Below are 115,343 nucleotides of genomic sequence, written 5' to 3' on the forward strand. Positions count from 1 at the left end.
TGCCCCGCCTAGATCGTGAGTTTCAATGCCTGACGGAAGTTCAGCGACAGGACAGATCTTTTCAATTAAGCCATTGGCGATCATTACTGCATGGTCGTCGAGAATATCGTGGCCGGTATAAATCCGACAATGGGTCAAAGCGTACATCACATACCCCTGGTTACAGGTTGAAAATTACAGATTCTTCATGTTTTCCGCTTCTAACTCGCGGAAGTACTTAACTGTTTTGACTTTCAGCTCCATCGTTGAAGGCTCATCGCATACGATGACGGACTTCGGATGAAGTTGCAGAGCGCTGATCGTCCACATATGGTTGACGCTGCCTTCAACGGCGGCCTGCAGAGACAATGCTTTCGCGTGGCCAGTGACCAGAATCATCACTTCTTCAGCGTCCAATAATGTGCCAACGCCTACGGTGAGCGCGTATTTTGGCACTTTTGTCATGTCGCCATCAAAGAAACGAGAGTTTGCGATACGGGTTTCTTCGGTCAACGTTTTGATGCGAGTGCGCGACGCTAAAGATGATGCTGGCTCGTTAAAAGCAATATGCCCATCGTTACCTACACCACCCATAAACAGATTGATTCTGCCGTAGGATTTAATTTTTTCTTCGTAGCGGCGGCATTCGGTATCAACGTCGGCCGCATTGCCGTTCAGCAAGTTAATGTTTTCGCGTGGGATATCCACGTGATTGAAGAAATTATTATACATGAAGCTATGGTAGCTTTCTGGATGCTCTTCCGGCAGCCCGATGTATTCGTCCATGTTGAACGTCACCACGTTTTTAAAGCTGATTTCGCCAGCCTTGTGCAGCTCGATCAAACGTTTGTAGGTTTGCAGCGGGGTGCCGCCGGTTGGCAGACCGAGAACAAATGGACGCTCAGCCGTTGGTTTGAAGGCATTGATACGGTTAACAATATGACGGGCAGACCATAAGCCAACGTCTGCAGCATTACTTAGAGGGATAAGTCTCATAGGGCACCTTTAGTGAATATAAATCTATATTATAAACGGGGGTCCACATTGCTCTTTGCTCAGAGTATAAGGCGTAATGCTTGCTAACGACTAATGTGTGACCTAACGCCGCTTTGATTTTTCGAATGATAAAATAAGTTTTGTATGATGGCTAGCAATTAGGCATGTTTAGAGCCTCCTTTGGTGATATTTATCACAAAACTGGAGGTTTTAATTTGCGGAGAAAAATAATTTTTTTACACTCCTGATTGTAGTCCATACTGTCAACTTAATAATTAAGTCAGTTATGACGTGACCATGAGCAGTGCCAATTCGAGCAATGACGGGTCCACAAGGGGGAAATGGTGAGTATTTTAGGTTATCTGCAAAAAGTCGGCCGTGCGCTGATGGTACCGGTGGCGACGCTACCGGCTGCCGCGATATTAATGGGTGTCGGTTACTGGATCGACCCGGTAGGTTGGGGGGGGGATAATGCGTTAGCGGCCTTCTTCATCAAGTCGGGCTCTGCCATTATCGACAACATGTCTGTACTGTTTGCGATCGGTGTCGCTTACGGTATGTCAAAAGATAAAGACGGCGCTGCCGCATTAACTGGCTTTGTTGGCTTCTTGGTATTGACTACGCTGTGCTCTCCGGCCGCCGTAGCCATGATCCAGAAAATCCCTGCGGATCAGGTTCCAGCTGCATTCGGTAAGATTAATAACCAGTTCGTCGGTATCTTGGTGGGTATTATCTCTGCTGAACTGTACAACCGCTTCAGTGGCGTTGAGCTGCCAAAGGCGCTGTCCTTCTTCAGCGGCCGTCGTCTGGTGCCAATCCTGACCTCCTTCGTCATGATTCTGGTCGCGTTCATCCTGATGTACATCTGGCCGTTAATCTTTGACGGACTGGTTAACTTCGGTGAACACATTCAGAAAATGGGCTCCGTCGGCGCAGGTATCTACGCGTTCTTCAACCGCTTGCTGATCCCAGTGGGTCTGCATCATGCCCTGAACTCCGTATTCTGGTTTGACGTTGCAGGTATCAACGACATTCCTAACTTCCTGGGTGGCGCACAGTCTATCGAAGCGGGTAAAGCCGTTGTGGGTATCACGGGCCGTTATCAGGCTGGTTTCTTCCCAATCATGATGTTTGGTTTACCGGGTGCTGCGCTGGCGATTTACCACTGCGCGCGTCCAGAAAACAAAGCCAAAGTGGCTGGTATCATGATGGCCGCTGCGTTTGCAGCCTTCTTCACCGGTATCACCGAACCGTTGGAATTCTCCTTCATGTTCGTTGCACCAGTACTGTATGTTCTGCATGCATTCCTGACCGGTATTTCTGTATTCATCGCTGCTTCTATGCACTGGATTGCGGGCTTCGGCTTCAGCGCCGGTCTGGTGGATATGGTGCTGTCTTCACGTAACCCGCTGGCAACTCACTGGTACATGCTGATCCCTCAGGGTCTGGTGTTCTTCGTGATTTACTACGTGGTGTTCCGTTTCACTATCACCAAATTCAACCTGTTGACCCCAGGCCGTGAACTGGCTACCGACGCTGACGAAAGCGCTGATGGCTACGATCTGGATCTGGACAATGCGAAAGGTGGTAACGAAACGGCAAATCTGGCACGCAATTACATTGCTGCTGTCGGTGGTTCTGCCAATATCACCGGTATCGATGCCTGTATTACACGTCTGCGTCTGAGCGTTAAAGACTCTGCTATCGTCAACGATAGCTTGGCTAAGCGTCTGGGTGCTTCTGGTGTGATTCGCCTGAACAAACAAAGCGTACAGGTCATTGTAGGTACACGTGCCGAAGCAATCGCGACCGCAATGCGTGGCGTGATGGCATCGGGCCCAATTGAAGCTGCCACTGCGCATGCTGCTCCAGCCGCCGCTGAAGCAAAAGCACAGGCAACGCCAAACGCCGCTGCGGTAGTAAAAGCGACGCTGGTTTCTCCAATCACCGGTGAAGTGGTTGCGCTGGATCAGGTTCCTGATGAAGCGTTCGCTAGCAAAGCCGTGGGTGACGGTGTTGCGGTTCGCCCAACGGATAAAACCGTGGTTTCCCCAGCTCGTGGCACTATTGTTAAGATCTTCAACACCAACCATGCGTTCTGTTTAGAAACGGATGAAGGTGCGGAAGTCGTTGTTCATATGGGCATCGATACCGTGGCGTTGAATGGTCAAGGCTTCAAACGCCTCGTTGAAGAGGGTGCAGAAGTGAAAGCGGGTCAGCCAATATTAGAGATGGATTTGGAATATCTGAACGCCAATGCACGCTCAATGATTAGCCCAGTTGTTGTCAGCAACATCGATGATTTCGGTGGTCTGAAAGCGCTGGCAGCGGGTCATGTTGTGGCGGGTGAAACCAAACTGTATGACATCACTGCAAAATAAGAGCTTTGCAAAATAACTTGTCTGCGAACGGTTAGCTGATTTATCAGAAACTGTTTTAAGCAAGCAGAACGGAGAAGGGGGGACCTTTCTCCGTTTTTTTGTTTTTAGCGTCCGCTGATATACAGTGTCACTTAGCAGATCTTTCATCTTTTGACATAACCACAGAAAAAACGCCGTGATAATGGCAACAAACGGTTGTTTCCCGCCACAGGTTGTAAGATCATTACTGGTTATAAGTCGCGTTTTTAGGCATAGAGGAATAGAAAATGAGTGAGGCTGAAGCCCGCCCTAGTAACTTTATCCGTCAGATCATCGATGAAGATCTGGCCTCAGGTAAACATAATTCAGTTCATACCCGTTTTCCGCCGGAGCCAAACGGCTACCTGCACATTGGCCACGCCAAATCCATTTGCCTGAACTTTGGCATTGCCAAAGATTATCAAGGCCAGTGCAATCTGCGCTTTGATGACACCAACCCGGTGAAAGAAGACATTGAATACGTTGAGTCCATTAAACGCGACGTACAGTGGCTAGGTTTTGAGTGGAGCGGCGCGGTGCGTTACTCTTCTGATTACTTCGATCAGCTGCACCAGTACGCCGTAGAGCTGATTAGCAAGGGCCTTGCTTACGTTGATGAGCTCACTCCTGAACAGATCCGTGAATATCGCGGTACCCTGACTTCTCCGGGTAAAAATAGCCCGTATCGCGATCGTAGCGTTGAAGAGAACCTGGCACTGTTCGAAAAAATGCGTAACGGCGAATTTGCCGAAGGCACCGCGTGCCTGCGCGCCAAAATTGATATGGCCTCTCCGTTCATCGTGATGCGCGATCCGGTTCTGTACCGTATTAAGTTTGCTGAACATCACCAGACCGGCAACAAATGGTGCATCTACCCGATGTACGATTTCACCCACTGCATTTCCGATGCGCTGGAAGGGATCACGCATTCACTGTGTACGCTGGAATTCCAAGACAACCGCCGTCTATACGACTGGGTTTTGGATAACATCACGATTCCAACGCATCCACGTCAGTACGAGTTTTCTCGTCTGAATCTCGAATATGCCATCATGTCTAAGCGTAAGCTGAACCAGCTGGTGACCGAGAAAATTGTAGAAGGGTGGGATGACCCACGCATGCCAACAATTTCTGGTCTGCGTCGTCGTGGCTACACGGCCGCTTCTATTCGTGAATTCTGCCTGCGTATTGGCGTGACTAAGCAAGATAACAACGTTGAAATGGCGGCGTTAGAGTCTTGCGTGCGTGATGACCTGAATGAAATCGCACCGCGTGCGATGGCGGTTTTGGATCCGGTTAAAGTGGTTATTGAAAACATGTCTGCGGATAGCGTAGAAATGCTGGCGATGCCAAACCATCCAAACAAGCCTGAAATGGGCAAACGCGAAGTGCCGTTTAGCAACGAGATCTATATCGATCGCGCTGATTTCCGCGAAGAAGCTAACAAACAATACAAGCGTTTGGTATTGGGTAAAGAAGTTCGCCTGCGTAATGCCTATGTGATTAAAGCCGAGCGCGTTGAGAAAGACGCTGACGGTGAAATCACTACTATTTACTGCACCTACGATGCGGATACGTTGAGCAAAGATCCTGCTGATGGTCGTAAAGTGAAAGGCGTTATTCATTGGGTATCTGCAAACCACGCAGTGCCTGCTGAATTCCATCTGTACGATCGCTTGTTCAGCGTTGCCAACCCAGGCGCGGCGGAAGACTTCCTGTCTACCATCAACCCTGAGTCGTTGGTTATCCGTAAAGGTTTTGTTGAACCAAGCCTTGCTGTAGCGACTTCAGAAGTCACCTACCAGTTCGAACGTGAAGGCTATTTCTGCGCTGATTGCCGCTATTCCGCGCCAGACCATTTAGTGTTTAACCGCACTGTGGGTCTGCGTGATACGTGGGCAAAAGTGGGTGCATAACCCAAGATAGTCCTCGCTAGATTGCAATCACAAAAAGCCGCTTACCTATGCTGTAAGTGGCTTTTTTTATGTCTGTCTTCAACATACCCCATCAGTTTTTAAATCCTAATTGTAAATAGTTTAGTAATTCGATGTTATTTCTCGAAGTGCATAAACACACTCTGAATATTCGTTTCACGAATTAATTAATTGCCACAGATTTACCTCGATATAAAAATAGTTATCCCATCAGCGTTTGTTTTCTAAGCATTTTTATCTGAATTTACAATGCAATTATAAATATAATACTGTTTTTAAAGCGTATTTTAAGTTGCTCTCAGTGAAAGTGTGTCACATGTAACAAAACATTAAAATATGTGCACTAGCTCAAGAATTGACACAATTGTTTTACTTTTCATTTGATAATTCGCGTCGCGAAAAATAGTCTAAGACGGTAGATGAGCAATTGAGCTATTCACTCTACTACGAATTAACTTTTCCCCATTTTAGGGGTTTTGCGTCCTAGACAGGTGAACGTCGAGGGTCGCGTTTTTCAAAGTCAAAGAGGATCGATTTTATGGTTACGCATCGTTTGAAGCGCAACGCGCTAACGCTCGCCATAACTGGGGTGTTGTTGGGTAGTGGTTTTTATGCAATGCCAGAAGCTAAGGCTGAAGGTTTTGTTGATGATTCAACGCTGACGGGGGGTATTTACTACTGGCAACGTGAGCGTGACCGTAAAGATGTCACCACTGGAAACTACGAAACCAACCTGAATCATTCCACGTGGAACGCCAACCTAGATTTCTCATCCGGCTATGCAGCCGACATGTTTGGTATTGATGTTGCCGCATTTACCGCAATCGAAATGGCAGAGAACCATGATAGCGGGCATCCAAACGAAATTGCCTTCTCCTCGAAAAACAAAGGCTACGACGAAGACTACTCGGGTGATAAGAGTGGCATAAGCCTTTACAAAGCTGCTGCGAAATTTAAGTACGGCCCCGTCTGGGCGCGTGCGGGCTACATTCAGCCAACGGGCCAAACTTTACTGGCGCCACACTGGAGCTTTATGCCGGGTACCTATCAAGGTGCTGAGGCCGGTGCAAACTTTGACTACGGTGATGCAGGAGCGCTGAGCTTCTCCTACATGTGGACCGACAAATATAAAGCGCCATGGCATACCGAAGTTGATGGCTTCTATCAAAACGACAAAAAAACCGGCGTTTCTTATCTGCACTCATTGGGTGCCAAGTATGACTTCAAAAACGATTTCATACTGGAAGCGGCCTTTGGTCAGGCTGAAGGTTATGTCGATCAATACTTTGCAAAAGGTTCCTACAAGTTTGATGTCGCGGGTAATCCGATGACAACCAGCTACCAATTTTATGGCACCCGCGATCGCGTACATGACGGCGGTGTGAATGATATTTATGACGGAACCGCATGGTTGCAAGCGCTGACGTTAGGCTACAAAGTTGGGCAGTTCGACTTCCGCTTGGAAGGTACTTACGTTAAAGCGGAAGGTAATCAGGGCTATTTCTTACAGCGTATGACTCCAACCTACGCCTCTTCAAACGGTCGCTTGGACATTTGGTGGGACAACCGCTCTGACTTCAACGCCAACGGTGAAAAAGCCATTTTCGGCGGCGTGATGTATGACCTGAGCAAGTGGGATCTGCCGGGCTTCGCCATCGGTGGTTCTTATGTTTACGCATGGGATGCGAAACCAAGCACTGACCCGCAGTACGATCAAAGCCAGCGCGTGAAAGAAAGCGCCTACAGCCTGGATGCGATGTACACCATTCAGGACGGCCGCGCGAAAGGCACGCTGTTCAAACTGCACTTCACTCAGTACGACAACCATTCAGACAACCCAAGCTGGGGCGGCGGTTACGGCAACATGTTCCAAGACGAACGTGATGTTAAGTTCATCGTTATCGCACCGTTCACCATTTTCTAAGCCAAAGATTCTGCATGTTTAACTAAGCATGCAGAGTCATTTTGACGAGATAAAAACATGAAAAAAATTCTATTGGTTGTCGCTGCCGTTGTTGGATTAAGTGCCTGTGTGCAGCAATCTACTGCCCCTCAAGAAGATGCAAAGTTAAAACAAGCCTACAGCAACTGCATTAATACCGCTGAAGGTAACCCAGATAAAATTTCAGCCTGTCAGTCGGTGTTGGAAGTGCTGAAGCAAAGTAAAACGCATCAGGCCTTTGCCGAAAAGGAAAGCGTACGCGTATTTGATTACCAAAATTGTATTCAGGCGGCTAAAACCGGTGCTGGAGATAATTACCAGCAGGCCTGTAACAAAGTTTGGCAGGAAATTCGCAGCAACAATAACTGATTAAGGATGGGGCTTTAGGATGAGCAAATTTAAATTGAACACGTTGGCCGTTGCCGTTTCTGCACTGGGCATGCTCGGTTTTTCCGCAGCAAGCCAGGCAGATCAGCAAATCGTTGACCAACTGAGTCAGTTAAAAGTTAACGTGAAAGTCACCGACAACCGCGCGGCAGAGAACGGCGTCGATTGTGCCGCGCTGGGCGCTGACTGGGCATCGTGTAACCAATCGGTCATCACGCTAACCAGCGATAGTGATATTAAAGGCAATGACTGGGCGATCTATTTCCATAACCCACGTCAGGTTCTGGACGTGAAAAGCGATCAGTTCAAAATTACGTTTGTGACCGGTGACCTGCACAAAATTGAACCCACCGATAAATTTAAAGGGTTTACCGCCGGTCAATCGGTGGAAATTCCGCTGATTGGTGAATACTGGCAGTTGTTTGAAAGTGACATTATGCCGCGTTGGTACGTCACTTCTCAGGATGCTAAACCTAAGGTGATTGCCAGCACCGATACGGAAGATCTACGTCAGTTTGTGACGCCGTTTGCGGGCGATCTGTGGAAGCGCACCAAAGACGATAAAAATGTTCTGATGGTGCCTGAAACTCGCTTCGACAAAAACGCCGATGTGAAAGAGCTGCCAGCGCAGAGCCTGCGTGGCCAAATTATGCCAACGCCGATGGAAGTGAAAATCCATCAGCAGGACGTTGACCTCAGTAAAGGCGTTGCGCTGGATCTTACCGTTCTGAACAGCGCCACGGCAGAAGCCGCACAGCAGCGTTTCGCGCTGTTAGGTGTGAAAAACGATGCCAAAGGCTATCCAATCAAAACGGTGATTGCGGTTAATAACTTCAAAGGCGACTTAGCGGTTCCGGGGGCTTACGAGCTGAAGATCGGGCCAAAGGGGGCTGAAGTCATTGGTTACGATCAGGCTGGCGTTTTCTACGGCTTACAGTCCATCCTTTCTCTGGTGCCAAGCGATGGCAGCATGAAGATTGCAACCTTAGATGCGAAAGACGCGCCGCGTTTCCAATACCGTGGCATCTTCTTGGACATCGGGCGTAACTTCCATTCCAAAGAAGCGGTACACCGCCTGCTAGACCAGATGGCGGCGTACAAGATGAACAAATTCCACTTCCATCTGACCGATGACGAAGGCTGGCGTATTGAGATCCCTGGCCTGCCAGAGCTTATCGATGTGGGCTCAAAACGCTGCCACGATCTGAGCGAGAAAGAGTGCCTGCTACCACAGCTAGGCTCAGGACCTGATGCTAACAATAATGGTTCTGGCCATCTGTCTCGCGCTGAATATATCGATATCGTGAAATATGCTCAGGCACGTCAGATCGAAGTAATCCCTGAAATCGATATGCCTGCGCATGCTCGTGCGGCGGTGATTTCGATGGAAGCGCGTTATGACAAACTGAAAGCCGCTGGTGACGAGAAGGGCGCTAACGAATTCCGTTTGGTTGATCCTACGGATACGTCAAACACCACGTCTGTGCAGTTCTATGATCGTAAGAGCTATTTGAACCCATGCTTAGATTCCTCTAAGCGCTTTGTCGATAAAGTGATCGGCGAAGTGGCGCAGATGCACAAAGAGGCGGGGCAGCCATTAACCACGTGGCACTTCGGCGGTGATGAAGCTAAGAATATCCGCTTAGGGCCGGGTTATCAGGATAAGAATGGCAAGATTGAGCCGGGCAAAGGCATTATCGATCAGAGCAAAGAGGATAAGCCATGGGCGCAGTCTCAGGTTTGCCAGACCCTAATTAAGAGCGGCAAAGTGGAAGATATGGAGCATCTCCCAAGCCACTTTGCGATTGAAGTCAGCCAGATCGTCAATAAGCACGGCATTGAAAAAATGCAGGCGTGGCAGGATGGCCTGAAGGATGCCAAAGACGCGAAGGCATTTGCCACCAAGCGCGTGGGTGTTAACTTCTGGGATACGCTCTATTGGGGCGGTTTTGATACCGTAAACGACTGGGCGAACAAAGGCTATGAAGTGACGGTTTCTAACCCAGACTACGTCTACATGGATTTCCCGTATGAGGTGAATCCACAGGAAAATGGCTACTACTGGGGAACTCGCTTTAACGATGAGCGTAAGATCTTCAGTTTCGCGCCAGACAACATGCCACAGAATGCGGAAACTTCCGTAGACCGTGACGGCAATTTCTTTACCGCGAAAAGCGATAAGCCATGGCCGGGCGTTTATGGACTCTCAGCGCAGCTGTGGAGTGAAACCACGCGCACCGACGAAATGATGGAGTATAAAATTTATCCTCGCGTTATGACGGTGGCGGAGCGCGGATGGCATCGCGCGGGTTGGGAGCAGGACTACAAAGCGGGCCGTGAATATAAAGGCGGAGAAACCGACTTGGTCGACAAAAAATCTCTGCTGAGTGATTGGCAGCGCTTTGCCAACCTGATGGGACAGCGTGAGCTGGCGAAAATGGATAAAGCTGGTGTGGAATATCGCCTGCCGGTTCCTGGAGCAAAAGTTGTGGGCGGGAAACTGGAAGCCAACATTGCGCTGCCAGGGTTGGGGATTGAATACTCCGTAGACGGTGGCAAGCAGTGGCAGCGTTATGATGCTAAAGCTCAACCAACCGTTTCTGGCGACGTTCAAATTCGTTCAGTAAGCCCAGACGGCAAGCGCTATAGCCGCGTAGAACCGGTACAGGCGTGATATCGAGATAGGTACGCAAGGTATTCTCTGCTCCGGTGGGGTAGGGAATGCCGCAATAACGTATTAACGCAGTGATTTTTAATACCGTTTCATCATCATTATTGTTGCTATGGTACCTGCCGAAGCCATATGAGTGATTTAGTTGTGAGTTGCTTAGCCCCCTGCCTGAGGGGCTTTTTTTTGTCTGTTTTTCGACGAGAAAACGAAGATGGTGGATTTCAGGCAATAAAAAAGCGACCCTCAGGTCGCCTCATTACACTCGCGAGCGCTTACTCTCTGCCATCGTGCAGACTTTCGTCTTCGCGGCAATCACCTTCAGCGCAGTGGCCATACAGGTACAGGCTGTGGTTGGTCAGTTGGATACCATATTTTTTAGCGATTTCGTGCTGACGCTTTTCGATGGAGTCGTCGCTAAATTCGATCACTTTACCGCAGTCTAAGCAGATCAGATGATCATGGTGATGCTGTTGAGTCAGTTCAAATACGGATTTTCCGCCTTCAAAATTGTGACGAGTCACAATTCCAGCGTCGTCGAACTGGTTCAGTACACGGTAAACGGTGGCTAAGCCGATTTCTTCACCCATATCGATCAGCTTCTTATACAGATCTTCTGCGCTGACGTGGTGGCAAGTTGGATCTTGCAGAACTTCCAGAATCTTAAGACGCGGAAGCGTGACTTTAAGTCCAGCCTTCTTTAAAGCAGTGTTGTTATCTGTCATTCGGATTCTGTCCCGTTACTTAGCTCGAAGACGTTTAGGATAGCCTGCATTTGCTGCCTACGTTGCCCTAATTGTCACCGAACTGAAAATATAATTGAGATTCATTATAAGGCTGATGGCGGTAAATGGAAACCGCAGTGTGTTAACAACTTGGACGGAATTACAAGGTGGAAATAAAACGTAACACACTGACAAATATGTAACTCTGCTGGTGGCGGGGGCTAGAGCGGGAAAAATGAGTTACATAGATGTTGCAAGTTGCTTTCGCCAATCGCTGAAATACCCGCTGACTTATGCAGTCAGCGGGCACAATTTCAGATTAGCCAGCCAGCTCAGCCAAGCTCATCTCTTCGGAAATTTGTTTCACCCACGCATCAACACGCGTTGCGGTGAGTTCAGGCTGGCGATCTTCGTCAATAGCCAAACCAACGAAGGTTTTGTCATCAACCAGCGCTTTAGACGCTTCAAAATGGTAACCCGCCGTTGGCCAGTGACCAACGATAGTCGCGCCGCGTGGCTCGATCAAATCACGGATGGTGCCCATAGCGTCGCAGAAGTACTCTGCATAGTCTTCTTGGTCGCCGCAGCCAAACAGAGCAACCAGTTTACCGTTGAAGTCGATCTCTTCCAGAGAAGGGAAGAAATCATCCCAGTCACACTGAGCTTCACCGTAATACCACGTTGGGATGCCAAGCAGAAGAATATCGAATGCTTCGATGTCTTCTTTGCTGCTTTTGGCAATGTCATGAACTTCAGCAACGTCTTTTCCGAGTTGCTTTTGGATCATCTTAGCGATGTTTTCCGTGTTGCCCGTGTCGCTGCCAAAGAAAATGCCTACGATTGCCATGTCGCGTTTATACCTTTTATATCAAATAATTAAACTAGAATCTTGAGAAAGACCAGTACGTACTTTACGCACTATAGCACTTTAAACCGTATCGATTTGTCGTCATTGTGTGCTGGTGGCGTTAAGATTTTAAAATCTGATTGAGTAAAATTTGTTCAATCAATTCACTGCGGCTAATGTTTTGTTCCTGAGCCAAACGATTCAGCATTTCAACCGCTTCTTCGTTAATCTTTAGCTCGACGCGACGCAGTCCTTTCACTTTATCGCGGCGCAGTTGGTTGCGTTTGTTAATTCTTAGCTGTTCATCCCGAGATAACGGGTTAGTTTTCGGGCGACCCGGACGACGTTCATCTGCGAACAGATCCAGAGTCGTGCGGTCCGTTTGTTCTTTGGCCATATCAGGTAGCGGTACTACAAGGAGAATTTTGAATCTGCGTAACGAATCAGATCATGATTAACATACTAGGGCCATTCACCCTTTACCGGCACTATCCTTGAACAGCAAAACTGCCTGCCAGAATAATAGCGCGCCATAATACCCCAGCGCCCCCAGCTGCGACAATCCTTAATCTTACTTACCTCACTGATGAATGGTGATTTTTTCTACAGTGAGGCTGTCGTTAAGATTAAGTTAGGTCGTGAAGGCGACAAAATTAAGCTGTTTGACTTATTCATCGCTGTCGAGAAAACGGTGCAGCGTGCGTAGCACCAGCTCTGGCTTTTCTGCATGCAGCCAGTGGCCCGTACCGGCTACCACGTGAGCTTTAGCATGAGGAAACTGGCGCGCAATGGCGGCGCGATGAATATCTTGGATGTAGGGCGATAAGCCACCTTTGATAAACATCGCAGGGCCTTGGTAAGGCGTTACTTCTTGCCAGCCCACGATATTTTCGTATTGCTCCCACAGAACGGGCACGTTAAATAGCCATTCGCCCTCCTGAAAAGATTTCAGTAAAAACTGTATTACACCTTCTTCTTGGATGTAGCTGCGCATGATTTCAGCGGCCTCTTGGCGACGCGTCAGCCGTGCATCCGTCACTGCGTTGATAGCTGCAAAAATCGTATCGTGACGACGAACCTGATAGTCAACGGGCGCAATGTCCAGCAAGGCAAGGCGGCGAATACGCTCGGGGGCAAGTGCAGCTAACGTCATCGCGGCTTTTCCGCCCATTGAGTGCCCAATGACATCCAACTGCGGTAACGAAAGATCGTCGATCAACGCCAGTAAATCTTCGGCCATCGCGGCATAATCCATGCGCTCTGAGCGCGGCGAGTGGCCATGATTGCGCATATCAACCTGAATCACACGGCGATCGCTGCGCAAGTCTCGGCCCAATACGCCAAGATTATCCAGACTGCCGAATAAACCGTGGATCAATAATGCCGGTGGAAACTGGGCTTGCTGGGCTGGAATATGTTCGCGGTAGTTGAGTTTCATATCGTTAGGTCTATTCGTGGTGTCTATTCGCGGGCTTCATGCGCTAAACATGCGGCAACGGAGTGCGACAAATCTTATGTTGTAACAAATAGGTTACCACGACTAAGCATGATTGTTAGCCATCGAGTGTTATCCAGCAAAATTTAAGGGTATTCTTTCCATAAGTTTGGGAAAAAACTCACTGAATTGATCAGAGCATCGGGTTTACGCTATCCGCATGAGGCGTTTGACTTTATAATCCTGCTGATTAAGTCGTAAACCTGTATTGGATAATGATGAAAACTATTGAAGTCGACGAGGAGCTGTACCGCTACATTGCAAGCCACACGCAAAGTATCGGTGAGAGTGCTTCTGACATATTGCGCCGCCTGCTGAAAGTCTCTGAACATAAAGCCACTGCTGCTCCGGCTGTGACGCCTGCCGTCATCGCTGCGCCAGTGGCTGCTGCGGTATCTGCCCGTCCGGTAGATCGCGTTCGTACCATGCGTGAACTGTTGCTTTCTGATGAATATGCAGAGCAGAACAAAGCGGTAAACCGCTTCATGCTGGTACTTTCAACCCTTTACTCCATTGATAACCAAGGGTTCGCTGCGGCAACGGAATCCTTGCATGGCCGCACGCGCGTCTATTTCGCCGGTGACCAGCAAACGCTGCTGCAAAACGGCACGCATACCAAGCCTAAACATGTTGCGGGCACGCCTTACTGGGTGATCACTAACACCAACACCGATCGCAAGCGCAGCATGATTGAACACATTATGCAGGCGATGCAGTTCCCAGCCGAACTGATTGAAAAAGTTTGCGGAACCATCTAATTCAAGAACTGCCTAATCGCAAGCACTGGCAACGCGATTAGGCACTCAACCATATAAGCGTAATAGCGTAGGGAGTAGTGACCATGGCAAATCACCCCCGTGCCGGGCAGCCTGCCCAGCAGAGCGATTTGATTAACGTGGCACAACTGGTTTCTCAATACTATGTATTGACGCCGGAAGTGGGTAACACGTCGCATGCGGTAAAATTCGGGACTTCAGGTCACCGTGGCAGCGCTCAGCGTCATAGCTTTAACGAAGCGCACATTTTAGCTATTGCGCAGGCAATTGTTGAAGTGCGTAAAGCGAATGGCATCGAAGGTCCGTGTATCGTGGGTAAAGATACACACGGTTTATCTGAACCTGCGTTTATCAGCGTGCTGGAAGTTCTGACGGCAAACGGCGTGGATGTCGTGGTACAGCAGGATAATGGTTTCACACCAACGCCTGCGGTTTCTCACGCTATTCTGACCCACAACAGCAATAAGAATGCGGCATTGGCCGACGGTATCGTTATCACGCCTTCGCACAACCCGCCTGAAGACGGTGGTATCAAATATAATCCGCCAAATGGTGGACCGGCAGATACTGACCTCACCAAAGTGATTGAGCAGCGAGCCAATGAACTATTAAGCCTTAACTTACAGGGCGTGAAGCGTCAAACTCTGGATGCGGCTTGGAAAAGCGGTTTGGTGCATGCCAAAGATCTGGTGCAGCCATACATTGAAGGTTTGGTTGATATCGTTGATATGCCAGCCATTCAGCGCTCAGGACTGCATTTAGGCGTCGATCCATTAGGTGGTTCAGGCATCGAATATTGGCAGCGTATTGGTGAGCATTACAAACTTGATCTGACCCTGGTGAACGATCACGTTGATCCGTCATTCCGCTTCATGCATTTAGATCACGACGGCGTGATCCGTATGGATTGCTCATCGGAAAGCGCGATGGCAGGCTTGCTGGCGCTGCGCGATCAGTTTGATTTAGCCTTCGCTAACGACCCAGACTACGATCGTCACGGTATCGTCACACCTTCAGGTCTGATGAATCCGAATCACTACTTAGCGGTAGCGATCAATTATCTGTTCCAGCATCGCCCACAGTGGGGCGCTGATGTTGCCGTAGGTAAAACGCTGGTATCCAGCGCGATGATTGACCGCGTTGTGAATGATTTAGGCCGCAAGCTGGTGGAAGTTCCTGTCGGCTTTAAATGGTTTGTTGATGGTTTGTTTGACGGCAGCTTTGGTTTTGGTGGCGAAGAGAGCGCGGGGGCTTCCTTCCTGCGCTTTAACGGTACACCGTGGTCAACGGACAAAGACGGCATCATTATGTGTCTGCTTGCCGCTGAGATCACCGCAGTAACCGGCGAAAACCCACAGCAGCATTACAATAAGCTGGCGGAACGTTTTGGTGCGCCAAGCTATAACCGTATTCAGGCACCGGCGACGCATGCACAGAAAGATGCGCTGTCGAAGCTCTCTCCTGAGATGGTTAAAGCTGACAAACTGGCAGGCGATCCGATTACCGCGCGTTTGACTAAAGCGCCGGGCAACAACGCTTCTATCGGCGGGCTGAAAGTGATGACCGACAACGGCTGGTTTGCCGCGCGTCCGTCTGGTACAGAAGAAGCCTACAAGATTTACTGCGAAAGTTTCTTGGGCGCTGAACATCGCCAGCGAATCGAGAAAGAAGCGGTGGATATTGTGAGCGCCGTGCTCGCCAGCGCCAAATAAGCGAGTTCTTCAGAAATTCAAAAAGCGCCTTTAACGGCGCTTTTTTTATGTCTTCGATTTGTCGGTAAATAGCGGTGACGTTTTCAATATAAAAAAACGCCCGATGAAATTCATCGGGCGTTTTATCAGGCTGTAAAATATCAGCCTATCGAGGACGACTCAGGGAAATGAACTATTTCACCTGGTGGTCAACAGGGTGGCTATGTTCGATGTCTTCACCGCCTTTGTTAAAGCGACGACGAACGACCACAAAGAACATCGGTACGAAGAAGATGGCCAGAATAGTTGCAGTAACCATACCGCCCATTACGCCTGTACCTACCGCATTCTGTGCGCCAGAGCCAGCACCGGAGCTGATAGCCAATGGCAGAACACCCAGCATAAATGCCAGAGACGTCATCAGAATTGGGCGTAGACGCATGCGTACCGCTTCTAACGTCGCTTCAATCAGCCCTTTACCTTCTTTATCCATCAAGTCTTTAGCAAACTCGACGATAAGTATGGCGTTTTTGGCTGAAAGTCCGATGGTCGTCAACAAGCCTACCTGGAAGTAAACGTCGTTGTTCATACCACGCATTGTTGCTGCCAACAGTGCACCGATAACACCCAATGGAACCACGAGCATAACGGAGAACGGAATTGACCAGCTTTCATACAATGCTGCCAGACACAGGAAGACCACGATGAGCGAGATGGCATACAGCGCCGGAGCCTGGTTACCTGATAGACGTTCCTGATAGGACATTCCTGTCCAGTCATAACCGATACCGGTAGGCAGCTTGGTCACCAACTCTTCCATCAGCGCCATGGCTTCACCGGTACTTTTACCCGGTGCCGCTTCCCCAAGGATTTCCATGGATGGCAGGCCGTTATAACGTTCCAGACGCGGAGAACCATATTCCCATTTTGATGATGAGAACGCTGAGAACGGTACCATTTGTCCTGCATCACCACGGACATAGTAGTTATTGATATCGTTCGGCAGCATACGATATGGCGCATCAGCCTGTACGTAAACTTTCTTCACACGACCGCGGTCGATGAAGTCGTTCACATAAGTACCACCCAGCGCGGTAGACAGCGTTTGGTTGATGTCTGAAATCGAAACGCCTAACGCCTGTGCTTTTTCCTGATCGACAATGATCTTGAACTGCGGCGTATCTTCCAAACCGTTTGGACGTACACGAACCACGGTGTCTGGATGCTGTGCGGCCATGCCTAACAGCTGATTACGCGCTTCGGTCAGTTTTTCATGGCCAAGGCCAGCCTGATCGATAAGTTCAAAGTCAAAGCCGGTTGCCGTACCCAGTTCGATAATCGCTGGCAGGTTGAATGGGAACACCAAGCCATCTTTAATCTTACTGAATGCGCCAGTTGCACGGGCGATAATGGCCGGAACCTTATTATCGGCGCCGGTACGTTCATCCCAAGGTTTTAAGCTGACGAAGGCCAAGCCGTTGTTCTGGCCTTGACCGCTGAAGCCGAAGCCGCTGACGGTAAAGACGGATTGAACGTTAGCTTTTTCTTTATCCAAGAAGTAATCAGTGACTTCTGCTAGAACCTTGTTGGTACGTTCTTGCGTTGCACCAGCCGGTAACTGAACCATGGTCAGAGCAATACCCTGATCTTCATCCGGTAAGAATGACGTTGGCATACGGACAAACAACAGACCCATACCGACAACGATAATCAGGTAAATCAGCAGATAACGACCGGTACCACGCAGAATGCCCGCAACGGAATTCGTATAGTGCTCAGTGCTCTTATCGAACATGTTGTTAAACCAACCAAAGAAGCCGGTGGTTTTACCGTGGCCGCCTTTTTCGATCGGTTTGAGCATGGTGGCACACAGAGCCGGTGTCAGGATCATCGCCACCAGTACTGACAGCACCATCGCGGAAACGATAGTGATGGAGAACTGACGGTAAATCGCACCGGTTGAGCCACCGAAGAATGCCATTGGGATAAATACTGCGGACAGTACCATCGCAATCCCCACCAAGGCGCCCTGAATCTGCTCCATGGATTTACGGGTTGCTTCTTTTGGTGGTAGGCCCTCTTCGGCCATAACACGCTCAACGTTTTCCACCACAACGATGGCGTCATCCACCAAGAGGCCTATCGCAAGCACCATACCAAACATGGTTAGGGTGTTTATCGAATAGCCAAAGGCCGATAGCACAGCAAATGTCCCTAACAGAACCACCGGAACCGCGATGGTTGGGATCAGGGTTGCACGAATGTTCTGCAAGAACAGATACATAACCAAGAACACCAGCACGATAGCTTCCAGCAACGTTTTCACAACTTCGTTGATGGAAATCTTAACGAACGGCGTGGTGTCGTATGGATAAACAACCTTCATGCTGGCAGGGAAGAAGGGCTGCAATTTAGCCAGCTCTTTTTTAACCCCTTCAGCGGCATCCAATGCGTTAGCGCCAGTTGCCAGTTTAATCCCCAGACCTGCGGCAGGTTTGCCGTTAAAGCGTGCAATAACGTTATAGTTTTCGCCGCCTAGCTCAATCTTGGCAACGTCACGCAGCAGTACGCGAGAACCATCGGTTTGAACCTTCATCAGGATCTTGCCGAATTCTTCCGGTGTCTGTAAGCGCGTTTGCGCAATGATTGAGGCGTTCAACTGCTGGCCAGGAACCGGAGGAGCGCCACCCAATTGGCCAGCTGCAATCTGGTTGTTCTGGATTTTGATCTGGTTGATCACGTCCAGTGGAGTCATCTGGTAGTTGTTCAGCTTATTTGGGTCTAACCAGATACGCATCGCGTACTGGGCACCAAACAGCTGCACGTCACCAATCCCTTCGGAACGGCTGATCGGATCTTTAATGTTGGAAGCCACGTAGTCGGCGATATCATCCTGAGACATACTTCCGTCTTCAGAAATAAAGCCAGCAACCATCAGGAAGCTACTACTGGATTTCTCAACGCTGATCCCTTGCTGCTGAACTTCTTGCGGCAGCAACGGCGTTGCTAGCTGCAATTTGTTCTGCACCTGAACCTGTGCGATATCCGGGTCAGTACCAGACTGGAAGGTAAGCGTGATCGACACGCTACCCGATGAGTCGCTGGTTGAGGACATGTACATCAGATTATCGATACCGTTCATGTTCTGTTCGATAATCTGTGTCACCGTGTCCTGCACCGTCTGCGCATCAGCACCAGGGTAGACTGCGGAGATCGACACCGCCGGTGGGGCAATCGTTGGATATTGCGCCACCGGTAGTTTCATAATCGCTAGCGTACCGGCCAGCATGATAATGATGGCGATAACCCAGGCGAATATAGGTCGATCTATAAAAAACTTAGCCATGAATTACTGGCTCCTTTTTATCAATGTATCAGCAACGAGCATCACTTAAGACTTCTTCGGTTCGCTAGCCGCTGCATCTTTTGTTGAAGCGTTCCCTGCAGAAGCTTCTTCTACTTTCACTTGCACACCTGGACGAACTTTCTGCAAGCCAGTCACAATCACTTTGTCACCGGATTTCAGACCATCAGTCACCAACCATTTGTCACCGATGGCTTGCGCTGCGGTTACGGTACGGTTTTCAACTTTGTTGTCGGCACCGACTAACATGACGGTTGCTTCACCACGAGGATTACGGGTGACGCCTTGCTGCGGTACGAGCAACGCATTGTTTTTGATCCCTTCATCCAGACGAGCGCGCACAAACATGCCAGGCAACAAATCGCCTTTAGGATTTGGGAACACGGCGCGAATAGTGATTGAGCCAGTGCTTTCATCAACGGTGACGTCAGAAAACTCCAGAGAGCCTTTCTGTGCGTAGACCTGACCATTTTCCAATACCAGCTCAGCCTTAGCCTTACCGCCTTCCTGTTCTAAAGTGCCGTTAGCCAGCTCTTCTTTTAAACGCAGGAAGTCGTTGCTTGACTGAGTCACGTCGACATAAATCGGGTCCAGTTGCTGAACGGTTGCCAGCGCATTAGCCTGATTTGAAGTCACCAAAGCACCCTCGGTCACGCTAGATTTACCAATACGACCGCTGATTGGTGAAGTGACTTTGGTATACGCCAGATTGATACGTGCAGTTTCTACTGCGGCTTTTGCCGCGGTAACGGCTGCATCGGCCTGACGCGCATCGGCAACGGCGGTATCGTATTCTTGCTGACTGATGTACTTAGTTCCGACTAATGTCTTATAGCGATTGACTGTCAGGTGAGCGATGTTTGCAGCGGCTTCAGCTTTGGCCAAATCGCCACGCGCGCTGTCATAAGCGGCCTGATAAGTTGCTGGATCGATTTGATACAGTGAAGAACCGGCCTGAATGTCGCTGCCTTCCACGAAGTTACGCTTAAGGATGATGCCGCCAACCTGTGGGCGAACTTCTGCGATGCGATATGCAGATGTACGACCAGGAAGCTCAGTGGTGACGTTCAACGGCTCAGCTTTCAGCGTGACAACACCCACCTCAGGTGCGCTTTGCTGACCTTTTTGCTCGTTTCCGTCGTTACATCCTGTAAGAAGTAAACTACCAGAAAACATTAGCACGGCCGCCAGAGGCGTTAACCCTCTGTTTTTATTCATAGATAACCTCAAGAGTTCGATTGTTAAATGGGTATTGATTCATTTGTGAAAACCCATTGCTGCGCTAATTAAAACTGCATGTTATGGTACATACATTCATGAATGTATGTAAATCAAAGCACATTAAAAATATAACGCCATGGCACGAAAAACCAAAGAGCAAGCTCAAGCAACCCGACTGCAAATACTTGAAGCGGCAGTATGTGAGTTTTCCGCACGCGGTGTGTCCGCTACCTCTCTAACGGATATTGCCAACGCAGCTGGTGTAACGCGTGGCGCGATTTATTGGCACTTTAAAAATAAAGTAGACCTTTTTAATGAAGTCTGGAACCTGACCGAATCAAAAGTCAGTGACTTAGAGATAGAGTATCAAGCAAAGTATCCAGATAATCCACTTAGGATTTTACGCGAAATCCTAATTTATATCTTGGTCGCAACCGTGGACGACCCACGCCGTAAAGCGTTGATGGAAATTATATTTCATAAATGCGAATTTGTCGGCGAGATGCGTTCTTTAGTTGATATTCGCAAGATTTTGTACCTCGAAAATTTTGAGCGCATCGAAAATGTGCTACGTAACTGTATTGAGTGTCAACAGTTGCCTGCTGAACTTAATACTCGGCGCACAGCGGTAATGATGCGCTCGTATATAACGGGTATAATGGAAAGCTGGTTATTTTTACCAGAAAGCTTTGATTTGAAAGAAGAAGCTTCATTTATGGTCGACAGCTTTATCGACATGATCAAGTACAGCGAACATCTCCTGCATGGCGCTGTTAGCATGCCGTTTGAAGCGCCGGCATGCGCGGTGGCGATGACGCCGCTTAACAGAGGGAAATCCTAATGCAGAAAATTGTTTTGATCGCCAATGGTGCTGGTTATGGCCAAGAATCATTGTTTAACGCACTGCGCTTGGCTATTGCGATGAAAGAGCAGCAGGGCGAGATTGAACTGAAAATCTTTCTGATGTCTGATGCTGTCACATCGGGTTTGGCTGGGCAGAAGCCTCATGAAGGCTATAACCTTCAGCAAATGATTGAAATTCTGACCGCTCAGCAGGTGCCTTTTAAACTGTGTAAAACCTGCGCCGATGGCCGTGGAATCAGCACATTACCGTTGATTGACGGGGTTGAGATTGGAACGTTAGTTGAGCTAGCTCAGTGGACGCTAGCCGCAGATAAGGTGCTTACGTTCTAATTTAGTATTGAACCGTAATTGGGACGATAGGGATTAATTCCCACACAAATATCGTCCTTATTTATTGGATAAAAAATAGATTTCATTTTCGGCTTTTGCCTATTCATTGTCTTAATATCTTCGTGCTACGCTAATCTACTCTTCCCGTTAAACGATCTCTTCCCATGATGGCTGGCTGCATTACGTTACGCTCTGTTCAATTAACTCGGCGCGCACAGTTTTATTTAATTTCATTAATTATTAGTGTGCTTATTTTATTGGTTCCTGATTATGCTTTAGCGCTGAGCGGCGATATATCGACGCGGGCTGAAGTACAGAATCAGTTAGATTCTTTAGGTAAGCAGAAATCGCTGTCGCCGGGAGAAAAGCTTTCGCAGCAGGATTTGATGAAAACGCTCGAATACCTCGACGGTATCGACCGCATCAAGCAGGAAAGCCAGCAGCTTAAACAGCAGATTCAACAAGCTCCGCTCAAGCTAAATCAGGCACTCAGCGGATTAGAGTCTATTCAACAGGCCGATAGCGAAGCCATCACGCGTTCGTCGCTGTCGACGCTTTCTTTGCGCCAGCTAGAAAATAAAATGGGCAGCACGCTGGATGACCTGCAAAGCGCGCAGGAAGATTTAGCGAATTTTAATAGTCAGCTTATTTCTCTTCAGACCCAGCCAGAGCGTGCGCAAAGCAGCATGATGGCGACGTCACAGCAGATTCAGCAAATTCGAAACGCGTTATCCGATCCCAGCAATATGCGTCCAACACAGCAAAACATGTTGAATACGCAAATGGCGATGCTGAATATGTCCCTCGACTACCAGCGCCAAAGCTTGTCGGCTAACACCGCATTACAAGATTCCCTGCAAAAGCAGCGTGACTACGCTAATGCCAGAATCAATCAGTTAGAGCACATGGTTCAGCTGGTTCGTGAAGTAGAAAACGGCAAGCGGTTAACGCAGTCTGAAAAGACGGCGCAGGAAGCGCAAAACCCCGATGATGCCACGCAAGATATTCAGCAGGATCCTGTTATTGGGCGTGAGCTCGATATTAACCGCCAATTGAGTAAGCGGTTAATTGAAGCGACCGAAGGCGTGAACACGCTGGTTCAGGAAAATATCCGCATCAAAAACTGGCTAGATCGCTCTCTACAGGCAGAGCGCAATTTGAAAGAGCAGATAACGGTGCTGAAGGGCAGTTTGCTGCTGTCGCGCATTCTCTATCAGCAACAACAAAATCTGCCGACGGAAAAATTGACTAACGATGTTGCTACGCAGATTGCTGATTTACGTTTGGAACAGTTCGACATCAATGAAAAGCGTGATGCGCTGTTCCAAGGAACGGATTACGTCACGCAGTTGCTTAGTCAAAATAAGGATAAACCGTCTGACGATGTGGTTAGCGCGCTCGAAGATATTGTTGATGCTCGCCGTGAGCTGTTGGATCAGCTCAATAAGCAGCTCGGCAGCCAGTTAACCTTAGCGATTAGCCTGCAGATTAATCAGCAACAGTTGCTGAGCGTAAATGAATACCTGCAACATACGTTGACCCAACAAATTTTCTGGGTGAGCAGTAATAAGCCAATGAACCTCAATTGGTTTATGGATCTTCCAAATGCGTTAAAAGTTCAGGCCCAATCTCTGCACTTTGACCTTAAGCCGGGAGCGTTGGCTGAAGGTGCGCTGAGCTCCATGTTCGTTTTCATTCCTTTGCTGATCCTCTTCGGCCTGTTCCGTTGGCGCTATCGTAGAATTAATGAGCTTCTGGAAAAGCTTGGTAACGAAGTCGGCCAATTAAAACGTGACACACAGCTGCATACACCAAAAGCCATTGGGCTGCTGATGGTGAAAGGATTGCCCGGCACGCTATTGATATTGGCACTGGGCTTTTGGTGCTATCGCTCGGATATCAGCATTAATAACTTTATGTGGTCGCTGTCGTTGCAGTTTGCCATGTTCTGGATGGTTATCAGCACCACATATCGCCTGTTAGCGTCGGAAGGTGTATCGGAGAAACATTTTAATCTCTCTCCGCTGCTGTGCGCGCACTATCGCCGCGTGACCCGACGAGTTGGGGTCACGTTAATCCCGCTGATTTTCTGGTGTGTATTGGGTGAAAAAGCACCGTTGCGTCTGAGTGAGGATGTGATTGGTCAGGTTGCGGTGCTTATCACCTTAGCGCTGATTACCGCTTTTGTTTTCCCCATTTGCCGTGACGCATGGCGCGAGAAAAACTCTCACACCGTACGACTCATCATGGTGACGCTATTAGCCATGACGCCGTTGGTGCTGATGGTGCTTACCGCGTTTGGCTACCTCTATACCACGCTAAGCCTAGGACTGCGCTGGCTTGATAGCCTCTATTTAATGATCCTGTGGACCATTATTTATGCGACGGCTATCCGTGGACTGAGCGTTGCCGCACGGCGCTTAGCCTATCGACGTGCTTTGGCTCGCCGCCAGCAAAATACCGCACGTGAAGGTGCGGAGGGTTCAGAGCCGATTGAAGAACCTCCATTGGCGATTGATCAGATTAATAGCCAGTCATTACGCCTGACGACGATGGTGCTATTCCTCATCTTTGGCTGTGTTTTGTATTGGATTTGGTCCGATTTGGTTACGGTGATCTCCTACCTCGACAGCATCACCCTGTGGCATTACAGCAGCGGTTCAGGTGCAAATCAGACCTTACAGGCCGTAACGCTAGGCAGCGTGCTCTTTGCTTTAGTGTCAGTGGTTATTGCCTATATTTTAACGCGCAACTTACCGGGTCTGCTCGAAGTGCTGGTGCTCTCGCGTATTCAAATGCGCCAAGGCTCTTCCTATGCCATCACCACGGTTCTTACCTATTTGATTATCGTGGTGGGGACGATAATCTTCTTCGGTTCGCTGGGGGTATCATGGGACAAGCTACAGTTCCTTGCCGCCGGGTTATCGGTTGGTCTAGGTTTTGGTTTGCAGGAGATTTTCGGAAACTTCATCTCTGGTCTCATTATCCTCTTTGAGCGTCCAATTCGCATTGGCGATACTATTACTATCGGGACGTTCTCAGGCACGGTAAGTCGAATTCGTATTCGCGCCACCACGATCACGGATTTTGATCGTAAAGAGGTGATTATCCCGAATAAGGCGTTTGTGACAGAACGGTTGATCAACTGGTCATTATCCGATACTACAACCCGCTTACTCATAAAAGTGGGGGTCGCCTATGGTTCGGATCTGGACAAAGTGAAGCAGATTCTCCTGCAAGCGGCTAAAGAAAACCCACGCGTGATGACCGATCCCGAACCGCAGGTATTCTTCTTAGCGTTTGGAGCGAGCACATTAGATCATGAGCTGCGTTTATACGTACGTGAACTTCGCGACCGCAGCTATACGGTTGATGAGCTGAACCGTCGAATCGATCAGCTGTGTCGTGAAAACGACATTAATATCGCGTTTAACCAGTTAGAAGTGTATTTGCATAACCAAGAAGGCAAGGAAGTTCAGGTGATCAAAAAAGATCTGGACGGTAAAGCCGGTGATGAGTCATTGGCATAATCACGCTGTGGCTTTGATGTGATTTTCGCTTCTGCCAGCTTTAACGGAAGCTTACGGCGTTTGTTTAAGCATTAAATATCCTGCTAAATTAACGTTATAAGCTTCCTATTATTAACTGATGTTGTTAACTGACGTCGTTAACTGAAGCTGTTAACTGAATTCGCAGCTTCAAAATTAAGCCTTAGTGACGATATTGTTCTTCCCGTTATGCTTCGCGGTATATAAATAGTCGTCAGCGATTTTTAATATTTCCTCTGCGGTTTCACCCTGCCATTGGGTGAGTCCACCGCTGAAGGTGACATGCAAGCCTGCCTCGTGCCACTGTTTCTGGTCAACGGCGATACGCCATTTATCGAGCAGATGTACCACGCTGCTGGTGTCGCTGTTCAAAATTAGCATCACTAATTCTTCACCGCCATAGCGGCACAACAATCCTTGAGGCCCTGCAATTTCCTGACCGACTTTGCCGATATATTTTAAAACTTCATCGCCCACGGGATGGCCAAAACGATCGTTGATTTGTTTAAAGTTATCAATATCAATCATGGCCAAAAAGAAAGGGACTCTGTTTTCAATTAGGCTGGGCAAGCGCTCATCAAAATAGCGACGATTAAATAATCCCGTCAGGCTATCTTCAATCGCGGCTTTATTCGCTTCTGCTCTGGCTCGGTGCTGCTTTTTAATTTCAGAATAGACGCTGGCGAGATCGAATGTTTTTTCATCCATGCTGCCACTGCGTATTGTTGCCAGTAACTCGCTTAGCATGCGTTGCAGGCTCGTGTTCCAAAGTACCGCCACTGTGATATAGAGCATTACCGTGACAATGGCCAAGATCAACATCGGTTGCGTTGACTCAGCAATTAAAGCCTCGATTTTATTCTCCTCGACGGTGAGAATAAGGTGCCAATCAGGGTTGGTAAACGAATGGTAATAAACATGAATGCCTGAGTTTTCATCATAAAAATAGCCTTCGGCATCCGTCATTTGTTTCAACCATTCTGGATGAGCAATCGGCAAGGTAATTTCTTGAGGATTGGCGTGCATGACAATCTGACCAGAATGATGGACTACGGCTAATTTCCCATTTAATGGTAAGGCTATCTCTTTTAATGGCAGACTCATTGCAGCCAGATCTAAATCCATAGATAACGCGCCATAGCGAACACCCTGATCGTCATTCAGGTTTTTCGATATAGTTAAAACATTATGATGAGTAAACTCATCACTATAGGGCATCGAGAAACGTACCCAGTTATTCTTTAGGGTATCGCGTGGAAACCAAGGGCGCTCTTTCGGATCGTATGAGGGAGATTCTATCTTTGGAATACTGTTAAAACCCGCGCCATCGATCCACACCAGAATATTGGTGAAATGGCGATTAGCATTAATGGCATAAGCCACAATTTTCTTTAGATTGCTCTCATCTGAATCAATGAACATACGAGATTCACTTGGCGATGCTTGGATCGCAAGTGCGATGGCACTATTTTTGATATCTTTAATTTGTCGGTCAACTGACTGCATAGCCGTATTGTGTGCGATGAATGCTAGTGTCTCATCGATATTATGATACGTCTCTTGCTTCACGTGCTGATAGAACCAGACATAGAGAACGATCAGTGGAAGTGCTAGCGTGAGAATCGCTAGGTGAACCTGCTTTTTAACTGACCATGGTTTTTGCAAAGTAGAAATCATAAATTAAGAGGCTTATGTTGCATTGAGTAACCAGAATAGCTATCTGGAGGTAATTCCTTTACCAAAATAAATAATACGTTATTTATAATAAACTTTATAGGATTAATGAATATATCAAGATGGATAATAATATTTCATCGATCATAAAATGATCTTGAGGGAAATCAATTTAACGTATTAAGGAAATAAATCTTCCGTCGTTAATTAACTATCTGGAATGTTCTTTTCCCGTTAATAACTGTAGTTGGGAAGTTTTATTTCCAATATCAAAAAATATTTTTAATAAGATATTTCTAACTATGGTTAGCATGATAAATATAATATAACCAATAAGTGTTAGTAGTATAAATAAATAGGATTTTTATAAAAACAAACCAAGACATATATTAATTATAACAAGAAAATTCAATGCGAATTATTCTTAAATAAAAAAAGGAGCCGTTTGGCTCCTTAAGATATGACTCGAGAGGCTATACGTTGCTGAGTGGCGAAGTTGTCTGGTGTTTTTTGCGCGATAGTTTAGTTTCATAGTCGTTTTTGACTATTTCTAAGGCGGCTAACACGACTTCAGGACCGAGATCGTTGCTTTCCAGTAGATAGATCAAATCGACGGCAAGTTGCACTTCAGGCGCTGCTTTCTCGAGTGACATAACCTTTCCTTAGTTTTTCAATTTGCGATAGATGAACAGCAACAGCATAGCACCCAGAATTGAAATAATCAGGCTCACGAAATTAAAACCGGTGACGCTTCCCATTCCAAAGAATGAGCTGATGTAGCCACCGACTAATGCACCAGCAATACCCAAAATAACGGTCATAAAGAAACCGCCGCCATCTTTGCCTGGCATGAACCATTTAGCCAAAATGCCGACAATAAGACCAAGAATGACCCAAGAAATAATGCCCACGATACGTCTCCCTTAAACAAATATTTAGCGCTAGTTCTGATGACATCGAATGCGATATCAGAGAAGAAAGCTTTGATAATTATAGATAGAAATAAGCCCTCACCATGAAGACCACATCATTTTATTTGTTTGTAGGATGAATAGAACGACTTTCTGCATAAATGGGTTATTTTCAGAATTTTAGGAAAAGCCAAGCTCCATTTGTTCTATTTGTTTTTCAATTTTTTTCAGCGCTTGGCGACAACGACTTAAACGTCCCTCTAAGGCCACGAGTTCTTGCTGAATCCCTTGTTGCTGCTGCAACGTTTGACACTGTCCAAGCTGGCTTTCACGTTCATAGAGCATGTCATTTAAACGGCGCTCATAGCCCTGATTTTCTGCTAATTTCTGTTGCATAATGGAAAGCGGTGAACGCCGACTTTTAGCATCTTGGCGGCGCAACTGCTGTGTGGCGAACTCTCGCTGTAGCGCTTCGATCTGAGCGACTAAACGTTCAGCCAAAAAACTGACCTGCTGTGTATGGTTACGCTTTACGGCATCAGTGAGTTTTGCAAAATTACCGCGCAGTTCTTGCAAATAATCCTTCAGGCCTGTTTCGACGCTGGCAAAAAGAGCACGATCAAAACGTGGCTGTCGGGTCGGGATATAACCGCTATTTTTTAGCGAGAGCTCCAGTTGGATGATGCGCTGTTCTAACACCTGTAAAAGCTGTTGGCTTGACATCAGAGATACCTTAGCGGTGATTATCGAGCTTAGAGAGGAGGGCGGAATGCTTATCACCCATGACTTTCGGTGCAATGCTCATGTAACATCAGATGGTAATGGAGTCGTGGGGAGTAGGGCAAGAGACATCATGCAACGCATATTACTCATTGTTTTGGGCTGGATCGCATTTGGTCTGGCTTGCCTAGGCGCCATTTTGCCGTTATTACCAACCACGCCCTTCCTGCTGTTGGCGGCTTGGTGTTTTTCTCGTTCGTCACCGCGTTTTCACCACTGGCTATTGTATAATTCTTGGTTTGGCGGCTATTTACGCCACTGGCAAAAACATCGTGGTTTGCCATCAGGAGCTAAGCCAAAGGCCATTATTTTTATTATTCTGACCTTCGCGCTTTCGTTGTGGTTGGTGAACATGTGGTGGGTACGTATATTGCTGCTGGTGATTTTGGCCTGCCTGCTGATCTTTATGTGGCGCCTGCCGGTAATTGATGCAGAGCAAGAAAAAACACCGTGAAATGAACTCTACAGTTGCATTTGTTCGCCAGTTTCAATAGATTTGAGCGTTTTCGTGCGCGGGTTACCTCCTGTCCCTTTGCTCTATACCGAACACCGCAGGTCTGAGACTACAGGCCACGTATCGGGGGAAGTTCAGGTGGCTTGCGTTAGCCCGGACCCGCTGTTTTATCAGGCAACAATTTTATGACCGCTACAGCACAACAAATCGAATTCCTTAGAGAAAGCATTAAGACTATCCCGGACTATCCAAAACCAGGGATTTTGTTCCGCGACGTCACCAGCATGCTGGAAGACCCAAAAGCCTATGCACTGAGCATCGAGCTGCTTGTTGAACGCTACCGTAACACCGGCGTAACCAAAGTCGTGGGCACCGAAGCCCGTGGTTTTCTGTTCGGAGCGCCTGTGGCACTGGCGTTGGGCGTAGGCTTTGTTCCTGTGCGTAAGCCGGGCAAGCTGCCGCGTGCTACGTTAAGCGAAAGCTATGAACTGGAATACGGTACCGACACGCTGGAAATCCATCAGGATGCCATCCAGCCTGGCGATAACGTTTTAGTCATTGACGATCTGCTGGCAACTGGTGGCACCATCGAAGCCACGGTGAAACTGATCCGTCGTTTAGGCGGCGTGGTGACCGATGCGGCGTTTATCATTGATTTGCCAGAACTGGGCGGCGAAGCTCGTCTGACCGCGCAAGGCATCAATTGCTATAGCCTCGTTGACTTTGCCGGTCATTAATTTCCGGTGACAGGCATCCACCATCGCTGAGATAAAGCCCCGTTAATACGGGGCTTTTGTATTTTTCAGACCACGAGATATACCGAGCGCGTACGGTCACAAAACCCTCTCGTTCACCGCGCCGAAAGTAATTAGGAATCAACATAAAGCTGCTGTTACAATACAGAAATAGCTCGTCATAATGCGGCTGAGCGTAATCATAAGTTGAGATCTTTCTGTTTAGCACCATATATAACGAGTTCGTTGAACAGAATGAACCCCCGGTCGGTATATGATAACCCCGATCAGCATCGCGGTTTTTGCAGTCATACTGAAATTACCCCTTACAAATCAATGATGAGTATCAATGAGCTATCAGGTACTTGCCCGTAAGTGGCGTCCACAAACGTTTTCTGACGTCGTGGGTCAGGAACATGTTCTGACCGCGCTAGCAAACGGCCTTTCTTTAGGGCGTATTCATCACGCCTATCTGTTTTCCGGCACTCGCGGCGTGGGTAAAACCAGCATCGCGCGCCTTTTGGCGAAAGGGCTTAACTGCGAAACCGGCATCACCTCAACGCCATGCGGCGTGTGTGATAATTGCCGTGAGATTGAGCAGGGCCGTTTTGTGGATTTGCTGGAGATCGACGCCGCCTCGCGAACCAAAGTTGAAGATACCCGCGATCTGCTGGATAACGTTCAGTACGCGCCTGCGCGTGGTCGTTTCAAAGTCTATTTGATCGACGAAGTGCACATGCTTTCCCGCCACAGCTTTAATGCGCTGTTGAAAACGCTGGAAGAGCCGCCTCCGCATGTCAAATTCCTGCTGGCGACGACAGATCCCCAAAAACTGCCGGTAACGATTTTGTCTCGTTGCCTACAGTTTCATCTCAAAGCCTTAGACGTTGAGCAGATCCGCACCCAGTTGGAAAAAATTTCCACCGCGGAAGGATTAACCGCCGAGCCGCGCGCATTGCAACTGCTGGCGCGTGCCGCCGAAGGCAGTATGCGCGATGCATTAAGCCTCACCGATCAGGCGATTGCGATGGGGCTGGGCCAAATTACGGCAGAAACCGTTGGCCAAATGCTCGGCACCCTAGATGACGAACAGCCACTGGCGATTATTGAAGCGCTGGTGGATGCCGACTGCGAGAAAGTCATGGCGTTGGTTGAGCAGGCGGCTTCACGCGGAGTGGATTGGGAAAATCTGCTGATTGAAACCCTGACTCTGCTGCACCGCATCGCGATGCTGCAACTGCTGCCAAATGCGTTAGACAGCCACTATATTTCCGTTGAGCAGCGCCTGCGTGAATTGGCGCGTACGCTGCCGCCGTCAGATTTACAGCTGTTCTATCAGGTGTTACTGACAGGCCGCAAAGAATTAACTTATGCGCCAGATCGTCGCATGGGCGTGGAAATGACGCTGCTGCGCGCGCTGGCGTTTCATCCCAAAGCCGTGATTGCTGAACCTGTTGCCGCACCGCAAACGGCGTTGCCGACCATGCCTGCGCAAGGCGGGGCTCATTCGACGTCTGGTTACATGCCAGCGCAGAATACAGCGCCACAGCAGAATACCATGCCGCCAGCGGGGCAGTTCCAACCGCAGAACGTGGCTCCGGCACAGCCTGCGGCAAAACCGGCCGGGCTTTCGGATGCCACCGCCCAGCTATTACAGGCTCGAAGTCAGCTACGACAGAAAGCGGGTGGGGGAACTGACCCAAAAAAGAATGAGCCGGCAGCGCCAGTAACCGCGCGGCCGGCAAGCTCAGCACTGGAGCGTTTGGCATCAGTGACGGAGCGCAGCCAGCAGCGTCAAGCTGCCGCGGCAGAAGCGAAACCGTCCAAGAAAGAAGCCTACCGCTGGAAAGCACAAACCAAAGCGGTAGAGGCCAAGCGCGAAGAAATTGCTACGCCGAAAGCGTTGCGCACCGCGCTAGAGTATGAAAAAACGCCTGAGCTGGCCGCCAAGCTGGCGGAGGAATCGTTGACCCGTGATGAATGGGCCGCCGAGCTGAATCAGCTACGCCTGCCTAAACTGGTTCAACAGCTGGCATTGAATGCGTTTCGTGAACCGGCAGAAGAGGGCAAAGTGCTTCTGCATTTACGTTCTTCGCAACGTCATTTAAACTCCGCTTCTGCGCAGCAGACTTTGTCTCAGGCGCTGAGTGAACATTATGGTCGCCCAGTTGAGCTGACGATTATCGAAGACGATAATCCAGAACGACTCACGCCGCTGGAATGGCGGCAGGCGATTTACGAAGAAAAACTGGCGCAGGCTCGCCAGTCCATTGCTGCGGATAGCAACATCCAGACTTTGCGACGTTTCTTTGACGCCGAACTGGATGAAGAGAGCATCCGCCCTGTTTAACCGCTGTGTCAGCACAAGGCCGACACAGCCCCACGCAAAGAGAGAACACTATGTTTGGTAAAGGCGGATTGGGCAACCTGATGAAGCAAGCCCAGCAAATGCAAGACAAAATGGCGAAAGTGCAGGAAGAGATCGCTCAGCTGGAAGTGACCGGTGAATCTGGCGCGGGTCTGGTAAAAGTGACCATCAACGGTGCGCATAACTGCCGTCGTATCGAAATCGATCCAAGCCTGATGGAAGACGATAAAGAGATGCTGGAAGATCTGATCGCTGCCGCGTTCAACGATGCGGCACGCCGTATTGAAGAAACTCAGAAAGAAAAAATGGCTTCAGTTTCCAGCGGTATGCAGTTACCGCCGGGCTTCAAGATGCCATTCTGATGCAAACCAGCCCGCTTCTTGAATCATTAATGGAAGCACTGCGCTGCCTGCCGGGCGTTGGCCCGAAGTCGGCGCAGCGCATGGCATTCCACATGCTGCAGCGCGATCGCAGCGGTGGAATGCGTCTGGCGCAGGCGCTTACCCGAGCGATGTCGGAAATCGGCCATTGTGAAGACTGTCGTACATTTACCGAACAGGATATATGTACGATTTGTTCTAACTCGCGTCGTAAAGAAAATGGACAAATCTGTGTGGTCGAAAGCCCAGCAGATATCCATGCGATAGAGCAAACCGGGCAATTCTCAGGCCGTTACTTTGTTCTGATGGGGCATTTGTCCCCGCTGGACGGTATCGGCCCGCAGGATATCGGTTTAGATCGCTTGGAAGAGCGTTTGGGACAGGAGTCACTCACCGAGGTGATTTTGGCCACTAACCCAACGGTTGAAGGCGAAGCAACCGCGAACTACATTGCTGAAATGTGCAATGCTCACGGCGTATTGGCTTCCCGCATTGCCCACGGTGTTCCCGTTGGCGGTGAGCTTGAGATGGTGGACGGCACTACTTTGTCGCACTCTCTGGCCGGACGTAACCCCGTTCGTTTTTAACCTCTGCCTGACCGGCGTGTAATTTATCCACTCATAAAGTGATCTGAGTTACACGCCGCATTTCTTTTTTCCTCGATTGTATTTTTTACCCTTGAAATTCAACATCCCATCCCCATTTTTTAACCACTCTACCCAAAATAGTTCAAGTTGTAGTAAGGCAGCGAGTTTATGAGTCCCTAGGAGCATAGATAACTATGTGACTTGGGCGAATAAACGCAGCTAACGCACATACAGCTTGAACAATGAAGGGTAAAACATTTTGTCTGAGTGCTATCCATTGAGGTAAAAGCAAAATTATGAAAGGCCAAGAAACCCGTGGCTTCCAGTCAGAAGTCAAACAGCTTCTGCATTTGATGATCCACTCACTCTATTCAAACAAAGAAATTTTCCTGCGTGAGCTGATTTCCAACGCATCCGACGCGGCCGATAAACTGCGTTTCCGCGCGTTATCAAGCCCTGAGCTGTATGAAGGCGACGGTAATCTGCACGTTCGCATTTCAGCAGACAAAGAAAAACGCACCCTGACTCTGAGCGATAACGGCATCGGGATGACCCGTGACGAAGTTATCGACAATCTGGGGACGATTGCGAAATCAGGCACCAAGGCATTCTTGGAATCTATCGGTTCCGATCAAGCCAAAGACAGCCAACTGATTGGCCAGTTTGGTGTTGGTTTCTATTCTGCTTTCATCGTGGCAGACAAAGTCACCGTTCGCACGCGTTCAGCCGGTGCTAACGCCGATCAGGCGGTATTCTGGGAATCAGAAGGCGAGGGTGATTACACCATCGCTGACATCGAAAAAGTCGAGCGCGGTACTGAGATCACGCTGCATCTGCGCGAAGGTGAAGATGAGTTCCTTGATGATTGGCGTCTGCGCAATATCATCAGCAAATACTCTGACCATATCGCCCTGCCGGTCGAGATCCTGACCACTGAAGGTGAAGACGGCGAGCAGAAGTGGGAAAAAATCAACAAGGCGCAGGCTTTGTGGACGCGTACCAAGTCTGAAGTTACCGACGAAGAGTACAAAGAGTTCTACAAGCACATTGCCCATGACTTTACCGATCCGGTCACTTGGAGTCATAACCGCGTTGAAGGTAAGCAGGAATACACCAGCCTGCTGTACATTCCTGCGCAGGCACCGTGGGATCTGTTCAATCGCGACCATAAACACGGGCTGAAACTGTATGTGCAGCGCGTATTCATTATGGATGACGCCGAACAGTTCATGCCGAACTATCTGCGCTTTGTACGTGGTCTGATCGATTCAAACGATCTGCCATTAAACGTTTCGCGTGAAATTCTGCAAGATAGCCGCGTGACGCAAAGTCTGCGTGCTGCGCTGACTAAACGCGTGTTGCAGATGCTGGATAAACTGGCCAAAGACGATGCTGAGAAATACCAGAAATTCTGGCAGCAGTTTGGTCTGGTGCTGAAAGAAGGCCCAGCCGAAGACGGTAGCAACGCTGAAGCCATTGCTAAGCTGCTGCGCTTTGCATCGACTCACAACGACAGCGCGGTGCAGAACGTTTCTCTGACCGATTACATCAATCGTATGGTGGAAGGCCAAGAGAAGATTTATTACATCACGGCCGACAGCTATGCGGCGGCGAAGAGCAGCCCACATCTGGAGCTGCTGCGTAAGAAAGGCATCGAGGTGCTGCTGCTTTCCGATCGCATCGACGAATGGATGATGAGCTACCTGACCGAGTTCGATGGTAAGCCATTCCAATCCGTCAGCAAAAAAGATGAGTCTCTGGATAAGCTGGCTGATGAAGAAACCAGCGAACAGAAAGAAGCTGAAAAGGCGCTGGAACCATTTGTTGAGCGCGTGAAAACCCTGCTGGGCGACCGTGTGAAAGACGTACGTCTGACGCATCGTTTGACCGAAACCCCAGCGGTAGTCACTACCGACGCGGATGAAATGACCACGCAGATGGCAAAACTGTTTGCTGCTGCCGGTCAGGATGCGCCTGAAATTAAATATATCTTTGAGCTCAATCCTGACCATGCGCTGGTGAAACGTGCCGCTGATGAGCAAGACGAAGCTCGCTTTGGTGAATGGATTGAACTGCTGCTGGATCAGTCACTGCTGGCTGAACGCGGTAGCTTGGAAGATCCAAACCAGTTCATTAAACGTGTGAACGATTTACTGCTGGCTTAATCGTTGTTAATCAAGTCATAACCTATGCCGCGCCGTGATACGGGGCGGCATTTTTTTATCCTGTCATTGCCGTTTTTTCTTCAATCCCCCTCTGTTTTTGCGTCGTGCATTGCATTTTTGAATATCCACTTTGATAAAAACAAAACGCTGTTTTATAAAAACGGAGAGGTTGATCGGTAATCTCTTTATATTTTTGCCATTCACCGTCATCAAGTGGCAAAAGCACAAAGGTTTTCAGTCGGTCATAAACCTACTTTAGACCCATAGGAAGAGTTCCCTCTGCTATTTCGTGAGTGACCGAAATCGCGGAGGGGGCTCAGATAAGACACTACGGGGAACGAAAGTGATGACGATGCCATTGCAAAAGACACGCAAAATAGGGCTGATGAACTATTTGGCTTACGGTTCCGGAGATTTTCTCGGTGCAGGCACCACGGCCCTAACAGCGGCCTGGCTTCTCTATTTTTACACCACGTTTTGTGGACTAAGCCCGATTGAAGCCACGTTTATTTTTGCTATGGCGAGAGTGCTTGATGCGGTAGTCAGTCCTTTAATGGGGTTTTTAACCGACAACTTTGGCTCAACGCGTTTGGGTAAGCGCTTTGGCCGCCGTAAATTCTTTATTCTGCTCGGCATTCCTTTGGTGTTCAGCTATAGCCTAATGTGGGTTGGCGAGATGCACTATTGGTACTATCTGCTGACCTACCTTTTCTTTGACGTTGTTTACTCGATGATATTGGTGCCATACGAAACGCTGGTGCCAGAAATGACCGATGACTTTAAACAGAAAACCAAATTTTCCGGCGCTCGAATTGCCTTGGCACAGCTCTCTGCCATATTGGCGGCATTTCTACCGGGCATTCTGTTGGCTTATTTCGGCAAAGATAACGCCATCTCCTTTTTCTACGCCAGCTTAGTGTTCTCCGTTATCTGCGCGGGTGTGTTGACGCTGGTCTATTTCTATACGTGGGAACGGCCACGAGAAGAGATGTCTGAAGCTCAACTCAGAGCCGAGCAGGAGAAGCAAAAACTCACCTTGCTACAAAGCCTGAAGCGTTTAAACGTGGAACTGACCTCAACGCTGCGTATTCGTATCTTCCGCCAGCATCTGGGGATGTACCTCGGTGGGTATATTGCACAGGACGTCTTTAACGCGGTGTTCACCTACTACGTGGTGTTTGTGCTGATGCAAAGCGCTACCGTCGCGTCTAGTTTGATGGGAACCATGGCCATCATGCAGTTTATTGCGGTTATTGGCATGATCCCGCTGTGTATCCGCTTTGGCCCCGCGCCTTCATATCGCTTGGTGGTGGTGTTGTTCGGCCTTAGCGCCTTGTCTTACGGTGTGTTGTATTACGCAGGCATGAATGACGCGATGTCGCTGCTGTTGCTGATTTCCGCGGTGGCAGGGTTGGGGCGCGGTGGGATCAACTATGTGCCGTGGAATACCTACACCTATATTGCTGACGTTGATGAAGTGATCACGGGACAACGCCGTGAAGGCATTTTTGCCGGCATTATGACGCTCACCCGTAAAGCTTCTCAGGCCTGCGCGGTGATGTTAGTCGGGATTGTAATGCAACTTTCCGGTTTTGTTTCGGGCCAAGCACAGCAGGCTTCAACAGTCAGCCATACCATTCTGATGATCCTCAGCGTAGGCACCGTTTGTGTGCTATGCGTCGGTTTTTATATCTCCTTACGCTTCAAGCTCAACCTGCAAACGCACAGCGTGCTGCGCGAAGAAACCATCAAAATGCGCGAGGCAGGGCATATCGTGCCAGAGCAAATCACGCCAGAAGCGAAAGCGACCGTCGAAATGCTGGCCGGTATGCCATACGAATCGTTATGGGGTAACAACAATATTGGCTATCTCAATCGGGATAAACCTGCGCCTAAGGCGTTGCATATATTAAAAAATGCCTAATCCGCACGGCGCAGCGAAATGACACAGTGAAATGAATTTGAATTATTTTCTGAATTAATTAAGGGAGTTCCCATGCTCGTATATCCGGTAAAACACAGCCCATTACTGCGTCAGCCTGAGCGCTTCATCGCTCGCGATGAGCTTAAGGGATTAATCTGTAAGATGACTGACAATCTGATTAATATCAGCGACGAAACCGGAGAGTTCCTGCTGCGCTTGGATGATGGAAGAGTGATTGATACCAAAGGCTGGGCGGGCTGGGAGTGGACGCACGGTATCGGTCTCTACGGCATTTATCAGTATTACCAGCAGACCGGCGATCAAGCGATGCGCGCCATCATTGATGACTGGTTTACCGAGCGCTTTGCTGAGGGGACACCCACCAAAAACGTGAATACGGTGTGTCCGTTTCTGACACTGGCTTATCGCTATGAAGAGACTCAAGATCCGCGCTGGCTGCCTTACTTAGAGCGCTGGGCCGAATGGGTGATGTATGAAATGCCGCGCACCGAACGTGGTGGGATGCAGCACGTCACGCTGGCAGAAGAGAATCATCAACAGCTCTGGGATGACACCCTGATGATGAGCGTGTTGCCGTTGGCAAAAATTGGCAAGCTGCTGAACAAGCCTGAATATATTGAAGAAGCAAAATATCAGTTTTTGGTGCATACCCAGCATCTGATGGAGCGTGAAACCGGTCTGTGGTTCCACGGTTGGACGTTTGAAGGCCACCACAACTTTGCCAAAGCACGTTGGGCGAGAGGAAACAGCTGGTTGACGATGGTGATCCCTGAATTTATCGACCTGCTGGATCTCCCCGAATATGACGCCACGCGACGTTTCTTGATTCAGGTACTGGAAAGCCAGGTTTCAGCATTGGCGAAATGTCAGGATGAAAGCGGTTTATGGCATACCTTACTCGACGATCCTGATTCCTACGTTGAGTCGTCTGCCACCGCCGGATTTGCCTACGGCATTCTCAAAGCGGTGCGCAAACGCTATATCAGCGCAGACTATGCGCATACGGCGGAAAAAGCGGTGAAAGGTGTGATTAAGCATATTAATGCCGAGGGTGAATTGACCAATGTGTCGTTTGGCACGGCGATGGGGCGAGACTACGACTATTATCGCCAGATTCCGCTGACGTCGATGCCGTATGGTCAGGCGATGGCTATTTTGTGTCTGTCAGAATATATGCGCGTTTATCTATAACGTTCATTGCTGAGAATCAGGCCAAAAACGGGCGCAGGTGAGAGAAAAATCATCTGCGCCCGGTTTATTATGTGAGTTTCACGTTTCAGCAGCGGCCCGATTCCTTGAGGTAGCGGTCACAAAAATGGTAAGGTTTAGTGTTTTTGAATTTTATAAAAAATAATTTAAGAGGATTTACGCGATGCGTATCATTCTGCTTGGCGCTCCTGGCGCGGGTAAAGGCACTCAGGCACAGTTCATCATGGAGAAATATGGCATTCCGCAAATCTCTACGGGTGACATGCTGCGTGCAGCAGTGAAAGCCGGTACCGAACTGGGCAAAAAAGCAAAAGAAATCATGGATGCGGGCATGCTGGTAACTGATGAACTGGTTATCGCCTTGGTTAAAGAACGCATCACTCAGGAAGATTGCCGTAACGGTTTCCTGCTAGATGGCTTCCCACGCACCATTCCTCAAGCTGATGCCATGAAAGAAGCAGGCATCAACGTTGATTTCGTACTGGAATTTGATGTTCCTGACGAACTGATCGTTGAACGTATTATTGGCCGTCGTGTTCATCAGGGTTCTGGCCGTGTTTACCACATTAAATTCAACCCACCTAAGGTTGAAGGTAAAGACGACGTGACCGGCGAAGAACTGGTTACCCGTAAGGACGATCAAGAAGAAACTGTACGTAAGCGCTTGGTTGAATATCATCAGCAGACTGCTCCGCTGATCGGTTACTACAGCGCAGAAGCTGCGAACGGCAAGACTAAGTACGTCAAATTAGACGGCACCCAGTCTGTTGCAGCGGTTCGTGCTGAGCTGGAAACTATCCTAGGCTAAGATATTCTGTGCTAAGAACGACTTTAGGCGAATTTGGCCTAGAGTGATAAAAGGCGGCTAATAAATAGCCGCCTTTTCTATATCTCCGAGTGATGGGGTTGACCAATCAGAGTAATGGGTTGGGATTTGCAGCATTTTGGTTACAATATCAAAACTTTCAATCTATCAAGATAATGCAAAACCGAGGGCAGCATGAGGCAAGAAAAGTTCGGCGTACTGTTAGTTAATCTGGGCACGCCAGAGGCTCCAACCTCGTCAGCGGTTAAACGATACCTCGCTGAGTTTCTCAGCGATAAACGCGTGGTTGATGTTTCTCGCCTGATCTGGTGGCCGGTTTTAAACGGCATCATTTTACCGATCCGCTCTCCTCGAGTGGCTAAACTGTATCAATCCGTCTGGATGGATGAAGGCTCGCCGCTGATGGTGTATAGCCGCCGCCAGCAGGCCGCTTTGCAGGCGCGTTTGCCAAATATTCCGGTTGAATTGGGTATGAGCTATGGTCAGCCTGCGCTGAAAAGCGCAATTGATAAACTGCATGACGCCGGTGTCGATCGCATTATTCTGCTGCCGCTTTATCCGCAATATTCCTGTTCGACAAATGCGGCGGTATTTGATGCGGTCGCCCGACATTTTGCTCAGATGCGCCGTATCCCCTCGTTGAACTTTATCCGTGATTACGCGGAACATCCTGCTTATATTTCGGCGCTGGCTCAGACGATTAAAACCAGCTTTGCCCAGCATGGTGAACCTGACATGCTGCTGTTTTCATTCCACGGAATTCCACAGCGTTATGCCGATCAGGGCGATGATTATCCGCAGCGTTGCCGTGCGACCACGCGCGCAGTGGCCGATGCCTTAGGGCTTAGCGCTGAGCGTTACATGATGACCTACCAGTCGCGATTTGGCCGTGAACAATGGTTAACTCCGTTTACGGACAAAACGATTGAGCAGCTTCCAGCTAAAGGCGTGAAGCATCTTCAGGTTATCTGCCCAGGATTTTCCGCCGATTGTCTGGAAACGCTTGAAGAGATCAAAGTGCAAAACAAAGAGTTCTTTATCGAAGCGGGGGGAACGCAGTTTGAATATATTCCTGCGCTCAACGATGACGCTTTGCATATCGAACTGTTTTATCAACTGGTGATGGAACAGATGACGCGCCCTGCGTGATCGCCGTTGGCTAAAGTTAATCGTCAGAGTCTTGGGCTCTGACGATTAAGCAAGTGATGTGTTAGAATTCTCGGCTTCCCGTTAATAACAACGCTCCATAACTGCTGACGACACTGATGAAATTCCCTGGCCAACGCAAATCTAAACACTACTTTCCTGTAAACGCGCGCGATCCGTTGTTGCATGCAACGCAAAAAAGCGAGATTGATACCTCCTACGTGGTCGGCATCGACCAAACGCTGGTGGATATTGAGGCGAAAGTCAGCGACGAATTTATTACCCGTTACCGTCTGAGTCAGGGACATTCTCTGGTGATTGAAGACGATGTTGCGGAAGCGCTGTATCAAGAGTTGAAAGATAACGAACTGATCACCCATGAGTTTGCCGGTGGCACTATCGGCAACACCATGCACAACTACTCTGTTTTGGCTGACGATCGCTCCATTTTACTGGGCGTGATGTGCAGCAACGTGAAAATTGGCAGCTATGCCTATCGTTATCTGTGTAATACCTCCAGCCGTACCGATCTCAACTATCTGCAAGGCGTTGATGGCGCGATTGGTCGTTGTTTCACCTTAATTAGTGAGAACGGCGAACGTACCTTTGCTATCAGCCCAGGAATGATGAATCAGCTGCGTCCGGAAAGCATCCCGGAAGACGTTATCGCTGGCGCTTCTGCACTGGTGTTGACAGCTTATTTGGTGCGCTGCAAACCGGGCGAGCCGATGCGCGATGCCACGATGAAAGCCATTGAATACGCGAAAAAGCACAATGTACCAGTGGTGTTGACGCTGGGGACTAAGTTTGTGATTGCTGACGATCCGCAGTGGTGGCGTGATTTCCTGCGCGATAACGTCACAGTTGTGGCGATGAATGAAGAAGAAGCAGAAGCCTTAACTGGATTAAGCGATCCGCTTGCAGCATCAGATAAAGCGTTGGAGTGGGTCGATCTGGTTCTGTGTACCGCGGGGCCGATTGGCTTATATATGGCGGGTTATACTGAAGAAGAAGGTAAACGTAAGACTCAGCATCCATTGCTGCCGGGCGTTATTCCCGAATTTAACCTGTATGAATTCAGCCGTCCGATGCGCAAAAGCGCCTGTGAAAACCCGTTCAAAATCTACTCGCATATTGCGCCATACATGGGCGGCCCTGAGAAGATCATGAATACCAACGGGGCTGGCGACGGTGCACTTGCCGCCTTGCTGCATGACGTGGCTGCCAACGGCTTCCACCGTACCAACGTGCCAAACTCCAGCAAACATCAGCGAACTTACCTGACGTATTCTTCGCTGGCACAGGTCTGTAAATACGCGAACCGCGTGAGTTATCAGGTGCTTAACCAGCATTCACCACGCCTAACGCGCGGCCTGCCGGAACGAGAAGATAGTTTGGAAGAGTCATACTGGGAGAGGTAAGTGGGGCCAAAGACCCCACCCTAACCCTCCCCTTCGCAGGGGAGGGAACTGTTCGGTGATGCTGAGAAGATCCTCGATCTGCCCCACCCCCTTCACAGGGTAGTAAACTGTTCGGAGATGTTTGTAAAACTCTCGATCGGCTCCTCCCCCTGCGAAGGGGGAGGTTGGGAGGGGGTCATATCACAAATGCTCACCGTGACACCATTCGTGATGGAGATGAGAAGGGATTAAATCGGACACTCCTGCATCTTATCCGCATCCGTCATCTTATCGACCTGTAGCAACTCCAGCATACTGTTCGCAATTTCGCGTTCACCCATCACCACCTGATTGGCGCCACGGTCTGAAATGTAGGCCACTTCATCGTCGTAGTGCGCACGGGCAATAATATCCAGCGTATCGCGTTTAGTTCGGGCGAAGGCCACAATCTCACCGGCTTCATAACCGTTTGGAATGGTGAGCAGCAGCCAGCGCGCGCAGTCAATTCTTGCCAGTTCCATAATTTCAGGATTAGCCGCATTCCCTAGCACGGCATGAATGCCTTGCTCACGCAGCGCTTCAACGCGTGGGCGTGAGTTCTCGATAACCACCAAAGGAACGCCGGCATCGTGTAACTTAGCCCCAATCAGGCTGCCTACGCGCCCGTACCCAACCAACAGCACGTGGTTGCATAGGTCAACGGGGATCTGCTTCTCTTCTTCCTCTGTGACCTCTTGCAGGCTCTGGTCTTCGATAGTCTCGGTTTTAGCGAGATAGCGCTCTAACAGCGTAAAGAGCAGCGGGTTGATCATGATGGAGAGGATCGCACCCGCCAGCACCAAATTCCGTCCTTCTGGCGACAGCATATTTAACGAGATGCCTAATCCCGCCAAAATAAAGGCGAACTCACCGATCTGCGCCAAGCTTACTGAAACGGTCAGGGCGGTACGCTTGGAGTGACCAAACATTTTTACTAAGAAGAATGCGGCAAGGGATTTACCAAAGACGATAATCGCCAAGCAGCCTAACACCGCCAGCGGCTGTTCAACCAGAATCATTGGGTCAAACAGCATGCCCACGGAAACAAAGAACAGAACCGCAAAAGCATCGCGCAGCGGAAGCGTATCGTGAGCCGCTCGATGGCTAAGCTCAGATTCGTTCAGAACCATCCCGGCAAAGAACGCGCCCAGCGCAAAGGAAACGTCGAAGATCGCCACGGCGCCATATGCCACGCCCATCGCCAGCGCTAAAACGGAGAGCGTGAATAGTTCGCGTGAACCGGTACTGGCGGTTTTCGCTAAAATCCACGGCACCAAACGGCGACCTACCACAATCATAATGGTGATAAAGGCCACGACTTTACCCAGCGTGATCCCCAGCTCGATCAACAAGTCTTTGAGCTGCATATCTTGGCCTTCGCCCATAATTCCGGCAAAAGCAGGCAGCAAAACCAGCGTAAGCACCATGGCCAGATCTTCAACGATCAGCCAGCCAATGGCGATTTGGCCGCGTTGGCTGTCAATCAACTGCCGCTCTTCCAGAGCGCGCAGCAACACCACGGTACTCGCGGTGGATAAACATAGGCCAAACACTAAACCGGTGACTAAATCCCAACCCAACAACGACGAAAGCCCCATACCCAACAGCGTCGCTACGGCAATTTGTGCAATAGCGCCGGGTATGGCGATGTTTTTAACCGCCATCAAATCTTTTAGAGAGAAATGCAAACCAACGCCGAACATCAGCAGAATAACGCCAATTTCGGCCAGTTCAGGGGCAAGCGAGGTGTCTGCCACAAAACCGGGGGTGAATGGACCAGCAAGCACGCCTGCAACGAGATAGCCCACCAATGGGGATATTCGCAGACGATTTGCCAGCATACCTAAAAGAAAGGCGAGAACTAAGCCTCCAACGATTGTCGTAATAAGCGGGGTTGAGTGATGCATCTAGACTCCTTCTAGCACTGCACGAACAGCTAAATAATTAATACCCTTCTTAACTTGAAGCAGCGCTGGATAGCTCGCCGCAACTTCAATTAATGTGTGTATAAATCCGGCGTTTTCCACTCTTTTATTGCAATCAATGTGTATTGGTTGAGTGAAACTCACAGGTATCTGTAATAAGTTTATTGTATTTATCGGAATTCTGCTGAGTTAATTTTGGGAAATAGGTCTGAATTTAGAAAAAAAACGCGCCAACGGCGGTAAAGAGAGGTTTTGTGATACAACAGCATGCAGCACGCGGCTTTGAGGAAAAACAAACCCGACCAATCCTACAGGATAAGTCGGGTTATTAAGTCTAATTAGCGTCTTTATGTTCTATATTTGGCAATAACGCCGTCAAGATGCCGAGTAATGGTAGGAATGCGCAGATCTGATAAACCAAGTCAATGCTGGTTAAATCGGCAACATAGCCTAAAACTGCGGCACCTAAGCCACCCATACCAAAGGCAAAACCAAAGAAGAGGCCAGATACCATCCCAACTTTGCCAGGGATCAACTCTTGCGCGTACACCAAGATAGCTGAAAACGCTGAGGCCAGAATCACACCGATGATCACGGTTAAAACCCCAGTCCAGTAAAGAGATGCATAGGGTAAAGCCAGCGTAAACGGTGCGACACCCAGAATAGAGCCCCAAATAACATATTTACGCCCTATCTTATCGCCCAGAGGCCCGCCAATAATGGTTCCGGCAGCAACGGCAAACAGGAAGGCAAACAAATGTATCTGCGCGCTTTGCAGTGAAACGCCGAACTTATGGATGAGATAAAAGGTGTAATAGCTGCTAATGCTGGTGAGATAGAAGTATTTTGAGAAAATCAGCACCAGCAGTATGGATAAGGAAATCACCACGGTACGGCGTGGGAGCACTTTCACATTGTTGTGGCCTTTAGGTTTGCCTTTGCTTTGTCGAGTTTGCTGCTGATACCACTTGCTGACCTGAAGCAAAACAATGATAGCCAGTAGTGCCGCCAAAGAAAACCACGCAATATTCCCCTGGCCATAAGGTGCAATGACCGCTGCTGCTAGCAAGGGGCCGAGCGAGCTGCCAAAGTTACCGCCCACCTGAAACACCGACTGCGCGAGGCCATGGCGTCCGCCAGAAGCCATACGCGCGACACGAGAGGACTCAGGATGGAAAATAGACGATCCCGTACCCACCAATGCGGCGGCGATCAGCACAATTTCAAAACTAGGCGCAACGGAAAGCAGTAAAAGCCCTGCTAAGGTGAATCCCATGCCGACTGGCAGAGAGTAGGGTTTCGGATGTTTATCAGTGTACATACCGATCAACGGTTGCAGCATAGAGGCCGTCAGTTGATAGGTCAGAGTGATAAGGCCTACCTGTGCAAAATTCAGTGAAAACTCACCGCGCAGAATAGGGTAGATCGCCAGAATCAGCGATTGGATCATATCGTTTAGCAAATGGGACACGCTGATAGCGCCCAGTATGGAAAACGAGGTGCGATTGACGGGCTTTTGTGTCACGGAGTCGGACACCGGATCGATGCGGTCAGTCATAGTCTGTTTTTATGATTTCGTCAGTTAAGGAGCTATTTATGCAGGCAGATAAATAGGGATAGACATCACGCTAACAATGACAAAGTTTATCATTCTTGGTCAACCGTTGTTTTTGCCTTCATATGGACTATTAACCGGTTATTGAGGCAAAACGGACTGCGTAATTTGAAATGGCTCGCAAAAAAATGAAAAGATCTCCTTATCTTGCCGTTAGAATTTTAGACTTGGTATCAAGCACAGTGATTTGAATTTGATAATCATAATAATGAGAAAGTCTTTGGGATGATGAATATGACGACACGGAGAATCCGTATGAAATTGGCTTTGAAAGGCAGCGTATGTGCGTTAGCGGTCACTTTGGCACTGGTGCCAACCTGGGCGGCAGCGTGGGAAAAAGATAAAACCTATAACATCACCATTCTGCATACTAACGATCATCACGGCCATTTTTGGCAGAACGCTAACGGTGAATATGGTCTTGCGGCGCAAAAGACGCTGGTGGATCAGATTCGCCATGAAGTGGCTGCGCAGGGCGGTAGCGTTTTATTGCTTTCCGGCGGTGACATTAATACCGGTGTTCCTGAATCTGATTTACAGGATGCCGAGCCTGATTTCCGTGGCATGAACCTCGTGGGTTACGACGCGATGGCTATTGGTAATCATGAATTCGATAACCCACTGTCGGTCCTGCGCCAGCAGGAGAAATGGGCCACGTTCCCGCTACTTTCCGCCAATATTTACCAGCAAGGTACGGAAAAGCGCCTGTTTAAGCCGTATGAGATTTTCGATAAGCAAGATATCAAAATTGCGGTAATCGGCTTAACCACTGACGATACGGCCAAAATTGGTAATCCTGAGCTGCTGAAAGGTATCGAGTTCCGCGATCCCGCAGTCGAAGCAAAAACGCTGATTCAGCAGATCAAACAAAACGAAAAGCCAGATGTCATTATTGCCGCCACCCATATGGGGCATTATGACAACGGCAACCACGGTTCGAACGCGCCGGGCGACGTTGAAATGGCGAGAAAATTACCAGCCGGGTATCTTGATATGATCGTCGGCGGTCATTCACAGGATCCCGTGTGTATGGCATCCGAGAACAAAAAACAGGTTGATTATGTTCCGGGAACGCCGTGCGCGCCCGATCGTCAAAATGGAACGTGGATCGTACAGGCTCATGAGTGGGGGAAATACGTTGGACGCGCTGATTTCACCTTCCGTAACGGCGAGCTGACTTTGCAACACTACCAGCTGATTCCCGTCAATCTGAGCCAGAAAGTCACTAAAGACGATGGCACGACGGAACGCGCTTACTACACCCACAAAATTGACGAAAACCCGCAGATGCTCAAGCTGCTAACGCCGTTTGAAGAGAAGGGTAAAGCGCAGCTGGAGGTTAAGGTTGGCAGCGTGGATGGCAAATTGATGGGCGATCGTAGCAAAGTTCGCTTCGAACAAACCAATATGGCGCGTTTACTGCTTGCCGCTCAGATGGAGCGCACGCAGGCGGATTTAGCCGTGATGAGCGGCGGCGGCGTGCGAGATTCAATTGAGCCGGGCGATATCACCTACAAAGATGTGCTGAAGGTTCAGCCTTTTGGCAATTTGGTGGCCTATGTCGAGATGAATGGCCACGACCTTGAAAAATATCTGGCGGTAGTTGCCAATAAAAAAGTCGACTCCGGCGCGTATGCGCAGTTTGCTAACGTGAGCCTGGTTGCCGACGGACAAGGCGTCAGCGATGTGAAAATTAAAGGAGAGCCTTTGCAGGCAGACAAAACGTATCGTTTAGCTTTGCTGAGTTTTAACGCCACCGGCGGCGATGATTATCCCATTGTGAGCGATCGACCAAGCTATGTGAACACGGGGTTTGTCGATGCTGAAGTGTTAAAACAGTACATCGAAAAACACTCTCCGCTTAAAGTCGCAGACTATGAGCCGAAGGGTGAGATTGTTTATAAATCGGCGAATTAATCTGTACAAACTACACTGATTCAGAGGGCAGATTCCTGCCCTCTGAGCGGTGCAAATATCGTCCTCATCTAAACTTCCACCAGTCTAGCCGTCTAGATGAGAAAATTATTATTTGAAAATAGTTCTTGATAAGCAAGGGTGGGTGTGAGTAAATAGCGTCATCGGTTTGAAACACAGACCTTATGAACGCAGTTTTAGTAAAGCAGTCCTCAGTTCAAGCGCTATCCGCATAGATACCTCTTCTTCTTGTGAGTCTTCTCCTAAGTGCTAAGTAAGAACTTTTCAATAAGTAACTCTTTGAAGACGACCACCTTCGCTGCACGATTTATTTGAATCATGGCGGCACACAAAACAAATAAAGGAAGTATCTATGTCTAATAAAATGACTGGTTTAGTAAAATGGTTTGACGCTGGTAAAGGTTTTGGTTTTATCTCTCCTGAAGATGGCAGCAAAGATGTATTCGTACATTTCTCTGCAATCCAGAGCAACGATTTCAAAACTCTTGATGAAGGCCAAAAAGTTGAGTTCTCTATCGAGAACGGCGCTAAAGGTCCATCAGCAGTAAACGTTGTTGCGCTGTAATAGCCAACAGCCATCGCAGTAACCTCTGAGTTACCGCGAACCAAAAACCCGCCTTGTGCGGGTTTTTGCGTTTCTGAGGGTTGTCATCTTCTGTTTTTCAGCACTTTTACTCTAGTTATCAAATATCTATTCTCATTTGTGGCGCAAATGTTATCGCTGTCACGGTCAGATGAAATAAGAGTGATTAAGATGCCAAAAAAGGAGGAAACACACTGATGAAGAAAATTGTTTTAGCGACGTTAGTTGGTTTATTAGTTTCTGGTTACGGCATGGCTGCCGACGATCACTATCTTAAATATGAACAAGCCCCCGACAGCTTAAAGCTGCTACCACCGCCGCCGTCTTACACCAGCATTGATTTCTTGAGCGATAAAGCTCATTACGATGAAGGTAAAGCGCTGCGCAGCACCGAGCGTGGTAAACAGGCTTATGATGATGCCGATGTGTCTAAAGATAGCTTGGCGAGAAATTTCTCCACCGCTTTTGGCATCCCAATTTCTAAAGAAAAAACCCCTGAAACGTTCACGCTGATTACAACGATGAAAGAAGATGCGGGTGAATACGCAACGCGTTCTGCGAAGCAGCACTATAACCGTGTGCGTCCTTTTGCTTTCTATAAGGAAGCAACCTGTCGCCCAGAAGATGAAAAAGAGCTCTCCACCAACGGTTCATATCCTTCGGGCCATACCACGATCGGCTGGTCAGTGGCGCTGGTGCTAGCGGAAGTGAATCCTGCAAGACAGAATGAAATTCTCAAGCGTGGCTATGAGCTTGGGCAAAGCCGTGTGATCTGCGGTTATCACTGGCAGAGCGACGTCAATGCTGCGCGTGTAGTTGGAAGCGCGGTTGTTGCCACTCTGCATAATAATCCAGCGTTTGAAACTCAGTTGGCGAAGGCCAAGGCTGAAGTGCAAAAACTAAATACTCAAAACTAATCCTGCCTTAAATATTTAACGAGTCTTGCCGCATGCGGGGCTCGTTAATCTCGCTTGGCAATTTCCGCAAAGCTGCCGCTGGTCATACGGCTAAGATCCTGAGCTGCAAGTTCGATATCCAGACCGCGCTTTCCGCCTGAAATAAAGATCGTAGCAAACTCTTGAGCGCCGCTGTCGATCACGGTAGGCAAGCGTTTCTTTTGCCCAAGTGGGCTAATGCCGCCGACCAGATAGCCTGTTACGCGCTGAGCTATCTGAGGATCGGCCATGTCAGCTTTTTTAGCCGATAACGCTTTGGCGACTTTTTTTAAATCCAGCATTGAGGCAACCGGTGTAACCGCCACGGCTAAATTCTTGCTATCACCGTTGAGCGAAACGAGCAGGGTTTTGTAGACTTGTTCGGCGTTCAAACCCAATTTACGGACGACTTCATCGCCGAAATTAGTTTCGTCGCTATCGTGGTGATACTGATGGAGGGTAAAAGGAACCTTGTTTTTTTCAAGAAGAAGAACTGCGGGAGTCATTTTCTAAGCCTCTACGATGACGAATCACGCAATGATAGCGCTGTTATTTCGCGGAGTCAGTTTCGGAGAGTTATTTATTCGTGCGTTATATGCATACGCGAGACACCATCTGGCGAATAACCATTGCCAGAATCACTGCTGGATTGTTAATCTATGTATGAAACTGTAAGAGTAAACGCCATGTTTGCGCTTACAGCATAACGATAATAATGAAATTCCTCTTTGACTGGCCAATAGAAATATTGGCCATTTTTTTCGCCTAATGAATCACATACGGTGCCAGCAGCTCGGGCAGGTTTCCTTCACTGTAAAGATGCAATGCCCCTACCGCCACCACATAATTTCCTGCCGGTAGGGCGAGCAACATTTTTTGCCATTTGTGATTTCGTTCGCCCATCAGAATCTGATAAAGATCGTCACTAAAGGTCGCGGGTAGCTCTGTCGTTGCTATAGATTCCGTCGGTGAAATCCACCAGCCGATCAGCATTTGCAGCAGGCGTGCGTTGGTATGCCAGTGCGCCAAGGTGTCTTTTAACAGGACGATCCCGTTATCGGGCAGCGCATACAGCAGCGCCATCTGAGTATCGGCGCCTTCCAACTCAATAGTTTTTAGCGACGTTTGCTGGGCAAAACGCAGCATTTGATAGTCGATACCATATTCAGAGCGCAAACCGAGCTGATGTGCCTGCTGTGCCTGTAGGGTCAACGCCGTACGCCACGCCGGATAATGTTGAATCGCGTTAGCAGGAATGCCGGTTTCCTGACAGCGCTGTAAAACTTGCTGCCAAAGCTCAGGTGAAAGCTGTGACTCCAAAGCCTCAGCAACTTCAGCAGTATCAAATGCGGGCGATGCTTGGGTTATGTCTGCTTCAACAATCAGCGCATCCGCGCGTTTAAGACGCTGAATTAATGCCGCGGGCAGGGGCGACATGTTTTCAGTGCCCATATGAATACTTCCCACCAGATGCAGATGAATGCCGCCTTGCAGATGGATATCAAGCGCGGGATAGGCATAGGTGGTCGTCGGAATAATTCCCAACCAGAGAGCGAGTTTTCGCAGCCATTGAGTCATAAGTCACCTTTGCCTTTTTTTCTATGCTACGTGCAGTGTGGAGGTAAAGGCAAAAAAAAGCACCGAAACGTCGGTGCTTTTTGTGTCTTTTCATTGCCCCCGTTTCTTTTCATTGTCCATATTGTTCAAACATGAACTAGCCAAAAAAGATGAAAGATCTTGCGGCAGACTCAACGCGGTTACAGCGGCTACACAAAATGTGAAGCCCAACCAGCTTGAATGTGATAAAAATTATCATTATCAAAAATGTTCAGAGAGGGGATATTATGCCTGGATACCGCTATCGCATCACCGTAGAGCCGATTGCCGATCGCAAAGGCGAACCGATTGATAAAGCGCCAATCAGCTTTGAAGTTGAAAATCATGATGAGATTTTATCTATCGTCGAAAGATTGGGTGCCCGAGACGATTTGCCGTTCACCGGCGATAAATCGAAGGCCTTTGCCGTTGGGTTAAAACTGTTTTCTGAATCGCTGTTGGAGAACCGTAAACACCCGCTGTTTGACGATCTGCGTGATTCATTCCGCGCTTTTATGATGACCTTAAAAGGTATCAAGCGCGGTGAGAGCGCCGAAGAAGCAAAAGAAGGCTAACAATTACAGCATAAACCGGTAACCCACGCCGGTTTCAGTCAGTAAATGCTTAGGACGTGCTGGTTCTGCTTCTAGTTTCTGCCGTAAATGCCCCATATAGATCCGCAGGTAATGGCTGTGCTCAACGTAGTTTGGCCCCCAAACCGTGCTAAGCAGCTGGCGCTGCGTAAGTACTTTCCCCGCGTTGGCGATGAGTTCGGTCAGTAAACGGAACTCCAATGGGGTGAGATGCAAATCCTCACCGGCTCGAGAGACTCGGCGGTTGATCAAATCCACCTCAACGTCTGAGAATTGAATCAGCGGGCTTTCCTGATTTTGCTGAGCATGGCGGCGCAAAGAGACGCGTACGCGTGCCAATAATTCCGCTACGCCAAAGGGTTTACTCAGATAATCATCGGCTCCGGCATCTAGCGCCAGCACCTTGTCCGACTCCTCGCTGCGAGCAGAAAGCACAATCACCGGAATTGAACTCCACTGGCGCAAATCGCGGATAAAATCCAGACCATCACCATCCGGCAGGCCTAAATCGAGAATAATGAGGTCCGGTTTGCGTGTGCCCGCTTCGATAAGCCCACGCTGCAATGTATCGGCGTCAAAAACTCGCCAGCCCTCACTCTCAAGCGCAGACCTGACAAAGCGGCGGATCTCTTTTTCATCTTCAACGATGAGCACATTTATCGGAGTCTGATTCACGTTATCTCTCTGTTTTGCCGCTTTCTGTTTCTCAAGAACTGGGATGATTAAGCTCATCTTCAATGTCAGGCGGTGCTTCTAGCGGTAGGGTGAAGTGGAAGCAGGCACCGCCTTGGGCAATATTTTCCGCCCATATTTTACCATCATGTACTTCTATAATGGCACGACAAATGGCTAAGCCCAAGCCGACGCCAGGAATAGCCGACTCTTTATCGCCACGGGTAAATTTATTGAATATCAGCTGTAGCTGCTCGGCAGGAATACCGTTGCCGCGATCTTCAATTTCGACTTCTAACCAATCCTCTGAAGCTTTGGCCCGAATCGCCAACGGTGATTCTAATCCGGCATATTTACCTGCATTTTCTAGCAAGTTTTGTATCACGCGCTCAATCAAGCTGCCATCGCAGTTCACCAAGGGAAGATCTGCGGGTAAATCAATCGCGAGCGGATGTGAGTTCAGCATCGGTTCTAACGTATTAACGGCGCTGCCGACGATTTCTTCTAGCGATTGCCACTCTTTGCGCAGGTTAAATCCGCCGGACTGAATACGTGCCATATCCAGTAAATTATTGACCAGCCGCGTAGTATTGAGGATCTGCTGGCGGATTTGATTAGCCTGTTGGGCATGCGGCGATTTTTCAGCGGCCAGATCGAGCGTTAAAATTTCAGCCTGACCAAACAACACGGTGAGCGGGGTACGCAGATCGTGCGAAAGGGCGGCTAACAGCGAGTTTCTGAGCTGTTCGCGCTCGGTGTCCATACGTGCGCTCGCCGCCGTTTGGGCCAGATGCAAACGCTCAAGCGCGCTGGCAATCATCACCGCATAGGTTTGTAACAGGCGTTGCTGTTCCGGCACCATCAATTGGCGCATGTTCATGGGTTCGATAGCTAACACGCCAAAGGTCTGTTGGGAAGTGCTAAGAGGTAACAACTGGTAGGGAACACCGGGTAGCGTATCGGTGCCTGCTCCCGCCGGTTGCTGCTTATCGAAACACCAGTGCGCAATAGCAAAGTCAACGCCTGATACTCCTTCCTGCGGCGGCGTCACCTGAACTAACGGCGTATCATCGCTGGGAATTAATACTGATGTCCGTGCGTTGAAACTGCTGTTAAGAAAATAGCTGCCGCTGCGAGCGATATCTTCATTAGTGATGGCATTGCTCAGGGCTTTAGACAGCTCATACATATGGCGCGCACGCTGCTCGCGATAACGTGCAACCCGTGCCTGATAGCGTACACCGGCGGTTAGGTTACCAATCACGATCCCGACGGTCAGCATCACGCCAAAGGTCACGAGATATTGAACATCGGTAACGGCGAACGACCACTGAGGTTGGATGAAAAACAGATCGAAGCTGGCAACGCTAACCACGGCGGAAAGCACGGAGGGCCAACGGCCATAAAATAGCGCCACGATCACGACCCCCAGTAGATAGACCATAACGATATTGGCCTGATCGAAATTGGGGAAAATCATTCTCGCCAGCAGTGTAATCAGTGCACACAGCGCAATGGCAACCAGACAGCCGCGAATTTGTATCCGCCATTTTTCGCTGAAAGGACGGCTATCGGACTCTTTGCTGGTGGTGCGAGGCTTGTCTTCAACGGCGACGATAATTAAGTCTAGATCAGGCCCGAGTTTAGCTAGCCGGTCAGCAAAGCTTTCATGCCACCACCAACGCCGCTCTTTCTTATTGCGTCGGCCAATAATAATTTTGCCGAGATTATGTTCACGGGCGTAGCGCAGAATGGCTTTTTCTTCATTGGGATCGGATAGCGTGGTGGTTTCTGCACCTAATTCTTGTGCCAGCTTAACGCTGCGCAAAATGGCTCGTCGCTGATTTTCAGGCAATCGATGCAGGCGCGGTGTTTCTACATAAACCGCGTGCCAAATACAGCCAAGGCGAGCAGCTAATCGAGATGCGGTGCGAACTAGCTTGTCGTTATCAACGTTGTGGCCAATGCACAGTAAAATGGCATCTCGAGTATGCCAAACGCGTTCTTTATCTTGGCTATTACGAAACTCGCGCATTTGCTCATCAACGCGGTCTGCGGTGCGACGCAGCGCCAATTCACGCAGGGCAATCAAATTTCCTTTACGGAAAAAGTGCTCGATGGCGCGTTCTGCCTGCCCAGGAATATAGACTTTCCCTTCGTTGAGACGCTGACGTAAATCGTCTGGCGGTAAGTCCACCAGCACGATTTCGCTGGCGTCATCGAAGATGCGGTCAGGCACGGTTTCGCGCACGCGAATGCCAGTGACGGAACCGACGACGTCATTAAGACTTTCAAGATGCTGCACGTTCACGGTGGTGAGCACGTCAATGCCCGCATCCAGCAGCTCTTCGACATCTTGCCAGCGTTTAGGATGACGCGAACCGGCGGCGTTGCTGTGCGCCAACTCATCCATCAGGATCAGCGCTGGGTGGCGAGCCAGCGCCTGATCGAGCGCGAACTCCCGCACTTGACGACCGCGATGGTGAATCCGCTTGAGGGGCAGGATATCCAGCCCCTCAAGCTGTGCGGCCGTTTCCGCACGGCCATGGGTTTCCACCACGCCGACCAGCACGTCTAAGCCTTGAGCGCGAAGACGTTGCGCTTCTTGCAGCATTGCGTAGGTTTTGCCAACGCCAGCGCAGGCGCCGAAAAAGACTTTTAGTTTTCCGCGTGGCTTTTCACAAACCTGAGCCAGTAAGGTATCTGGATCGGGGCGGCGCAGCTCTTCATCGTCTAGCATGTCGTTCTCTTTATGATCGGGCTGGTGGCGTTATGAATGCGTGTTAGATGCATTGTGGGGCAATAATGCATCCAGTGCCATGTTCAGTTCTAATACGTTAACCACCGGCTGACTAATAAACTGCGGTAGGCTGTATTTTGTGTTAGCGGCGATCAGCTTCTCAACGCTGGCCAGCGGCAAATTGCGAACCTTGGCGATGCGTGCCGCCTGATAATAAGCCGCCTGCGGTGAAATGTGGGGATCTAAACCACTGGCTGAGCTGGTCATCAGATCGACCGGAATCGCCACTGGCGCTGAAGGATCCGCCTGACGTAATAGCGCTGCACGCGCCTGTAAATTTTTATCCACCTGCGGGTTGGATGCCGCCAAATTGCTGCCGCCGGAAGCCTGTGGGTTATAGGCTGTGTCAGCGGTCGCTGATGGACGATCCCAAAAATATTTAGGCTGAGTAAAGTTTTGGCCAATCAAACGTGAACCCACGATGACACCATCGCGTTCAATCAACGATCCTTCGGCCTGAGAGTGAAACATCACCTGCGCTAACCCCGTGGTCAGCAGCGGATAGGCTATGCCGGTGATGGCGGTCAAAATCAGCATCATCATTATAGAGGGGCGTAGTAGTGACATTATCTAATCCTTTTCCCCTTCATACTTGAAGCGGTATCTGCGTTGGCTGCGTTCATTCACCCGAATCACTTACTAGAGTAAGCTCATCGGGATGAACTCGCTTGCCGCCTTGATACCACTCCAATTATTTTGGGGATGTTAAGTATTATTGCTCTTTTGAGCGGTTCTATATGAACTAAGCCAAGCCACAAACGGTCAGCAACATATCAATCAGTTTGATCCCGACAAACGGCACTAACAGCCCGCCTGCGCCATAAACCCATAAATTTCGGCGCAGCAATGCGCTGGCGCTTAGCGGTTTATAGCTCACGCCTTTCAACGCCAGCGGGATTAAGAACACAATGATCAACGCGTTGAAAATGACCGCTGACATAATGGCCGACGCCGGTGACGTTAGGTGCATGACGTTGAGCGCATTCAACTGAGGATAAGTGGCTGCAAAGGCCGCAGGAATAATGGCGAAATATTTCGCCACGTCATTGGCGATGCTAAAGGTGGTTAGCGAGCCACGCGTCATCAGCATCTGTTTGCCGATATGCACCACCTCAATCAGCTTGGTTGGGTTAGAGTCTAAATCAACCATGTTGCCCGCTTCTTTAGCGGCCTGAGTACCTGAGTTCATAGCGACCGCCACGTCGGCCTGTGCTAGCGCTGGCGCATCGTTGGTGCCGTCGCCGGTCATGGCTACTAAGCGGCCTTCGGCCTGATACTGGCGGATTAGCGCCAATTTGGCTTCGGGCGTCGCTTCCGCCAGAAAGTCATCCACACCAGCTTCGGCCGCGATAGCCGCAGCGGTTAAGCGGTTATCACCGGTAATCATGACCGTTTTGATACCCATGCGGCGTAGCTCGGAGAATCGCTCTTTAATGCCGCCTTTGACGATATCTTTTAGCGCCACCACGCCAAGAATGCGCCCATCTTCTGCCACCACCAGCGGTGTGCCGCCGGTACGTGCAACGCTTTCTACGCGTTCATCAACCGCACGTGGGAAGTGGCCTTGGTTAGATTCAACGTGGCGGCGTATTGCGTCCACTGAACCTTTGCGGATCATTCTTCCCTGCACGTTAACGCCGCTCATGCGGGTTTGCGCCGAGAAGGGCACAAAGGTTGCACCTAGGCTAGCTAAATCACGTTCGCGCAGGTTAAAACGCTGCTTTGCCAGCACCACAATGCTGCGACCTTCAGGCGTTTCGTCGGCCAGCGAAGCGAGCTGCGCCGCGCTAGCAAGCTCTTCCTCACTCACGCCGGGGACGGGCAAAAATTCGGTCGCCTGACGGTTGCCCAACGTGATGGTGCCCGTTTTATCCAACAGCAGCACATCGACGTCACCGGCGGCTTCCACGGCGCGTCCGCTGGTGGCAATGACGTTTGCGCCCAGCATACGGCTCATACCCGCCACTCCAATGGCTGACAGCAAGCCGCCAATGGTGGTTGGGATTAAACAAACCAACAGGGCAACCAGTACGGTAATGGTGACCGGAACCCCAACGTGACTGGCCTGCGCGCTAAATAGCGAGAAGGGATACAGCGTTGCCGTAGCCAGTAAAAACACCAGCGTTAAGGCAATAAGCAAAATGGTCAGCGCGATTTCGTTCGGGGTTTTACGGCGCTTAGCGCCTTCAACCATCGCAATCATGCGGTCGAGGAAGGTTTCGCCAGGGTTAACGGTGCATTGGATCACCAGCCAATCCGACAGAATCCGCGTGCCGCCGGTGACGGAGGAAAAGTCGCCACCCGATTCGCGAATGACCGGCGCTGATTCACCGGTAATCGCGCTTTCGTCCACCGAGGCACCGCCTTCCAATACTTCACCGTCACAGGGAATGGTGTCACCAGCTTCAACCAGCACAATATCGCCTTTGCGCAGAGAGTCAGCCGACACTTTTTCCTGCGGTGAATCATGTTGCTGTGAGGCCAGTTTTTTAGCCCAGCTGGTTTTTTTCACCCCTTTCAGGCTTTCGGCCTGAGCTTTACTGCGCCCTTCTGCCAGAGCTTCGGCAAAGTTAGCAAACAGAACCGTGAACCAAAGCCAAATCGTCACGCTTCCGGTAAATGCGGCGCTGCCGTCACTTTGCCCGCTGAGAATGGAGATCCAGATAATGGTGGTGAGAATGCTGCCCAAATACACCACGAACATCACCGGATTGCGCCACTGCACGCGGGGATCGAGTTTTTTAACAGCATCTTTGATAGCGGTACGGACCAGTTTTGGTTCGAACAACGCGCGTTGTTTACGAGTCATTATTTTATCTCTCAACGTGGTAACCAAACTTGCAGGTGTTCAGCTACCGGCCCCAGAGCTAGCGCCGGAATAAACGTTAATGCGCCGACCAATAAAATGGTGCCAACCAATAGTCCAATGAACAGTGCGCCTTGAGTCGGTAGCGTTCCGTTTCCGGCGGGTTGACGTTTTTTCGCGACTAAAGAACCCGCAATCGCCATCACCGGAATGATGACGCCGAAGCGACCAAGGAACATGGCAATCGCCAATAGAACGTTATAGAACGGCGTATTCACACTCAGACCGGCGAAAGCGCTGCCGTTGTTGTTTGCTGCTGAAGAGAGGGCATAAAGCACCTCGCTGAACCCATGAGCGCCCGGATTAAGAATGCCGGCGCGGCCTGCATCGGTCATCAGCGCGACGGCAGAGCCAATCAGCACCAGCGCAGGAGTAACCAAAATGGCCACCGCGGTCATTTTCATATCGAAAACTTCGATTTTCTTGCCGAGATATTCAGGTGTACGGCCAATCATCAAACCGGCAATAAATACCGTCAGCAGCACGAAGAGCAGCATGCCGTAGAGACCAGAACCTACGCCGCCAAAGACGACTTCACCGATCTGCATCAGCCACATGGGCACCATGCCGCCGAGCGCCGTGAAGGAATCATGCATCGCATTCACCGCGCCGCAGGATGCGGCGGTAGTGACAACGGAATACATCGCCGTTGCCAGAATGCCAAAGCGTGTTTCTTTCCCTTCCATGTTGAAATTGCTGGCTGCGCCAAAGTCGGATAAATGCGGGTTTCCCTGCAGCTCGGCGTACATCACCACGATAACGGCCACCACAAAAATCAGGCTCATGGCCCATAGCAGCGTATGGCCTTGGCGGTTTTCTCCCACCGCTTGTCCGAAGGCAAAACAGAGCGCGGCAGGGATTAAGAAGATCGCCAGCATTTGCACCATATTGCTCAGTGCGGTTGGGTTTTCGAATGGGTGCGCTGAGTTTGCACCAAAGAAACCGCCGCCGTTGGTGCCGAGTAATTTAATCGCTTCCTGTGAAGCCACCGGCCCCATAGGCAACAGCTGAGTACCGCCCTCCAGCGTATGCACCGTGATATAGCTATGCAGGTTTTGCAGCACGCCTTGGCTGACGAAAAACAGCGCCAGAATGAGCGACAGCGGCAGAAGAACGTAAAGCGTCACGCGGAATAAATCGACCCATGCATTTCCTAGCGTGCTTGCCGAGTGGCGAGCAAACCCGCGGATCAACGCAAAGACCACGGCAATTCCCGTTGCGGCAGAAAGGAAGTTTTGTACGCTCAATCCAACCATTTGGCTGAAATAGCTCAAGGTGTTTTCGCCGCTGTATGCCTGCCAGTTAGTGTTGGTCACGAAACTCACGGCGGTATTCAGCGCAAGGTGCCAAGACATCCCCGGCATCTGCTGTGGGTTCAGCGGCAAGATGCCCTGTGCCATGAGTAGAACGAAGAGCAGCAAAATACCCAGTAGGTTGAAGGCAATAATGGCGAGCAAATACTGTAACCAGCTCATTTCCTGCGGTTGGATCCCACAGCAACGCCAAAAACCGTTTTCAATGCCGCGTAGGGCAACAAAGGGTTCGCCATCGATCAGGCGAGCCAACACCCTGCTCAAAGGCAACGCCAAGGCAAAAAGCACCAGCAGAAATACCGCGATCATCAGAAACGCAGAAGCAGCCATCAGAATTCCTCCGCGTTAAATAATGCATAAATCAGATAAGCCAGCAGCAATACAACTAGGACTGCACAGGCAATCACCCCGATATTCATACAACCTCTCCAAAGGCATTTTTGATACTGCTTAGCCTAGGTAACTTAGGGAATAAATAGCGTAAAAAGGCAGGGGATGGGTGTAAAAAAAGTATAAAAATGATGGAAAAACAGTCGATGTCTGAGTGTTTTGCAAGCGCCATGTTGTTTAGTGAAAAAGCGTGGAATGCGTTTCGCAAATCTCATGGGAGCAGCTGGCATCGTTTTTCTTCTGCCACTAGGGTGAGGCAAATTCGTGGAGTGATGAGGAAAGAAGGGATGCTGCCGGTTTATCAGATAAATACATTTTTATATGCGGTGTTGCAGCAGGCGCAGGCTGCTCTGCAACAACAGGATATCCAACGCTTTGTGTGTGATGCGGTGAATGCGTCTCGGCAAGGGGCGACTGCCGAGCGCTCGCCAACGGCGCAGTTGCTATCTGCATTACCTTTTAACCGACAACTAAAAAGGCTACAGGCCAGCGGTAAAGATCAGGCTTTTTTTGTCTGGAAAATGCTGTGTCTACCTTTGAAGCAATTCCCGAGTTCAGGAAAACTGGTTTTAAATCAGCAAACGGATGAACCTGAATTAAATCGGCGGTTAAAAAATCTCGCGATAGAGCTGGGCCCGGTTGAATTGCGGATCCTCAGGGGCTATCCATGGCTCGTGCTGTATTTATTTAATGGTCGCGAAGTGTGTTTGCTGCGTTTGCTTGATGCGTCGTTGTTTAGCGAAGCTTTTCTGAATGGCTATTTTTCATAGTGAAATAAAAAGCGAAATAAAATGTTAAATAAAAGTATCAATAAAATAACTAATGTTAAGTTTTTATTTAACCATAAAGTAACAAAATTACATAAAGGTACAATAAAGGCGAAAAAAACAGCAAATATAGTGGTCGGATGAGTGGTAAACTTTCAGCGGATGGGGTAATATTTTGTTCAGATTACAGGCAAACTTAAATTTGAAACATTTTAATTTATAACGTCCGCTGCTTTAGTGCTCCCTTCAGGGAAACAGCTACGTTTTAAGGAGGACTCAATGTACCAACAGTATTCATTATCTCGCATTCTCCTGCGTCGTTGTGGCGTTGTTATTGCCGGTGTTTTGGCTCTGCCAGTGATGTTATTCCGCAGCGATCGCGCACGTTTTTATAGCTATCTGCACCGCGTTTGGTCTAAAACCAGCGATAAGCCGGTTTGGTTGGCGCAGTCGGAGCAGGTCACCGCTGATTTTTATTAATCGCTGCTAGCGAGACGGCAAACGTGAAGAAACCACCTCAATGCAGGTGGTTTTTTGTTATCTGGAACCATTAAAAGCAATTTTCTGCATCTGGTTTAACTTCGATTGTCCATATCCCTATCTTTTCTTGGTGTAATTCCTTCTCTTCTGCACCTACACTGAAAGTGCACAACCCATAAATATCAATAAATAGAGGTGCGCGATGTCAGATAAAATACCCGTTGGTGTGAGTGCCTGTTTGCTGGGCGAAAATGTGCGTTTCGATGGCGGCCATAAACGATTACCGTTTGCGGTGGATGAGCTGTCACCCTTTGTGCGCTTCGAAGCCGTGTGCCCTGAGATGGCGATTGGTTTACCGTCGCCACGCCCAACCCTTCGTTTGATCAAACAGGGCGATGATGTGGCTTTGGTTAACAGCCGCGATGGCGAAGGGGATGTGACGCAAAAAATGCGTGAGTTTTCCAAACAGAAAGTGGCGAGCCTTGAACATCTGTGCGGCTATCTGGTCTGTGCGAAATCGCCCAGCTGCGGCATGGAAAGAGTGAAGGTGTATACCGAGCATGAAGCGCGTAAAAGTGGGGTTGGGATTTTCACCCAGCAGCTGATGGCGCATATGCCTTGGCTGCCGGTAGAAGAGGACGGCAGGTTATATGATGCTGAACTGCGAGAGAATTTTGTTGAGCGTATTTACGCGCTACACGAGTTTAACCAGCTTTGGAAAAACGGTTTAACCCGTGGTGCGTTAGTGGCCTTCCACAGCCGCTATAAGCTCTCACTGCTGGCTCATTCACAGCCGGAATATCGCGAACTGGGGCGTTTTGTTGCGGCGATGGAGCAGTGGGAATCCTTAGATGAATACGCGCACGAATATCGAAATCGTTTTATGGCTTTGCTCAAGCATAAAGCCTCGCGCCGTAATCATACCAACGTGTTACAGCACGTTCAGGGATATTTCCGTCGCCAGCTCACCAGCAGCCAGCGGCAGGAGTTGGCCGATCTGATCCTGCGTTATCGGCAGGGAACCCAACCGTTGTTGGCTCCGATCACGCTGCTACGCCATTATCTCAAAGAATATCCAGACAGCTATTTAGCCGGGCAACGTTATTTCGACCCTTATCCTGAAGTACTGCGTTTGCGGTATGGCCACTAGCATTGACAAGGACGTGTAATGACTGCCACACATTTAGTTTGGTTTCGTAACGATCTACGGATAACGGATAATCGTGCGCTGCACGCGGCCTGTCAGGATGTTCACGCTAAGGTGATCGCGGTTTATATCGCGACGCCTGAGCAGTGGCAGCAGCATGATATGGCGCCGCGTCAGGCGGCGTTTCTTCAGCAAAATCTGCACTGCCTAGACGCCTCGCTAGCAGAAAAAAACATTCCTCTTTTCTCTCATCAATGCGCTGATTTTGCCGAGAGCGTTGAGTGGCTCAGTGATTTTTGCCAGAAAAACGACGTCACCGACCTGTTTTACAACCGCCAATATGAACTGAATGAGCGACGCCGTGACGACCGTGTTGGTGAGTTACTGCAAGGAAAGTGCAGGCTGCATGCCTTTGATGACAGTTTGCTTCTGCCACCCGGTAGCGTGGTGACCGGTAGCGGCGAAATGTATAAGGTGTTTACTCCCTTCCGTAAGTCTTTCTTACAACGCTTAACCCATTCAGATGCACGCTGTTTGCCTGCCCCCAAACCAAGAGCGGGTAACGCTGAACGGCTGCCGATAGTGTCTTTTGATTATCCCTTCGAGCAACCCGACCCGTCACTATTCCCTGCGGGAGAAGACGCCGCGTTACAGCGTTTGCGGAGTTTCTGCCGAGAACGCGTGCAGGATTATCAGCAGCAGCGTGATATTCCCGCTATTGATGGCACGAGTTGCCTGTCGCCTTATTTGGCTATCGGCGTGCTGTCGCCACGTCAGTGTTTTAACCGGCTTTTGGCTGAGTGTCCGCAAACGTTGGAAGACGATCAAAGCGGCGCCTTTGTTTGGCTCAATGAGCTGGTTTGGCGCGAGTTTTATCGCCACCTGCTGGTGGCTTATCCCAAGCTCTGTCGACATAAGCCGTTTATTGCGTGGACGGACAATGTGCGCTGGAGCGGTGACGGCGATCATTTAGCGGCATGGAAAGCTGGGAAAACGGGTTTTCCGGTTGTGGATGCTGCGATGCGGCAATTAAATCAAACGGGGTGGATGCATAATCGACTGCGCATGATTGTCGCCAGCTTTTTAGTTAAAGATCTGTTGATAAACTGGCGAGCGGGAGAGCGCTATTTTATGTCTCAACTACTGGATGGGGATTTGGCGGCGAATAACGGCGGTTGGCAGTGGGCGGCATCTTCGGGAACCGATGCGGCCCCCTATTTTCGTATTTTTAACCCGACCACGCAGGGCGAGCGTTTTGACAAAAAGGGCGATTTTATTCGTCGTTGGGTGCCTGAGCTTGCGGATGTACCAGACAGTGATATTCATCACCCCCATCAATGGGCGATTAAACAAGGTCGCGTGTTAGACTACCCTGAACCACTGGTGGATCATGCCGTTGCACGTAAGCAAACCCTTCAAGCGTTTGAAGAGGCTAAGCGAGGCGCGGGCTGATATTTCCAGCCGCTTTTACTGCAAGGAGCACATAACAAATGCGAAAGACACTCATAGCTGTGGTGCTGGCGGGCTATTCCGCATTTACCTGGGCCAGTTTTGACGTAGTGGCGTTAGGCACTCAGGGAGGATTATCGGGAGATAACCTGACCTCCTACCTTATTCGCACCGAGGGGGATGCCCGATATATCGCGTTAGATGCGGGGAGCACTTTACCCGGCATTGCGAAGGGCATTGAAAAAGGGAGTTTCCCGGACGTCACCCCAGAAAAAGCTGCACCGCTCACGCCGCAGGGCTACATTTTTCGTGAGCAGATTAACGCCTATTTCATCAGCCACCCTCATCTGGATCACGTTGCTGGTCTGATTTTGGGGTCACCGGATGATAAAAAGAAGACTATCTATACCCTCGCCGACAGCGCGAATACGCTGCATAACCACTATTTCAACTGGAAAAGCTGGCCAAACTTTAGCGATGCAGGCAACGGTGAACGATTAGGTACCTATCGAATTAATTCGCCGCGCGTCGGTCAGACCTTTACGCTAGGCGTAACGCCGATGCGCGGGGTGATCTACCCGCTGAGTCATAATGGAACGGCATCGTCGATGCTGTTGATCAGCGCACGTGGAGAGTCTTTTGCCTACTTTGGCGATACCGGCGCTGATGCCGTAGAACGCTCTAAAAATCTGGATGCGATTTGGCGTGTTTTGGGGCCGCTTATCCAGCAAAAAGCGCTAAAAGGGATGATTATTGAAACGTCCTATGATGACGCGCAGCCAGACAATAAACTGCTTGGACATCTGACGCCAAAATTACTGCTTTCCGAGCTGACTCAGTTGGAGAAATACAGCGGCGGCGCAGGTTCGTTGAAAGATTTGCCGATTGTGATTAGCCATATTAAACCCACTCTGGTGGCGGGGAAGGATCCGCAAGCGTTGATTCAGCAACAGCTGAGCGCAGGGAATTCATTGGGCGTGAAGTTTATGTTTATGCAACAGGGCGACAAAGCCGTTTTCTAATGATTAATCAAAATTTTTGTGACTAGACACTATGAATAATATTGAACTGGAAAAACTGCTCGATCAGCATCTTAGCGTTAATGATTTCCGTGACTATGCACCCAATGGTTTGCAGGTTGAAGGGCGACAGGAAATTAAAAAAGTCATTACCGGTGTGACCGCCTGTCAGGCGCTACTCGACGCCGCCGTGGCAGAGCAGGCCGATGCTATTTTGGTGCACCACGGCTATTTCTGGAAAAACGATGCGCCAACCGTGCGCGGTATGCGTCGTCATCGTTTGAAAACGCTGCTGATTAATGACATTAACCTGTATGGCTATCATTTGCCGTTAGATGCCCATCCGGTGCTGGGCAACAATGCGCAGCTGGCGCGTGTGATGAAAATCAAGCTATTAGGGATGATCGACCCTTTACTGCCTTACGGTGAGTTTGAGCAACCGATGAGCGCAGGTGAGGTGATTGGCCGTTTGGAGCGTAAGCTGCAGCATGCCGTGCTACACAGCGGAGACAATGCGCCGCAGGAGATCCGTCGCGTTGCGTGGTGTACCGGCGGTGGTCAGAGCTATATTGAGCAGGCCGCTGAGTTTGGCGTTGACGCGTTTATTAGCGGCGAGGTTTCAGAGAAAACCATTCATATCGCACGTGAGATGGGGCTGCATTTCTTTGCGGCGGGTCATCATGCGACAGAGCGTGGTGGCATTCGTGCGTTAGGCGAGTGGTTAGCGGCGGAACATGGATTAGATGTGAAGTTTATTGATATCCCTAATCCAGCGTAAAAGCGTAATGCAGTAATGAAAACACTCCGTTGCTATCGGTATTTGTCTGATAACAACGGAGATAAGAATATTAGCTCTTTTTCACAAACTCAGATTTCAGCTTCATTTGGCCGAAACCGTCGATTTTACAATCGATGTTGTGGTCGCCTTCAACCAGACGAATACCCTTCACTTTGGTGCCGATCTTCAGCATAGACGAGCTGCCTTTTACCTTCAGATCTTTGATTACGGTGACGGAATCGCCATCCACCAGCAGATTGCCGTTGGCGTCTTTCACCACCAGTTCATCGCTTTCTTCTGCCGGTGCGCTGTCATTCCATTCGTAAGCACATTCAGGGCAAATGTACATATCGTTGTCCTGATAGGTGTATTCAGAGTTGCACTTCGGGCAGTTTGGTAATTGCATGCTAAGGTCGCCTTTAACAGAAAATAATAAAATGCAGCACTGCTATGGTGATGATTGACACCCACGGTCTTGGTGTGGTCTCAAGGACGTAGAGCATCTAACAGTGATTCCGCAGGGCGGATCTGCAAAGCGCGCGATCATACAACTTTTGACCAATATCGAAAATGATTTATGTTAAAAAGATCGCAATTAGAGTGCTTCTTATAACCTAAATAGCGTAAAGAGTCTATTTTCTCGCCGTTAGGCTGCAATGTGTCCCAATGCCTGTAGAAAGGCGTGCGCAATAGGTGATTGCAGTTCTCGATGGTAGAGCGCATAGAGATCGGCGGGGATTTGCTGTTTTAGAGGAACAAACGTCACGCCTGGCCAGTGAATTAGCGAGCAGGTTTCCGGTAATAGCGCGATACCCAAGCCTGCGCTGACCAGCGCCAACACCGTTTGCGGCTCCATGGCCTGTTGGGCAATGAGCGGATAGAAACCGGTTTGCACGCAGTAATCATAAAGCTGTTGGGCAAAATCGCTGTGGCTAAATGGGAGCGAGATAAACGGGCGTTCGGCAAGCTGCATGAGGTCGAGGCTAGGGAACTGGCATAAAGGATCGTGCTCGAGCAACGCAACCATGACCGATTCGCGTGCAATATGCTGATAGCAAATATTGGGCGTGGACTCTACGGCTACATTTCGGTTGATGCCGATATCAATGGTGTGCTGCATGATCTGCTCAATTTGGCGCTGCTGTGGCAGCTCATGCAACGTCCACGTGGCGTGGGGATAATCCATGCGAAATGATTTTAGCGCGGGTAGCAGTGCGCCCCACAGCGCGGTGCCGATAATACCGATATTCAAATGCTGGTTTTCATTACGCCCGATCTGACGCACATAATTCAATGAGGTTTCGGTGGCACTCAAAATGCGATCGACCTCGGTCTTGAGCACGCGCCCAGCGTGCGTTAAAGCCACTTTTCGGCTGTTACGTTCGAGTAGCTTCACCTCAAGAATATCTTCCAGCTCTTTAATCTGCGTGCTGAGCGGCGGCTGGGAAATGTTCAGCAGCGCAGCGGCGCGGCCAAAATGCAGCTCATCCGCCAATACCTGAAAATAGCGCAACATACGCAGACTGATACGGCCGTTGCTGTGTCCGTGATGGGGGAGTTGAGAAATGGGCGTGGTTGGCATGAGGCACCTGAATGAAAAAAGGCAGTACTGCATGATGCAGACCGCCTTGGAGGGAGTCAAATCATCAGAAAAATATCGTTAGGCCGAGGCTTGGGTTGCTTTGGCATGAGAGATTTTTTCAGCACGGCTGAGTGCGATGGCGGCCAATAACGCAATCAGCAACAAACCATACGAAATTGCCGCGGTGCCTAATGCCCAATGCAGCCCGAAGTAGGAATTCATCAGCGATGACACGGTTGCAAACATCAATGTGCCCACGGTGCCACAGGTGAGCAAGGCAGAGATAAGGGTTGGCGGGCTGTTGCGTACCTGAAGCGAACCATAGCTCATCAATCCAGAGAATAATCCGGAGTTAAAGAAGCCAAATACACCGCAGGCGACCATGATGAGCTGGGTATGTATGCTGGTGGTAATCACTAAAATGGAGGCCATTCCGATCAGCGCGCAAACCAGCAGGAAGGTGCGTAGCTTCATTAACTTCACGGTGAACTGGTTAACGAACAGCCCCGTGGCTTTCGCCCACCAGTAGCAGGCCGTGAACAGCGCAGCGTTTTCCGGCGTGATGTGGAAGCGATCTTGCAGATAGGTTGGTGTCCATAGCGTGAAAATAGGTTCAGCCAATAAGAAAGCGAACAGCGCAAAGCAGAGCAGATAAATAGCGGCTCCCCAAGGTTCTGCCGTGGTTTGGACGGCGTGCGTTGAGGTTTCAGCCGGTGCTTCGGTGGTCGGGAAGCGGCTGCGCAAGGTGATGGACAACATTAGGGCACCGATTGCGCCCATAATCGCATACATGGCTAACCAGTTAGCACCGAGTTTAAACATCCAGGCGAGCACGACCGAGAGCGTTGCTCCCGCTAAGCTGAAGAAAAAGTCGGTAAAAATCAGGCTGGAAGAGCGTTTTTCTCTTCAGGATTGATACGAACCACCAAATAACTACCGATAGTCATAAATACGCCACCACAGGCACCAATCAAGGTGACGGCAAGGCTAAATACGGTAAGCGTTGGGCTAACAAATAGCAGGATACTGACGATCATGGTGATGGCAGAGGCGATCACCAATGGTTTTTGCAGACCCCATTTTTTCATTAGGATCCCGCCGAGCATGATCGGTAGGAACATCCCCAGATTCATCAGCGTAAATACCTGACCGATGAAGCTATAGTCTTTATGAAATGCATCGCACAGCGGGCCAAGTACGATACCTAAGGTAGAAACCAGTGCGCCCACAAAGTAGTAACTGAGGTAGGAAATCGCGTTCATATTCACGCGAGAGAAAGATGACTCTGTCATAGCGAAACTCCAAGCCGGAGAATGAATAAGGCGGGCTTATGCTGTAATACTTCCGCTGAAGTTCGATTTTAGGGGGAATCGTAGGGATGGGGTCGTAGCAGCTTTAGCTGCCGGAGCGCCCCACCCTGCGGTAGCCCCCGTGTATCTCGATCAATTAAACGTTCGCATTACGTTTATGCTGCCCGCTATTGGCCTAAATTACTGCGCATAGCCCGCAACAAATGTACCGATCAGGCGGACAAAATCGTCGGTCACCATGGCGGCGCATTTCAGCGTTTGTTCGTGCGAAAGCTCAACGTCGCTCAGGCCTTCAGCCATGTTGGTGATGGCGGAAACCGCCAACACTTTCAGGCCGCAGTGGCGAGCTGCAATCACTTCAGGCACCACCGACATGCCTACCACGTCGCCGCCGATCATTTGCATCATGCGAATTTCTGCAGCGGTTTCGAAGTTAGGCCCCGGATAGGAAACGAATACCCCTTCGTGCAGTTTTAGTGATAAAGACTCGGCGGTTTGATGTAAGCGGCTACGCAGGTCTGCGTCATAGGCGTTGGCGAGGCTGAAGAAACGTGGGCCAAAGCGTTCATCATTGGGGCCAACCAGCGGCGTAGAAGGCATGGTGTTAATGTGATCGTTGAGTGCCACCAGACTCCCTGCGGGAATACCCGTATTCAGAGAACCGGCCGCGTTGGTGCAAAACAGGAATTCGCAGCCCAGCAGTTTGAAGGTGCGTACCGCTGGCGTCATGATCCCCATACCTTTGCCTTCATAGAAATGGCCGCGGCCTTTCATACAGACAACGTCTACGCCGTTGATGGAGCCCAGCACTAACTCTCCTGCATGGCCGACGACGGTGCTCACGGGAAAACCAGGCAGATCCTGATAGGAAATAGCGACTTTGTTATCAAGCTGGTCGGCAAATACGCCTAAACCAGAGCCGAGAATGAGCGCGATGCGGGGTTTGAATCCGGGCTTAGCCGCGCGAATGATCTCTGCGGCATGAAAAGGAAAGTTATCACAATGTGAGAAAGACATAGTCGACTCCAGAACAGGAAAGGTATGCCCGCATTGTGTGTATGGCTTCGATTGGCAATCCAATATTAAAAATGCTTTGATTGATACGAAAATCGAATTGATAGCGCGTTTAGGCATTTTATATTTCAGATTCAGCGGATTGTGAAAGTAGCGAGGAAGAGGTGCTTGCAGACGGGTGCCAACTCAAATTGCCATTCTGTGATCGGAATCTCATCGGGGGATTCATTGACGGCAGTGTTGTCTTTGCGCATAAGTTAACGTAGTGATTGATTATTTGTGGGTGAAATCCATTGGGAGGCGGTCTTGCAAAAAGCACGATGTTATCTGTTAGGTGAACGCGCGGCGGTGTTAGAACTTGAGCCCCCTTTGTCTTTAGAGAGTCAAAAGCGTATTTGGTCGTTAACCACGCGCCTGCGCGAGTATCCGAACGTAGCGGAAGTCATTCCCGGCATGAACAACATTACGTTGTTGCTATCGGTACCGCAGGCCGATCCGGTTGAAGCGCTAGAAAAACTACAGCAATGGTGGGAAGAGAGCGAGTCTGCCCAACCCGAGGTGCGCCACATTGATATTCCTGTGATCTATGGTGGAGCAGAGGGGCCTGATTTAGAAGACGTGGCTCGATTACATAATCTGACCGCGCGTCAGGCGGTAGAGATGCACAGCAGCGCCGAATATGTGGTCTATTTCCTCGGTTTCCAGCCGGGATTTGGCTATTTGGGCGGTTTACCTGAGGCGTTGCATACGCCACGGCGTGCCGTTCCCAGAGTTAAAGTGCCGCAGGGTTCGGTGGGCATCGGCGGCAGCCATACCGGCGTTTACCCGTTAGCCTCGCCCGGTGGCTGGCAGATTATTGGCAATACGCCGCTGGCGTTATTTGAACCTCAGGCTTCGTCATCAACCTTGCTACGTCCCGGTGATAGCGTGCGCTTTGTACCGCAGAAGGAGGGAGTATGTTGAAAATTATTCGTGCGGGTCTACAAACGACGGTTCAGGATCAAGGGCGTCATGGTTTTCGTGGCCAAGGCGTGAGTCTAGGTGGTGCCTTGGATGCACCGGCGCTGTATGCAGCGAATATCTTGGTGGGAAACAAAGGCACTGACGCAGGGCTTGAGATCACGCTAGGTGAATGTTCGGTGGAGTTCGCCCGCGATGGCTGGATGGCATTAACCGGCGCGGGGTGTGATGCCTATCTGGACCAGCAGCGTGTTTGGACCGGCTGGAATTATCCAGTTCGGGCGGGGCAGCGTTTGGTGTTACACCGTCCTAAGCGCGGCATGCGCAGCTATCTTGCCGTTAGTGGAGGGATTGATGTGCCCGAAGTGTTGGGATCGCGAAGCACCGATCTCACCGGTGGTTTTGGCGGATTGGAAGGGCGGAAATTAAAGGATGGCGATAGCTTGCCTTTAGGCGATATTCGCTTTGTGCCGAAAAAATCGCAGGGTATCAAGCAACTGCTTTTCAGCAACTATATTCGCGTATTACCGGGGCCAGAATTTCAGGAGTTTAGCCCGCAGGAACAGGATTTTTTCTGGCGTACACCGTGGCATCTGAGTCCGCAAAGTAATCGTATGGGCTATCGCTTAACTGGACATTCGTTGAAGCGCGAGAGTTCACGCGAGATGTTTGCGCATGGTTTATTGCCCGGCGTTATTCAGGTGCCGCACGGCGGTCAGCCGATAGTGTTGATGGCAGATGCGCAAACCACCGGCGGATATCCGCGTATTGCCTGCGTGATCGAAGCCGATCTCTATCATTTGGCACAGATCCGCCTAGGTGAGCCGATTCACTTTATCCGCTGCACGTTGGCACAGGCCCAGCAGGCTTATAAAGAGCAGAAAATTTATCTGCGCCAGCTTGAGCGAGGGATTCAGGGTGATTGATCTCAATGCGGATTTAGGCGAAGGCGGGGCGAATGACTATGCGCTGTTAAAGCTGGTTAGCTCAGCCAATATCGCCTGTGGATACCACGCCGGTGATGATGCGACCATGCGACAGTCGGTGATTTGGGCCAAGGAATTGGGCGTCGCTATCGGCGCGCATCCGAGTTTTGCTGACCGAGAAAACTTTGGCCGCGGACGTCAAAATCTGTCTCCTGATGAGGTTTATCAGTTGGTCACTGAACAGCTTCATGCGCTTAATCGGCATTGTCTGGCACTGGGTGCCACCCTGCGGCACGTTAAACCCCATGGCATGCTCTACAACCAAGCGGCGGTTGAACCTGCGCTGGCGCATGCCATTGCGCGTGCCGTGCTGGATTTCAACCCCGCACTGCGTTTGGTTGGTCTGGCGGGAAGCGCGCTGATAAGTGAGGGGCAAGCCTTAGGCTTAACCACATGGCAGGAAGTTTTTGCCGATCGCAACTATCAGGCTGATGGATCTTTAGTTCCGCGCAGTGAACCCGATGCGTTAATCATCGACGACCAACAGGCACTGCGGCACACCCTGATGATGGTGCAGCATCATCAGGTAGTTACCCCTCAGGGGGATATCGTGCCTGTTCAGGCTGACACCGTGTGTTTGCACGGCGACAATGCGCATGCGTTGGATTTCGCACGTTTATTACGCACCCATTTTTCACAGCAAGGGATCAAGGTCAGCGCCGAGTGACGTTTGGCACGCTATGCCGAACGCGCTATTCTGGCCCTAGGTTCTAGCCAGATAAAGAGAGTTCAGATGCCAGAAGGCCCAGAGATTCGTCGCGCTGCGGATAAGCTCACCGATGCCGTAGTGGGCAAAACGCTGACCGAGGTGTGGTTTGCGTTTCCGCAGTTAAAGCATTATCAATCACAGTTGGTTGGCGAAAAAATAGAAGATATTGAAACGCGTGGTAAAGCGCTGCTGACACACTTTTCCAATGGCTTAACCATGTATAGCCATAACCAGCTTTATGGGGTGTGGAAAATCGTTGATGCGGGCGAAACGCCGGATACTAAGCGCGATCTGCGTGTGCGTCTTGAGACTGAAGATAAAGCCATTTTGTTGTATAGCGCGTCAGATATCACCATTGCACCGCGTGAAGAAATTGCGCAGCATCCCTTTTTACAGCGCGTTGGACCGGATGTTTTAGATTTGCGACTGAATGCGGCGCAGGTCAAAGAGCGTTTGATGCAGCCAGCGTTTCGCCGCCGTCAGTTTGGCGGGTTATTGCTGGATCAGCGCTTTTTAGCGGGCTTAGGTAACTATCTGCGGGTTGAGATTTTGTGGGATGCTGAGCTGGCTCCAACGCACAACGCTCAGTCGCTGCGTGAAGATCAGCTTGAGCACTTATCTCATGCGCTGTTGGATATTCCTCGCCTTTCGTATAACACCCGTGGAACGATGGATGACGATGTGCATCATGGCGCACTGTTTCAATTCAAAGTCTTTCACCGCGCCGGTGAACCTTGCCTGCGCTGCGGCGAGATGATTGAGAAAACGATGATTTCGTCTAGACCGTTTTATTGGTGCCCGAATTGCCAGCGGTGATGGTTGGGAATAATACGCCGTCCCAGCCCTCCCCTTGGTAGAGGAGGGAGCAGATCGGAACATATTCTCGGTATGCTTATCCCCCTGAAAAGGGGGAGACTGGGAGGGCGTTTTAGCGAAATTATTTTTTCAACTGAGACTCAAACGGACGTTTGTCGTAACCGGTGTACAGCTGACGAGGACGCGCAATTTTAATGCCGTCGTCGTGCATTTCGTTCCAGTGGGCAATCCAGCCTACGGTACGTGCCATAGCGAAGATAACGGTAAACATGGAAGACGGAATACCCATGGCTTTCAAAATGATGCCTGAGTAGAAGTCGACGTTTGGATACAGTTTTTTCTCGATGAAGTACGGGTCGTTCAGCGCGATGTGTTCCAGCTCCATCGCCACTTCCAGCAGGTCATCTTGCAGGTTCAATTCTTTCAGCACTTCGTGACAGGTTTCACGCATCACGGTAGCGCGTGGGTCATAGTTTTTATAAACACGGTGACCGAAGCCCATCAGGCGGAACGAGTCGTTTTTGTCTTTGGCACGACGAACAAACTCTGGGATGTGATCAACTGAGCTGATTTCTTCCAGCATTTTCAGTGCCGCTTCGTTTGCGCCGCCGTGCGCAGGTCCCCACAGCGAGGCAATACCCGCAGCGATACAGGCAAACGGATTAGCGCCGGAAGAGCCCGCGGTACGAACAGTTGAGGTTGAAGCGTTTTGTTCGTGGTCAGCGTGCAGGATCAAAATACGATCCATCGCGCGCTCAAGAATTGGGTTGACCACATATTCTTCACATGGCGTTGAGAACATCATGTTCAAGAAGTTGCCGGAGTAAGACAGGTCATTCCTCGGATAAACAAACGGTTGGCCGAGTGAATACTTGTAGCACATCGCCGCCAGCGTTGGCATTTTAGACAACAGACGATAAGCCGCAATCTCACGATGGCGCTCGTTATTAACGTCTAAGGAGTCATGGTAGAATGCCGCCAGAGAGGCGGTTACACCGCACATCACCGCCATAGGGTGAGAGTCGCGACGGAAACCGTGGAACAGGCGAGTAATCTGTTCGTGGATCATGGTGTGTCGCGTGACCGTGGTTTTAAAGGTTTCGTACTCTTTTGGCGTTGGTGCTTCGCCGTAAAGCAGGATGTAGCAAACTTCCAAATAGTTGGAGTTTTTTGCCAGCTCATCGATAGGGAAACCGCGGTGTAGCAGGATGCCTTCGTCACCGTCGATATAGGTGATTTTAGATTCGCAAGAGGCCGTGGAGGTAAATCCTGGGTCAAACGTGAAGTAGCCTTTTGAACCGAGGCTACGAATATCAATCTCATCCGCGCCCAACGTGCCCGAAAGTACATCAAGTTCAATTGTTTCGGAATCGAGCGTCAGCGTCGCTTTTTTGTTAGCCATTACAGTCTCCTTAGCGCCTCTAGATTTAAGAACCATTAACGACCGACACCGTTAGTGTGTACCAGCCTCCCTGTTAGCGGTTCTTCGCGCTCTGTTGACCACCGTCGAATGTCGTGGGGGTCTTAAATTATAGGGTACAGAGTGCAATTTATCCTGCTAACGGCCAGTTTGTCGTTCGACGACTACTCGCTCGTCGATGTTTAGAATGTTAATGATTCGTTGGTATTCTTTATAACATAATTAATTATTGCCTACGCTAAACCTATGGGTATTCACATATCCCACTGTTGCATAACTTTGCATTGGGGGAAAGAGTTTGCTCATCAATAGTACAACGTAGGTCTATTCGCCACCCTGTTGTAACGGAAATGTTGATTCCTTGTCAAATCATGTAATTAATTTTGACGTATTTGTTACTTTCGTGACTCATGTCACTGTTCCGGTCAAATGTCTTTAATCAGGTTGTATTCGAATTGTAATCAAATTGTGATACTTCTATACTGCCGCCAGGTCTCCGGGACTTATTGTTTTTTAGGGTTGTACCCTCTAAGAAACTGCCCTGAAGTAGGAGCACCCAGCGTGAATATGAAGCGCGCCGTTTTAGCACAGTGGAAGCTGTAGGCGTGTGACGTGAAGGATTACCCAACTTATTGGGTTGCGATAGGTGAACGCCGAAGCAACTTTAATCAGACAGGTAAAGCGCTGCTTGACCCCGCCCAGGCCCGGAGGAAGGAAAAATAATAAAAGAGCTGTGTGGGCGCTATGATAAAAAATGTCAAAAAGCTTTCAAAAAAACAAAGACCCGTCAATCTGGATCTGCAAACGATCCGATTTCCCGTCACTGCGATAGCCTCCATATTACACCGCGCTTCAGGTGTGATTACCTTTGTATCACTCGGTATTCTGCTTTGGTTACTGGGACTTTCCCTCTCTTCTCCAGAAGGGTTTGTTCAGGCCGCAGCGGTTATGGATAGCTTTATCGTTAAATTCATCGTGTGGGGGATCCTCACTGCGTTGGCGTACCACATTTGTGGTGGTATTCGTCACATGCTGATGGATTTTGGCTACATCGAAGAGAGTTTCGCCGCAGGTAGTCGCACAGCTTATGTTTCATTTGCGATCACCGTCGTACTTTCTATTTTAGCTGGAGTCCTCGTATGGTAACCCCAAACTCAAAAACCAGTGCATCAGCCTTAGGCCGTAATGGTATTCATGATTGGTTACTGCTGCGTGCGGCGGCCATCGTTATTACCTTATATGTCCTCTACATTCTCGGTTTTATCTTCACCGCAGATTCCCTGACCTATGAAATCTGGCGCGGATTCTTCGCCTCTAACATCACTAAAGTCTTTACCGTGCTCACGTTGGTATCCATTTTGGCTCACGCCTGGATTGGTATGTGGCAAGTGTTAACGGATTACATTAAACCGCTGGCATTACGGCTGATCCTTCAGCTCGTTATCGTTGTCGCGCTGGTGGTTTACTTGGTTTACGGAACATTAGTTGTGTGGGGTGCCTAACATGAGTCAGTCAGTTAGTGGTCTTGAAGTAAGAGAATTTGATGCTGTTGTTATCGGTGCGGGTGGCGCAGGTATGCGTGCCGCGCTGCAAATATCCCAGATGGGACTGTCTTGCGCCCTGTTATCTAAAGTATTCCCAACGCGTTCTCATACCGTATCCGCTCAGGGCGGCATTACGGTTGCACTGGGTAACACCCATGAAGATAACTGGGAATGGCATATGTATGACACGGTGAAAGGCTCCGACTATATCGGTGACCAAGACGCCATTGAATATATGTGTAAAACCGGCCCAGAGGCGATTCTAGAATTAGAACACATGGGACTGCCATTCTCGCGTTTGGACGATGGCAAAATTTATCAGCGCCCGTTTGGTGGCCAGTCTAAAAACTTTGGTGGCGAGCAAGCGGCACGTACCGCAGCGGCGGCTGACCGTACCGGCCATGCGCTATTGCATACGCTTTATCAGCAAAACCTGAAAAACCACACCACGATTTTCTCCGAGTGGTACGCGCTGGATCTGGTAAAAAACCAAGACGGTGCCGTGGTTGGGACAACGGCTATCTGTATCGAAACCGGTGAAGTGGTTTACTTCAAAGCCAAAGCCACTATTTTGGCGACCGGCGGTGCAGGACGTATTTACCAGTCAACCACTAACGCGCATATCAACACCGGTGACGGCGTGGGCATGGCGCTGCGTGCTGGGGTTCCGGTGCAGGATATGGAAATGTGGCAGTTCCACCCAACTGGTATCGCCGGTGCGGGGGTTCTGGTTACAGAAGGTTGCCGTGGTGAAGGCGGTTATTTGCTGAATAAACACGGCGAGCGTTTCATGGAGCGCTATGCGCCAAACGCGAAAGACCTTGCAGGTCGTGACGTTGTTGCACGCTCCATCATGATTGAAATTCGTGAAGGCCGTGGCTGCGATGGTCCTTGGGGTCCGCATGCCAAACTGAAACTGGATCATCTGGGTAAAGACGTGCTTGAAGCGCGCTTGCCGGGGATCTTGGAACTGTCGCGTACCTTTGCGCACGTGGATCCGGTGAAAGAACCGATCCCAGTTATCCCAACCTGCCACTATATGATGGGTGGGATCCCAACCAAAGTCACCGGTCAAGCACTAACCGTGAATGAGAAGGGTGAAGACGTCGTGATCCCTGGGCTGTTTGCGGTTGGTGAAATTGCCTGCGTATCGGTTCATGGGGCTAACCGTCTAGGCGGTAACTCACTGCTCGATCTTGTAGTATTTGGTCGTTCTGCTGGCCTGCATTTGCAAGAGTGCCTGACCGAGCAGGGGCCAAGCCGCGACGCGAGCGAATCGGATATCGAAGCTTCACTGGATCGTATGAATCGTTGGAACAACACCCGCAGCGGTGAAGATCCGGTTCAAATCCGTAAAGATCTCCAGTCTTGCATGCAGCACAACTTCTCGGTATTCCGCGAAGGTGATGCGATGGCGAAAGGCTTAGAAGAGCTGAAAGTGATCCGTGAGCGTCTGAAAAATGCGCGTCTGGACGATACTTCTAGCGATTTCAACACCCAACGCGTTGAGTGCTTGGAATTGGATAACCTGATGGAAACTGCTTTTGCGACCGCAGTTTCAGCGAACTTCCGTACCGAAAGCCGTGGCGCACATAGCCGCTTTGACTTCCCGGATCGTGATGACGCTAACTGGCTGTGCCATAGCCTGTATCTGCCGCAAACCGAGAGCATGACACGCCGCAGCGTGAACATGGAACCTAAGTTACGTCCGGCGTTCCCGCCGAAGATCCGTACTTACTGATTGTTCCATCAATCACTCGGTTAGTTACCCATTTTTTGCGGAGAAACGGTCATGAAAGTAGAGTTTTCTGTATATCGCTATAACCCGGACGTCGATAACGCGCCACGGATGCAAGATTATACCCTAGAGGCCGAAGAAGGCCGCGACATGATGCTGCTCGATGCGCTGATCTTGCTTAAAGAGCAAGATCCAACGCTGGCCTTCCGCCGCTCTTGTCGTGAAGGGGTTTGCGGTTCTGACGGTGTAAACATGAACGGTAAGAACGGACTGGCCTGTATCACGCCGGTTTCAACCCTACAGCGTTCAGGCAAAAAAATTGTGATTCGTCCGCTACCAGGTTTGCCCGTCGTGCGCGATCTGGTGGTCGATATGGGGCAGTTTTACACTCAATACGAAAAAATTAAGCCTTATCTGCTTAACGACGGTAAAAATCCTCCGGCACGTGAGCATTTGCAGATGCCGGAACAGCGTGAGAAGTTAGATGGTTTGTACGAATGTATTCTTTGTGCATGCTGTTCAACCTCATGCCCATCGTTCTGGTGGAACCCGGATAAGTTTATCGGCCCAGCGGGTCTACTGGCATCGTATCGTTTCTTAATCGATAGCCGTGACACTGAAACGGATAGCCGTTTAGACGATTTAGATGACGCTTTCAGCGTATTCCGCTGCCATAGCATTATGAACTGCGTCAATGTGTGTCCAAAAGGCTTGAACCCGACCCGTGCAATTGGTCATATTAAGTCTATGTTGCTTCACCGCAGTGCTTAAGGCTTACCCCGTCATACTTCAAGCTGCATGGGTGTTGGCTGCGTTTGTTCACCCTAGTCACATAGTTATCTCTGTGACTAGGGCTTCACAAACTTGCCGCCTAAATGCAACTCGAATTATTTAGGGGATATTTATTTAAAATTCCAGCGCTTAGCGTTGGATTTATGCGAACCTCTCCCTCCTTGAAAAGGGAGGATGAGAGGGGTTGTAATAGGTAGTACTAAGACGCAAGACACATTTTTGCAACAGGTGATGTATCTTCGTCACAAAAAGCACATAGAGTCATCTGACGATAGGTGCAATTACTATAAGATAGTTACGGTAAAGTAATTGCGATGTATGTAATTACGATAAATGTTTTTAATAACACTCGGTTGGATGCGAGCATTTGTTAAAAGCATGATGTTTATCACGGCGAAAACTAAAGCTGAAAACAGCTTAAGGGATCATGATGCAGAACGGCGCAATGAAGGCCTGGCTGGATTCCTCCTATCTGGCGGGCGCAAACCAGTCCTACATAGAGCAGCTCTATGAAGACTATCTCACCGATCCTGACTCGGTGGATCTGAGCTGGAAGGAAATTTTCCAACAGTTGCCGACGATCGGCCTGAAATCGGAACAATTCCACTCTCAAACACGAGACTACTTCCGCCGTCTGGCGAAAGACCCGTCCCGGTTTAATCTCTCTCTAAACGACCCTGATACGGATGCTAAGCAGGTCAAGGTGTTGCAGATGATCAACGCCTTCCGTTTCCGCGGTCATCAGCAAGCCAATCTGGATCCATTAGGTTTGTGGAAGCAGGATGCGGTGCCCGATCTGGAACCGTCCTACCACAACCTGACCGAAGAAGATTTTGATCAGACGTTCAACGTTGGTTCTTTTGCCATCGGCAAAGAGACAATGAAGCTGTCCGATCTGTATCAGGCGCTTAAGCAGACTTATTGTGGTTCCATCGGTGCAGAATATATGCACATCACCAACACGGAAGAAAAACGTTGGATTCAGCAACGTTTAGAATCTGTTGTCGGTCAGCCTTCCTTTACTCAAGAAGAAAAACAGCGTTTCCTGCGTGAGTTAACCGCAGCGGAAGGGCTGGAGCGCTATCTGGGAGCAAAATTCCCTGGCGCGAAACGCTTCTCACTGGAAGGCGGCGACGCGTTGGTGCCTATGCTCAAAGAGCTGATCCGCCATGCGGGTAAAAACGGTACGCGTGAAGCCGTTCTCGGGATGGCGCACCGTGGCCGCCTGAACGTGCTGATTAACGTGCTGGGTAAAAAACCGCAGGATCTGTTCGACGAATTTGCCGGTAAACATAAAGAACACCTCGGTGCCGGTGACGTTAAGTACCATATGGGCTTCTCGTCTGACGTTGAAACCGAAGGCGGTTTGGTGCATCTGGCGTTGGCGTTTAACCCGTCGCATCTGGAAATTGTGAGCCCTGTGGTCATGGGGTCGGTACGTGCCCGTCGCGATCGTCTGGATGAAGCGCGTAGTAATATGGTTCTGCCAATCACCATTCACGGTGATGCGGCAATCGCAGGCCAAGGCATTGTGCAGGAAACGCTGAACATGTCTCAGGCGCGTGGTTACGAAGTGGGCGGTACCGTTCGCATCGTTATCAACAACCAAATCGGGTTTACCACCTCTAATCCGAAAGACGCGCGTTCAACTCAGTACTGTACTGACATCGCGAAAATGGTTCAGGCGCCGATCTTCCACGTTAACGCGGATGATCCTGAAGCCGTTGCCTTTGTAACGCGTTTGGCCCTCGATTTCCGTAACACCTTTAAACGTGATGTGATGATCGATCTGGTGTGCTACCGCCGCCATGGTCATAACGAAGCTGATGAGCCAAGTGCAACCCAGCCGGTTATGTACCAGAAAATCAAAAAACATCCGACCCCGCGTAAAATTTACGCTGATAAGCTGACCGAGCAGAGCGTTGCCTCTCTCGAAGATGCCACGGAAATGGTTAACCTGTATCGTGACGCGTTGGATCGCGGCGAGTGTGTGGTGGACGAGTGGCGTCCGATGAACATGCATACCTTCACATGGTCTCCTTACCTGAACCATGAGTGGGATGAAGTTTATCCAAGCACCGTTGAGCTAAAACGCTTGCAGGATTTGGCTCGTCGTATCAGTCGTGCACCAGAATCGGTTGAAATGCAGTCGCGTGTGGCCAAAATTTATGGCGACCGTGCCGAGATGGCTGAAGGTAACAAACTGTTTGACTGGGGCGCGGCTGAAAACTTGGCCTACGCCACCTTAGTGGATGAAGGAGTTCCAGTCCGTATTTCTGGCGAAGACTGCGGGCGTGGTACGTTCTTCCACCGCCATTCAGTGATCCATAACCAGAAAGATGGCTCCGTGTATATTCCGCTTGAAAACGTGCATAACGGCCAAGGTGATTTCAAAGTTTGGGACTCCGTGCTGTCTGAGGCCGCTGTTTTAGCCTTTGAATATGGTTACGCCACCGCAGAACCTCGCACGCTGACCATCTGGGAAGCGCAGTTTGGTGACTTTGCCAACGGTGCGCAGGTGGTGATTGACCAGTTCATCAGCTCCGGCGAGCAGAAATGGGGTCGTCTGTGTGGTTTAGTGATGCTGTTGCCACATGGCTATGAAGGCCAAGGCCCTGAGCACTCCTCTGCACGTTTAGAACGCTATCTGCAACTGTGCGCTGACCAGAATATGCAGGTTTGTATTCCGTCTACGCCGGCTCAGGTTTATCACATGCTACGTCGTCAGGCGCTACGCGGAATGCGTCGCCCTCTGATTGTGATGTCGCCTAAATCCTTGCTGCGCCATCCGTTAGCGGTATCTTCTCTGGAAGAGCTGGCAAACGGCAGCTTCCAGCCGGTGATTGGCGAGATTGATGAAATCGATCCAAAAGACGTTAAGCGTGTGGTGATGTGTTCCGGTAAGGTTTACTACGACCTGTTGGAACAACGTCGCAAAAACGAACAGAAAGACGTGGCGATTGTGCGTATCGAACAGCTGTATCCATTCCCTCACCAGGCGATTCAGGATGCATTTGCCCCTTATGCCCACGTACACGATTTTGTCTGGTGTCAGGAAGAACCACTGAACCAAGGTGCTTGGTACTGTAGCCAGCATAACTTCCGTGAAGTGATTCCTTTTGGAGCATCGTTGCGTTATGCGGGGCGTGCGGCATCGGCTTCGCCGGCTGTGGGTTATATGTCGGTTCACCAGAAACAGCAGCAAGATCTGGTTAACGACGCGCTGAACGTGGAATAAGAGTCTGGGCGCATAAGCGCCCAGTTCTGCAAAAAAATTGGTTATAAAAAAGGATATAGCATGAGTAGCGTAGAAATTCTGGTCCCTGACCTACCTGAATCCGTTGCCGACGCTACGGTTGCAACGTGGCACAAAAAACCGGGCGATACCGTTGCCCGCGATGAAGTGATCGTTGAAATCGAAACCGACAAAGTTGTTCTGGAAGTGCCAGCGCCGGAAGCCGGCATTATGGATGCCATTCTGGAAGAAGAGGGTGCAACCGTACTTTCTCGCCAGCTGTTGGGCCGTTTGCGTCCGGCTGATGTTTCCGGCAAACCGACCACTGACAAAGCGCAATCGTCTGAATCAACACCAGCCTCACGCCATACGGCGGATCTGGAAGAGGGTAGCAGCGATGCACAAGGCCCAGCCATTCGTCGCCTGTTAGCCGAGCATTCTCTGAATGCCGCTGACATCAAAGGCACCGGCGTGGGTGGCCGTCTGACCCGCGAAGATGTTGACAAACATTTAGCTTCAGCACCAAAAGCCGCCAAAGCGGCTGAGCCAGAAGTACCAGCCGCCGCTCCATTAGGCGCTCGTACTGAAAAACGCGTTCCGATGACTCGCCTGCGTAAGCGTGTGGCTGAGCGTTTGCTGGAAGCGAAAAACAGCACCGCGATGTTGACGACCTTTAACGAAGTCAACATGAAGCCAATCATGGACATGCGTAAGCAGTACGGCGAAGCATTTGAGAAACGCCACGGTGTGCGTCTGGGCTTTATGTCTTTCTACATCAAAGCGGTGTTGGAAGCGCTGAAGCGTTATCCAGAAGTGAACGCCTCTATTGATGGCGAAGATGTGGTTTATCACAACTACTTCGACGTCAGCATTGCGGTGTCCACGCCACGCGGCTTGGTAACGCCAGTGCTGCGCAACGTTGATACGTTGGGTATGGCTGACATTGAGAAAAATATTAAAGAACTCGCGGTGAAAGGTCGTGATGGCAAACTGAAAGTTGAAGAACTGACCGGCGGTAACTTCACCATTACCAACGGCGGCGTATTTGGCTCACTGATGTCTACTCCGATCATCAACCCACCGCAGAGCGCGATTCTGGGCATGCACGCGATCAAAGATCGTCCGATGGCGGTGAATGGTCAGGTTGTGATCCTGCCAATGATGTATCTGGCTCTGTCTTACGATCATCGCCTGATCGATGGACGCGAATCCGTAGGCTTCTTGGTTACGGTGAAAGAGATGCTGGAAGATCCGGCCCGTCTGCTGCTGGACGTATAAGCCAAGTCTCCTCCCCGTGCTCCTTTCAGGTGTGCGGGGGATGGAGAACCCCTACTGAAGTAAAGACGCTATGCACTGATTCGCTAACAGCGGGTCATATCCACAAATATAATTAAATGGATAGAACATCATGAATCTACACGAATATCAGGCCAAACAACTGTTTGCTCGGTATGGTCTACCGGCACCGGTCGGTTATGCCTGCACCACACCTCGCGAAGCAGAAGAAGCAGCATCCAAAATCGGTTCCGGCCCGTGGGTGGTGAAATGTCAGGTTCACGCTGGTGGCCGCGGTAAAGCGGGCGGCGTTAAGCTGGTTAAATCTAAAGAAGAGATCCGTGCTTTTGCTGAGAACTGGTTAGGTAAGCGTTTAGTGACTTACCAGACAGATGCGCTGGGTCAGCCGGTTCACCAGATTCTGGTGGAAGGCGCAACGGATATTGATAAAGAGCTGTATCTGGGCGCGGTTGTCGATCGTGGCACACGTCGCGTGGTGTTCATGGCATCCACCGAAGGTGGCGTGGAAATTGAGAAAGTGGCTGATGAAACGCCACACTTGATCCATAAAACTGCACTGGATCCATTAACGGGGCCACAGCCTTATCAAGGCCGCGAGCTGGCATTTAAACTGGGTTTGACGGGCAAACAAGTCGGTCAATTCACCAAAATCTTTATGGGCCTGGCGACGCTGTTCCTTGAGCGCGATCTGGCTTTGGTTGAGATTAACCCGCTGGTTATCACCAAGCAGGGCGATCTGATTTGTTTAGACGGCAAACTGAGCGCTGACGGCAATGCGCTGTTCCGCCAAGCTGAACTGCGTGAAATGCGCGATCCTTCTCAGGAAGATGCGCGTGAATCTCAGGCTGCACAGTGGGAACTGAACTACGTTGCGCTAGACGGCAACATCGGTTGCATGGTGAACGGTGCTGGCTTAGCGATGGGTACCATGGACATCGTTAAATTGCACGGCGGCGAACCCGCTAACTTCTTAGACGTTGGCGGCGGTGCAACCAAAGAGCGTGTGACCGAAGCGTTTAAAATTATTCTCTCCGATGAGAAAGTGAAAGCGGTGCTGGTTAATATCTTCGGCGGCATTGTGCGCTGTGACCTGATCGCTGATGGGATTATCGGTGCGGTAGCTGAAGTGGGCGTTAACGTACCGGTTGTGGTGCGTTTAGAAGGTAACAACGCTGAGCTGGGTGCGAAAAAACTGGCTGACAGCGGTCTGAATATTATTGCAGCGAAAAGCTTAACGGATGCTGCGCAGCAGGTTGTTGCTGCCGTGGAGGGAAAATAATGTCCATTTTAATTAATAAAGATACCAAAGTGATCTGCCAAGGTTTTACCGGCAGTCAGGGCACCTTCCATTCTGAACAGGCTCTAGCCTACGGTACTAAATTAGTTGGCGGTGTTACGCCAGGTAAAGGTGGCACCGAACATCTGGGTCTGCCAGTATTTAATACCGTGCGTGAAGCAGTTGAAACGACAGGTGCAACGGCGTCGGTTATCTATGTCCCTGCGCCTTTCTGCAAAGATTCCATTCTGGAAGCGATTGATGCAGGCATTAAGCTGATCATCTGTATCACTGAAGGCATCCCGACTCTGGATATGCTGGTGGTGAAAGCGAAGCTGGAACAGAGCGATGCTCGCATGATCGGTCCAAACTGTCCGGGCGTTATCACTCCGGGTGAATGTAAGATCGGTATTATGCCTGGTCACATCCATCTGCCGGGGAAAGTGGGTATCGTGTCTCGTTCTGGTACCTTGACCTATGAAGCCGTTAAGCAAACGACAGATATCGGTTTTGGCCAGTCTAGCTGTGTCGGTATCGGCGGCGATCCCATCCCAGGCTCTAACTTCATCGATATCCTGAAATTGTTCCAGGAAGATCCGCAGACTGAAGTGATTGTGATGATTGGTGAAATCGGCGGTAACGCTGAAGAAGACGCTGCTGCATACATTAAAGAGCATGTGACTAAGCCTGTAGTCGGCTATATCGCGGGTGTTACTGCGCCTAAAGGTAAACGTATGGGCCACGCAGGCGCCATTATTGCTGGTGGGAAAGGTACTGCGGACGAAAAATTTGCAGCGTTGGAAGCAGCAGGGGTGAAAACCGTACGCAGCTTGGCCGAAATTGGCAACGCCGTGAAAACAGTATTGCGTTAAGTCTTGTTCAAACATCACGTTTGAACGCTGTTTGTTGAAAGAAACAGAAAAGTTTCGACATGTTGGGTCACTTCGGTGGCCCTTTTTTATACCCTGAGCAACAACATTCCGTATCGCGGTTAAATGGCCACTGCAATTCCTTCGCCACACAGAGAAAAATGGCGATATTTTATGCTACATCAACTCTGCGCTATTGCTTCTTTCGCCATTAACTTCTTACCTGTTTGCGTAACGTTTCCGCTTTGCTTACTGACGATTTGTCACGTTGCTTTATTACTCTGTTATTTAAAATAGCGCGCAATGAAAATAAAAAATCACGGAAAAGAAACAGGATGCCGAATAAATAACAATCAATTAACAATAAGTAACCATGAATACGTTTATGATACTTTTGCTTAACATAGATCAATGAAATTCCTATAAAAAAATGCCAGAAATAGTGCCTTAAACAGTGGGTTTTGCTAATCTTGTTGCAGATCAATTTTGGGTAATTATAACCATTTGCCTAAAACGTGACCTAAATACACAAATCTAATTCCTAACATGAAAATACCTATTTATTGTGTGGGAATGGCGGGGTACTATTTACTCGTCTGTAATACTGAGTCGTTTTTATTGTTATATTTGTTATCTTCCTTCGGTTTTTCGTTGCAAACGTTTTCTGAACTATGCTGATGGAGAGGTTTTACCTCAACACCCGTTGCTAAGATTTGGAAAGCGTAGGCTGCCGAGAATTGGGGGAGGTTCCAATTTGTTGTTGAAGGGCATTCACTGCTGGTAGTTATGTGACTTCCGTACTCGAACGGGAGCCGTGTTGCCGCAAGTCGGAGTCTTCCTGCGAGGAGCAAGGAGTCAAGATGTTGGATATTGTCGAACTGTCACGGTTACAGTTTGCCTTAACGGCGATGTACCACTTCCTGTTTGTGCCACTAACGCTGGGTATGGCGTTCTTGTTGGCCATCATGGAAACGGTATACGTTCTTACGGGCAAACAAGTTTATAAAGATATGACTAAGTTCTGGGGCAAGTTGTTTGGTATCAACTTTGCGCTTGGGGTTGCCACGGGTTTAACCATGGAATTCCAGTTCGGGACTAACTGGTCATACTATTCCCACTACGTTGGAGACATCTTTGGTGCGCCGTTGGCCATTGAAGGGTTGATGGCGTTCTTCCTTGAATCTACCTTTGTTGGTCTGTTCTTCTTTGGCTGGGATCGTCTGGGCAAAGTACAGCACTTGGCAGCCACCTGGTTAGTTGCGTTAGGTTCCAACCTGTCTGCACTGTGGATTCTGGTGGCTAACGGCTGGATGCAGAACCCAATCGCGTCGGATTTCAACTTTGAAACCATGCGTATGGAAATGGTGAGCTTCTCTGAGCTGGTATTAAACCCAGTTGCTCAGGTGAAATTCGTTCACACCGTTTCTGCGGGCTACGTGACCGGTGCCATGTTCGTTCTGGGTATCAGTTCCTACTACTTGCTGAAAGGCCGTGATTTCGCCTTTGCTAAGCGTTCATTTGCTATCGCCGCGGCGTTTGGTCTGGCTGCGTCTCTGTCTGTTATCGTTCTGGGTGATGAATCCGGTTACGAGATGGGGGACGTACAGAAAACCAAACTGGCAGCGATTGAAGCAGAGTGGGAAACCCAACCGGCTCCAGCATCGTTTACTCTGTTTGGTATCCCTAATCAGGAAACCATGACCAACGAATATGCGATTCAAATTCCTTACGCACTGGGCCTGATCGCGACGCGTTCGCTTGATCAGAAAGTGACTGGCCTGAAAGAGCTGATGGCTCAGCATCAGGTTCGTATCCGTAATGGTATGAAAGCTTACGAGTTGCTGCAGGAACTACGTACCGGTAACACCGATCCTACCGTGCGTGATGCCTTCAACAAAACCAAGCAGGACTTGGGCTACGGTATGCTGCTGAAGCGTTATACTGATAACCCATCTCAGGCAAGTGAAGAGCAGATTCAGGCCGCAACCAAAGATTCTATTCCTAAAGTTGCTCCGTTGTACTTTGCCTTCCGCATCATGGTGGCATGTGGCTTTGCGCTGTTGCTGATCATTGCACTGTCCTTCTGGAGCGTTGTTCGCGGTAACGTGGGTAAAAAACGCTGGCTGCACCGTGCGGCATTGCTGGGTATTCCTTTACCTTGGATTGCCTGTGAAGCGGGCTGGTTTGTTGCTGAGTATGGTCGTCAACCATGGGCTATCGGTGAAGTATTGCCGACCGCGGTGGCGAACTCTTCTCTAACAACGGGCGATCTGCTGTTCTCCATTATTCTGATCTGCGGTCTGTACACGCTGTTCTTAGTCGCAGAAATGTATTTGATGTTCAAATTTGCTCGCCTGGGGCCAAGCAGCCTGAAGAGCGGTCGTTATCATTTTGAACAGACGAATGCAGTAGAAGCGCGCTAACAGGAGTCCACGCTATGTTTGATTATGAAGTATTGCGGTTTGTCTGGTGGCTGCTCGTTGGTGTGCTGCTGATTGGATTCGCAGTCACCGATGGTTTTGATATGGGGGTAGGTGTGCTCTCCCGTATCATCGGTAAGACCGATACCGAACGCCGTATTATGATTAACGCGGTTGCCCCTCACTGGGAAGGTAACCAAGTTTGGCTGGTAACCGCGGGTGGTGCGCTGTTTGCTGCATGGCCAATGGTTTACGCGGCTGCATTCTCCGGCTTCTACGTTGCTATGATTTTAGTGCTGGCGTCATTGTTCTTCCGTCCGGTTGGCTTTGATTACCGTTCTAAGATCGAGAGTACACGCTGGCGTAACATGTGGGACTGGGGCATCTTTATTGGTAGCTTCGTGCCTGCACTAGTCTTCGGCGTGGCATTCGGTAACTTGCTGTTGGGTGTTCCATTCCATATTGATGAATACCTGCGTCTTTACTACACAGGCAACTTCTTCCAACTGCTGAATCCGTTTGGCCTGTTGGCGGGTGTGGTTAGCTTGACGATGTTGTTGGCTCAGGGCGCAACTTATCTGCAAATGAAAACCTCGGGCGAAGTGCATTTGCGCTCTCGTACTGCGGCGCAGATTTGTTCTCTGGTCATGGCAGTCGCATTCTTGCTGGCAGGCGTTTGGCTGGTGAAAGGCATTGATGGTTATGTGATTACTTCTGCTATCGATACTACGGCCCAGTCTAACCCACTGCGTAAAGAAGTTGCTCATCAGGCCGGTGCATGGCTGTTGAACTTCAACAAGTACCCAATCCTGTGGGCTCTGCCTGCGCTGGGTGTGGTACTGCCGTTGCTGACAACGTTGTGCTCACGCGTTGAGAAAGGTGGCTGGGCGTTCCTGTTCTCCTCTCTGACCATTGCCTGTGTGATCCTGACCGCCGGTGTGACCATGTTCCCGTTCGTGATGCCTTCTATCACCAACCCAAGCATGAGTCTGACCATGTGGGATGCGACGTCTAGCTTGCTGACTCTGCAAGTGATGACCGTGGTTGCGATTATTTTTGTTCCAATTGTGCTGCTGTACACCATCTGGTGTTACTACAAAATGTTCGGCCGTTTGGACAAAAAATATATCGAAGAAAACACGCACTCACTTTATTAAGGAGCGATAACCATGTGGTATTTTGCCTGGATTTTAGGAACGCTTCTGGCTTGTTTCTTCGCTATCATCACTGCGATGGCGATTGAAAACAGCGAAGCCAAGGCAACGGCGAAAGACGCCGAGTAATGGCTAACTTATCTGATAAGCTCTATCAGATCATGGACAAGGGCCCGTTACGGGCCCTTTCACTGGTTCTGGCATTAGTGGTGGCGTTTTGTGTTTTTTGGGACCCATCGCGTTTTGCCGCAAAGACCAGTGAGCTTGAGATTTGGCAAGGGCTATTAATTATGTGGGCGGTTTGCGCCGGTGTGATACATGGCGTTGGTTTTCGTCCTTACCGCAGTCTGTGGAAAGCCGTGTTCTCTCCATTGCCTGCTGTGATTATTCTGCTGGCCGGTTTGTTACACTTCTTCAGTTAACGTCAAGAACGGTTAGTAATTCTTCAAAATAATTATGGGTCCATGATTGATCCATAATTATTTTCGTTCTCATCTACCTCCCCCATTCCCAACCCGTTTTCAAGTGAGTATAGTAACCGCGTTAATTTGCATTTCTGAGATGTAGAGTGAGTATTATGATCTTCCGATGGCCGGTACGTGTATATTACGAAGACACGGACGCCGGGGGCGTGGTTTATCACGCACGATACGTCGCTTTTTATGAAAGAGCGCGCACAGAGATGCTGCGCCAACATAATTTCAGTCAGCAACAATTGCTGAGTGAGCATGTCGCTTTTGCTGTCCGTCGCATGACGGTAGAGTATCTGTCACCTGCACGTCTGGATGACATGCTGGAGGTAGAGACTGAGATTACCGCCATACGAGGGGCTTCTCTCACGTTTGCCCAACGTATCATCAATTCGCAAGGCAAAATTTTAAGCCAAGCTGATGTGTTGGTTGCATGCATCGATCAAAACCAAATGAAGCCTATTGCGCTTCCCAAGTCTATTGTCGCGGAGTTTAAGCAGTGACTGACATGAACATGTTCGATTTATTTTTGAAGGCGAGCCTGCTGGTAAAGCTTATCATGCTGGTTTTGGTGTGCTTCTCTATCGCCTCTTGGGCCATCATCATTCAGCGTACCCGCATCCTGAATGCGGCCACGCGTGATGCTGAAGCCTTCGAAGATAAATTCTGGTCGGGAATTGAGTTATCTCGTCTGTATCAGGAAAGCCAAACTCGTCGTGATAGCCTGACTGGCTCAGAGCAAATCTTCCATTCTGGTTTTAAAGAATTTGCGCGTTTACACCGTGTAAACAGCCATGCTGCGGACGGCGTGATTGAAGGTGCAACGCGTGCGATGCGCATTTCATTAAATCGCGAAGTTGAAGGTTTGGAAACGCATATCCCGTTCTTGGGTACCGTTGGTTCAATCAGCCCGTATATCGGCCTGTTCGGTACCGTTTGGGGGATTATGCATGCCTTTATCGGTTTGGGTGCTGTTAAACAGGCAACCCTGCAAATGGTTGCTCCAGGTATTGCAGAAGCATTGATCGCAACGGCGATCGGTCTGTTTGCTGCAATCCCAGCGGTTATGGCCTACAACCGTCTGAATCAGCGTGTGAATAAGCTTGAACAGAATTACACCAATTTTATGGAAGAGTTCATTGCCATTCTGCACCGTCAGGCTTTTGCTACCGAATCTAAATAAGTAGGAGGTTAGCATGGCGAGATCAAGTGGCCGTCGCGAGCTCAAATCTGAAATTAACATCGTTCCGTTACTGGACGTGTTATTAGTTCTGGTACTGATTTTTATGGCGACAGCGCCGATTATCACCCAGAGCGTTGAGGTTGATTTACCCGACGCAACGGATTCAAAAACGGTAAGCACCAACGACAACCCACCGGTTATCGTTGAAGTGTCTGGCATTGGCCAATATGCGGTTGTGGTTGATCATAATCGTATGGAACAGCTGCCAGCGGAGCAGGTTGTTGCGGAAGCGCAATCTCAGCTTAAAGCTAATCCAAAAACCGTATTTTTGATCGGTGGTGCTAAAGATGTACCTTATGACGAAATCATTAAGGCGCTGAATCTTTTGCATCAGGCAGGCGTAGCCTCTGTAGGGTTAATGACGCAGCCGATCTGATTGCTGTAAAAAAGCATGAAATCCGTGTTGGAATTCCTGTACTAAAGCGCTAGCATGCAGCCTGTTTATAGGCTGCGTGTTGCATTTTGCGCAGAGGATATTTGGCACTTAATTTGTTTAACTGAGCTTTTGGAAACCGGCTCCGGGATACTGGCTCTTGGAAACTGAATCGTGGTAAAGGCATCTGAGAAAAACGATAAGCTAAATCGCTCTGTCATCGTTTCAATCATTTTGCATATTGTCCTGATAGCGTTATTAGTCTGGGGCTCAATGATGCAGGATTCAACGATAAGTGCTGGCGGCGGCGGTGGCGGCGGTTCTGCCATTGACGCGGTCATGGTTGATTCCGGTGCAATGGTTCAACAGTATAATGATCGCCAGCAACAGCAGCAAAGTGATGCGCGTCGTGCAGAACAGCAGCGTAAAAAACAAGCCGAAAAGCAGGCTGAAGAACTACAACAAAAACAGGCTGAGGAACAGCAGCGTCTAAAAGAGCTGGAAAAAGAGAGAATTCAGGCGCAGGAAGATGCTAAACAAGCTGCAGAAGACGCCAAACAGGCGGCTGAAGAAGCTAAAAAGCAGGCTGCGGAAGAAGTGAAAAAGGCAGCAGAAGACGCTAAGAAAGAGGCTGCTCTAGCAGCGGCTAAAGCGAAGCAGGAAGCTGCCAAAGAGGCGGCGGTTGCTGCCGCTGCCGCGAAGAAACAAGCGGAAGAAGAAGTTAAGAAAGCGGCAGCAGAGGCGAAGAAACAGGCCGAAGCTGAAGCGAAAAAACAAGCTGCAGCTGATGCTAAGAAAGCCGCTGAAGAAGCCAAAAAACAGGCTGCTGATGAGGCGAAGAAGGCGGCTGAAGACGCTAAGAAAGAAGCCGCAGCTGAAGCCAAAAAACAAGCTGCCGCAGATGCTAAAGCGAAAGCCGATACTGAAGCTAAAGCCGCAGCCGCTGCGAAAAAAGCCGCAGATGCTAAGAAAAAGGCTGATGCAGCTGCCGCTGCGAAAGCCGCAGAAGGCGTTGACGATCTGTTTGATGGCCTCGCTGATGGCAAAAACGCACCGAAGGGTGGGGGAGCCGCAGGTGCTGCCGGGACTTCCGGTAAAGCAGGTGCGGCAGGAAAAGGTAATAGCAAAACGAGTGGAGCTTCTGGCGCGGATATCAGTAACTACGCTGGACAGATTCAAGCGGCGATTGAAAGTAAGTTCCATACGGATCCAAGCTTTAGCGGCAAAGTATGTAACCTGCGTATTAAGCTCGCGTCGGATGGCATGCTGTTAAGCGTGACTTCCGAAGGTGGCGATCCTGCGCTTTGTCAGGCGGCGGTTGCAGCAGCGAGAATGGCGAAATATCCTAAGCCGCCAAGTGACGCCATTTACCAGATATTTAAAAATGCGCCCGTTGATTTTAAACCGAATTGATTTGACTAATTTTGTTTGAATAACAGTGCATTAGATAAAGCCGAAGTAAAGCAACATATAGTGAACGTAAAGTTTCGGAATTATATGATGGTTACACTGGGCAATATGTAGTTTTGTGTGCGTTGGTTTGTTAAAATTCTGCTAAATTATCGTGGCCATCGGGGTCAGATAAGGGAGATATGATGAAGCAGGCGTTTCGTGTAGCGATGGGACTATTAATCCTGTGGGCCAGTGTGCTCCACGCGGAAGTCCGAATAGTGATTACTCAGGGTGTTGATACCGCTCGTCCGATCGGTGTAGTGCCTTTCAAATGGATGGGACCGGGTTCTGCTCCTGAAGATATCGGTGGGATTGTCGCGGCTGACTTACGCAACAGCGGTAAATTCAACCCGATTGACACCAACCGTATGCCACAGCAGCCAACGACGGTTGCTGAAGTGACTCCGGCAGCGTGGACAGCATTGGGTATTGATGCGGTCGTGGTGGGTCAGGTTCAGCCAAGCGCAGATGGCGGCTATATGGTTTCTTATCAGATGGTTGATACCTCTGGTAACCCTGGCAGCGTTCTGTCTCAGAATCAGTACAAAGTGACCAAGCAGTGGCTACGCTATGCGGCACATACCAGCAGCGATGAAGTTTTTGAAAAGCTGACCGGTATTAAAGGCGCATTCCGTACCCGTATTGCCTATGTTGTGCAGACTAACGGCGGCCAGTTCCCTTATGAACTGCGCGTTGCTGACTACGATGGCTATAATCAGTTTGTTGTTCACCGCTCACCACAGCCATTGATGTCTCCGGCGTGGTCTCCAGACGGTAGCAAACTGGCTTATGTGACTTTCGAAAGCGGTAAATCAGCGCTGGTGATTCAGACTCTGTCTAACGGAGCAATCCGTCAGGTAGCGTCATTCCCACGCCACAACGGTGCGCCATCGTTCTCTCCAGATGGCAGCAAGTTGGCGTTCGCGCTGTCTAAAACAGGTAGCTTGAACCTGTATGTTATGGATTTGGGCTCTGGCTCAATTCGTCAGGTTACTGATGGCCGTAGTAACAATACGGAGCCTTCATGGTTCCCGGATAGTCAAACTTTGGCATTTACATCTGACCAAGGTGGACGTCCACAGATTTATAAAGTGAATATTAATGGTGGTGCGCCTGAACGTCTGACCTGGGAAGGTTCTCAGAATCAGGATGGCGACGTAAGTTCTGACGGCAAGTTCCTTGTCATGGTTGGCACTAGCGGCGGTTCACAGCACATCACTAAACTGGATCTCGGATCGAATGCGAATCAAGTTTTGACCAGCACGTTCCTAGACGAAACGCCGAGTATCGCGCCAAATGGTACCATGGTTATCTATAGTTCTACTCAAGGACTGGGTTCCGTGTTGCAGCTAGTCTCGACCGACGGGCGTTTCAAAGCGCGTCTTCCGGCAACCGATGGACAGGTGAAATTCCCTGCCTGGTCGCCGTATCTGTGATGCATGTATAAAAAGATATGTATAGCAAATTATAAAAGGATCAAAGAGATGCAACTGAACAAAGTTCTGAAGGGGCTGATGTTGGCACTGCCTATCATGGCTGTAGCTGCTTGTAGTTCACATAAAAATGCGAACGACGATCAATCAGCAATGGGTGCTGGCGCTGGTAACGGTATGGAAAACGGCAGCAGCAACCTGTCTTCTGAAGAACAGGCTCGTCTGCAGATGCAAGAACTCCAGAAAAACAACATCGTTTACTTCGGTCTGGACAAGTACGATGTGAGCTCTGACTACGCTCAGATGCTGGATGCGCATGCTGCTTTCCTGCGTAACAACCCATCTTACAAAGTGACTGTAGAAGGTCATGCGGATGAGCGCGGTACTCCTGAGTACAACATCGCCCTGGGCGAACGTCGTGCTAACGCAGTTAAGATGTACCTGCAAGGTAAAGGCGTAGGCGCTGATCAGATCTCTATCGTTTCTTACGGTAAAGAAAAACCAGCAGTACTGGGCCACGACGAAGCAGCCTATGCTAAAAACCGTCGTGCCGTACTGGTTTACTAATAGTTAGTAAGACGAGTATCGCATGAGCAGTAACTTCAGACTTCACTTGTTGAGTCTGTCGTTACTGGTTGGAATAGCGGCCCCCTGGGCCGCTATTGCCCAAGCCCCAATCAGTAGCGTCGGCTCCGGCTCGGTTGAAGACCGAGTCACTTCACTTGAGCGTATAACTAATGCTCAGGGTCAACTATTTTCTCAGCTCCAACAGCAACTCTCCGATAACCAGCGCGACATTGATTCTCTTCGTGGTCAAATCCAAGAAAGTCAGTATCAACTGAATCAAGTTGTTGAACGTCAAAAACAGATCCTCTTGCAGTTAGACAGCCAAGGTAGTGCCAATAGTAGTGCCAATACAGGTGCCGCAGCCGCAGATTCGGCCGCCGCATCCTCGACGGCTTCTGATGCTTCTAGCACTACGGCAGCCCCTGTAGCGAGCACTGCACCAGCTAGCAGTGGTGATGCCAACACGGATTACAACCGTGCGGTAGATTTGGTGTTGGTGAAAAAGCAGAACGATCAGGCGATTACCGCCTTCCAAAGCTTTGTTAAGCAATATCCAGATTCGACCTATCAGCCAAATGCAAATTATTGGCTGGGGCAACTGTTTTACAACAAAGGTAAAAAAGATGACTCGGCGTATTATTTTGCCGTAGTTGTTAAAAATTACCCTAAATCCCCGAAAGCGCCCGACGCGATGTACAAGGTTGGGGTGATCATGCAGGAGAAAGGGCAGGCTGATAAAGCCAAAGCCGTCTATCAGCAGGTTATTAAGCAATACCCAACGAGCGATGCTGCGAAGCAGGCTCAAAAACGTATTGCTGCATCATAAGCGTATTTTCAGGCTCAGAAGTAGACGATTTGTTTAATTTATGGGCCTGAACGTACGAAGTGCAATCAATTGAACTGATTATTAAAATTTTTGGTTGCGCTGTCCTGATAAATGGGTAATATATGCCGCCGTTGCCCAGACAAACTGAAACAGAGTGATTCAGGCAACAATTTTTGAAATGGGTCGTTAGCTCAGTTGGTAGAGCAGTTGACTTTTAATCAATTGGTCGCAGGTTCGAATCCCGCACGACCCACCATTCAAAAATAGTAGAAATAGGTAAGACGTGTGGGTGAGAACCGTAAAGGTTCAAGTCGAGCGAAAGCGAGACAACGTTGCGAAGCAACGGCCCGAAGGGCGAGGCGAAAGCCGAGTCATCCCGCACGACCCACCATTTCAAAATGATTTAGTTTTAAGGTAGTAAGCCAGATAAATAAATGGGTCGTTAGCTCAGTTGGTAGAGCAGTTGACTTTTAATCAATTGGTCGCAGGTTCGAATCCCGCACGACCCACCATTTATTTATTATGTTTGAGCATCAAACGGTTTTCTACTGAAGTAGCACTCTCGAATGGGTCGTTAGCTCAGTTGGTAGAGCAGTTGACTTTTAATCAATTGGTCGCAGGTTCGAATCCCGCACGACCCACCATTCGAAGAGAGTTACACTCCGCTACAGCGGGTCGTTAGCTCAGTTGGTAGAGCAGTTGACTTTTAATCAATTGGTCGCAGGTTCGAATCCCGCACGACCCACCATTTCTTTTAGTACCCTCATCGCTTCAAATAATCTAGATATATACAGAGTTCGCTTGTCGTGTGGGTAAGAACCTGCGTTCAGGTTCGACAAAACACGTTAGTGTTTTGAACGTCGCTTGCGACGATCCGAAGGGCGAGGCGCAGCCGAGTAATCCCGCACGACCCACCATTTCTTTTAGTACCCTCATCGCTTCAAATAATCTAGATATATACAGAGTTCGCTTGTCGTGTGGGTAAGAGCCTGCGTTCAGGTTCGACAAAACACGTTAGTGTTTTGAACGTCGCTTGCGACGATCCGAAGGGCGAGGCGCAGCCGAGTCATCCTGACCAAATATCACTTTAGTGCCATTTCTTACCGATACTAAACAATCTCATGCTAACCTACCATTTCTGGCCTGAATTTGGCCTATCTCGACTAACTATGTTTAGTATACAAAACAAAAAGTCTAATTAGTGCTCACCTGTGTTAATCATTTGTTGTATACTCGCCAAACAATCAACCCTCCAAGATGAGCTATAGCGCGATGTTTGACCCAAATGCTGCGGTATACCCTTTTCCACCCAAGCCAACACCGCTGGTTCCAGATGAAAAACGCTTCTACCGCGAGAAAATCAAAACGCTGCTTAAGCAACGTAACGCGGTTCTAGTCGCACATTACTATACCGATCCAGAAATTCAGGCATTAGCAGAAGAGACCGGTGGCTGTGTATCTGATTCATTAGAGATGGCGCGTTTTGGCCGAGATCATCCAGCGACGACTTTGCTTGTCGCCGGCGTTCGCTTTATGGGGGAAACGGCAAAGATCCTCAGCCCTGAAAAGCAGGTATTGATGCCAACGCTGCAGGCTGAATGCTCGCTCGATCTTGGCTGTCCTGTTGATGAGTTTAGTGCATTCTGCGATGCGCACCCGGATAGAACCGTGGTGGTTTATGCCAACACGTCGGCCGCAGTGAAAGCGAGAGCTGATTGGGTGGTCACATCCAGCATTGCAGTCGAGCTGATTGAGCATCTCGATAGCCTGGGCGAAAAAGTCATCTGGGCTCCCGATCGCCATTTAGGTCGTTATGTTCAACGCCAAACCGGTGCGGATATACTGTGTTGGCAAGGTGCCTGTATTGTTCATGATGAGTTTAAAACTCAGGCATTAGAGCAAATGAAGCTGCTTTATCCTGATGCAGCCATTCTGGTTCATCCTGAATCGCCTCAGAGTATCGTCGACATGGCTGATGCAGTTGGTTCAACCAGCCAGTTGATTCAAGCTGCTCAGCGGCTGCCTAACCCGCAGATGATAGTGGCGACTGACCGCGGCATTTTTTACAAAATGCAGCAGGCATGCCCAGATAAAATTTTGTTAGAGGCACCAACGGCGGGCGAAGGCGCAACCTGTCGAACGTGTGCCCATTGCCCATGGATGGCAATGAATGGCCTTCAGGCCATTGCTACGGGATTAGAACAGGGTGGAAGCATGCATGAAATCAATGTTGATGCTGCGCTGCGTGAGCGCGCTCTGATGCCGTTGGATCGCATGTTACAGTTTGCAAGCGATCTCAAGCTCAAAGTGAAAGGTAATGCCTAAGCGGCTTGGCGCCTAACGGCTACAGCAAAAATGTGAGTATTAACTATGGCCTGAGCACTGCGTCTCAGGCCTTTTTTATGAATTTTTATTTACACGCTTTCCAAAAAAGAGCGAAACCCAAAATGCGCTGCTATAGTTCATGCTTGCACTGTGATGGTGAGCACACACTCCGATTGGCAATTTTATGCCGTTAGACTATTTAGCGTGTCGATTTTTTCTGCCAGTATTCATTTTCTTAAACAGCGTTAATCCTGTTGGTTCTATTAAATAACTATTTTCTTTCGAAATGCGTTAGCGGGCTGCGTTTGGTGCAATTTGTGCAATATTTAAACTGACGTCATGTGATGTCGACGAATTCAGGAGCACATTTTGTCTCGAACAAACGTGGTACTTAACCCGCTAGAGTGTACTCAGCAGGCATTGAACTGGATTGAAAAAAAGTCGCTAACGCATGATGAAATGGTGGCTTTAAACAAAGAAGTCCTGAGCAACTTCAGGGAGTACGTCAATCCTGGTTTCTTGGAATATCGGAAATCAGTCACGGCAGGCGGGGATTACGGAGCCGTAGAATGGCAAGCGAGCGGTCTAAACACGCTTGTCGACACTCAGGGGAACGAGTATATCGATTGCTTGGGTGGATTCGGTATTTTTAATGTAGGGCACCGTAATCCAAAAGTTATATCCGCCGTAGAAAGTCAGTTGGCGAAACAGCCGCTGCACAGCCAAGAACTCCTTGATCCACTACGTTCTATGTTGGCGAAAACCTTGGCGGCGATTACGCCGGGCGATCTCAAATATACGTTCTTCTGTAATAGCGGAACCGAATCCGTTGAGGCCGCGCTGAAGCTAGCTAAAGCGTATCAATCGCCGCATGGTAAATATACTTTTGTTGCTGCGACCGGTGCGTTCCACGGTAAATCGTTAGGCGCACTGTCCGCAACTGCGAAGTCTATTTTCCGTCGTCCGTTTATGCCTCTGTTACCCGGTTTCCATCATGTTCCTTTTGGGGATATTGAAGCCCTGCGCACTCAGTTGCATGAGTGCAAGAAGACCGGTGACGACGTTGCCGCTGTTCTGCTCGAGCCTATCCAAGGTGAAGGTGGGGTTATCTTGCCACCGAAAGGTTATTTACCGGCGGTCAGAGCGCTTTGTGACGAATATGGCGCATTGCTGATATTCGATGAAGTGCAAACCGGTATGGGCCGTACTGGCAAGATGTTTGCCTGTGAGCATGAAAATGTTACTCCAGACATTCTGTGCCTCGCAAAAGCTCTTGGCGGCGGTGTGATGCCAATTGGTGCAACGGTTGCGAACGAAAAAGTCTTCTCTGTCCTGTTTGATAATCCGTTCCTACACACTACGACCTTTGGTGGTAATCCGTTGTCCTGTGCGGCAGCGCTGGCGACCTTCAATGTGCTGTTAACTGAAGATCTTCCCGCGAAAGCAACCGAGCGTGGCCAGCAGTTAATGGATGGGTTCCGTCGCTTAGCAACGCAGTATCCTGAGTTTATGATGGAAGTGCGTGGACAAGGGCTCATGCAGGCGATTGAGTTTATCAAAAGCGAGGTAGGCTATGCGTTTTCTCGCGAGATGTTCCAGCGCAACGTGCTGGTTGCTGGAACGCTGAATAACTCTAAGTCTATTCGTATAGAACCGCCGCTCACCATTACGGCAGAACAATGTAAGCAAGTGCTGACTCGCGCAGAAGAGGCGTTAAAAGCGATGCGTGCATTGAGTCCCACTCAGCAGCCAACGATGAGCGTGGCCTGATAGGGATGATATAACGATAAAAAAGGGAACCTCGAAGCGATATGGCGAGGTTCCCTTTTTTCATTTGCTTTTCGCGAAGATGTTTGTGATTGCTTACTTAGTCTGTGTGCTCATGTGTGTGCCCATGGCTATGCGAATGAGAATGGCCTGAGGGCATTTTTACCTGAGTCATAAGATCGCAGTCATGTTCCTCACAGCCGTTATATTCCATTTGAATGGTTGCGTGCCCAATCTGATAGTGTTCTGCAAGATAATGCTGGATCTGGTCTAAAAGACCATCATGATCGTGTGGCGGAATCACTCGTACGTGCAGCGTCATTAAGCGCTGTTCGCCAATTTGCCAAATGTGCACATGATGTACATTACGCACCTCGGGAAATACATTGCATAGCGCTCGCTGGAGCTGCGGTACATCGACATCTTCTGGTGTGCCTTCTAAAAGTTCGTTAGTGCTTTCTTTCAGCAAATTCCATGCGCTGTGTAAAACCAAGCATGAGACGACGACGGAAAGAATAGGGTCAATGGGGGTCCATCCCGTCCACATGATGACCAGCGCCGCCACGATGGCACCCACGGAGCCTAAAAGATCGCCCATAACGTGCAGCGCGGCAGCACGAACGTTGATGTTTTTCTCTTCAGAACCGTGATGAAGCAGCCAGAATGAGAGAATATTCGCCAACAAACCTGCAATGGCGATGGCTAGCATTGTCCCTCCCATCACAGGCTCGGGCGACATAAAGCGTTTGACCGCTTCCCATACGATGATGAAAACAATCACCACCAACGCGGCGGCGTTAACGAATGCCGCAAGCGTGGTGAAACGCAGAAAACCAAATGAGTGTTTCAGAGTCGGTGAACGAGCGGCAAAGCGCACGGCGATAACCGCAACAAACAGGGCTGCAGTATCCGTTAGCATATGACCAGCATCGGCGAGCAACGCCAGCGAGCCTGAAATAAGCCCGCCGATAACTTCAACCACCATGAAGATGGCGGTGACGGCCAGAGCCAGTATCAAGCGTTTACTGTCGCTGCTTTGTGGGGAGTGAGAATGTTGATGAGCTGGCATCTTTTGTCCTTAATACGCTTTAGATTTTAACTATATAACTATAGTTTAAGCACAGGACGGCTGATACGGAACGTTCTCTAACGTTTTTTTGCCTAAGAAGGTGTCAGAAATATTTGTCATCTATCTGCTTAATATGACCAATATAGTTGCAAATGAATTAAAAATACAATGCAGAAATATAGGAAGCAGTAATCCATTTTTGTATATTCTTGCATAACATAATATGACGGAAAAAGTGAATAACTCTATGAAGGTCGTGGGAGAGTTATATTGAGTATGCATAAGACTGAATAAGAGAGATGTTAATACTATCCCATAAACTTTTACTTTAGGCCCCCATAAAAGAAATGCATTGAGAAGAAAACCACGAAATACGATCTCTTCATAAATAGGGGCTAAGAAGCAAACACAAAAAGAGAACAGGAAAAAAGAAAAACTGGAATAAGTAACTATCGATTCAGTCCACACTTCGGGCTTATCATAAAAAGCGGATATTATCCTTAGCGTGATGATAAAAAAGATAAAAAATAGCGCGCTTTTTATATCGATACTGCCCTTGTTGATGTCCTTGTAGTGAAACGAATATTTTCTTATTGCGATGTAAGAAAAGGGTGTCCAAAGCGCAAAACTCATAAATGGGATGAGATATCCACTTTGATAGAGTGCTTTATAGTTACTAAGCAATAGTGAAACATAAGAAATAAAATACCAAAGTATAAAAATGCTAAAGCAAATGAAGGATTGTGTTATTTTACCCAGTGTCTTGCTGTCCATTGCACGGTATTTCTCTATGATGTGTTCGCATGATTATAAATGCGACAGAGAAAACTAAGCAAGCATCCGACCTGAAACCTATGCTGAATTATAAATTAAGAATTTTATTAAAAATAATAATAGTGAATGAATGCGCTACAAATCTTTGCACGATTGATTGCTTGTAACCTGATGAAACTATTTTATGCGGAAAAGGCTTTTATGTGAGGAAGAAATTTTGTTGTTGGAGTTGCTTTTTCTTCGGCTGTTCAATATCCATCTATGCTGATTAATACGTTTAAAATCAGCATCAATGATGACTCATGATGAAGTGATGACCGTAGTTGCTAGGCTGTCGTGGGCTTAAATCAAGAAATTGTTGAACAAACCCCGTTTACAATTGCCGCGTAAAACGGCTAGATTGGAGATTCGCCTATTAATCCCCTTCGACACCAACGGAATAGTTATGAATTACCAGAACGACGATTTACGCATTAAAGAAATTAAGGAACTCCTGCCACCTGTTGCCTTGTTAGAGAAGTTTCCGGCGACGGCGTTTGCAGCAGAGACGGTGTCGCAGGCCCGTGGTGCAATTCATCAAATCCTCAAAGGCAAAGACGATCGCCTGCTGGTGATTATCGGTCCATGCTCGATTCACGATATTGAAGCCGCCAAAGAATACGCGCAGCGCCTGCTCAAGCTACGCCAAGAACTCAACGGTGAGCTTGAGATTGTGATGCGCGTGTATTTTGAAAAACCACGCACCACCGTGGGCTGGAAGGGATTAATCAACGATCCGCATATGGACAGCAGCTATCAGATCAACGACGGTTTACGCATTGCGCGTAAATTACTGTTGGATATCAATGATATTGGTATGCCAACGGCGGGTGAATTCCTTGATATGATCACGCCACAATATTTGGCGGATCTCATGAGCTGGGGCGCTATCGGCGCGCGCACTACGGAATCACAGGTTCACCGCGAGCTGGCTTCAGGCTTGTCATGTCCTGTTGGATTTAAAAACGGCACCGATGGCACCATCAAAGTCGCTATTGATGCGATCAACGCGGCAAGCGCGGCGCATTGCTTCTTGTCAGTCACCAAATGGGGTCACTCTGCGATTGTGAATACCAGCGGTAACGGCGATTGCCATATTATTTTGCGTGGTGGTAAAGAGCCAAACTACAGCGCTGCACATGTACAGGAAGTGAAAGCGGGGCTGAAGAAAGCTGGTTTGGCTGAGCAGGTGATGATTGATTTCAGCCATGCAAACAGCAGCAAACAATTCAAAAAGCAGCTAGATGTTTGTACTGACGTTTGCCACCAACTGGAAGCGGGTGATGAAGCCATTATGGGCGTGATGATCGAGAGTCATCTTGAAGAAGGCAACCAGAACCTAGAAGGCACAGAGCCTCTGGTTTATGGCAAAAGCGTGACTGATGCGTGTATCGGTTGGGATGATACTGAAACGGTACTGCGCCAATTAGCACAGGCCGTGAAAGCACGTCGCGGTTAATCAGCTGTTTTACAAAAAAGCCCACTTCACGGAGTGGGCTTTTTACTAGATAAAATCCGATAGCAGTTTTATTGCTGCTGCATTTCTTGTGCTAAATCGCTTTTAACCTGTGCTTTTTGTTCTGGAGTTAAGATTTTGCTCAAATTAAAGAAATACTGCATACGATAGTAGCGAGCCTGCTCTTGTGCTTTACCGAAAGCCGCAATTTGTTTCTTAACCGCTGTTTCATCCCATTTACCTGAATCAATAATATCGATTAGTAGGCCATTCTGGATATCTTTTGTATCAATAGAGGCCATTTTCTTATCTGTTTCAGTCCGCAGGGCTTTAATCTTATCCACTTGAGATTGATTTAAATGCAGATGCTGGATCATTGGATCTTGCTGAGGTTCCGGTTGAGTGCTTCCGCTAGTATTGCTGGATGCTAAAGCGAAACCAGAAAAAACGAGCGCTGATGCAGCAAGAGTCAATTTAGAAAATTTGTTCATCAATGTAATTCCATAAAGGGAAAAGAAAATTAGTCCAAATAACTGTAAACCATTTATGAGTTAGTGTTGTAATGAAGTGTGTGAACTCGTGAACACAGATTGTTTAATTATGCATTGTGATTATTTATTGGTTGTGTGAATTTTTGTGATTATTCGCCACGGCACTCAGCAAGAAAAAAGCGCCCGAAGGCGCTTATTAATAATAAAACAGGAGGGAAATTATTTCGCTTTACCCTGATTAGCAACCGCAGCGGCTTTAGCTGCAATTTCATCTGCATCGCCAAGATAGTAACGTTTTAATGGTTTAAGATTTTCATCAAACTCATAAACCAACGGTACGCCGGTTGGAATATTCAGCTCAAGAATTTCATCTTCGCTTAAATTATCTAAATATTTAACCAATGCGCGCAGTGAGTTACCGTGTGCAGCGATAATGACGCGTTCACCGCTCGCAATGCGTGGCTTAATCACATCGGTCCAGTAAGGAATAACACGGTCAATGGTGGTCGCTAAGCTTTCAGTAACCGGCAGTTCCTGCTCGCTGAGTTTGGCGTAGCGAGGATCGTGGCCCGGATAGCGCTCATCTTCTTTGGTTAACTCAGGAGGTGTAACGGCAAAGCCACGACGCCACAGTTTGACCTGATCGTCGCCATATTTTTGTGCGGTTTCAGCCTTATTCAGCCCCTGCAAAGCACCGTAATGACGTTCGTTCAGTTTCCATGATTTTTCAACCGGCAGCCATTGCTGCTCCAGTTCATCCAGCACATTCCACAAGGTGTGAATCGCACGTTTCAGCACTGATGTGTATGCAAAATCAAAAGAGAAACCTTGTTCTTTTAAAAGCTTACCCGCCGATTTTGCCTCGGAACGTCCTTTGTCAGAAAGCTCAACATCCGTCCAGCCAGTGAAGCGGTTTTCTTTGTTCCACTCGCTTTCACCGTGTCGTACCAAAACTAATTTAGTCACAGCCATGGGTAAACTCCTTAGCGTAATTTATTAAATGATAACTATTATCATTATATTGCCATCGTATAGGAAACAGCAATAGCTGAGTCTAAACATAGCTAATTTCAGCGCGTATGTGTACGTGTTGAGTGGGGAATTCGTGCGAGATGCAATGTGTTATGTCTGTGGATGGATGGGGAAATAAGCTCGCGCCCTCCCATAACGTGAAGAACGCGAGCCAGACCGCAGAATTATTTTTTCTTCAAGCAATCGCTCATGAAGGTTTTACGTTCGCCTTCTTTAAAGGTTTTGCTTTTGGCTTCCGCGTTACAGGTTTTCATTTTCTGCTGCTGTGGCGTTAGCGTGGTGGCGGTTGGATTCGTTTCCGCTTTTAAGCAGGTGCTCATAAAGGTTTTACGAGCGTCACCGCTCAATGACTGGCTGCTTGCCTGCTGGCTACAGTCGGTCATTTTCTTTTGCTGAGCTAACTGTTTTGCCGAAGGCGCTTTTACTGCTTTAGCATCGGTAGATGCCGGATCTGCCGCCAGAGCGCTGCCAGCCAGCAGTAAACCCGCCATTAAAGGGAGAACTTTGCGCATGAACATAACTGTTTCCTTATTTGCCGAATTGTAGCTTTTTAGATGAATTTTTACTGACCCATTCATTTACGTAATAAGCGTAGATGGCAAATAGCAGAATTGGAATGAGACTTTTATAAAAAGCGCTTTAAAACAGTGAGAAACGGATAAATCTCAGAGGAATAGACAAAAAAAACACAGCCGAGACAGGCTGTGTTTTGACTTCAAACGTCGATTTTAATGTGGTTGCTTGGGAGCCGCTTTAACCGGATGAAGTAACAAATACACCGCAGGGATAACTAGCATCGATAGCAGCGGGGCGCTGACCATCCCGCCAATCATCGGCGCCGCAATGCGCTGCATGACTTCTGAACCGGTTCCGCCTCCCCACATAATCGGTAATAAGCCCGCCATAATGGTGGCAACCGTCATCACTTTGGGTCGAACGCGCAGCACCGCGCCTTCATGCAGCGCTGCTAGCATTTGTTTATGAGTGAGAGGTTGATCGCCATGCTGATGTTTGGCTACCGCATGGTTGAGGTACAGCAGCATAATGACGCCAAATTCTGCCGACACGCCCGCCAGCGCAATAAAGCCAACGGCTCCGGCGACCGAGAGGTTATAGCCCAATAAATAGAGCAGCCAAACGCCGCCGATCAAGGCAAAAGGAAGGGTGCCCATGATCAGCAAAGCATCGCGAATTTTGCCGAATGTGATATAGAGCAGCACGAAGATAATCATCAATGTTAACGGCAGAACCATCTGTAATTTGGCGCTGGCGCGTTCCATATACTCAAACTGTCCTGACCAACTTAAAGAAACGCCTTCGGGCAGTTTTACCTGTTCTGCCACGGTCTTCTGCATATCTTCCACCGCTGATTTCAGATCGCGCCCGCGCAGGTCAACGTATACCCAATCTGACAAGCGCGCATTCTCGCTTTTTAACATCGGCGGGCCTTCGCTGATCCGAACTTCGGCTAAATCTCCCAGCGCAACCTGAGCGCCGCTCGCCGTGACTACCGGCAAAGCACGTAGTTTTTCAACGGAATCGCGCACTTCACGTGGGTAACGGATATTGATAGGAAAACGCTCGCGGCCTTCAATGGTTTCACCAATATTTTCACCGCCGACAACGCTGGAAACCAGAGACTGAAGCTCTTTGACCGTGACGCCATAGCGAGCGGCTGCGGTGCGGTTAATATCAATATCGATATAGCGCCCACCGGTCATGCGCTCGGCCAGAGCCGACGTGACTCCGGGCACTTTTTGCACTACGCGTTCGATCTGCTCAGCCACTTCGCCGATCTGCTGCAAATTGTTGCCGTTTACCTTGATCCCTACCGGACTTTTGATGCCCGTAGACAGCATATCTAAACGGTTACGGATCGGCGGCACCCAAATATTGGCGATGCCGGGAACCTGTACGCGAGCATCCAGTTCGGCAATCAGTTTGTCCATCGTCATACCCGCGCGCCATTGGTCACGTGGTTTGAAGCGAATGGTCGTTTCCAGCATCGTGAGCGGGGCGGGATCGGTCGCGGTATCCGCTCGGCCTGCTTTGCCAAATACGGTCTCAACTTCAGGCACGGTTTTGATCAGGCGGTCGGTGAGCTGTAACAGTCGGCTGGCTTCGCGCGCTGAAATACCGGGCAATGCGGAAGGCATATACAACAAATCACCTTCGTCCAGCGACGGCATAAACTCGCTGCCTAAGCGGCTTAAAGGATAAGCCGTTGCCAGCAACAGCGCGGCGGCAATCACCAACGTGGTTTTCGGGCGGGCCAACACCCAGTCTAATAACGGGTGATAGGCTTTAATCAGCCAGCGGTTTATCGGATTAGCATTTTCATCCGGTATCTTGCCACGAATAAAATAGCCCATCAGCACCGGAACTAGCGTAATCCCTAAACCGGCTGAGACCGCCATGGCATAGGTTTTCGTGAACGCCAGCGGGGAGAACATTTTCCCTTCCTGCGCCTCAAGTGCAAACACAGGAATAAAGGACAGCGTAATAATTAATAAGCTACAAAATAGCGCTGGGCCCACTTCGACCGCGGCTTTCTCTGCGATCTTCCAATATTCTGCGCTGCTTGGCGTGCGGTTTTCATGATCGTGTCGCCACTGTTCCAGCACCTTATGCATGTTTTCGATCATCACGATCGCCGCATCCACCATCGCCCCAATGGCGATCGCGATCCCGCCGAGTGACATAATATTGGCGTTGACCCCCTGATAATGCATGATGACAAATGCACCGAGTATTCCTAACGGCAGGCTGATAATTGCCACCAACGCCGAACGAAAATGGAACAGGAACAGGGCACAGATAACGGCGACCACCACGAACTCTTCCAGCAGCTTATGTGAAAGGGTTTCGATAGCGCGTTCAATGAGCTGAGAACGATCGTAAGTGGTGACGATCTTCACGCCCGGTGGCAAACTTTTTTGCAGCTGGTTCAGTTTGTCTTTTACCGCGTTAATGGTGTCTAAGGCGTTTTTCCCCGAACGCATCACGATGATACCGCCAGCCACTTCGCCTTCACCATTAAGCTCGGCCACGCCGCGACGCATCTCAGGTCCTAAACGCAGCGTTGCTACATCTGAGAGCATGACGGGAACGCCGTTACGCGTGGCGATAACCACGTTGCGGAAATCATCCAAGGATTGCAGATAGCCCGAGGTGCGAACCATATACTCCGCTTCGCCAAGCTCTAAAACTGAGCCTCCGCCTTCCTGATTTGCCGCCTTAATAGCCGCCGTTATTTGCTCATGCGTCACGTTAAGCGCACGCATTTTTTCAGGCTGCAAAACGACCTGATATTGACGCACCATACCGCCCACGCTGGCGACTTCTGATACGTTTGGCACCGTTTTTAATTCATATTTCAGCGTCCAATCCTGTAACGCGCGAAGATCGGCCAAACTGTATTTTCCGGTGGTATCTGTGAGCGCATATTCATATACCCAGCCGACGCCGGTGGCATCGGGGCCAAGAGAGGCTTTAGCCTCAGGCGGTAGCGTTGACTGCACTTGGCTGAGATATTCGAGAACGCGTGAACGCGCCCAGTAAGGGTCTGTGCCATCGTCAAAAAGTACATACACATAGGAATCACCAAACATCGAAAAACCGCGCACGGTTTTCGCACCGGGCACCGAAAGCATGGTGGTGGTGAGTGGATAGGTGACTAGGTTTTCGACCACCTGTGGAGCTTTTCCCGGATAGCTGACACGAATAATGACCTGCGTATCAGAGAGATCGGGCAGCGCATCCAACGGGGCTTTTTGTACGGCCCACAGCCCCCAGACAGCTAAACCGATAGCCGCCAGCAGTACCAATAGACGGTTTTTGAGCGACCAGCGAATAACGGCGGCAATCATGGGCGGCCTCCCGACATATCCATTTTCATGTCTGCGGGCATGATGTGGCGGATGACAATTCCGCTGTCATCCATCGTAAAGCTAAAGCTGACATGCGACCCAGTCTGGACGCCTTCAGGGAGCTTGCCGCCTGGCAGGGTGAAATCCATGGTCATCGGACCCCATTTCAAGGCCGGAATCGCTTCGTGGCTGATCGTTAAACTCTCGCCCGTTATCGCCTTAATCACGCCGGTGGTGGAGTATTGAGTCTCCTCCGGCTCTTGCTTAGCTTGAACTTCAGTAGACGTTTTTGCCTCGCTAAACTGCGGCAGCGCGTTACGCAGGCTGGCTTCAGAATCCAGCATAAATTGACCGGACGTTACGACCGGCTGGCCTTCTTTAAGACCCTCTAAGATCTCCACCCAATCGCCTTGGCTCTCGCCGGTACGTACCGCTATCGGGGTGAAATGCCCGTTGCCATCGCTGAGCAGTACATGGCTGTTTTCACCGGTGGTAATTAACGCGGATTGCGGGATCGCCAAGGCGCTGCGTTCGTGACTGCTGGCGCTTGCGACGTTGAGGTACATCCCCGGTTTTAATTGTTGCTGCGGGTTGCTGAGTTCAATGCGGGCTTTCAGGTTACGGGTGGTGGCATCGAGTTCGGGCAAAAGCTCGCTCACGCGGCCATCAAAACTGACGCTAGGCCATGCGCTGCTGGTGGCGGTGACGCGATCGCCCAAGCGGATCCTTTCGGCCTGTGACTGCGGATAGTCAATAACCACCCAAACCGGATCGAGGCTCGCCAATTCAAATAGCGGCTGAGCGGTGGCTACCTGCTGTCCTTCACGCACTTCCAGCTTAGATACGTAGCCACTGCGCGGTGCGGTGATGGTCATTCGCGGCTGCACTTTGCCGCTACGTTCTACGGCTCGGATAACGCTTTCGGGCATGAACTGTAGCGCTAGGCGCTGACGAGCTGCCTGCGTTAGCGCCGAATCGCCCACGGCGCGGATAGCCAGATACTCCTGCTGAGCGCTGCTCCAGCTAGGGTTCCAGATAACAGCCAGCGTTTCACCGGCTTTAACGCTTTGCTGTAGCGCTCTCACTTTCAATTGCTCAATGACGCCCGCGCTGGGCGCAGAGAGCGTGCTCAGCGTGCGTTCGTTAACGGCGACGGTGCCATAGGCTTTCAGGTTGCTGCTAAACGTATGATGTTCGGCGGGCGCCGTTTTAATGCCGAGATTCTGCTGCTGGCGAGCGCTAATGCTGACGCCGGTATCTGATTCCTGCCCAGATTCACTGGCATAGCGTGGCACAAGCTCCATATCCATAAACGGAGATTTCCCTGGCTTATCAAATCGCTGGCCGGGAACCATCGGATCGTACCAATACAGCACTTTGCGTCCCGCCTCGGCGGTCTGTTTGGTGGGGGCGTCATTCGTCTTTTGGGATTGTGAACCTAATTTGTATCCGCCCCAGCCCGCAGCGAGCAAGGCAATGACAATGGCGCTAAGGGTAAATTTGTTATTCATTGGGCAAACTCCTGCGGGATGAGATAGCGGATCGAGGCCCAGATTTTGGCCATTTCACGTTCAGCCGTGACGGATGCCAACTCGCTTTCTAATAGGGCACGGCGACCACTCATCACCTCGGCTAAGGAGCTGCTGCCTGCACGATACTGTGCTTCTAGCAGACGGATTTTCTGTTGCTGTAGCGGCACGATTTCCTGCTGCTGGCGCTGCCAGCGGCTTTGGGCGGCCTGATACTGAGCGATTAACGTATCTAACTGTGCGCGGTGATCGCGCTGGAGTAACGTAAGCTGGTCGTTCGCTTCCATGCTGCGGGAAACTTCAGCCGCGTAGTCTTTATCCTGACGTTTGGATTTAAACAGCGGGAGATCGACGGTAAACATCACGCCTGCCATATCTTCGTAGTCATCCCCGCGCTTGGCGTAATAGACCTCAACGCCCACGTCGGGTACTGCGGCCAGTGCGGTTTGCTCTGAACGGGCATGCGCAACGTCTGATTCACGTTTAGCCTGTAGAACTTCAGGATGTTCATCAATGGCCTGAATCAAAACATCTCGCTCGGCGGGTAAACGCTGATACCGCGGCAGTGAGCCTGCGGTTCGCACATCGTTTTCGCCGGTCAACTGCATTAGACGCGCCTGAGCAACCTGAACATCACGGCTGGCATCGGTCACGAGATTCTGCATGGCGGCGAGCGTGAGTCTGGCATCAATCGCGCTGCTCGGCGCGCTGCCGTTGGCGACGCTGGCATTTTGCAATGGAACCTGACGGTGACCTTCACTCACCAATTTTTTTGCCTGTTCTTCGCTGCGCTGTGCCAAGGCCAGATCGAGCCACGCTTGCGCGGTATCTCGCTGGAGCTGAGCGCGGATCGCTAGCGAATTGGCCGCGGTTTTTGCCGCTTCAGCGCGTAAGGTATCGGCCTTACGTTCGCGTTTTTCGCTGCTGACGTAGTCCTGCATGATCCCTATACGCTGCATGGTCATCCCTTCGCGCGTAAGACGACGACCGTTATCCCCACCGACGGGGACGTTTTCGATGCCAAATTTTAATTTTGGATCGGGAAGTTGCGTGGCAGAGTCAGCCATGTTTTCCAGTGCATTAACCTGATGTTGGTTGGCCGAGAGCGCCGCAGAATATTTCTGCGCGGCGTTCAGGGCTTCATCCAAGCTCAGGCTTGCCGCCTGAGCTGCGGCAGGCAGGAAAAACATCGCCGCCAGCCACGCCGCAATGCGGCGCTGCTTTCGGTTTTGCATGATGTTTCTCCGTTACTGAGCTGGGGTAATTTCAGTTAATTGATAACCGGATTCAGTTTGAATAAAGCTGAAATTTACTTTGCTACCTACGGCCAGTGGCTTGATGGCTGGCGCAGAGGGCAATGCAAAGGTCATGGTCATGGCTGGCCAATGCAGTTCAGGGATCGGGGCGTGCGTTAATGAAACGCCGCTTTCTTGGCTCCAGCTTTTTACCACACCGGTCGCGTGGTAAGACGCCGCGTTTGATTCATGATGCGGCATGTCACTCATGTTATGCATGGTGCTCATGTCGTGGCCGGTGTTGGCCATAACTGGTGCAGCAAGAGTAAAAACAGAAAGAAAGGCAGTGGTTGCGAGTAGAGCGCGGATGTTTTTAGCGTAAGACATAAGATTAACTCCTGTAAAAATAACGAAAACCCGCTGCGTATAGGCGACGCCACGCAGCAAAACGACATTGAGGTTTTACGTCAGGAGTTATTCTCTAAAGCGGCAAAAACGTATTTCGGCTGGAGGGCCGATAGAAGGGGGCTGGCGCCATTCGGTATCGCAAGGCAGTTCTACTGCGGCCACATCAATGGCGGCGAGTTCAGAACTGACAGGGATCGCGTGGAGCGTGAGCTGGGTTTCACCGTTGTCTTGTTTCATGCTGTCAGGAGAACAGTGTTTTTCACACATGGTTTCCGACACTTGCATGTGATGCGCCACAACGTCGGGTGCGCCTTGCATATGCGTGATGTGCTGCACCATCGGCGCAGGGCCATCAACGTTCATATTGCATTGATGTCCAGCGATGGCGAGCTGAGCGTTCAGCAGCGTCCAACAAGCCACTAATACAATCGCCCACACGTTTTTCACGCGTAGATTATGCATTTGTTGCTGAAGCTTGCTGCTCATAAACATAGAAATTGACAGTCACCCTAATGAAACGGCTTTCAGTGTAGCGTTTAGCATTGCGTGCTAACAAGGAATGATGGGTAAAGAACTGTCAGGAGGAGATATTTCGGATAATCAGGGAGTTGATTTAACTTTTTGGTTACTGGGGGGATACAAGTTGGTAGCACTTTTTAATTTTGTACAGTGTTAGTTTTCTAGAGTCAGTCTCCTATGTTGTATTTGTGTAAGGTTTCGACCGCCAGTCAGCAGCGGTTTTCACATGCTAACCGAGCGACGGCGTCCGATGAGAGCCCCGTTGCGCGGGGGCTCTCAACTCGCGCGCTTTATCCGAGATGCCATCTCCGCGCCGGGTCGGCATGCGCCATCCATGGCGCCTCCTCCCCTAACGCTAACATCCTGTTAGCGTTGCTCTTTCTCCCAATACTTATACTTAAAACTGATAAGATTTTGTTTTTTGGGTTTGACCTTTTCCGGCACGTTGTTCTTCAGCCGAGTTGAGGAATGAAGGCTAGGATTCGCCGACAGGGATGTCGGCGAAAGAACGGAGGAGCCAGGATGGCGATTGCCGTTCGTTCCGTTAAAGCCGGAATGACGAAATGAGGGAACCTGCGAAGCAGGCTGAAAAACGGTGCCAAGCCGGGTTGTTAGGGGGCGGCGATTGGCCCCCTAACACGGACGCCGGCACGATGTAGAAATAAGGGTTTTAGGCGTACGTAACTTTCCCCGAACGTAGCATTATCAAGGGCGGACGAAACCTTACACAAAAGCATCATAAGCAAAGGAGGTTTAAGCCTTACACCAAGCCCCCACAAACGGATACGTCTGAACCCTTATGGGTTATCCCCTAAAAAATCAGCTTAAACACGCCCGTAATCGTCAACAGCCCCACAATAAAGATAATCGCAATAACCCATAAGAGAATTTTCATTTGCTGCTCCTTATCCATTTTTAGTCGCTGAAAAAAACGCCCTAAGTGGGCGTTAGTCATATTGAGTATAGATCAAGAAAAGCAAATGCTTAGGATATTGCGATCTACCACCCTTGTACGGCACCGCCGTTGAATATCTTCTGAGCTGCGGCGGCAACTTCTGGTGATTCATAAGATTTCACGAAGTCTCGGACATTCTCGGCGTCTTTATTATCTTCGCGGGTGACGATGATATTGACGTAAGGCGACTCTTTATCTTCAATAAATACGCTGTCTTTGACCGGCGATAACCCGGTTTGCTGCAGATAAGTGGTGCTGATAATTGCCACGGTGACTTTCGGATCTTTTAACACGTGTGGAAGCTGCGCGCCTTCAAGCTCCATAATATTTAAATCAAGCGGGTTAGAGGTAATATCAATCGAGGTTGGCAACAGGCCTTTATCCTGTTTTACCGTAATCAGCTTCTCTTTTTGCAGCAGCAATAATGCGCGACCCAAGTTGGTGGGATCGTTTGGAATTGCGATGGTGTCTCCCTTTTTCAGCTCAGAGACAGCTTTGATTTTGTCTGAATAGCCTGCCATCGGAAAAACAAAGGTGTTGCCGACGGCGACTAATTTATAGCCGTGCGCTTGATTTTGTTCGGCTAAGTAAGGGCGATGCTGGAAAACGTTAGCATCGAGTTCGCCTTTATCGGTGGCATCGTTAGGCAGCAGCGAACCACTAAATCCAACCAGTTCCACGTCAAGGCCATATTTTTCTTTTGCTACTTTTTGAGCCACCTCAGCCACATCCTGTTCAGCCCCGTTAATCACGCCCACTTTTATATGATGGGCCTGATCGCTTTTTTGATCACAACCAGAGAGCAATGCAGCAGTGCTAAATAGCGCAACGAATAGCGTTGCGTTAAACGCAGATTTCATGAGTACCGTCCTTATGTTTTTCAATGGGGTGAGAAAGGTGCAACGCCAATATTAATTGCTTTTCTCAACCTTCCGCTTAATAGCTTTTGCCGACGTTAGCGCTTCTGTCGAAAGGTTATTTTGACGTCATATTCAGCATCGCTTTTTCACCTGCGTTTGTATGCTGATTATTTTTCATCATGCTGCCTGTTCTGCCCACTTAGCAAAGTAAATACCTGTTTTATAAGCCACCTCAATCATTACTCTCTGGCTAACGATTACGTGAATTGATTAATTGATAGACGACTTTAGGAATTTTATGCTGGCCTCACTGCAAAAATTCTTACTCGCATGATGCGCTAATGAATTAAACCGGGGAGGTTTAGGTATGTCGCTTCATCAAACACCCACTCGCGTCTGGGATACCCGCCGTCAGGAAAAAAGACGTCGCGTTGAAAGCGTGCAGGGGCTCATCAACGGAAAAGTGATTCCAACCGATGATTTAACCGCAATTCTCGAAAAACTGATTGTCTCTGGCGACCGCGTTGTTATGGAAGGTAACAACCAAAAGCAGGCTGATTTCTTATCGCGCAGCTTGGCTGAGGTTGATCCGGCTAAAGTCCACGATTTGCATATGATCATGCCAAGCGTGGGTCGTGCAGAACATCTGGATATCTTTGAAAAAGGGATTGCTCGCAAGCTGGACTTTGCCTTCTCCGGCACCCAGAGCCTGCGCATCTCACAGCTGCTTGAAGATGGGCAGTTAGAAATTGGTGCCATCCATACCTACATCGAACTGTATTCACGCCTTTATGTGGATCTGGTGCCAAACGTGGCGCTGGTCGCTGGTTTCAAAGCAGACCGCCACGGCAATCTTTATACCGGACCCAGCACCGAAGATACGCCCGCGTTGGTTGAAGCTGCGGCGTTCAAAAATGGCTTAGTCATTGCACAGGTTAATGAGCTGGTCGATGACGAAACCGACCTGCCACGTGTTGATATTCCGGGTTCTTGGATTGACTTCGTTGTAGTTGCCGACAAGCCATTCTTTATCGAACCTCTGTTTACCCGCGATCCTCGTTTGATTAAACCCGTGCACGTCTTAATGGGCATGATGGCCATTAAAGGTATTTATGCCAAGCATCAGGTGCAGTCCCTCAACCACGGGATTGGGTTTAATACCGCCGCCATTGAATTGCTGCTGCCAACCTACGGTGAGCAACTGGGGCTGAAGGGCAAAATTTGTAAACACTGGACACTGAATCCGCATCCAACGCTGATCCCTGCTATCGAAAGCGGCTGGGTTGAAACCGTTCACTGCTTCGGCGGCGAACTGGGGATGGAAGATTACATCGCGGCGCGTCCGGATATTTTCTTCACCGGTAATGACGGCTCTATGCGTTCAAACCGTGCTTTCTGCCAGATGGCAGGGCAGTACGCGGTGGATATGTTTATCGGCTCCACGCTGCAAATTGACGGCATGGCGCACTCTTCAACGGTTACCCGTGGTCGCCTGTCTGGTTTCGGCGGTGCGCCAAATATGGGACACGATCCGCACGGTCGCCGTCACGCGACACCAGCCTGGCTCGATATGATCGAAGAGCCGGATCCGTTAGCACGCGGCCGCAAGCTGGTGGTTCAGATGGTTGAAACCTTCCAAGCCGGTGCGAAACCGACCTTCGTTGAAAAACTGGATGCGATTGACGTGGCCAAAGAATCGGGCATGCCGCTGGCTCCGGTCATGATTTACGGCGATGACGTAACTCACGTACTAACCGAAGAGGGGATTGCCTATCTCTACCGTGCCCGCTCGTTAGAAGAGCGTCGTGCGATGGTGGCGGCAGTGGCGGGGATCACCGATATCGGTTTGGGCGTTGATGCTAAGCGCGTTGCCGACCTGCGTCGTGAAGGCAAAGTCGTCTTCCCTGAAGATATGGGGATCCGCCGTACCGACGCAACGCGCTCGTTGCTGGCTGCGGGTAGCGTATCCGATCTGGTTGAGTGGTCTGACGGTTTATACAACCCACCCGCTAAATTCCGGAGCTGGTAATGAAAATCCAACCCTATTCACGCCATTCCGACGCCGATGACGCGGCCAGTTTACTCGCTAAACAGGCAACGCAAGCGCTGCTGGACGAGGCTCGTCTGTCTCCAAAACCTGGCTTGGTTGATAGCCGCGGTTCTGGCGCACATCAGGATTTAACGCTGGATCTGATGGAGCGCTCGGCACACAGCTTAACGCCCGCGTTTCAGCAGCTCGCCATCGCAAGTTGGCAGCGTCCGGTAGACAGCGCGCTGCGTCAGGAGATTGGAAGAATAGGGCGGGACGGTGAGCGCAGCATGATGCTGGCGACGCAGGGCGTGAATACCCACCGTGGTGCTATTTGGGCGCTGGGATTATTGGTGAGCGCCGTCGCCATGCAGGCAGCGAAGGGGGACGTGTACTCAACGCTCAGTCTGGCCGCGCAGGTTGCACGTTTGCCCGACCATGCAAGCCCAAAAGTATTCAGTAAGGGGCTTCGAGCGACTCAACGTTACCAGGTTCCCGGTGCACGTGAAGAGGCACAGCAAGGCTTTCCACATGTGATAACGCTGGCTTTACCTCAGCTGTGGTGCAGCCGTCAGCAAGGGGCAACGGAACAAGAAGCTCAGATTGATGCGCTGATGGCCATTATGACCTCGCTTAGCGATACCTGTGTGCTTTCTCGTGGTGGTTTATCTGCCCTGAAAGCGATGCAACAGGGGGCCGCCGAAGTACTTGCCAACGGCGGATATCAAACGCCAGCGGGTCGTGTAGCGTTAGCGCATTTGGAAGCCCGTATGCTGGCTGACCACGTTTCTCCCGGTGGAGCCGCAGATTTACTGGCCGCCGCGCTGTTTCTAGACAGAACCTGCCGCTAATAG

97 protein-coding genes, 4 tRNA genes, 3 other RNA genes, 1 pseudogene and 1 other annotated feature (1 of these 106 running past the window's edge) are annotated in these 115,343 nt (G+C 49.6%); of the genes and pseudogenes, 66 read left to right on the plus strand and 39 right to left on the minus strand.

Annotation, left to right across the window (positions count from 1 at the left end; genetic code table 11):
- On the minus strand, positions 1-147 hold the 5' portion of the coding sequence (gene nagA, locus CPY98_RS05640; RefSeq protein WP_043491834.1) for an N-acetylglucosamine-6-phosphate deacetylase. The gene continues 1,005 nt to the left of window position 1, outside the view; the window shows 147 of its 1,152 coding nt (coding positions 1-147); it begins with the start codon at positions 145-147; its stop codon lies off the left edge, out of view.
- A 27-nt stretch (positions 148-174) separates the two neighbouring features.
- On the minus strand, positions 175-975 hold the full coding sequence (gene nagB, locus CPY98_RS05645; RefSeq protein WP_043491837.1) for a glucosamine-6-phosphate deaminase: 801 nt from the start codon (positions 973-975) through the stop codon (positions 175-177).
- A 344-nt stretch (positions 976-1,319) separates the two neighbouring features.
- Here nagB and nagE point away from each other — a divergent pair, with 344 nt between their 5' ends.
- From nagE to CPY98_RS05670, 5 genes are all read left to right on the plus strand, one after another.
- Entirely contained in the window at positions 1,320-3,356 is a 2,037-nt protein-coding gene (gene nagE, locus CPY98_RS05650) for an N-acetylglucosamine-specific PTS transporter subunit IIBC (protein ID WP_025800673.1), read from the plus strand.
- Positions 3,357-3,622: 266 nt separating this feature from the next.
- The gene (glnS, locus tag CPY98_RS05655; RefSeq protein ID WP_025800674.1) at positions 3,623-5,290 is read left to right on the plus strand and encodes a glutamine--tRNA ligase; all 1,668 of its coding nucleotides are present in this window, start codon (positions 3,623-3,625) and stop codon (positions 5,288-5,290) included.
- A gap of 556 nt (positions 5,291-5,846) precedes the next feature.
- On the plus strand, positions 5,847-7,232 hold the full coding sequence (gene chiP, locus CPY98_RS05660; RefSeq protein ID WP_043491843.1) for a chitoporin: 1,386 nt from the start codon (positions 5,847-5,849) through the stop codon (positions 7,230-7,232).
- A gap of 57 nt (positions 7,233-7,289) precedes the next feature.
- A complete protein-coding gene (gene chiQ / locus CPY98_RS05665) occupies positions 7,290-7,619 on the plus strand; it encodes a ChiQ/YbfN family lipoprotein (protein ID WP_096386710.1) in 330 nt (109 codons plus the stop codon).
- A 19-nt stretch (positions 7,620-7,638) separates the two neighbouring features.
- Entirely contained in the window at positions 7,639-10,311 is a 2,673-nt protein-coding gene (locus CPY98_RS05670) for a beta-N-acetylhexosaminidase (protein ID WP_096386713.1), read from the plus strand.
- A 269-nt stretch (positions 10,312-10,580) separates the two neighbouring features.
- Here CPY98_RS05670 and fur read toward each other — a convergent pair whose 3' ends face one another.
- The 4 genes from fur to ybfF form a co-directional block, all read right to left on the minus strand.
- Complete coding sequence (fur, locus tag CPY98_RS05675) at positions 10,581-11,030, minus strand: ferric iron uptake transcriptional regulator (RefSeq protein ID WP_025800678.1); 450 nt, start codon at positions 11,028-11,030, stop codon at positions 10,581-10,583.
- A gap of 319 nt (positions 11,031-11,349) precedes the next feature.
- A complete protein-coding gene (gene fldA / locus CPY98_RS05680; protein WP_025800679.1) occupies positions 11,350-11,877 on the minus strand; it encodes a flavodoxin FldA in 528 nt (175 codons plus the stop codon).
- Positions 11,878-11,998: 121 nt separating this feature from the next.
- Positions 11,999-12,274, minus strand: coding sequence for a LexA regulated protein (gene ybfE, locus CPY98_RS05685; RefSeq protein WP_025800680.1), 276 nt, complete (start codon positions 12,272-12,274; stop codon positions 11,999-12,001).
- 270 nt (positions 12,275-12,544) lie between these two features.
- Complete coding sequence (gene ybfF / locus CPY98_RS05690) at positions 12,545-13,315, minus strand: esterase (protein WP_096386715.1); 771 nt, start codon at positions 13,313-13,315, stop codon at positions 12,545-12,547.
- Positions 13,316-13,590: 275 nt separating this feature from the next.
- Here ybfF and seqA point away from each other — a divergent pair, with 275 nt between their 5' ends.
- Together seqA and pgm are read left to right on the plus strand one after the other, a co-directional pair.
- Positions 13,591-14,130 (plus strand): replication initiation negative regulator SeqA, encoded by a 540-nt coding sequence (gene seqA / locus CPY98_RS05695; RefSeq protein ID WP_025800682.1) that lies wholly within the window; start codon positions 13,591-13,593, stop codon positions 14,128-14,130.
- Between the two features lie 83 nt (positions 14,131-14,213).
- A complete protein-coding gene (gene pgm / locus CPY98_RS05700; RefSeq protein ID WP_040045689.1) occupies positions 14,214-15,860 on the plus strand; it encodes a phosphoglucomutase (alpha-D-glucose-1,6-bisphosphate-dependent) in 1,647 nt (548 codons plus the stop codon).
- Positions 15,861-16,032: 172 nt separating this feature from the next.
- Here pgm and CPY98_RS05705 read toward each other — a convergent pair whose 3' ends face one another.
- Positions 16,033-19,185, minus strand: coding sequence for a multidrug efflux RND transporter permease subunit AcrB (locus CPY98_RS05705; RefSeq protein WP_025799949.1), 3,153 nt, complete (start codon positions 19,183-19,185; stop codon positions 16,033-16,035).
- A gap of 45 nt (positions 19,186-19,230) precedes the next feature.
- The gene (locus CPY98_RS05710; protein WP_025799947.1) at positions 19,231-20,421 is read right to left on the minus strand and encodes an efflux RND transporter periplasmic adaptor subunit; all 1,191 of its coding nucleotides are present in this window, start codon (positions 20,419-20,421) and stop codon (positions 19,231-19,233) included.
- Positions 20,422-20,560: 139 nt separating this feature from the next.
- On the opposite strand from CPY98_RS05710, the gene acrR reads away from it, so the two are divergent.
- From acrR to mscK, 3 genes are all read left to right on the plus strand, one after another.
- A complete protein-coding gene (gene acrR / locus CPY98_RS05715) occupies positions 20,561-21,265 on the plus strand; it encodes a multidrug efflux transporter transcriptional repressor AcrR (RefSeq protein WP_025799945.1) in 705 nt (234 codons plus the stop codon).
- Positions 21,265-21,618, plus strand: a complete 354-nt coding sequence (locus CPY98_RS05720) for a DsrE/DsrF/TusD sulfur relay family protein (RefSeq protein ID WP_025799943.1) — start codon at positions 21,265-21,267, stop codon at positions 21,616-21,618. The genes acrR and CPY98_RS05720 overlap by 1 nt, the downstream gene beginning before the upstream one ends.
- A gap of 164 nt (positions 21,619-21,782) precedes the next feature.
- Positions 21,783-25,148: a mechanosensitive channel MscK gene (gene mscK, locus CPY98_RS05725; protein WP_096386718.1), complete on the plus strand. Its 3,366-nt coding sequence runs from the start codon at positions 21,783-21,785 to the stop codon at positions 25,146-25,148.
- A gap of 174 nt (positions 25,149-25,322) precedes the next feature.
- Here mscK and CPY98_RS05730 read toward each other — a convergent pair whose 3' ends face one another.
- The 4 genes from CPY98_RS05730 to priC form a co-directional block, all read right to left on the minus strand.
- Positions 25,323-26,843, minus strand: coding sequence for a sensor domain-containing diguanylate cyclase (locus tag CPY98_RS05730; RefSeq protein WP_046450120.1), 1,521 nt, complete (start codon positions 26,841-26,843; stop codon positions 25,323-25,325).
- A 470-nt stretch (positions 26,844-27,313) separates the two neighbouring features.
- On the minus strand, positions 27,314-27,493 hold the full coding sequence (gene rsmS / locus CPY98_RS05735) for a pleiotropic regulatory protein RsmS (RefSeq protein WP_040045695.1): 180 nt from the start codon (positions 27,491-27,493) through the stop codon (positions 27,314-27,316).
- 9 nt (positions 27,494-27,502) lie between these two features.
- Positions 27,503-27,751, minus strand: coding sequence for a GlsB/YeaQ/YmgE family stress response membrane protein (locus tag CPY98_RS05740; protein WP_025799936.1), 249 nt, complete (start codon positions 27,749-27,751; stop codon positions 27,503-27,505).
- Positions 27,752-27,931: 180 nt separating this feature from the next.
- On the minus strand, positions 27,932-28,474 hold the full coding sequence (gene priC, locus CPY98_RS05745; RefSeq protein ID WP_046450121.1) for a primosomal replication protein PriC: 543 nt from the start codon (positions 28,472-28,474) through the stop codon (positions 27,932-27,934).
- 130 nt (positions 28,475-28,604) lie between these two features.
- Between priC and CPY98_RS05750 the strand changes: the two genes are divergently transcribed.
- From CPY98_RS05750 to htpG, 6 genes are all read left to right on the plus strand, one after another.
- Positions 28,605-28,985, plus strand: coding sequence for a DUF454 family protein (locus CPY98_RS05750; protein ID WP_096386721.1), 381 nt, complete (start codon positions 28,605-28,607; stop codon positions 28,983-28,985).
- 185 nt (positions 28,986-29,170) lie between these two features.
- On the plus strand, positions 29,171-29,722 hold the full coding sequence (gene apt / locus CPY98_RS05755; RefSeq protein WP_025799929.1) for an adenine phosphoribosyltransferase: 552 nt from the start codon (positions 29,171-29,173) through the stop codon (positions 29,720-29,722).
- 346 nt (positions 29,723-30,068) lie between these two features.
- Positions 30,069-32,069 carry a DNA polymerase III subunit gamma/tau gene (gene dnaX, locus CPY98_RS05760; RefSeq protein WP_096386723.1) on the plus strand — a complete coding sequence of 667 codons (2,001 nt, stop codon included), beginning with the start codon at positions 30,069-30,071 and terminating at the stop codon, positions 32,067-32,069.
- Positions 31,402-31,466 (plus strand) — a sequence feature (DnaX frameshifting element). Its footprint overlaps the gene before it by 65 nt.
- A 50-nt stretch (positions 32,070-32,119) precedes the next feature.
- Entirely contained in the window at positions 32,120-32,449 is a 330-nt protein-coding gene (locus CPY98_RS05765; RefSeq protein ID WP_004091772.1) for a YbaB/EbfC family nucleoid-associated protein, read from the plus strand.
- Entirely contained in the window at positions 32,449-33,054 is a 606-nt protein-coding gene (gene recR, locus CPY98_RS05770) for a recombination mediator RecR (protein ID WP_040045699.1), read from the plus strand. The genes CPY98_RS05765 and recR overlap by 1 nt, the downstream gene beginning before the upstream one ends.
- Positions 33,055-33,350: 296 nt before the next feature.
- Positions 33,351-35,219, plus strand: a complete 1,869-nt coding sequence (htpG, locus tag CPY98_RS05775) for a molecular chaperone HtpG (RefSeq protein WP_096386725.1) — start codon at positions 33,351-33,353, stop codon at positions 35,217-35,219.
- Between the two features lie 55 nt (positions 35,220-35,274).
- Here htpG and CPY98_RS20825 read toward each other — a convergent pair whose 3' ends face one another.
- Positions 35,275-35,445 (minus strand): hypothetical protein, encoded by a 171-nt coding sequence (locus tag CPY98_RS20825; RefSeq protein ID WP_157743838.1) that lies wholly within the window; start codon positions 35,443-35,445, stop codon positions 35,275-35,277.
- A 120-nt stretch (positions 35,446-35,565) separates the two neighbouring features.
- Between CPY98_RS20825 and CPY98_RS05780 the strand changes: the two genes are divergently transcribed.
- From CPY98_RS05780 to CPY98_RS05800, 5 genes are all read left to right on the plus strand, one after another.
- Complete coding sequence (locus CPY98_RS05780) at positions 35,566-37,143, plus strand: MFS transporter (RefSeq protein WP_096386727.1); 1,578 nt, start codon at positions 35,566-35,568, stop codon at positions 37,141-37,143.
- A gap of 72 nt (positions 37,144-37,215) precedes the next feature.
- Positions 37,216-38,355, plus strand: a complete 1,140-nt coding sequence (locus tag CPY98_RS05785) for a glycoside hydrolase family 105 protein (RefSeq protein ID WP_096386729.1) — start codon at positions 37,216-37,218, stop codon at positions 38,353-38,355.
- 181 nt (positions 38,356-38,536) lie between these two features.
- The gene (gene adk, locus CPY98_RS05790) at positions 38,537-39,181 is read left to right on the plus strand and encodes an adenylate kinase (protein WP_025799917.1); all 645 of its coding nucleotides are present in this window, start codon (positions 38,537-38,539) and stop codon (positions 39,179-39,181) included.
- A 192-nt stretch (positions 39,182-39,373) separates the two neighbouring features.
- The gene (gene hemH, locus CPY98_RS05795) at positions 39,374-40,348 is read left to right on the plus strand and encodes a ferrochelatase (protein ID WP_096386732.1); all 975 of its coding nucleotides are present in this window, start codon (positions 39,374-39,376) and stop codon (positions 40,346-40,348) included.
- Between the two features lie 116 nt (positions 40,349-40,464).
- Positions 40,465-41,766: an inosine/guanosine kinase gene (locus CPY98_RS05800; protein ID WP_096386735.1), complete on the plus strand. Its 1,302-nt coding sequence runs from the start codon at positions 40,465-40,467 to the stop codon at positions 41,764-41,766.
- Positions 41,767-41,993: 227 nt separating this feature from the next.
- Here the strand turns inward: CPY98_RS05800 and ybaL are convergent, their stop codons facing one another.
- Both ybaL and CPY98_RS05810 read right to left on the minus strand, forming a co-directional pair.
- Complete coding sequence (ybaL, locus tag CPY98_RS05805) at positions 41,994-43,691, minus strand: YbaL family putative K(+) efflux transporter (protein ID WP_025799911.1); 1,698 nt, start codon at positions 43,689-43,691, stop codon at positions 41,994-41,996.
- A 352-nt stretch (positions 43,692-44,043) separates the two neighbouring features.
- Entirely contained in the window at positions 44,044-45,267 is a 1,224-nt protein-coding gene (locus CPY98_RS05810) for an MFS transporter (protein ID WP_043494963.1), read from the minus strand.
- Between the two features lie 312 nt (positions 45,268-45,579).
- Between CPY98_RS05810 and ushA the strand changes: the two genes are divergently transcribed.
- From ushA to CPY98_RS05825, 3 genes are all read left to right on the plus strand, one after another.
- On the plus strand, positions 45,580-47,241 hold the full coding sequence (gene ushA, locus CPY98_RS05815) for a bifunctional UDP-sugar hydrolase/5'-nucleotidase UshA (protein ID WP_096386738.1): 1,662 nt from the start codon (positions 45,580-45,582) through the stop codon (positions 47,239-47,241).
- A gap of 370 nt (positions 47,242-47,611) precedes the next feature.
- Complete coding sequence (gene cspA / locus CPY98_RS05820) at positions 47,612-47,824, plus strand: RNA chaperone/antiterminator CspA (protein WP_004091792.1); 213 nt, start codon at positions 47,612-47,614, stop codon at positions 47,822-47,824.
- 215 nt (positions 47,825-48,039) lie between these two features.
- Positions 48,040-48,759, plus strand: a complete 720-nt coding sequence (locus CPY98_RS05825) for a phosphatase PAP2 family protein (protein WP_043494959.1) — start codon at positions 48,040-48,042, stop codon at positions 48,757-48,759.
- Positions 48,760-48,803: 44 nt separating this feature from the next.
- On the opposite strand, the gene ybaK is transcribed toward CPY98_RS05825, so the two are convergent.
- Together ybaK and CPY98_RS05835 are read right to left on the minus strand one after the other, a co-directional pair.
- On the minus strand, positions 48,804-49,283 hold the full coding sequence (ybaK, locus tag CPY98_RS05830; protein WP_025799902.1) for a Cys-tRNA(Pro)/Cys-tRNA(Cys) deacylase YbaK: 480 nt from the start codon (positions 49,281-49,283) through the stop codon (positions 48,804-48,806).
- 259 nt (positions 49,284-49,542) lie between these two features.
- Entirely contained in the window at positions 49,543-50,355 is an 813-nt protein-coding gene (locus CPY98_RS05835) for a TraB/GumN family protein (RefSeq protein ID WP_096386741.1), read from the minus strand.
- Between the two features lie 266 nt (positions 50,356-50,621).
- On the opposite strand from CPY98_RS05835, the gene CPY98_RS05840 reads away from it, so the two are divergent.
- Positions 50,622-50,948, plus strand: a complete 327-nt coding sequence (locus tag CPY98_RS05840) for a DUF3861 domain-containing protein (protein ID WP_096386744.1) — start codon at positions 50,622-50,624, stop codon at positions 50,946-50,948.
- 3 nt (positions 50,949-50,951) lie between these two features.
- Here the strand turns inward: CPY98_RS05840 and kdpE are convergent, their stop codons facing one another.
- The 6 genes from kdpE to kdpF form a co-directional block, all read right to left on the minus strand.
- Positions 50,952-51,641, minus strand: coding sequence for a two-component system response regulator KdpE (gene kdpE / locus CPY98_RS05845; protein WP_043491891.1), 690 nt, complete (start codon positions 51,639-51,641; stop codon positions 50,952-50,954).
- A gap of 31 nt (positions 51,642-51,672) precedes the next feature.
- A complete protein-coding gene (gene kdpD, locus CPY98_RS05850; protein WP_096386747.1) occupies positions 51,673-54,378 on the minus strand; it encodes a two-component system sensor histidine kinase KdpD in 2,706 nt (901 codons plus the stop codon).
- Between the two features lie 30 nt (positions 54,379-54,408).
- Positions 54,409-55,005, minus strand: a complete 597-nt coding sequence (kdpC, locus tag CPY98_RS05855) for a potassium-transporting ATPase subunit KdpC (protein ID WP_096386750.1) — start codon at positions 55,003-55,005, stop codon at positions 54,409-54,411.
- A 175-nt stretch (positions 55,006-55,180) separates the two neighbouring features.
- On the minus strand, positions 55,181-57,247 hold the full coding sequence (kdpB, locus tag CPY98_RS05860; RefSeq protein WP_025800688.1) for a potassium-transporting ATPase subunit KdpB: 2,067 nt from the start codon (positions 57,245-57,247) through the stop codon (positions 55,181-55,183).
- 11 nt (positions 57,248-57,258) lie between these two features.
- On the minus strand, positions 57,259-58,947 hold the full coding sequence (gene kdpA / locus CPY98_RS05865) for a potassium-transporting ATPase subunit KdpA (RefSeq protein ID WP_096386753.1): 1,689 nt from the start codon (positions 58,945-58,947) through the stop codon (positions 57,259-57,261).
- Positions 58,947-59,036 (minus strand): K(+)-transporting ATPase subunit F, encoded by a 90-nt coding sequence (kdpF, locus tag CPY98_RS21085; protein WP_038502049.1) that lies wholly within the window; start codon positions 59,034-59,036, stop codon positions 58,947-58,949. The genes kdpA and kdpF overlap by 1 nt, the downstream gene beginning before the upstream one ends.
- Before the next feature lie 117 nt (positions 59,037-59,153).
- On the opposite strand from kdpF, the gene CPY98_RS05875 reads away from it, so the two are divergent.
- The 6 genes from CPY98_RS05875 (at position 59,154) to CPY98_RS05900 (ending at position 64,647) form a co-directional block, all read left to right on the plus strand.
- Positions 59,154-59,777, plus strand: a complete 624-nt coding sequence (locus tag CPY98_RS05875) for a hypothetical protein (RefSeq protein ID WP_231899437.1) — start codon at positions 59,154-59,156, stop codon at positions 59,775-59,777.
- A 276-nt stretch (positions 59,778-60,053) separates the two neighbouring features.
- Positions 60,054-60,254 (plus strand): YbfA family protein, encoded by a 201-nt coding sequence (locus CPY98_RS05880; protein ID WP_004096533.1) that lies wholly within the window; start codon positions 60,054-60,056, stop codon positions 60,252-60,254.
- A 202-nt stretch (positions 60,255-60,456) separates the two neighbouring features.
- Positions 60,457-61,404 carry a 2-thiouracil desulfurase family protein gene (locus tag CPY98_RS05885; RefSeq protein ID WP_025800692.1) on the plus strand — a complete coding sequence of 316 codons (948 nt, stop codon included), beginning with the start codon at positions 60,457-60,459 and terminating at the stop codon, positions 61,402-61,404.
- Between the two features lie 18 nt (positions 61,405-61,422).
- Entirely contained in the window at positions 61,423-62,853 is a 1,431-nt protein-coding gene (phrB, locus tag CPY98_RS05890) for a deoxyribodipyrimidine photo-lyase (RefSeq protein WP_096386756.1), read from the plus strand.
- Between the two features lie 38 nt (positions 62,854-62,891).
- Positions 62,892-63,872, plus strand: a complete 981-nt coding sequence (locus CPY98_RS05895; RefSeq protein WP_043491874.1) for an MBL fold metallo-hydrolase — start codon at positions 62,892-62,894, stop codon at positions 63,870-63,872.
- A 31-nt stretch (positions 63,873-63,903) separates the two neighbouring features.
- Entirely contained in the window at positions 63,904-64,647 is a 744-nt protein-coding gene (locus CPY98_RS05900; protein WP_096386759.1) for a type 2 GTP cyclohydrolase I, read from the plus strand.
- A gap of 70 nt (positions 64,648-64,717) precedes the next feature.
- On the opposite strand, the gene CPY98_RS05905 is transcribed toward CPY98_RS05900, so the two are convergent.
- The 4 genes and pseudogenes from CPY98_RS05905 to xapA form a co-directional block, all read right to left on the minus strand.
- The gene (locus tag CPY98_RS05905; protein ID WP_025800696.1) at positions 64,718-65,053 is read right to left on the minus strand and encodes a zinc ribbon domain-containing protein YjdM; all 336 of its coding nucleotides are present in this window, start codon (positions 65,051-65,053) and stop codon (positions 64,718-64,720) included.
- 240 nt (positions 65,054-65,293) lie between these two features.
- Positions 65,294-66,229: a LysR family transcriptional regulator gene (locus CPY98_RS05910; protein WP_096386762.1), complete on the minus strand. Its 936-nt coding sequence runs from the start codon at positions 66,227-66,229 to the stop codon at positions 65,294-65,296.
- Between the two features lie 78 nt (positions 66,230-66,307).
- A pseudogene (tsgA, locus tag CPY98_RS05915) lies at positions 66,308-67,521 on the minus strand (MFS transporter TsgA).
- Positions 67,522-67,719: 198 nt separating this feature from the next.
- Positions 67,720-68,556 (minus strand): xanthosine phosphorylase, encoded by an 837-nt coding sequence (xapA, locus tag CPY98_RS05920; protein ID WP_043491878.1) that lies wholly within the window; start codon positions 68,554-68,556, stop codon positions 67,720-67,722.
- 303 nt (positions 68,557-68,859) lie between these two features.
- Here xapA and pxpB point away from each other — a divergent pair, with 303 nt between their 5' ends.
- From pxpB to nei, 4 genes are all read left to right on the plus strand, one after another.
- Positions 68,860-69,516 carry a 5-oxoprolinase subunit PxpB gene (gene pxpB, locus CPY98_RS05925; protein WP_096388721.1) on the plus strand — a complete coding sequence of 219 codons (657 nt, stop codon included), beginning with the start codon at positions 68,860-68,862 and terminating at the stop codon, positions 69,514-69,516.
- Complete coding sequence (gene pxpC, locus CPY98_RS05930) at positions 69,510-70,439, plus strand: 5-oxoprolinase subunit PxpC (RefSeq protein ID WP_046449457.1); 930 nt, start codon at positions 69,510-69,512, stop codon at positions 70,437-70,439. Before pxpB ends, pxpC begins: the two co-directional genes overlap by 7 nt.
- The gene (gene pxpA, locus CPY98_RS05935; RefSeq protein ID WP_043491884.1) at positions 70,432-71,166 is read left to right on the plus strand and encodes a 5-oxoprolinase subunit PxpA; all 735 of its coding nucleotides are present in this window, start codon (positions 70,432-70,434) and stop codon (positions 71,164-71,166) included. The genes pxpC and pxpA overlap by 8 nt, the downstream gene beginning before the upstream one ends.
- A gap of 66 nt (positions 71,167-71,232) precedes the next feature.
- Positions 71,233-72,024: an endonuclease VIII gene (gene nei, locus CPY98_RS05940; RefSeq protein WP_025800703.1), complete on the plus strand. Its 792-nt coding sequence runs from the start codon at positions 71,233-71,235 to the stop codon at positions 72,022-72,024.
- Positions 72,025-72,145: 121 nt separating this feature from the next.
- Here nei and CPY98_RS05945 read toward each other — a convergent pair whose 3' ends face one another.
- The gene (locus CPY98_RS05945) at positions 72,146-73,426 is read right to left on the minus strand and encodes a citrate synthase (RefSeq protein WP_025800704.1); all 1,281 of its coding nucleotides are present in this window, start codon (positions 73,424-73,426) and stop codon (positions 72,146-72,148) included.
- A gap of 762 nt (positions 73,427-74,188) precedes the next feature.
- On the opposite strand from CPY98_RS05945, the gene sdhC reads away from it, so the two are divergent.
- From sdhC to ygjG, 28 genes are all read left to right on the plus strand, one after another.
- Positions 74,189-74,590 carry a succinate dehydrogenase cytochrome b556 subunit gene (sdhC, locus tag CPY98_RS05950; protein WP_025800705.1) on the plus strand — a complete coding sequence of 134 codons (402 nt, stop codon included), beginning with the start codon at positions 74,189-74,191 and terminating at the stop codon, positions 74,588-74,590.
- A complete protein-coding gene (gene sdhD / locus CPY98_RS05955; protein ID WP_025800706.1) occupies positions 74,584-74,946 on the plus strand; it encodes a succinate dehydrogenase membrane anchor subunit in 363 nt (120 codons plus the stop codon). The genes sdhC and sdhD overlap by 7 nt, the downstream gene beginning before the upstream one ends.
- 1 nt (position 74,947) lies before the next feature.
- On the plus strand, positions 74,948-76,729 hold the full coding sequence (gene sdhA, locus CPY98_RS05960; RefSeq protein WP_043491886.1) for a succinate dehydrogenase flavoprotein subunit: 1,782 nt from the start codon (positions 74,948-74,950) through the stop codon (positions 76,727-76,729).
- 51 nt (positions 76,730-76,780) lie between these two features.
- Complete coding sequence (locus tag CPY98_RS05965; protein WP_025800708.1) at positions 76,781-77,497, plus strand: succinate dehydrogenase iron-sulfur subunit; 717 nt, start codon at positions 76,781-76,783, stop codon at positions 77,495-77,497.
- A 451-nt stretch (positions 77,498-77,948) separates the two neighbouring features.
- The gene (gene sucA, locus CPY98_RS05970; protein ID WP_025800709.1) at positions 77,949-80,756 is read left to right on the plus strand and encodes a 2-oxoglutarate dehydrogenase E1 component; all 2,808 of its coding nucleotides are present in this window, start codon (positions 77,949-77,951) and stop codon (positions 80,754-80,756) included.
- Between the two features lie 60 nt (positions 80,757-80,816).
- Complete coding sequence (gene odhB / locus CPY98_RS05975) at positions 80,817-82,031, plus strand: 2-oxoglutarate dehydrogenase complex dihydrolipoyllysine-residue succinyltransferase (RefSeq protein ID WP_096386765.1); 1,215 nt, start codon at positions 80,817-80,819, stop codon at positions 82,029-82,031.
- 130 nt (positions 82,032-82,161) lie between these two features.
- The gene (gene sucC, locus CPY98_RS05980; RefSeq protein ID WP_025800711.1) at positions 82,162-83,328 is read left to right on the plus strand and encodes an ADP-forming succinate--CoA ligase subunit beta; all 1,167 of its coding nucleotides are present in this window, start codon (positions 82,162-82,164) and stop codon (positions 83,326-83,328) included.
- Positions 83,328-84,197 carry a succinate--CoA ligase subunit alpha gene (gene sucD, locus CPY98_RS05985; RefSeq protein WP_025800712.1) on the plus strand — a complete coding sequence of 290 codons (870 nt, stop codon included), beginning with the start codon at positions 83,328-83,330 and terminating at the stop codon, positions 84,195-84,197. Before sucC ends, sucD begins: the two co-directional genes overlap by 1 nt.
- An 857-nt stretch (positions 84,198-85,054) precedes the next feature.
- On the plus strand, positions 85,055-86,617 hold the full coding sequence (cydA, locus tag CPY98_RS05990) for a cytochrome ubiquinol oxidase subunit I (protein WP_025800713.1): 1,563 nt from the start codon (positions 85,055-85,057) through the stop codon (positions 86,615-86,617).
- A gap of 14 nt (positions 86,618-86,631) precedes the next feature.
- Positions 86,632-87,771, plus strand: coding sequence for a cytochrome d ubiquinol oxidase subunit II (gene cydB, locus CPY98_RS05995; RefSeq protein ID WP_043491900.1), 1,140 nt, complete (start codon positions 86,632-86,634; stop codon positions 87,769-87,771).
- 12 nt (positions 87,772-87,783) lie between these two features.
- The gene (gene cydX, locus CPY98_RS06000) at positions 87,784-87,897 is read left to right on the plus strand and encodes a cytochrome bd-I oxidase subunit CydX (RefSeq protein WP_020303871.1); all 114 of its coding nucleotides are present in this window, start codon (positions 87,784-87,786) and stop codon (positions 87,895-87,897) included.
- The gene (gene ybgE, locus CPY98_RS06005) at positions 87,897-88,190 is read left to right on the plus strand and encodes a cyd operon protein YbgE (RefSeq protein WP_025800715.1); all 294 of its coding nucleotides are present in this window, start codon (positions 87,897-87,899) and stop codon (positions 88,188-88,190) included. Before cydX ends, ybgE begins: the two co-directional genes overlap by 1 nt.
- 146 nt (positions 88,191-88,336) lie before the next feature.
- Positions 88,337-88,741 carry a tol-pal system-associated acyl-CoA thioesterase gene (gene ybgC, locus CPY98_RS06010; protein ID WP_025800716.1) on the plus strand — a complete coding sequence of 135 codons (405 nt, stop codon included), beginning with the start codon at positions 88,337-88,339 and terminating at the stop codon, positions 88,739-88,741.
- A gap of 5 nt (positions 88,742-88,746) precedes the next feature.
- Positions 88,747-89,421: a Tol-Pal system protein TolQ gene (gene tolQ, locus CPY98_RS06015; protein WP_202209954.1), complete on the plus strand. Its 675-nt coding sequence runs from the start codon at positions 88,747-88,749 to the stop codon at positions 89,419-89,421.
- Between the two features lie 13 nt (positions 89,422-89,434).
- Positions 89,435-89,857 (plus strand): colicin uptake protein TolR, encoded by a 423-nt coding sequence (gene tolR, locus CPY98_RS06020; RefSeq protein ID WP_004096609.1) that lies wholly within the window; start codon positions 89,435-89,437, stop codon positions 89,855-89,857.
- Positions 89,858-90,028: 171 nt separating this feature from the next.
- Complete coding sequence (gene tolA, locus CPY98_RS06025) at positions 90,029-91,267, plus strand: cell envelope integrity protein TolA (RefSeq protein WP_046449452.1); 1,239 nt, start codon at positions 90,029-90,031, stop codon at positions 91,265-91,267.
- Positions 91,268-91,449: 182 nt separating this feature from the next.
- On the plus strand, positions 91,450-92,742 hold the full coding sequence (gene tolB, locus CPY98_RS06030) for a Tol-Pal system beta propeller repeat protein TolB (RefSeq protein WP_025800718.1): 1,293 nt from the start codon (positions 91,450-91,452) through the stop codon (positions 92,740-92,742).
- Positions 92,743-92,790: 48 nt separating this feature from the next.
- Entirely contained in the window at positions 92,791-93,306 is a 516-nt protein-coding gene (gene pal, locus CPY98_RS06035; RefSeq protein ID WP_025800719.1) for a peptidoglycan-associated lipoprotein Pal, read from the plus strand.
- A gap of 22 nt (positions 93,307-93,328) precedes the next feature.
- Positions 93,329-94,132 carry a cell division protein CpoB gene (cpoB, locus tag CPY98_RS06040; RefSeq protein WP_096386767.1) on the plus strand — a complete coding sequence of 268 codons (804 nt, stop codon included), beginning with the start codon at positions 93,329-93,331 and terminating at the stop codon, positions 94,130-94,132.
- A gap of 180 nt (positions 94,133-94,312) precedes the next feature.
- Positions 94,313-94,388, plus strand: a tRNA-Lys gene (locus tag CPY98_RS06045).
- Between the two features lie 13 nt (positions 94,389-94,401).
- Positions 94,402-94,523, plus strand: a non-coding RNA gene (locus CPY98_RS06050) — RtT sRNA.
- Positions 94,524-94,568: 45 nt separating this feature from the next.
- A tRNA-Lys gene (locus CPY98_RS06055) sits at positions 94,569-94,644 on the plus strand.
- A gap of 56 nt (positions 94,645-94,700) precedes the next feature.
- Positions 94,701-94,776, plus strand: a tRNA-Lys gene (locus CPY98_RS06060).
- A 28-nt stretch (positions 94,777-94,804) separates the two neighbouring features.
- Positions 94,805-94,880 (plus strand) — tRNA-Lys (locus CPY98_RS06065).
- Positions 94,881-94,924: 44 nt separating this feature from the next.
- A non-coding RNA gene (locus CPY98_RS06070) (RtT sRNA) lies at positions 94,925-95,049 on the plus strand.
- Positions 95,050-95,093: 44 nt separating this feature from the next.
- Positions 95,094-95,217: non-coding RNA, RtT sRNA (locus CPY98_RS06075), on the plus strand.
- A 172-nt stretch (positions 95,218-95,389) separates the two neighbouring features.
- The gene (gene nadA, locus CPY98_RS06080; RefSeq protein WP_172863835.1) at positions 95,390-96,457 is read left to right on the plus strand and encodes a quinolinate synthase NadA; all 1,068 of its coding nucleotides are present in this window, start codon (positions 95,390-95,392) and stop codon (positions 96,455-96,457) included.
- A gap of 369 nt (positions 96,458-96,826) precedes the next feature.
- A complete protein-coding gene (gene ygjG / locus CPY98_RS06085; protein WP_025800722.1) occupies positions 96,827-98,227 on the plus strand; it encodes a putrescine aminotransferase in 1,401 nt (466 codons plus the stop codon).
- 97 nt (positions 98,228-98,324) lie between these two features.
- Here the strand turns inward: ygjG and zitB are convergent, their stop codons facing one another.
- Positions 98,325-99,293 (minus strand): CDF family zinc transporter ZitB, encoded by a 969-nt coding sequence (gene zitB / locus CPY98_RS06090; RefSeq protein ID WP_043491917.1) that lies wholly within the window; start codon positions 99,291-99,293, stop codon positions 98,325-98,327.
- Between the two features lie 120 nt (positions 99,294-99,413).
- Positions 99,414-100,067: a CPBP family intramembrane glutamic endopeptidase gene (locus CPY98_RS06095; RefSeq protein WP_043491919.1), complete on the minus strand. Its 654-nt coding sequence runs from the start codon at positions 100,065-100,067 to the stop codon at positions 99,414-99,416.
- 445 nt (positions 100,068-100,512) lie between these two features.
- On the opposite strand from CPY98_RS06095, the gene aroG reads away from it, so the two are divergent.
- Positions 100,513-101,565 (plus strand): 3-deoxy-7-phosphoheptulonate synthase AroG, encoded by a 1,053-nt coding sequence (gene aroG / locus CPY98_RS06100; protein WP_096386773.1) that lies wholly within the window; start codon positions 100,513-100,515, stop codon positions 101,563-101,565.
- 68 nt (positions 101,566-101,633) lie between these two features.
- On the opposite strand, the gene CPY98_RS06105 is transcribed toward aroG, so the two are convergent.
- The 9 genes from CPY98_RS06105 to nlpA all read right to left on the minus strand — a co-directional run bounded on the left by CPY98_RS06105 (position 101,634) and on the right by nlpA (position 112,460).
- The gene (locus CPY98_RS06105; RefSeq protein WP_025800726.1) at positions 101,634-102,053 is read right to left on the minus strand and encodes a Spy/CpxP family protein refolding chaperone; all 420 of its coding nucleotides are present in this window, start codon (positions 102,051-102,053) and stop codon (positions 101,634-101,636) included.
- Between the two features lie 219 nt (positions 102,054-102,272).
- Entirely contained in the window at positions 102,273-103,025 is a 753-nt protein-coding gene (gpmA, locus tag CPY98_RS06110) for a 2,3-diphosphoglycerate-dependent phosphoglycerate mutase (protein ID WP_025800727.1), read from the minus strand.
- Between the two features lie 224 nt (positions 103,026-103,249).
- Positions 103,250-103,603, minus strand: a complete 354-nt coding sequence (locus CPY98_RS06115; RefSeq protein ID WP_025800728.1) for a PsiF family protein — start codon at positions 103,601-103,603, stop codon at positions 103,250-103,252.
- Between the two features lie 210 nt (positions 103,604-103,813).
- A complete protein-coding gene (locus tag CPY98_RS06120) occupies positions 103,814-106,954 on the minus strand; it encodes an efflux RND transporter permease subunit (protein WP_096386776.1) in 3,141 nt (1,046 codons plus the stop codon).
- Positions 106,951-108,465 carry an efflux RND transporter periplasmic adaptor subunit gene (locus tag CPY98_RS06125; RefSeq protein ID WP_096386778.1) on the minus strand — a complete coding sequence of 505 codons (1,515 nt, stop codon included), beginning with the start codon at positions 108,463-108,465 and terminating at the stop codon, positions 106,951-106,953. Before CPY98_RS06125 ends, CPY98_RS06120 begins: the two co-directional genes overlap by 4 nt.
- Positions 108,462-109,718: a TolC family protein gene (locus CPY98_RS06130; protein ID WP_096386781.1), complete on the minus strand. Its 1,257-nt coding sequence runs from the start codon at positions 109,716-109,718 to the stop codon at positions 108,462-108,464. Before CPY98_RS06130 ends, CPY98_RS06125 begins: the two co-directional genes overlap by 4 nt.
- Before the next feature lie 12 nt (positions 109,719-109,730).
- Entirely contained in the window at positions 109,731-110,105 is a 375-nt protein-coding gene (locus tag CPY98_RS06135; RefSeq protein WP_046360534.1) for a copper-binding protein, read from the minus strand.
- A gap of 87 nt (positions 110,106-110,192) precedes the next feature.
- Positions 110,193-110,618 carry a hypothetical protein gene (locus tag CPY98_RS06140; RefSeq protein WP_043491932.1) on the minus strand — a complete coding sequence of 142 codons (426 nt, stop codon included), beginning with the start codon at positions 110,616-110,618 and terminating at the stop codon, positions 110,193-110,195.
- A gap of 1,026 nt (positions 110,619-111,644) precedes the next feature.
- Positions 111,645-112,460, minus strand: a complete 816-nt coding sequence (gene nlpA, locus CPY98_RS06145; protein ID WP_096386784.1) for a lipoprotein NlpA — start codon at positions 112,458-112,460, stop codon at positions 111,645-111,647.
- Between the two features lie 367 nt (positions 112,461-112,827).
- Between nlpA and mdcA the strand changes: the two genes are divergently transcribed.
- The gene (gene mdcA / locus CPY98_RS06150; RefSeq protein WP_040045743.1) at positions 112,828-114,489 is read left to right on the plus strand and encodes a malonate decarboxylase subunit alpha; all 1,662 of its coding nucleotides are present in this window, start codon (positions 112,828-112,830) and stop codon (positions 114,487-114,489) included.
- Positions 114,489-115,340, plus strand: a complete 852-nt coding sequence (locus CPY98_RS06155) for a triphosphoribosyl-dephospho-CoA synthase (protein WP_096386786.1) — start codon at positions 114,489-114,491, stop codon at positions 115,338-115,340. The genes mdcA and CPY98_RS06155 overlap by 1 nt, the downstream gene beginning before the upstream one ends.
- Positions 115,341-115,343 lie beyond the last annotated feature (3 nt).

The sequence above is a fragment of the Hafnia sp. CBA7124 genome (genome assembly GCF_002355555.1).
GTDB lineage: Bacteria > Pseudomonadota > Gammaproteobacteria > Enterobacterales > Enterobacteriaceae > Hafnia > Hafnia alvei.

Bases quoted from the DNA above. Each gene is read 5' to 3' on its own strand.
- CPY98_RS05780 (WP_096386727.1), top strand. From the start codon at position 35,566: ATGACGATGCCATTGCAAAAGACACGCAAAATAGGGCTGATGAACTAT.
- kdpD (WP_096386747.1), bottom strand. From the start codon at position 54,378: ATGCTAGACGATGAAGAGCTGCGCCGCCCCGATCCAGATACCTTACTG.
- CPY98_RS06115 (WP_025800728.1), bottom strand. From the start codon at position 103,603: ATGTTCATGCGCAAAGTTCTCCCTTTAATGGCGGGTTTACTGCTGGCT.
- ybgE (WP_025800715.1), top strand. From the start codon at position 87,897: ATGGCTAACTTATCTGATAAGCTCTATCAGATCATGGACAAGGGCCCG.
- cydB (WP_043491900.1), top strand. From the start codon at position 86,632: ATGTTTGATTATGAAGTATTGCGGTTTGTCTGGTGGCTGCTCGTTGGT.
- phrB (WP_096386756.1), top strand. From the start codon at position 61,423: ATGACTGCCACACATTTAGTTTGGTTTCGTAACGATCTACGGATAACG.
- CPY98_RS05895 (WP_043491874.1), top strand. From the start codon at position 62,892: ATGCGAAAGACACTCATAGCTGTGGTGCTGGCGGGCTATTCCGCATTT.
- CPY98_RS05945 (WP_025800704.1), bottom strand. From the start codon at position 73,426: ATGGCTAACAAAAAAGCGACGCTGACGCTCGATTCCGAAACAATTGAA.
- fldA (WP_025800679.1), bottom strand. From the start codon at position 11,877: ATGGCAATCGTAGGCATTTTCTTTGGCAGCGACACGGGCAACACGGAA.
- xapA (WP_043491878.1), bottom strand. From the start codon at position 68,556: ATGTCTTTCTCACATTGTGATAACTTTCCTTTTCATGCCGCAGAGATC.
- CPY98_RS05750 (WP_096386721.1), top strand. From the start codon at position 28,605: ATGCAACGCATATTACTCATTGTTTTGGGCTGGATCGCATTTGGTCTG.
- cpoB (WP_096386767.1), top strand. From the start codon at position 93,329: ATGAGCAGTAACTTCAGACTTCACTTGTTGAGTCTGTCGTTACTGGTT.
- CPY98_RS06120 (WP_096386776.1), bottom strand. From the start codon at position 106,954: ATGATTGCCGCCGTTATTCGCTGGTCGCTCAAAAACCGTCTATTGGTA.
- CPY98_RS06105 (WP_025800726.1), bottom strand. From the start codon at position 102,053: ATGAACAAATTTTCTAAATTGACTCTTGCTGCATCAGCGCTCGTTTTT.
- CPY98_RS05765 (WP_004091772.1), top strand. From the start codon at position 32,120: ATGTTTGGTAAAGGCGGATTGGGCAACCTGATGAAGCAAGCCCAGCAA.
- CPY98_RS05885 (WP_025800692.1), top strand. From the start codon at position 60,457: ATGTCAGATAAAATACCCGTTGGTGTGAGTGCCTGTTTGCTGGGCGAA.
- CPY98_RS05880 (WP_004096533.1), top strand. From the start codon at position 60,054: ATGTACCAACAGTATTCATTATCTCGCATTCTCCTGCGTCGTTGTGGC.
- CPY98_RS06135 (WP_046360534.1), bottom strand. From the start codon at position 110,105: ATGTCTTACGCTAAAAACATCCGCGCTCTACTCGCAACCACTGCCTTT.
- kdpB (WP_025800688.1), bottom strand. From the start codon at position 57,247: ATGACTCGTAAACAACGCGCGTTGTTCGAACCAAAACTGGTCCGTACC.
- sucD (WP_025800712.1), top strand. From the start codon at position 83,328: ATGTCCATTTTAATTAATAAAGATACCAAAGTGATCTGCCAAGGTTTT.
- fur (WP_025800678.1), bottom strand. From the start codon at position 11,030: ATGACAGATAACAACACTGCTTTAAAGAAGGCTGGACTTAAAGTCACG.
- CPY98_RS06095 (WP_043491919.1), bottom strand. From the start codon at position 100,067: ATGGACAGCAAGACACTGGGTAAAATAACACAATCCTTCATTTGCTTT.
- CPY98_RS05720 (WP_025799943.1), top strand. From the start codon at position 21,265: ATGCAGAAAATTGTTTTGATCGCCAATGGTGCTGGTTATGGCCAAGAA.
- cydA (WP_025800713.1), top strand. From the start codon at position 85,055: ATGTTGGATATTGTCGAACTGTCACGGTTACAGTTTGCCTTAACGGCG.
- CPY98_RS05875 (WP_231899437.1), top strand. From the start codon at position 59,154: ATGTCTGAGTGTTTTGCAAGCGCCATGTTGTTTAGTGAAAAAGCGTGG.
- ybfF (WP_096386715.1), bottom strand. From the start codon at position 13,315: ATGAAACTCAACTACCGCGAACATATTCCAGCCCAGCAAGCCCAGTTT.
- CPY98_RS05905 (WP_025800696.1), bottom strand. From the start codon at position 65,053: ATGCAATTACCAAACTGCCCGAAGTGCAACTCTGAATACACCTATCAG.
- zitB (WP_043491917.1), bottom strand. From the start codon at position 99,293: ATGCCAGCTCATCAACATTCTCACTCCCCACAAAGCAGCGACAGTAAA.
- sucA (WP_025800709.1), top strand. From the start codon at position 77,949: ATGCAGAACGGCGCAATGAAGGCCTGGCTGGATTCCTCCTATCTGGCG.
- priC (WP_046450121.1), bottom strand. From the start codon at position 28,474: ATGTCAAGCCAACAGCTTTTACAGGTGTTAGAACAGCGCATCATCCAA.
- CPY98_RS05670 (WP_096386713.1), top strand. From the start codon at position 7,639: ATGAGCAAATTTAAATTGAACACGTTGGCCGTTGCCGTTTCTGCACTG.
- CPY98_RS05900 (WP_096386759.1), top strand. From the start codon at position 63,904: ATGAATAATATTGAACTGGAAAAACTGCTCGATCAGCATCTTAGCGTT.
- CPY98_RS05705 (WP_025799949.1), bottom strand. From the start codon at position 19,185: ATGGCTAAGTTTTTTATAGATCGACCTATATTCGCCTGGGTTATCGCC.
- pxpC (WP_046449457.1), top strand. From the start codon at position 69,510: ATGTTGAAAATTATTCGTGCGGGTCTACAAACGACGGTTCAGGATCAA.
- sucC (WP_025800711.1), top strand. From the start codon at position 82,162: ATGAATCTACACGAATATCAGGCCAAACAACTGTTTGCTCGGTATGGT.
- CPY98_RS06130 (WP_096386781.1), bottom strand. From the start codon at position 109,718: ATGCAAAACCGAAAGCAGCGCCGCATTGCGGCGTGGCTGGCGGCGATG.
- CPY98_RS05835 (WP_096386741.1), bottom strand. From the start codon at position 50,355: ATGACTCAATGGCTGCGAAAACTCGCTCTCTGGTTGGGAATTATTCCG.
- dnaX (WP_096386723.1), top strand. From the start codon at position 30,069: ATGAGCTATCAGGTACTTGCCCGTAAGTGGCGTCCACAAACGTTTTCT.
- htpG (WP_096386725.1), top strand. From the start codon at position 33,351: ATGAAAGGCCAAGAAACCCGTGGCTTCCAGTCAGAAGTCAAACAGCTT.
- odhB (WP_096386765.1), top strand. From the start codon at position 80,817: ATGAGTAGCGTAGAAATTCTGGTCCCTGACCTACCTGAATCCGTTGCC.
- CPY98_RS05910 (WP_096386762.1), bottom strand. From the start codon at position 66,229: ATGCCAACCACGCCCATTTCTCAACTCCCCCATCACGGACACAGCAAC.
- sdhD (WP_025800706.1), top strand. From the start codon at position 74,584: ATGGTAACCCCAAACTCAAAAACCAGTGCATCAGCCTTAGGCCGTAAT.
- chiQ (WP_096386710.1), top strand. From the start codon at position 7,290: ATGAAAAAAATTCTATTGGTTGTCGCTGCCGTTGTTGGATTAAGTGCC.
- CPY98_RS05785 (WP_096386729.1), top strand. From the start codon at position 37,216: ATGCTCGTATATCCGGTAAAACACAGCCCATTACTGCGTCAGCCTGAG.
- ushA (WP_096386738.1), top strand. From the start codon at position 45,580: ATGAAATTGGCTTTGAAAGGCAGCGTATGTGCGTTAGCGGTCACTTTG.
- ybaK (WP_025799902.1), bottom strand. From the start codon at position 49,283: ATGACTCCCGCAGTTCTTCTTCTTGAAAAAAACAAGGTTCCTTTTACC.
- tolQ (WP_202209954.1), top strand. From the start codon at position 88,747: ATGAACATGTTCGATTTATTTTTGAAGGCGAGCCTGCTGGTAAAGCTT.
- pal (WP_025800719.1), top strand. From the start codon at position 92,791: ATGCAACTGAACAAAGTTCTGAAGGGGCTGATGTTGGCACTGCCTATC.
- acrR (WP_025799945.1), top strand. From the start codon at position 20,561: ATGGCACGAAAAACCAAAGAGCAAGCTCAAGCAACCCGACTGCAAATA.
- kdpC (WP_096386750.1), bottom strand. From the start codon at position 55,005: ATGTCACTACTACGCCCCTCTATAATGATGATGCTGATTTTGACCGCC.
- adk (WP_025799917.1), top strand. From the start codon at position 38,537: ATGCGTATCATTCTGCTTGGCGCTCCTGGCGCGGGTAAAGGCACTCAG.
- hemH (WP_096386732.1), top strand. From the start codon at position 39,374: ATGAGGCAAGAAAAGTTCGGCGTACTGTTAGTTAATCTGGGCACGCCA.
- mdcA (WP_040045743.1), top strand. From the start codon at position 112,828: ATGTCGCTTCATCAAACACCCACTCGCGTCTGGGATACCCGCCGTCAG.
- CPY98_RS05825 (WP_043494959.1), top strand. From the start codon at position 48,040: ATGAAGAAAATTGTTTTAGCGACGTTAGTTGGTTTATTAGTTTCTGGT.
- recR (WP_040045699.1), top strand. From the start codon at position 32,449: ATGCAAACCAGCCCGCTTCTTGAATCATTAATGGAAGCACTGCGCTGC.
- CPY98_RS06140 (WP_043491932.1), bottom strand. From the start codon at position 110,618: ATGTTTATGAGCAGCAAGCTTCAGCAACAAATGCATAATCTACGCGTG.
- rsmS (WP_040045695.1), bottom strand. From the start codon at position 27,493: ATGTCACTCGAGAAAGCAGCGCCTGAAGTGCAACTTGCCGTCGATTTG.
- chiP (WP_043491843.1), top strand. From the start codon at position 5,847: ATGGTTACGCATCGTTTGAAGCGCAACGCGCTAACGCTCGCCATAACT.
- CPY98_RS05800 (WP_096386735.1), top strand. From the start codon at position 40,465: ATGAAATTCCCTGGCCAACGCAAATCTAAACACTACTTTCCTGTAAAC.
- nlpA (WP_096386784.1), bottom strand. From the start codon at position 112,460: ATGAAATCTGCGTTTAACGCAACGCTATTCGTTGCGCTATTTAGCACT.
- CPY98_RS05710 (WP_025799947.1), bottom strand. From the start codon at position 20,421: ATGAATAAAAACAGAGGGTTAACGCCTCTGGCGGCCGTGCTAATGTTT.
- CPY98_RS06125 (WP_096386778.1), bottom strand. From the start codon at position 108,465: ATGAATAACAAATTTACCCTTAGCGCCATTGTCATTGCCTTGCTCGCT.
- ybfE (WP_025800680.1), bottom strand. From the start codon at position 12,274: ATGGCCAAAGAACAAACGGACCGCACGACTCTGGATCTGTTCGCAGAT.
- cspA (WP_004091792.1), top strand. From the start codon at position 47,612: ATGTCTAATAAAATGACTGGTTTAGTAAAATGGTTTGACGCTGGTAAA.
- pgm (WP_040045689.1), top strand. From the start codon at position 14,214: ATGGCAAATCACCCCCGTGCCGGGCAGCCTGCCCAGCAGAGCGATTTG.
- glnS (WP_025800674.1), top strand. From the start codon at position 3,623: ATGAGTGAGGCTGAAGCCCGCCCTAGTAACTTTATCCGTCAGATCATC.
- cydX (WP_020303871.1), top strand. From the start codon at position 87,784: ATGTGGTATTTTGCCTGGATTTTAGGAACGCTTCTGGCTTGTTTCTTC.
- nagB (WP_043491837.1), bottom strand. From the start codon at position 975: ATGAGACTTATCCCTCTAAGTAATGCTGCAGACGTTGGCTTATGGTCT.
- aroG (WP_096386773.1), top strand. From the start codon at position 100,513: ATGAATTACCAGAACGACGATTTACGCATTAAAGAAATTAAGGAACTC.
- CPY98_RS05730 (WP_046450120.1), bottom strand. From the start codon at position 26,843: ATGATTTCTACTTTGCAAAAACCATGGTCAGTTAAAAAGCAGGTTCAC.
- gpmA (WP_025800727.1), bottom strand. From the start codon at position 103,025: ATGGCTGTGACTAAATTAGTTTTGGTACGACACGGTGAAAGCGAGTGG.
- tolR (WP_004096609.1), top strand. From the start codon at position 89,435: ATGGCGAGATCAAGTGGCCGTCGCGAGCTCAAATCTGAAATTAACATC.
- apt (WP_025799929.1), top strand. From the start codon at position 29,171: ATGACCGCTACAGCACAACAAATCGAATTCCTTAGAGAAAGCATTAAG.
- sdhA (WP_043491886.1), top strand. From the start codon at position 74,948: ATGAGTCAGTCAGTTAGTGGTCTTGAAGTAAGAGAATTTGATGCTGTT.
- CPY98_RS05810 (WP_043494963.1), bottom strand. From the start codon at position 45,267: ATGACTGACCGCATCGATCCGGTGTCCGACTCCGTGACACAAAAGCCC.
- mscK (WP_096386718.1), top strand. From the start codon at position 21,783: ATGATGGCTGGCTGCATTACGTTACGCTCTGTTCAATTAACTCGGCGC.
- sdhC (WP_025800705.1), top strand. From the start codon at position 74,189: ATGATAAAAAATGTCAAAAAGCTTTCAAAAAAACAAAGACCCGTCAAT.
- kdpF (WP_038502049.1), bottom strand. From the start codon at position 59,036: ATGAATATCGGGGTGATTGCCTGTGCAGTCCTAGTTGTATTGCTGCTG.
- CPY98_RS05965 (WP_025800708.1), top strand. From the start codon at position 76,781: ATGAAAGTAGAGTTTTCTGTATATCGCTATAACCCGGACGTCGATAAC.
- seqA (WP_025800682.1), top strand. From the start codon at position 13,591: ATGAAAACTATTGAAGTCGACGAGGAGCTGTACCGCTACATTGCAAGC.
- tolB (WP_025800718.1), top strand. From the start codon at position 91,450: ATGAAGCAGGCGTTTCGTGTAGCGATGGGACTATTAATCCTGTGGGCC.
- kdpA (WP_096386753.1), bottom strand. From the start codon at position 58,947: ATGGCTGCTTCTGCGTTTCTGATGATCGCGGTATTTCTGCTGGTGCTT.
- CPY98_RS05840 (WP_096386744.1), top strand. From the start codon at position 50,622: ATGCCTGGATACCGCTATCGCATCACCGTAGAGCCGATTGCCGATCGC.
- nei (WP_025800703.1), top strand. From the start codon at position 71,233: ATGCCAGAAGGCCCAGAGATTCGTCGCGCTGCGGATAAGCTCACCGAT.
- ybaL (WP_025799911.1), bottom strand. From the start codon at position 43,691: ATGCATCACTCAACCCCGCTTATTACGACAATCGTTGGAGGCTTAGTT.
- CPY98_RS06155 (WP_096386786.1), top strand. From the start codon at position 114,489: ATGAAAATCCAACCCTATTCACGCCATTCCGACGCCGATGACGCGGCC.
- nadA (WP_172863835.1), top strand. From the start codon at position 95,390: ATGAGCTATAGCGCGATGTTTGACCCAAATGCTGCGGTATACCCTTTT.